Annotated in this window: 89 protein-coding genes and 3 pseudogenes (2 of these 92 only partly in view); 47 read left to right on the forward strand and 45 right to left on the reverse strand. The window is 67.2% G+C overall.

The window, feature by feature from the left end; genetic code table 11:
• The 3 genes from gyrA to pbpC form a co-directional block, all read left to right on the forward strand.
• Positions 1–1,682, forward strand: the 3' portion of a protein-coding gene (gene gyrA, locus ACSION_RS09160; RefSeq protein ID WP_435305720.1) for a DNA gyrase subunit A. It extends 1,015 nt beyond the left edge of the window; only the last 1,682 of its 2,697 coding nucleotides appear in the window; its start codon lies off the left edge, out of view; the stop codon is at positions 1,680–1,682.
• An 87-nt stretch (positions 1,683–1,769) separates the two neighbouring features.
• Positions 1,770–6,713, forward strand: a complete 4,944-nt coding sequence (locus ACSION_RS09165) for an alpha-2-macroglobulin family protein (RefSeq protein ID WP_435305721.1) — start codon at positions 1,770–1,772, stop codon at positions 6,711–6,713.
• Between the two features lie 46 nt (positions 6,714–6,759).
• Positions 6,760–9,153 (forward strand): penicillin-binding protein 1C, encoded by a 2,394-nt coding sequence (gene pbpC / locus ACSION_RS09170; protein ID WP_435305722.1) that lies wholly within the window; start codon positions 6,760–6,762, stop codon positions 9,151–9,153.
• 43 nt (positions 9,154–9,196) lie between these two features.
• Here pbpC and ACSION_RS09175 read toward each other — a convergent pair whose 3' ends face one another.
• Entirely contained in the window at positions 9,197–9,676 is a 480-nt protein-coding gene (locus ACSION_RS09175) for a peroxiredoxin (protein ID WP_435305723.1), read from the reverse strand.
• Between the two features lie 154 nt (positions 9,677–9,830).
• On the opposite strand from ACSION_RS09175, the gene ACSION_RS09180 reads away from it, so the two are divergent.
• A complete protein-coding gene (locus tag ACSION_RS09180) occupies positions 9,831–10,721 on the forward strand; it encodes a DnaJ C-terminal domain-containing protein (RefSeq protein ID WP_435305724.1) in 891 nt (296 codons plus the stop codon).
• Between the two features lie 186 nt (positions 10,722–10,907).
• On the opposite strand, the gene ACSION_RS09185 is transcribed toward ACSION_RS09180, so the two are convergent.
• Positions 10,908–13,094: a M3 family metallopeptidase gene (locus ACSION_RS09185; RefSeq protein WP_435305725.1), complete on the reverse strand. Its 2,187-nt coding sequence runs from the start codon at positions 13,092–13,094 to the stop codon at positions 10,908–10,910.
• A 143-nt stretch (positions 13,095–13,237) separates the two neighbouring features.
• Between ACSION_RS09185 and ACSION_RS09190 the strand changes: the two genes are divergently transcribed.
• Positions 13,238–15,271, forward strand: a complete 2,034-nt coding sequence (locus tag ACSION_RS09190; protein ID WP_435305726.1) for an amidohydrolase family protein — start codon at positions 13,238–13,240, stop codon at positions 15,269–15,271.
• Positions 15,272–15,284: 13 nt separating this feature from the next.
• On the opposite strand, the gene ACSION_RS09195 is transcribed toward ACSION_RS09190, so the two are convergent.
• The gene (locus ACSION_RS09195; RefSeq protein ID WP_435305727.1) at positions 15,285–15,884 is read right to left on the reverse strand and encodes a hypothetical protein; all 600 of its coding nucleotides are present in this window, start codon (positions 15,882–15,884) and stop codon (positions 15,285–15,287) included.
• Between the two features lie 116 nt (positions 15,885–16,000).
• On the opposite strand from ACSION_RS09195, the gene ACSION_RS09200 reads away from it, so the two are divergent.
• A complete protein-coding gene (locus ACSION_RS09200; protein WP_435305728.1) occupies positions 16,001–16,483 on the forward strand; it encodes a glutathione peroxidase in 483 nt (160 codons plus the stop codon).
• A gap of 8 nt (positions 16,484–16,491) precedes the next feature.
• A complete protein-coding gene (locus ACSION_RS09205) occupies positions 16,492–16,887 on the forward strand; it encodes a hypothetical protein (RefSeq protein ID WP_435305729.1) in 396 nt (131 codons plus the stop codon).
• Here the strand turns inward: ACSION_RS09205 and ACSION_RS09210 are convergent.
• From ACSION_RS09210 to ACSION_RS09240, 7 genes and pseudogenes are all read right to left on the reverse strand, one after another.
• Positions 16,872–17,654 carry a serine aminopeptidase domain-containing protein gene (locus ACSION_RS09210; protein ID WP_435305730.1) on the reverse strand — a complete coding sequence of 261 codons (783 nt, stop codon included), beginning with the start codon at positions 17,652–17,654 and terminating at the stop codon, positions 16,872–16,874. The two genes, ACSION_RS09205 and ACSION_RS09210, sit on opposite strands and share 16 nt — an antisense overlap.
• Entirely contained in the window at positions 17,651–18,187 is a 537-nt protein-coding gene (locus tag ACSION_RS09215) for a TlpA disulfide reductase family protein (RefSeq protein ID WP_435305731.1), read from the reverse strand. Before ACSION_RS09215 ends, ACSION_RS09210 begins: the two co-directional genes overlap by 4 nt.
• A 98-nt stretch (positions 18,188–18,285) precedes the next feature.
• Positions 18,286–19,065 carry a ferredoxin--NADP reductase gene (locus tag ACSION_RS09220; protein WP_435305732.1) on the reverse strand — a complete coding sequence of 260 codons (780 nt, stop codon included), beginning with the start codon at positions 19,063–19,065 and terminating at the stop codon, positions 18,286–18,288.
• 69 nt (positions 19,066–19,134) lie between these two features.
• Positions 19,135–20,259, reverse strand: coding sequence for an NAD(P)/FAD-dependent oxidoreductase (locus tag ACSION_RS09225; RefSeq protein WP_435305733.1), 1,125 nt, complete (start codon positions 20,257–20,259; stop codon positions 19,135–19,137).
• A 149-nt stretch (positions 20,260–20,408) separates the two neighbouring features.
• Positions 20,409–22,052, reverse strand: a complete 1,644-nt coding sequence (locus ACSION_RS09230) for a pseudouridine synthase (RefSeq protein ID WP_435305734.1) — start codon at positions 22,050–22,052, stop codon at positions 20,409–20,411.
• An 8-nt stretch (positions 22,053–22,060) separates the two neighbouring features.
• Positions 22,061–22,852, reverse strand: a pseudogene (scpB, locus tag ACSION_RS09235) (SMC-Scp complex subunit ScpB); the annotation flags it as partial.
• 43 nt (positions 22,853–22,895) lie between these two features.
• Positions 22,896–23,801 (reverse strand): segregation and condensation protein A, encoded by a 906-nt coding sequence (locus ACSION_RS09240; RefSeq protein WP_435305735.1) that lies wholly within the window; start codon positions 23,799–23,801, stop codon positions 22,896–22,898.
• Positions 23,802–24,182: 381 nt separating this feature from the next.
• Between ACSION_RS09240 and ACSION_RS09245 the strand changes: the two genes are divergently transcribed.
• The 12 genes from ACSION_RS09245 to ACSION_RS09300 all read left to right on the forward strand — a co-directional run bounded on the left by ACSION_RS09245 (position 24,183) and on the right by ACSION_RS09300 (position 42,050).
• Positions 24,183–24,482: a YciI family protein gene (locus ACSION_RS09245; protein WP_093485528.1), complete on the forward strand. Its 300-nt coding sequence runs from the start codon at positions 24,183–24,185 to the stop codon at positions 24,480–24,482.
• Positions 24,479–24,748 (forward strand): BolA family protein, encoded by a 270-nt coding sequence (locus ACSION_RS09250; protein ID WP_435305736.1) that lies wholly within the window; start codon positions 24,479–24,481, stop codon positions 24,746–24,748. The genes ACSION_RS09245 and ACSION_RS09250 overlap by 4 nt, the downstream gene beginning before the upstream one ends.
• Before the next feature lie 87 nt (positions 24,749–24,835).
• A complete protein-coding gene (locus ACSION_RS09255; RefSeq protein WP_435305737.1) occupies positions 24,836–27,100 on the forward strand; it encodes a glycoside hydrolase family 3 N-terminal domain-containing protein in 2,265 nt (754 codons plus the stop codon).
• Between the two features lie 185 nt (positions 27,101–27,285).
• Complete coding sequence (locus ACSION_RS09260; RefSeq protein ID WP_435305738.1) at positions 27,286–28,314, forward strand: LacI family DNA-binding transcriptional regulator; 1,029 nt, start codon at positions 27,286–27,288, stop codon at positions 28,312–28,314.
• A gap of 102 nt (positions 28,315–28,416) precedes the next feature.
• Entirely contained in the window at positions 28,417–31,464 is a 3,048-nt protein-coding gene (locus tag ACSION_RS09265; protein WP_435305739.1) for a TonB-dependent receptor, read from the forward strand.
• A 66-nt stretch (positions 31,465–31,530) separates the two neighbouring features.
• Positions 31,531–33,051 carry a tryptophan halogenase family protein gene (locus ACSION_RS09270; protein WP_435305740.1) on the forward strand — a complete coding sequence of 507 codons (1,521 nt, stop codon included), beginning with the start codon at positions 31,531–31,533 and terminating at the stop codon, positions 33,049–33,051.
• Between the two features lie 382 nt (positions 33,052–33,433).
• Positions 33,434–35,071 carry a glucoamylase family protein gene (locus tag ACSION_RS09275; protein WP_435306689.1) on the forward strand — a complete coding sequence of 546 codons (1,638 nt, stop codon included), beginning with the start codon at positions 33,434–33,436 and terminating at the stop codon, positions 35,069–35,071.
• Positions 35,072–35,152: 81 nt separating this feature from the next.
• Positions 35,153–36,436 carry a sugar ABC transporter substrate-binding protein gene (locus ACSION_RS09280; protein ID WP_435305741.1) on the forward strand — a complete coding sequence of 428 codons (1,284 nt, stop codon included), beginning with the start codon at positions 35,153–35,155 and terminating at the stop codon, positions 36,434–36,436.
• Positions 36,433–37,317, forward strand: coding sequence for a carbohydrate ABC transporter permease (locus ACSION_RS09285; protein ID WP_435305742.1), 885 nt, complete (start codon positions 36,433–36,435; stop codon positions 37,315–37,317). Before ACSION_RS09280 ends, ACSION_RS09285 begins: the two co-directional genes overlap by 4 nt.
• Entirely contained in the window at positions 37,314–38,135 is an 822-nt protein-coding gene (locus ACSION_RS09290) for a carbohydrate ABC transporter permease (RefSeq protein WP_093485546.1), read from the forward strand. The genes ACSION_RS09285 and ACSION_RS09290 overlap by 4 nt, the downstream gene beginning before the upstream one ends.
• A 37-nt stretch (positions 38,136–38,172) precedes the next feature.
• The gene (locus ACSION_RS09295) at positions 38,173–41,325 is read left to right on the forward strand and encodes a discoidin domain-containing protein (protein ID WP_435305743.1); all 3,153 of its coding nucleotides are present in this window, start codon (positions 38,173–38,175) and stop codon (positions 41,323–41,325) included.
• A 74-nt stretch (positions 41,326–41,399) separates the two neighbouring features.
• Entirely contained in the window at positions 41,400–42,050 is a 651-nt protein-coding gene (locus ACSION_RS09300) for a hypothetical protein (RefSeq protein WP_435305744.1), read from the forward strand.
• A 31-nt stretch (positions 42,051–42,081) separates the two neighbouring features.
• On the opposite strand, the gene ACSION_RS09305 is transcribed toward ACSION_RS09300, so the two are convergent.
• The 4 genes from ACSION_RS09305 to glk all read right to left on the reverse strand — a co-directional run bounded on the left by ACSION_RS09305 (position 42,082) and on the right by glk (position 46,259).
• Positions 42,082–42,399, reverse strand: coding sequence for a hypothetical protein (locus tag ACSION_RS09305; RefSeq protein ID WP_435305745.1), 318 nt, complete (start codon positions 42,397–42,399; stop codon positions 42,082–42,084).
• A 25-nt stretch (positions 42,400–42,424) separates the two neighbouring features.
• Positions 42,425–43,081 (reverse strand): bifunctional 4-hydroxy-2-oxoglutarate aldolase/2-dehydro-3-deoxy-phosphogluconate aldolase, encoded by a 657-nt coding sequence (locus tag ACSION_RS09310; RefSeq protein WP_435305746.1) that lies wholly within the window; start codon positions 43,079–43,081, stop codon positions 42,425–42,427.
• 27 nt (positions 43,082–43,108) lie between these two features.
• Complete coding sequence (gene edd, locus ACSION_RS09315) at positions 43,109–45,019, reverse strand: phosphogluconate dehydratase (RefSeq protein WP_435305747.1); 1,911 nt, start codon at positions 45,017–45,019, stop codon at positions 43,109–43,111.
• 232 nt (positions 45,020–45,251) lie between these two features.
• The gene (gene glk / locus ACSION_RS09320; protein WP_435305748.1) at positions 45,252–46,259 is read right to left on the reverse strand and encodes a glucokinase; all 1,008 of its coding nucleotides are present in this window, start codon (positions 46,257–46,259) and stop codon (positions 45,252–45,254) included.
• Positions 46,260–46,692: 433 nt separating this feature from the next.
• Here glk and ACSION_RS09325 point away from each other — a divergent pair, with 433 nt between their 5' ends.
• Complete coding sequence (locus tag ACSION_RS09325) at positions 46,693–47,775, forward strand: ABC transporter ATP-binding protein (protein ID WP_435305749.1); 1,083 nt, start codon at positions 46,693–46,695, stop codon at positions 47,773–47,775.
• Between the two features lie 53 nt (positions 47,776–47,828).
• On the opposite strand, the gene ACSION_RS09330 is transcribed toward ACSION_RS09325, so the two are convergent.
• Positions 47,829–49,031, reverse strand: coding sequence for an aromatic amino acid transaminase (locus tag ACSION_RS09330; RefSeq protein WP_435305750.1), 1,203 nt, complete (start codon positions 49,029–49,031; stop codon positions 47,829–47,831).
• Positions 49,032–49,308: 277 nt separating this feature from the next.
• Here ACSION_RS09330 and smc point away from each other — a divergent pair, with 277 nt between their 5' ends.
• From smc to ACSION_RS09350, 4 genes are all read left to right on the forward strand, one after another.
• Positions 49,309–52,812 (forward strand): chromosome segregation protein SMC, encoded by a 3,504-nt coding sequence (gene smc, locus ACSION_RS09335; protein WP_435305751.1) that lies wholly within the window; start codon positions 49,309–49,311, stop codon positions 52,810–52,812.
• 34 nt (positions 52,813–52,846) lie between these two features.
• On the forward strand, positions 52,847–53,581 hold the full coding sequence (zipA, locus tag ACSION_RS09340; protein WP_435305752.1) for a cell division protein ZipA: 735 nt from the start codon (positions 52,847–52,849) through the stop codon (positions 53,579–53,581).
• 73 nt (positions 53,582–53,654) lie between these two features.
• Complete coding sequence (locus tag ACSION_RS09345; protein ID WP_435305753.1) at positions 53,655–54,377, forward strand: hypothetical protein; 723 nt, start codon at positions 53,655–53,657, stop codon at positions 54,375–54,377.
• Between the two features lie 8 nt (positions 54,378–54,385).
• On the forward strand, positions 54,386–54,733 hold the full coding sequence (locus ACSION_RS09350; protein ID WP_435305754.1) for a DUF2200 domain-containing protein: 348 nt from the start codon (positions 54,386–54,388) through the stop codon (positions 54,731–54,733).
• Positions 54,734–54,805: 72 nt separating this feature from the next.
• Here ACSION_RS09350 and ACSION_RS09355 read toward each other — a convergent pair whose 3' ends face one another.
• Entirely contained in the window at positions 54,806–55,708 is a 903-nt protein-coding gene (locus ACSION_RS09355) for a hypothetical protein (protein ID WP_435305755.1), read from the reverse strand.
• Positions 55,709–55,862: 154 nt separating this feature from the next.
• On the opposite strand from ACSION_RS09355, the gene ACSION_RS09360 reads away from it, so the two are divergent.
• The 10 genes from ACSION_RS09360 (at position 55,863) to ACSION_RS09405 (ending at position 67,576) form a co-directional block, all read left to right on the forward strand.
• The gene (locus tag ACSION_RS09360) at positions 55,863–56,207 is read left to right on the forward strand and encodes a low molecular weight protein tyrosine phosphatase family protein (protein ID WP_435305756.1); all 345 of its coding nucleotides are present in this window, start codon (positions 55,863–55,865) and stop codon (positions 56,205–56,207) included.
• On the forward strand, positions 56,204–56,563 hold the full coding sequence (locus ACSION_RS09365) for a GFA family protein (protein ID WP_435305757.1): 360 nt from the start codon (positions 56,204–56,206) through the stop codon (positions 56,561–56,563). The genes ACSION_RS09360 and ACSION_RS09365 overlap by 4 nt, the downstream gene beginning before the upstream one ends.
• A 469-nt stretch (positions 56,564–57,032) precedes the next feature.
• The gene (gene ligA / locus ACSION_RS09370; RefSeq protein ID WP_435305758.1) at positions 57,033–59,402 is read left to right on the forward strand and encodes an NAD-dependent DNA ligase LigA; all 2,370 of its coding nucleotides are present in this window, start codon (positions 57,033–57,035) and stop codon (positions 59,400–59,402) included.
• Positions 59,399–60,418, forward strand: coding sequence for an EF-P lysine aminoacylase EpmA (gene epmA / locus ACSION_RS09375; RefSeq protein ID WP_435305759.1), 1,020 nt, complete (start codon positions 59,399–59,401; stop codon positions 60,416–60,418). Before ligA ends, epmA begins: the two co-directional genes overlap by 4 nt.
• A 109-nt stretch (positions 60,419–60,527) precedes the next feature.
• On the forward strand, positions 60,528–61,280 hold the full coding sequence (locus tag ACSION_RS09380; protein ID WP_435305760.1) for a DUF3011 domain-containing protein: 753 nt from the start codon (positions 60,528–60,530) through the stop codon (positions 61,278–61,280).
• A gap of 47 nt (positions 61,281–61,327) precedes the next feature.
• A complete protein-coding gene (mtnA, locus tag ACSION_RS09385) occupies positions 61,328–62,386 on the forward strand; it encodes an S-methyl-5-thioribose-1-phosphate isomerase (RefSeq protein ID WP_435305761.1) in 1,059 nt (352 codons plus the stop codon).
• 175 nt (positions 62,387–62,561) lie between these two features.
• The gene (locus ACSION_RS09390; RefSeq protein WP_435305762.1) at positions 62,562–63,707 is read left to right on the forward strand and encodes a diguanylate cyclase; all 1,146 of its coding nucleotides are present in this window, start codon (positions 62,562–62,564) and stop codon (positions 63,705–63,707) included.
• Positions 63,708–63,827: 120 nt separating this feature from the next.
• Positions 63,828–65,627, forward strand: a complete 1,800-nt coding sequence (locus ACSION_RS09395) for a sensor histidine kinase (RefSeq protein ID WP_435305763.1) — start codon at positions 63,828–63,830, stop codon at positions 65,625–65,627.
• Positions 65,624–66,064 (forward strand): response regulator, encoded by a 441-nt coding sequence (locus tag ACSION_RS09400; RefSeq protein WP_093485589.1) that lies wholly within the window; start codon positions 65,624–65,626, stop codon positions 66,062–66,064. The genes ACSION_RS09395 and ACSION_RS09400 overlap by 4 nt, the downstream gene beginning before the upstream one ends.
• A 3-nt stretch (positions 66,065–66,067) precedes the next feature.
• Positions 66,068–67,576, forward strand: coding sequence for an ATP-binding protein (locus ACSION_RS09405; protein WP_435305764.1), 1,509 nt, complete (start codon positions 66,068–66,070; stop codon positions 67,574–67,576).
• Positions 67,577–67,597: 21 nt separating this feature from the next.
• Here ACSION_RS09405 and ACSION_RS09410 read toward each other — a convergent pair whose 3' ends face one another.
• From ACSION_RS09410 to ACSION_RS09420, 3 genes are all read right to left on the reverse strand, one after another.
• Complete coding sequence (locus ACSION_RS09410) at positions 67,598–67,924, reverse strand: hypothetical protein (protein ID WP_435305765.1); 327 nt, start codon at positions 67,922–67,924, stop codon at positions 67,598–67,600.
• Between the two features lie 142 nt (positions 67,925–68,066).
• Positions 68,067–68,483: a hypothetical protein gene (locus tag ACSION_RS09415; protein WP_435305766.1), complete on the reverse strand. Its 417-nt coding sequence runs from the start codon at positions 68,481–68,483 to the stop codon at positions 68,067–68,069.
• 244 nt (positions 68,484–68,727) lie between these two features.
• A complete protein-coding gene (locus ACSION_RS09420) occupies positions 68,728–69,084 on the reverse strand; it encodes a hypothetical protein (RefSeq protein WP_435305767.1) in 357 nt (118 codons plus the stop codon).
• A 181-nt stretch (positions 69,085–69,265) separates the two neighbouring features.
• Here ACSION_RS09420 and ACSION_RS09425 point away from each other — a divergent pair, with 181 nt between their 5' ends.
• The 9 genes from ACSION_RS09425 to ACSION_RS09465 all read left to right on the forward strand — a co-directional run bounded on the left by ACSION_RS09425 (position 69,266) and on the right by ACSION_RS09465 (position 81,374).
• Entirely contained in the window at positions 69,266–71,686 is a 2,421-nt protein-coding gene (locus ACSION_RS09425; RefSeq protein WP_435305768.1) for a DEAD/DEAH box helicase, read from the forward strand.
• Positions 71,683–72,573 (forward strand): ribonuclease H-like domain-containing protein, encoded by an 891-nt coding sequence (locus ACSION_RS09430; protein ID WP_435305769.1) that lies wholly within the window; start codon positions 71,683–71,685, stop codon positions 72,571–72,573. Before ACSION_RS09425 ends, ACSION_RS09430 begins: the two co-directional genes overlap by 4 nt.
• A gap of 84 nt (positions 72,574–72,657) precedes the next feature.
• Entirely contained in the window at positions 72,658–73,482 is an 825-nt protein-coding gene (locus ACSION_RS09435; protein WP_435305770.1) for a hypothetical protein, read from the forward strand.
• 172 nt (positions 73,483–73,654) lie between these two features.
• On the forward strand, positions 73,655–74,776 hold the full coding sequence (locus tag ACSION_RS09440; RefSeq protein WP_435305771.1) for an HDOD domain-containing protein: 1,122 nt from the start codon (positions 73,655–73,657) through the stop codon (positions 74,774–74,776).
• A gap of 89 nt (positions 74,777–74,865) precedes the next feature.
• Positions 74,866–75,471, forward strand: a complete 606-nt coding sequence (gene lexA / locus ACSION_RS09445; protein ID WP_093485607.1) for a transcriptional repressor LexA — start codon at positions 74,866–74,868, stop codon at positions 75,469–75,471.
• 1 nt (position 75,472) lies between these two features.
• Entirely contained in the window at positions 75,473–76,099 is a 627-nt protein-coding gene (imuA, locus tag ACSION_RS09450; RefSeq protein ID WP_435305772.1) for a translesion DNA synthesis-associated protein ImuA, read from the forward strand.
• A gap of 9 nt (positions 76,100–76,108) precedes the next feature.
• Complete coding sequence (locus ACSION_RS09455; protein WP_435305773.1) at positions 76,109–77,527, forward strand: Y-family DNA polymerase; 1,419 nt, start codon at positions 76,109–76,111, stop codon at positions 77,525–77,527.
• Positions 77,524–80,769 carry an error-prone DNA polymerase gene (locus ACSION_RS09460; RefSeq protein ID WP_435305774.1) on the forward strand — a complete coding sequence of 1,082 codons (3,246 nt, stop codon included), beginning with the start codon at positions 77,524–77,526 and terminating at the stop codon, positions 80,767–80,769. Before ACSION_RS09455 ends, ACSION_RS09460 begins: the two co-directional genes overlap by 4 nt.
• An 8-nt stretch (positions 80,770–80,777) precedes the next feature.
• Positions 80,778–81,374, forward strand: a complete 597-nt coding sequence (locus ACSION_RS09465) for an alpha-ketoglutarate-dependent dioxygenase AlkB (protein ID WP_435305775.1) — start codon at positions 80,778–80,780, stop codon at positions 81,372–81,374.
• A gap of 67 nt (positions 81,375–81,441) precedes the next feature.
• Here the strand turns inward: ACSION_RS09465 and flgL are convergent, their stop codons facing one another.
• From flgL to ACSION_RS09525, 12 genes are all read right to left on the reverse strand, one after another.
• Positions 81,442–82,644, reverse strand: a complete 1,203-nt coding sequence (flgL, locus tag ACSION_RS09470) for a flagellar hook-associated protein FlgL (protein WP_435305776.1) — start codon at positions 82,642–82,644, stop codon at positions 81,442–81,444.
• On the reverse strand, positions 82,641–84,521 hold the full coding sequence (gene flgK, locus ACSION_RS09475) for a flagellar hook-associated protein FlgK (protein ID WP_435305777.1): 1,881 nt from the start codon (positions 84,519–84,521) through the stop codon (positions 82,641–82,643). Before flgK ends, flgL begins: the two co-directional genes overlap by 4 nt.
• A 14-nt stretch (positions 84,522–84,535) precedes the next feature.
• Entirely contained in the window at positions 84,536–85,600 is a 1,065-nt protein-coding gene (gene flgJ / locus ACSION_RS09480; RefSeq protein ID WP_435305778.1) for a flagellar assembly peptidoglycan hydrolase FlgJ, read from the reverse strand.
• A 1-nt stretch (position 85,601) separates the two neighbouring features.
• Positions 85,602–86,783 carry a flagellar basal body P-ring protein FlgI gene (locus tag ACSION_RS09485; RefSeq protein WP_435305779.1) on the reverse strand — a complete coding sequence of 394 codons (1,182 nt, stop codon included), beginning with the start codon at positions 86,781–86,783 and terminating at the stop codon, positions 85,602–85,604.
• An 8-nt stretch (positions 86,784–86,791) separates the two neighbouring features.
• Positions 86,792–87,478 carry a flagellar basal body L-ring protein FlgH gene (gene flgH, locus ACSION_RS09490; protein ID WP_093485623.1) on the reverse strand — a complete coding sequence of 229 codons (687 nt, stop codon included), beginning with the start codon at positions 87,476–87,478 and terminating at the stop codon, positions 86,792–86,794.
• A gap of 32 nt (positions 87,479–87,510) precedes the next feature.
• Entirely contained in the window at positions 87,511–88,296 is a 786-nt protein-coding gene (gene flgG, locus ACSION_RS09495; RefSeq protein WP_093485625.1) for a flagellar basal-body rod protein FlgG, read from the reverse strand.
• 741 nt (positions 88,297–89,037) lie between these two features.
• Positions 89,038–89,790 (reverse strand): flagellar basal body rod protein FlgF, encoded by a 753-nt coding sequence (locus ACSION_RS09500; protein ID WP_435305780.1) that lies wholly within the window; start codon positions 89,788–89,790, stop codon positions 89,038–89,040.
• A 28-nt stretch (positions 89,791–89,818) separates the two neighbouring features.
• A complete protein-coding gene (gene flgE, locus ACSION_RS09505) occupies positions 89,819–91,039 on the reverse strand; it encodes a flagellar hook protein FlgE (protein WP_435305781.1) in 1,221 nt (406 codons plus the stop codon).
• Positions 91,040–91,076: 37 nt separating this feature from the next.
• The gene (locus ACSION_RS09510; protein WP_435305782.1) at positions 91,077–91,760 is read right to left on the reverse strand and encodes a flagellar hook capping FlgD N-terminal domain-containing protein; all 684 of its coding nucleotides are present in this window, start codon (positions 91,758–91,760) and stop codon (positions 91,077–91,079) included.
• Positions 91,761–91,787: 27 nt separating this feature from the next.
• Entirely contained in the window at positions 91,788–92,195 is a 408-nt protein-coding gene (gene flgC, locus ACSION_RS09515; RefSeq protein WP_093485633.1) for a flagellar basal body rod protein FlgC, read from the reverse strand.
• A gap of 11 nt (positions 92,196–92,206) precedes the next feature.
• On the reverse strand, positions 92,207–92,593 hold the full coding sequence (gene flgB / locus ACSION_RS09520) for a flagellar basal body rod protein FlgB (protein ID WP_056881041.1): 387 nt from the start codon (positions 92,591–92,593) through the stop codon (positions 92,207–92,209).
• A 198-nt stretch (positions 92,594–92,791) separates the two neighbouring features.
• On the reverse strand, positions 92,792–93,748 hold the full coding sequence (locus ACSION_RS09525) for a chemotaxis protein (RefSeq protein ID WP_093489335.1): 957 nt from the start codon (positions 93,746–93,748) through the stop codon (positions 92,792–92,794).
• 654 nt (positions 93,749–94,402) lie between these two features.
• Between ACSION_RS09525 and flgA the strand changes: the two genes are divergently transcribed.
• From flgA to ACSION_RS09545, 4 genes are all read left to right on the forward strand, one after another.
• Positions 94,403–95,044 (forward strand): flagellar basal body P-ring formation chaperone FlgA, encoded by a 642-nt coding sequence (gene flgA, locus ACSION_RS09530; RefSeq protein ID WP_435306690.1) that lies wholly within the window; start codon positions 94,403–94,405, stop codon positions 95,042–95,044.
• Positions 95,045–95,210: 166 nt separating this feature from the next.
• A complete protein-coding gene (flgM, locus tag ACSION_RS09535; protein ID WP_093485637.1) occupies positions 95,211–95,519 on the forward strand; it encodes a flagellar biosynthesis anti-sigma factor FlgM in 309 nt (102 codons plus the stop codon).
• A 5-nt stretch (positions 95,520–95,524) separates the two neighbouring features.
• On the forward strand, positions 95,525–95,869 hold the full coding sequence (locus ACSION_RS09540; RefSeq protein ID WP_093485639.1) for a flagellar protein FlgN: 345 nt from the start codon (positions 95,525–95,527) through the stop codon (positions 95,867–95,869).
• 173 nt (positions 95,870–96,042) lie between these two features.
• Positions 96,043–97,212, forward strand: a complete 1,170-nt coding sequence (locus ACSION_RS09545; RefSeq protein WP_435306691.1) for an ATP-binding protein — start codon at positions 96,043–96,045, stop codon at positions 97,210–97,212.
• A gap of 9 nt (positions 97,213–97,221) precedes the next feature.
• On the opposite strand, the gene ACSION_RS09550 is transcribed toward ACSION_RS09545, so the two are convergent.
• The 14 genes and pseudogenes from ACSION_RS09550 to ACSION_RS09615 all read right to left on the reverse strand — a co-directional run.
• The gene (locus ACSION_RS09550; protein WP_435305783.1) at positions 97,222–97,479 is read right to left on the reverse strand and encodes a GIY-YIG nuclease family protein; all 258 of its coding nucleotides are present in this window, start codon (positions 97,477–97,479) and stop codon (positions 97,222–97,224) included.
• A complete protein-coding gene (locus tag ACSION_RS09555; protein ID WP_435305784.1) occupies positions 97,472–99,187 on the reverse strand; it encodes an EAL domain-containing protein in 1,716 nt (571 codons plus the stop codon). Before ACSION_RS09555 ends, ACSION_RS09550 begins: the two co-directional genes overlap by 8 nt.
• Positions 99,184–99,804 (reverse strand): sensor histidine kinase, encoded by a 621-nt coding sequence (locus tag ACSION_RS09560; protein WP_435305785.1) that lies wholly within the window; start codon positions 99,802–99,804, stop codon positions 99,184–99,186. The genes ACSION_RS09555 and ACSION_RS09560 overlap by 4 nt, the downstream gene beginning before the upstream one ends.
• Positions 99,805–99,941: 137 nt before the next feature.
• Entirely contained in the window at positions 99,942–101,132 is a 1,191-nt protein-coding gene (locus ACSION_RS09565) for a methyl-accepting chemotaxis protein (protein WP_093303005.1), read from the reverse strand.
• A 230-nt stretch (positions 101,133–101,362) separates the two neighbouring features.
• Entirely contained in the window at positions 101,363–102,433 is a 1,071-nt protein-coding gene (locus tag ACSION_RS09570) for a protein-glutamate methylesterase/protein-glutamine glutaminase (protein WP_435305786.1), read from the reverse strand.
• Positions 102,433–103,035 carry a chemoreceptor glutamine deamidase CheD gene (cheD, locus tag ACSION_RS09575; protein WP_093485649.1) on the reverse strand — a complete coding sequence of 201 codons (603 nt, stop codon included), beginning with the start codon at positions 103,033–103,035 and terminating at the stop codon, positions 102,433–102,435. Before cheD ends, ACSION_RS09570 begins: the two co-directional genes overlap by 1 nt.
• Entirely contained in the window at positions 103,032–103,943 is a 912-nt protein-coding gene (locus tag ACSION_RS09580) for a CheR family methyltransferase (RefSeq protein WP_435305787.1), read from the reverse strand. The genes cheD and ACSION_RS09580 overlap by 4 nt, the downstream gene beginning before the upstream one ends.
• A gap of 103 nt (positions 103,944–104,046) precedes the next feature.
• Complete coding sequence (locus ACSION_RS09585; RefSeq protein WP_435305788.1) at positions 104,047–106,272, reverse strand: methyl-accepting chemotaxis protein; 2,226 nt, start codon at positions 106,270–106,272, stop codon at positions 104,047–104,049.
• A 97-nt stretch (positions 106,273–106,369) separates the two neighbouring features.
• On the reverse strand, positions 106,370–106,774 hold the full coding sequence (locus ACSION_RS09590; RefSeq protein WP_435305789.1) for a hypothetical protein: 405 nt from the start codon (positions 106,772–106,774) through the stop codon (positions 106,370–106,372).
• 158 nt (positions 106,775–106,932) lie between these two features.
• A complete protein-coding gene (locus ACSION_RS09595; protein ID WP_435305790.1) occupies positions 106,933–109,554 on the reverse strand; it encodes an EAL domain-containing protein in 2,622 nt (873 codons plus the stop codon).
• A 168-nt stretch (positions 109,555–109,722) separates the two neighbouring features.
• Positions 109,723–111,969 (reverse strand): methyl-accepting chemotaxis protein, encoded by a 2,247-nt coding sequence (locus tag ACSION_RS09600; RefSeq protein WP_435305791.1) that lies wholly within the window; start codon positions 111,967–111,969, stop codon positions 109,723–109,725.
• 199 nt (positions 111,970–112,168) lie between these two features.
• Entirely contained in the window at positions 112,169–112,657 is a 489-nt protein-coding gene (locus ACSION_RS09605; protein ID WP_435305792.1) for a chemotaxis protein CheW, read from the reverse strand.
• A 96-nt stretch (positions 112,658–112,753) separates the two neighbouring features.
• Positions 112,754–114,487: pseudogene (locus ACSION_RS09610) on the reverse strand (methyl-accepting chemotaxis protein); the annotation flags it as partial.
• Between the two features lie 318 nt (positions 114,488–114,805).
• Positions 114,806–115,343, reverse strand: a pseudogene (locus ACSION_RS09615) (cache domain-containing protein); its annotated part runs 113 nt beyond the window's last position; the annotation flags it as partial.

Genomic DNA, 115,343 nt, shown 5'->3' on the forward strand with positions numbered 1-115,343 from the left:
ACGGCCGTCCGCAGCTGCTCAACCTGAAGCAGATGCTGGAAGCCTTCGTCCGCCACCGCCGCGAAGTGGTGACCCGCCGGACCATCTTCGAACTGCGCAAGGCGCGCAACCGCGCCCACATCCTGGAAGGCCTGACGGTCGCGCTCGCGAACATCGACGAGATGATCGAGCTGATCAAGACGTCGGCCAACCCGCAGGAAGCGCGTGAGCGCATGCTCGCCAAGACCTGGGAACCGGGCCTGGTGGGATCGCTGTTGGCCGCCGCCGGCGCGGAAGCCTCGCGTCCGGAAGACCTGCCGGCCGCCATCGGCTTCGTCGACGGCCGCTACCAGCTCAGCGAGGCGCAGGCCACGCAGATCCTCGAAATGCGCCTGCACCGCCTGACCGGCCTGGAGCAGGAGAAGCTGACCGAGGAATACCGCCAGTTGCTGGAAGTGATCGCCGGCCTGATCCGCATCCTCGAGAACCCGGACGTGCTGTTGCAGGTGATCCGCGACGAGCTGCTGAACGTCAAGGCCGAGTTCGGCGACGAGCGTCGCAGCGAGATCCGCCACAGCGAAGAGGATCTCGACATCCTCGACCTGATCGCCCCGGAAGACATGGTGGTCACGCTGTCGCACGCGGGCTACGCCAAGCGCCAGCCGGCCAGCGCCTACCGCGCGCAGAAGCGCGGCGGCCGCGGCCGCAGTGCGGCGGCGACCAAGGAAGAGGATTTCATCGACCAGCTGTGGCTGGTCAACACGCACGACACGCTGCTGACCTTCACCAGTAGCGGCAAGGTGTTCTGGCTGCCGGTCTACCAGCTGCCGGAAGCCGGTTCCAATGCACGCGGCCGCCCGATCATCAACTGGATCCCGCTGGAGCCCGGCGAGAAAGTCCAGGCCGTGGTGCCGGTGCGCGACTACGAGGAAGGCAAGTTCGTCTTCTTCGCGACGAAGAACGGCACGGTCAAGAAGACGCCGCTCACCGAATTCGCGTTCAAGCTGGCGCGCGGCAAGATCGCGATCAACCTGGACGAAGGCGATGCGCTGGTTGGCGTGGCACTGACCGACGGCGAGCGCGACGTCATGCTGTTCGCGTCCAACGGCCGCGCCGTGCGCTTCTCCGAAGCGCTGGTGCGCGCCATGGGCCGCACCGCGACCGGCGTGCGCGGCATGCGCCTGGCGGAAGGCGTGGATGCGGACGTCGAGGGCGAGCAGGACGAGGGCGAAGCCGCCGACGGCGAAGGCGGCACCGCCATCGTCGAGGCCGGCTCCGAAGTGGTCAGCCTGGTCGTCGTCGACGGCGATGGCGACATCCTGACCGCCAGCGAGCGGGGCTACGGCAAGCGCACCCCCGTGGGCGACTATCCGCGCAAGGGCCGTGGTACGCGTGGCGTGATCGCGCTCAAGACCACCGAGCGCAACGGCCGCCTGGTCGGTGCTATCCAGCTGTCCGACCACCACGAGGTCCTGTTGATCTCCGATGGCGGCACCCTGGTGCGCACCCGTGCGGCGGAAATCTCGCAAGTGGGCCGCAACACCCAGGGCGTCACCCTGATCCGCCTGTCCGACGGCGAAACGCTGCAGGCGGTGGAACGCCTGGATGCGTCGCTGGACGAGGACGAAGGCGAGGGCGCCGAGGGCGGCATCGGCGCGGCACCGACCGCATCCGACGCCAGCGAAACCTCCCCGGAGGCCTGACCGACCCTGGAGGCGCGTGGGCGATGACCCCGCCGCCTCCATCCCTGCGTTCTATACTGCCGACACGACCACGGCAGGGAATGGCACATGGGATCGGTACATCGGAACAGGACGAACGCGCGTAGCCGCTGGGTGCGCGCGTTTTTTATTGCCTTGTTGGCTGCTACGGCCGTCGCCGGCTGCAAACGCAATGAAACCGGTCAGCTACCGGAAGCCAGCGGCGAACCGATCAAGGCTGAAGCGGCGAGGGTCGAGGGCTTCGCCCTCGTCGGCGCTTATCCCGACCAGCACGACGGCGACCTCGCCATCGCCCTGGAGTTCAGCCGCCCGCTGGTGAGCTCGCAGGATTTCGACGACCTGTTGGTGGTGAAGGACGCCAATGGCGCCGCGGTGAAGGGCAGCTGGGTGCTGGACGACAAGGGCCTGATCCTGCGATTCCCGTCGGTCGAAGCCGCGAAGGATTACGACGTCACCCTGAAGGCCGGCTTGTCCGCCGCCGACGGCACGCGCCTGGGCAAGGACGACACGCGCAAGGTGCATACCGGTGAACTGGACCCGGCGGTGGGCTTCGCATCGCAGGGTAGCGTGCTGCCGGCGCGCGAGAGCCGGGGCCTGCCGGTGGTGTCGATCAACGTGCCGGAAGTGGACGTGGAATTCCTGCGCGTGAGCGAGAAGCAGCTGCCGAAGTTCTTCGCCGAGTACCAGCGCGGCGGTCGCCGCGGCAGCTGGGACCTGGACAGCGACTACGGCGACAGCACGCCGATCGGCGACCTCGCCGAGCCCGTCTACCTCAACCGGTTCGTGCTGGGCGGCAAGCCCAACGAGCGTGTGCTGACCTACCTGCCGATCCAGGACATCCGCGAACTGCAGGATCCTGGACTGTACTTCGCGGTGATGAAGCGCACCGGCAAGTTCGCCGGCGAGTTCGAGACCGCTTTCTTCACCGTCAGCGACATCGGCCTGCACACGCGCGCGTACAAGGACACGTTGTTCGTGCACACGGCGTCGCTGCAGGACGGCGCGGCCATCGGTGGCGTCGAGTTGAAAGTACTCGACGCGCGTGGCGAAGCCGTGCTTGCCGGCAAGACCGACGGCAACGGCAATGCGCTGCTGAAGTACACGCTCGACGCCGCCCACGTGCTGGTCGCCACGCGCGGCAAGGACGTGTCCATGCTGCCGTTCAACCAGCCGGCGCTGGACCTGTCCGAATTCGCCGTGGCCGGTCGCGAACAAGCCTGGTTCGATGTGTTCGCCTGGTCCGGTCGCGACCTGTATCGCCCCGGCGAGACGGTGCGTATCTCCGCGCTGCTGCGCGACAACGACGGCAAGCCTGTTCCCGCACCCAAGCAGGGTGGGGGACAGCCCGTGTTCCTGCGGCTGAAGCAGCCGGACGGCAAGGTGTTCCGCGAGACCCGCCTGCAGCCCGGTGCACAGGGCTATTTCAGCTTCGAGCAGGCGATCCCGGTGGAGGCGCCGACCGGTCGCTGGCAGGTGGAATTCCGTACCGATCCGGCGAGCAAGGAGGCGGTGCAGGGCATGACCCTGCGCATCGAGGAATTCCTGCCCGAACGCATGAAGCTGGATCTGGATGCGGCCCAGCCGGTGCTGAAGCCCGGCGAGCCGCTGAAGCTCACCGCGACCGCGGCGTACCTGTACGGTGCGCCGGCCAGCGGCAACCGCTTCACCGCCAAGCTTGCGGTCGCGGTGGAACAGCATCCGCTGGAGCAGTTGCCGGGCTACTTCTTCGGCGATCCCACCCTGGAGCTGCCGAAGGAAGCCAAGGACGTCATCGACGCCACGCTGCCCGAGAACGGCGTGCTGCAGGAAGACATCGCGCTGCCCACCGAGGCCAAGCCGCGCAGCACCATTGCGGCGATCGTGTCGGGCAGCGTCTACGAGACCGGCGGCCGCACGGTGAACCGCACGCTGAAGCGCGTGTTGTGGCCCGCCGGTTCGCTGGTCGGCATCCGTCCGCTGTTCGACGACAAGGATGGCGCCGACGCCAACGCCAATGCCGGTTTCGAACTGGTGCGCGTGGATGCCGCCGGCAAGCCGCAGCCGGCGAAGGGCCTGAAGGCCACGCTGGTGCGCGAGCTGCGCGACTACCACTGGAACTACGACGAAGACGGCGGCTGGGATTACGACTTCACCCGTCGGTTCGAAAACAAGGACACGCGCACGCTGGATATCGGGGCCGGTGCCTCGAAAGTGGATTTCCCGGTGGAGTGGGGCGAGTACCGGCTCGACGTGTTCGACCCGGCGACCGGCCTGACTACCCGCTATCCGTTCCGTGCAGGCTGGAGTTGGGACGACCAGAACCGCGGCCTGGATGCGCGCCCCGACAAGGTCAAGCTGGCGCTGGACAAGACCGGCTACAAGGCCGGGGACACCTTGAAGGTGACCATCACGCCGCCGCATGCGGGCAAGGGGCTACTGATGGCGGAAGCCGACCGCATGCTGTACGTGCAGGCGATCGAGGCCAAGCCGGGCAGCACGTTCTCTATCCCGGTGACCAAGGAGTGGGAGCGCCATGACGTCTACGTCACTGCGCTGGTGTTCCGTGGCGGTTCCGCGCCCAGCAAGATCACGCCGGCCCGCGCGGTGGGCGTGGCGCACGTGCCGATGGACCGCCGCGACCGTCGCGTCGCCGTCGGTCTGTCGGTGCCGAAGCAGATGCGGCCGGAGCAGGACTTGCGGGCGAGCGTCAGCGTGCCGGAACTGGCGGGCCAGACTGCGCACGTCACCGTGTCCGCGGTGGACGTGGGCATCCTCAACATCACCCGCTTCCCGGTCCCGGATGCGAATGCGCAGTTCTTCGCCCAGCGTCGCCTGGGCGTGGACGCGTACGACATCTACGGTCGCGTGATCGAGAGCTTCGAAGGCGGCAGCGCCAAGATCCGCTTCGGCGGCGACATGGCGCTGGAAGCGTTGCCGCAGGCCAAGCGCCCGACGGCGCGCGTGCAGACGGTGGACCTGTTCTCCGGGCCGGTGAAGCTCGATGGCAAGGGTAATGCCCGTGTCGCGCTGAAGGTGCCCGACTTCAACGGGACGCTGCGCGTGTCGGCGTTGGTCTATTCCGACACGCGCTACGGCAACCGCGACCGCGAGACCGTGGTGCGTGCGCCGATCGTGGCCGAAGCCAGCCTGCCGCGCGTGCTCGCGCCGGGCGACAAGAGCACGGTGACGCTGGACGTGCAGAACTTCACCGGCAAGACCGGTGCGTTCAAGGTCCTGGTAAACGGTGAAGGGCCGCTCAACATCGGCGAAGGCAACCGCAGCACCGACCTCGCCATCGATGCCAAGCGCACGCTGACGTTCCCGATCACCGCAGGCGAGGGCTACACGACGGCACAGGTCCGCGTTCGCGTGGAGGGCAACGGCTTCAAGGTAGACCGCCGCTACGACGTTCCGGTACGCGCGGGCTGGCCGGCCGTGTTGCGCTCGCGCACGCAGGTGCTGGACAGCCTGTCGCCCGTGGAGATGGGCGCGGGGTTCGCGGATGGATTGATGTCCGGGTCGGTGACCGCACGCATGACGGTCAGCGCGCTGCCGCCGATTCCGTTCGCCAGTGCGTTGAAGGGCGCGCTGGAGTATCCGTATGGCTGCGCGGAACAGACGACCAGCAAGGGCTATGCGGCGCTGGAACTGGATGACGCCACCGCGAAGCTGCTGGGCATCGATGGTCTCGATGCGAAGAAGCGCCGCGAGCGCATGGAAGGCGCGTTCGGTCGCCTGGCCTCGATGCAGGTGGCCAATGGCCACTTCTCGATGTGGGGCAACGATGACTACGTCAATCCCGGTTTGACGCCCTACATCGCCGAGTTTCTGCTGGATGCGCGCGAAGGCGGGTTCGCCGTGCCGGACGCCGTGCTGCAGAAAGCGCTGACGCGCCTCAACGAAGACCTGCTTGCCGGCGGCGCGCAGTTCTACGGCTACGACCGTCGCGATCACCTGAAATTCGCCAACCAGGCCTATGCGGGGTATGTGCTGGCGCGGGTGAATCGCGCACCGCTCGGTACCTTGCGTGCGCTGTACGACAACGAACGTGGCAAGACGTTGACGGGTCTGCCGCTGGTGCACCTGGGTATCGCCTTGACGCTGCAGGGCGACCGCAATCGCGGCGCCAAGGCGATCGCCGAAGGCTTCGCCAAGACCGGCGACCGACCGGAGTATCTGGGCGACTACGGCACGAAGCTGCGCGACGATGCGCTGATGATCGCGCTGGTGCACGAACGCAAGCTGGCCAAGCCCGAATACGATCGCCGCGCGATCTCGCTGGGCCGCGAGCTAGATGCGCGCCGCAACAGTGGCTGGCTGTGGCTGAGTACGCAGGAGCAGGTGGCGCTGGCCCGGCTGGGCAAGGCGTTGATGGTGGACCAGACGAAGCTGGTCTCCGGCCAGTGGAGCATCGGTGGTGACGCAGAAACCGTCGCGCCGGTGCGCCTGTTCGGCCGGAGCGTCGACCACGCGGCGCTGGCACGCGGGGTGCGCTTCGTACCCGAAGGCTCGCCGCCGCTGTACGCCTCGCTGGACGTGGCCGGCATCCCGCGCAGCGCGCCGGCGCCGGACAACCGCCAGGTTGGCATCGAGCGCCGGTACTACACGACCGACGGGCAGGAGTGGAAGGGCGGCACGCTGAAGGAAGGCGAGGCGTTGATCGTGCGCGTGGGCATCACCGCCAACGTGGCGATGCCCGATGCCTTGTTCACCGACCTGTTGCCGGCCGGCCTGGAGATCGAGAACTTCAATCTGGGCGATGCGAAGCAATGGGCCGAGGTGGTCGTGGACGGCATCGCGATCAGTGATCGCGGCAGCGCCGCCGACGTCAAGCACGAGGAGTTTCGTGATGACCGCTACGTGGCAGCGCTGAAGCTCGATCGTGGCGGCACGGCGAAGTTGTTCTATCTCGTCCGCGCGGTCACGCCCGGTACCTACACCGTGCCGCCGTCGCTGGTGGAGGACATGTACCGTCCGGACATCCGCGGAGTGGGCAAGGCCTCGCCGGCGACGATCACGGTGGTGCAGCCATGAGGTGCGCACCTTCTCCCCGCGTACGGGGAGAAGGTGCCGGGCAAGGATGAAGTACGAAGCACGCCCGCAGCGCCTGAGGAGTTTCGCTGGCGCCCTACCGCGCGCGCGGCGCTGGTTGCCCTGGTTACGATGGGGCACGGTTGCCGCGCTTATCGCGCTGCTGGTGCTCGACTTTGCCTTCCCGCCACCGCTGCCCAAGATCCGCGACACCAGCACGTTGGTGGTCGCGCGCGACGGCACGCCGCTGCGCGCCTTCGCCGACCGCGACGGCGTCTGGCGCTATCCCGCGGCACCCGAGACGGTGTCGCCGCTCTACTTGCAGGCCCTGTTGAACTACGAAGACCGCTGGTTCTGGCGGCACCCTGGGGTCAATCCCTGGGCGCTGGTGCGCGCGGCCGGGCAGTTCGTCCGCCACGGGCGCGTGGTGTCCGGTGGATCGACGCTGACCATGCAGGTGGCGCGCATGCTGGACCGGCACTCGCGCACGCCCTGGGGCAAGGCCAAGCAGATGCTGCGCGCGGTGCAGCTGGAAGCGCACCTGTCCAAGCGAGAGATCCTCACGCTGTACCTGGAACGCGCACCGTTCGGCGGCACCATCGAAGGTGTCGATGCCGCGAGCTGGGCTTATCTCGGCAAGCCGGCGTCGCGGTTGTCGCATGCGGAAGCGGCGTTGCTGGCGGTGCTGCCGCAGTCGCCCAGCCGACTGCGTCCGGATCGCCGTCCCGACGCGGCGCAGGCCGCGCGCGACAAGGTGCTGCAGCGCATGGCCGACCTCGGCGTCTGGTCGACCGCAGAAGTCGAAGACGCACGCATCGAGCCGGTCGTCGCACGAACCTTGCAGCCACCCCTGCAGGCAGCGTTGCTGGCGGAGCGGCTGCGGCGGCAGCAGCCGCGCGCGGCACGGATCGTATCCACGCTCGATGCCGGCCTGCAGCGGACGCTGGAGGAGCGCGTGCAGGGTTACTTCTCGGCGCTGCCCCCGCGCACGTCGGCCGCGTTGCTGGTGGTCGACAACGCGACGATGGAGGCGCGCGCCTATGTGGGATCGGTCGCGTTCGGCGATCGCCAGCGGCTGGGACACGTCGACATGGTGCAAGCCTGGCGCTCGCCTGGCTCCACGTTGAAGCCTTTCTTGTACGGGCTCGCTCTTGACGACGGCCTGATCCATTCCGAAAGCCTGCTGGTCGATGCGCCGCAGTCGTTCCATGGTTACCGCCCGGGCAATTTCGATGCCGCGTTCAATGGTCCCGTCAGTGCGGCGGACGCGCTGCGCTTGTCGCTCAACGTGCCTGCGGTGGATTTGCTGGACCGTGTTGGGCCGGATCGCTTCTCGGCGCGGTTGGCCAACAACGGCCTCGCGCTGCGCTATCCACGCGGCGCGAAGCCCAACCTGTCGCTGATCCTGGGCGGCACGGGCGCGCGCCTGGAGGACCTGGTGGGCGCGCATGCGGCGCTGAACCGCGAGGGACTGTCGGGCCGCGTGCGTTACACGACGCAGGACCCGTCTTCGGATCGCCGACTGCTGTCGCCCGGCGCGGCGTGGATCATCCGCGAAATCCTGGAAGCGCACCCGCGGCCGGGCTATGGCAGCGGTGTGCTGGATACCGGCGGCCGCCCACGCGTCGCGTGGAAGACAGGAACGAGCTACGGCTTCCGCGATGCCTGGGCGTTGGGCGGCACGCGTCGCTACACCGTCGGCGTGTGGGTGGGGCGACCCGACGGCACGCCGTTGCCCGGGCAGTACGGCGCAGTCACCGCACTGCCGTTGATGTTCGAAGTGATCGACAGCCTGCCGCGGGCACGCGGCGATGCGGAGCCGCGTCCACGGCCGATCGATGTCGCCGCGACCGACATCTGCTGGCCCCTCGGCCTGCCGCCGGAACCGGATGCACCCTCACTGTGCCAGCGCAAGCGCGACGCGTGGACGCTCGGCGGCAACGTGCCGCCCACCTTCGCCGAACGCGACGCACGGCTGTGGAGCGTCGGGCGGGAGCGCTTCGACATCGACGTGCGCACCGGGTTGCGTCTTTCCGCCGAATGTTCGCGCCCGCATGACGTGCGCAGCACCGAGATCGCGCGCTGGCCCGCGCTGGCATCGCCCTGGTTGTCCGCGCAGACACGCGCGGCGTCGCGCCTGCCGGCGCTGTCGCCGGATTGCCAACCCGATGGCCGCGATGCCAACGAGGAGCTGCGCATCGAAGGGCTGAACGATCGCGCCACGCTCGCCCGCGCGCCGGGCAGTCCGCACGGCGTTCGTTTGCAGCCGCGTGCGCTGGGAACGGAATCTCGCATCCAGTGGCTGCTCGATGGCCGATGGATCGCGGAAACAGACGGCGCGCAAGCGTTCCAGCGCGAGTTCGACGAACCTGGCGAACACCAGCTCACCGCGCTGGCCGGAAGCGGCGCGTGGACGCGGGTGCGGTTCGAGGTGTTGCGCTAGGGATGAAGGCCCGCGACGGTCCAGCCGTCGCGGGCGCTGGCGATCAGCCGAGCTGTTCCAGCATGTGTTCCGCGCCGGATACCTTGTACTCGCCGGGGGCTTCGACGAAGACATGCTTCACCACGCCGTCCTCCGCGTACAGCGCGAAGCGCTTGGCGCGGATGCCCATGCCGTAGGCGCTGGCGTCCATCTCCAGGCCGAGGGCCTTGGCCAGGTCGGCATTGCCGTCGGCCAGCATCTGCAGGCCCTCGGGCACGTGCTGGGTCTTGCCCCACGCCTGCATGACGAAGGGATCGTTCACCGACACGCAGAACACCTCGATGCCGCGCTTGCGGAATTCGTCGAAGTGCTGCACGTAGCTGGGCAGGTGCTTTTCGGAGCAGGTCGGGGTGAACGCGCCGGGCACGGCGAACAGGACCGCCCTGCGGCCGTCGAACAGGGCGATGGTATCCACCGTCTCCACGCCCTCGCGGATGCGCTTGAGGGTCACTTCGGGAATGCGTTCGCCAACCTGGATGCTCATCGGACTGCCTTGGAGTGGGGATATACGGGCCAGTGTAGCGCGCCGGCGTCATGCCGCCGCGGGTCCATGGCGTCCACGCCGCCGACACCGCGGGCGATTAGAATTGCGCCGTGGCGCCCGGGTGCGGGCCGCTTACGGAAACGGCGGAGTTCGCATGCAGTTCAAAGACTATTACGCGGTACTGGGCGTCGAACCTTCGGCGGGTGATGCCGAGATCAAGACGGCCTATCGGCGGTTGGCCCGCAAGTACCACCCGGATGTCAGCAAGGAAGCCGGTGCCGAGGACCAGTTCAAGGCCGTGAACGAGGCTTACGAAGCACTGCGTGATCCGCAGAAGCGCGCGGCCTACGACCAGCTGCGCGCGCGCGGCTATCGTCCCGGCGAGGAATTCCGCCCACCGCCGGATTTCGGGCGCGGTGGGCCAGGGTCGCAGGATTTCGATTTCGAAGAGATCTTCGGCGGTGCGGGCGGCGGCGGTGGCGGTGCCGGGTTCAGCGATTTCTTCGAAGGCCTGTTCGGCCGGCGCGGGCGCGCGGAGCAGGCCACGCCGCGCGGGCCGCAGGGTCCGCGTGATTCGCGCGCCAAGCTTGCGGTGCCGCTGCAGGCCGTGCACGACGGCGGCAGCGTGCGGGTGAACGTCAACGGCCGCCAGCTCGACGTCAGGGTGCCGACCGGGGTGAAGCCGGGGCAGGTGATCCGGTTGGCCGGGCAGGGCAGCCAGGGCGGCAACCTGCTGCTGGAAGTGGAGTACGCGCCGCATCCGCAGTTCGAGGTGGACGGCCGCAACATCATCCACGTGCTGTCGCTGACACCGTGGCAAGCCGCGCTCGGCGCGTCGGTCAGCGTGCCGACGCTGGGAGGCGCGGTGGAGCTGAAGATCCCGCCGGATTCGGATTCCGGCCGCAAACTGCGCCTGCGTGGCCGCGGCCTGCCGGGAACGCCGCCGGGCGACCAGATCGTCGAGCTCGAGATCACCGCGCCGCGCGCCGAGACCGATGAGCAGCGCAAGGCTTACGCCGCGTTGGCCGGGGCCTTCGGCGAGTAAGGGTTCCGGTGGTGTGGCGAAATAATCGCCAAGCGGCTTGACAGCCCCGGCTTGCAACGCCGCACGACGGTTATCCACAGATTCGTGCAGCACTCATCCACACGCGATGTGGACAACCGGGCGGATGCGTAACCCATAAAAAACCACGCCACCCGAAGGTGGCGTGGTGGGCGACGAGGAAGTCGCTTACTTGACCTGCTTGGCGGCCGGCGCAGCGGCCGGTGCCGTCAGGCCGCGCTTCTCCAGCAACGGCTCGATCTTGGGATCGTGGCCGGCGAAGTCGCGGAACAGCTTCATCGCGTCCTGGCTGCCACCCTGCGACAGCAGCGTCTTGCGGAAGTGGTCGCCGTTCTCGCGCTTCAGGCCGCCATGGCTCTTGAACCATTCCACGCTGTTGGCGTCGAGCACTTCCGACCAGATGTACGCGTAGTAGCCGGCCGAGTAGCCGCCCATGATGTGGCTGAAGTAGGGCGTCTTGTAGCGCGGCGGCACGGGCTTGTAGCTGATGCCATCGGTGGTCAGTGCATTCGCTTCGAACTTCATCACGCCGGCCGCGTCGGGCACCTGGTCGGCGGTGATCTGGTGCCAGCGCTGGTCCAGCATGGCGGCGCCCAGGTATTCGGTGGTCTTGAAGCCTTCATTGAACTTGGAGGCGGCGATCACCTTGTCGAGCAATGCCTGCGGCAGCGGCTCGCCGGTCTTGTAGTGCTTGGCGTAGTTGGCCAGGATCGACGGCCAGTCGGCCCACATTTCGTTGACCTGCGACGGGTACTCGACGAAATCGCGCGGCACGCTGGTGCCGCTGAAGTACGGGTACTTCACGTCGGAGAACATGCCGTGCAGCGCGTGGCCGAACTCGTGGAACGTGGTGGTCACTTCGTCCCACGTCATCAGCGTGGGTTCGCCGGCCGGCGGCTTGGGCACGTTCAGATGGTTGGCGACCACCGGCTTGTCGCCGGTCAGGCCCGACTGCGACACGTACGAGTTCATCCATGCGCCACCGCGCTTGGAGTCGCGCGCGTACGGGTCGAAGATGAAGATCGCCAGCTGCGAACCATCGGCGTTGAACACGTCGTAGGTCCACGTGTCGGCGTGGTACTTCGGCAGGTCGGTGCGTTCCTTGAAGGTCAGGCCGTACAGCTGGTTGGCGGCGAAGAACACGCCGTTCTCCAGCACGTTCTTCATCTCGAAGTACGGCTTGAGCTGCGATTCGTCGAAGTTGTACTTCGCGGCGCGGACCTTCTCGGAGTAGAACGCCCAGTCCCACGGCTCAAGCGCGAAGGTCGGCTGCCCCTTGGCCTTCTGTTCCTGGTCGATCATCGCCTGCAGGTCGGCGGCTTCGCGCTTGGCGTTGGCGACCGCGGCCGGTGCCAGCTTGCCCAGCATCGCGTTGACGGCTTCCGGCGTGCGCGCGGTCTGGTCTTCCAGGCCGTAGGCGGCATGGTTGGGATAGCCCAGCAGCTTCGCGCGATCGGCGCGCAGCTTCATGATGCGCGAGACCAGCGCGGTGGTGTCGAACTCGCCGCCATGGCTGCCGCGCGCGACCGAGGCCTCGTGCAGGCGCTGGCGCAGGGCGCGGTTGGTCAGCTGCGACTCCGGCGGCTGGCCAGTGGTGTTCAGCAGGGTCAGCACGTACTTGCCTTCCAGGCCGCGCTTCTTGGCGACTTCGGCGGCCGTGGCGATCTGCGCTTCGGTCAGGCCGTCGAGCTGCTTCACGTCGTCGACGACCACGGCCGAGGCGTTCACGTCTTTCAGCACGTTGTCGCTGAAGGTCGTCGCCAGCGAAGCCAGTTCACCGTTCATCTTCTTCAGCGTCGCCTTGTCGGCGTCGTTGAGATTGGCGCCGGAGCGCACGAAGCTGGTGTGGTAACGCTCGATCAGGCGCACGCCTTCCGCGTCCAGGCCCAGGTCATTGCGCTTGTCGAACAGCGCCTTGACACGCGAGAACAGCTTCGGATTCAGGCTGATCGCGTCGCCGTGGGCGGCGAACTTGGCCGAGTAGTCGGCGCGCAGCTTGTTGCGTGCGTCGTTGGTATCGGTGCCCACCAGGTTGAAGAACACGGTGGTGGCGCGGTCCAGCACCTGGCCGCTCTTCTCCATCGCGATGATGGTGTTCTCGAAGGTCGGCGCGGCCGGGTTGTTGGCGATGGCATCCATCTCCTTCAGCTGCTCGGCCATGCCGGCATCGAAGGCGGGTGCGAAATCGCTGTCCTTGATCTTGTCGAACTGCGGGTAGTGCAGCGGCAGCGGGCTTTCCGCGGAGAAGGGATTGGCGGCCTGGGCGGCCTGGGTGGCCGGCGTGGCGGCCTGGCTGTAGGCGGGCATGGCGAGTCCGAGGGTCGCGGCGAGCGCGATGGCGAGGCGGGTGGTCATGAAGCACGACGTCCTGACAGGGTAGATGGTCAAGGGTAACCCAGGGGGTGGGGCCGGACCCATGACGAAAGGCATGGGCATGCCTCCGGAAAGCCGGTCAATCTGCGCCAGAATGCCCCGAGCGCCCCTTGACGGAGAGTCCTGTGAAGCCTGTCCTTGCATTCTGTTGTGCGCTGCTGCTTGTGCCTTCGGCGCTGGCCGCCGAAACACTGAAGTACGTCGCGCTGGTGGATGGCGGCAAGAAGGCGGGCGAACAGACGGTCACCACCGGCGATGACGGCGTTACCCGGGTGGATTTCATCTTCAAGGACAACGGACGCGGGCCGGAACTGAAGGAGGAATACCGCCTGGCACCGGATGGCACCTTCCAGCAATACCAGGTGAAGGGCGTATCGACGTTCGGTGCACCGGTCGACGAAACCTTCACCCGCGACGGCGACCGAGGGCAGTGGAAGAGCACCTCTGATGCCGGCACGCACACCTTCACCGGCACGGCGCTGTACACGCCATTGGGCGGCACGCCTGCATCGACCTCTGTCGCGCTGGCGGCGCTGGCCAAGCGACCGGACGGCAAGCTGCCGCTGGTGCCGAGTGGCACGTTGACGCAGCGCAAGATCGCATCCGTGGACATCCGTAGCGGCGATCAGTCGCGCACCGTCGATCTGCTGGCATTGACCGGCATCGGGTTCACGCCCTCGTTCGTGTGGGTGACGCGGGATGCCGAACCGCGCATGTTCGCCTACATCTATCCGGGTTTCCTGCAGCTGATCGAAGACGGTTGGCAAGGCACCGCCAACACACTGGAAGCGCGCCAGAAGATCGCCGAGCGCGAAGCGTTGGTCGCGATGCAGCAGCGCCTGGCGCATCCGTTGCCGGGCACCACGCTGATCCGCAACGCGCGCGTGTTCGACAGCGAGAAAGCCGTCCTCGGCGCGGCGGCGGACGTCGTCGTGCGGGATGGCAAGATCCTGTCGGTGTCGCCGGTGGGGCAATCGAGGGTCGCGGCCGATAACGTGGTGGATGCCGGCAACCGCGTGCTGCTGCCCGGCCTCTACGACATGCATGTGCATGCGGGCAGCTGGGAAGGCGGCCTGCATCTGGCGGCCGGCGTGACCAGCACGCGCGACATGGGCAATGACAACGCGACGCTGCAGCAGCTGATGGCCGAAGAGAAGGCCGGCACGCTGATGCATCCGCGGGTGATTCCGGCAGGTTACATCGAAGGACAGAGTCCGCATTCGTCGCAGGGCGGATTCGTGGTGAAGGACCTGGCCGGCGCCAAGCAGGCCATCGACTGGTACGCCGACCACGGTTATCCGCAGATCAAGATCTACAACTCGTTCCCGAAGGAGATCCTGCGCGACACGACGGCCTACGCCCACCAGCGCGGCTTGCGGGTCAGTGGCCACGTGCCAGCCTTCCTGCGCGCGCAGGACGTGGTGGAGCAGGGCTACGACGAGATCCAGCACATCAACCAGGTGATGCTGAATTTCTTCGTCACCCCGGAAACCGACACGCGGACGCTGGCGCGCTTCTACCTGGTCGCGGACAAGACCGATGGCCTGGACTTCGACAGCAAGCCGGTGCAGGACTTCATCGCGGAGCTGGCGAAGAAGCAGATCGTCATCGACCCGACGCTGGCGACGTTCGAGTTCATCCACCAGCGCGAAGGGCAGCTGTCGCCGATCGTCGCCGATGTCGCCGACCACCTGCCGCCGGATGTGCAGCGCAGCCGGCGCGCGGCCGAGATGGACATCAAGGACGATGAAACCGGTGCGCGCTACAAGCGCAGTTTCGACAAACTGGTGGAGTTCACCGGCCGCATGTATCGGGCCGGTGTGCCGATCGTCGCGGGCACCGACGAACTGCCCGGCTTCACCCTGCAGCGGGAGCTCGAACTGTACGTGCAAGCCGGGCTGACGCCGTCGCAGGTACTCCAGGTGGCTACCTGGAACGGCGCCAAGTACACCCGCACGCTTGAGGATGCCGGCTCGATCACGCCGGGCAAGCGCGCCGACCTCGTGCTGGTGGATGGCGACCCGACGGCGAACATCGCCGATGTGCGCAAGCTGGCGCTGGTGATCAAGGGCGGCCAGGCGTACTACCCGGCCGAGATCCACGAGGCGCTCGGCATCGCGCCGTTCTCCACGCCGGTCAAGGTGCAGCCGGCACGCTGACGCGGCAGCGGCGCTACACCAGGTTCTCGTAGCGCCGCCAGATCCAGCTCAGTTCGTACAGCAGCGCAGCTACCGCAAACACGCCGTGGAAGCGCGGGTGGCGCGTGAGGATGGCCGCCACACTGCCCGCGATGTACACGGTATTCCGCACCCAGTATTCAGCACCCAACTGCTGGACGTATGCGCTGCCCTTGATCAGCGTGTCGCCGGCATCGACGACGAACATCAGCGCGAGCAGTCCGAAGAACCAGTGCTTGCGCCCGTAGTAATAGTCGCGATACCCCGCGCCTTCCGGCAGCGATTCGGGGAACACCAGTGCGCACAGCAGGTAGAGAAGCAGCGCGTACAGGGTGACGTAGAGGTACAGGTTGAAATTCCAGTGCGCCTGGTGCGACAGGCTGAATTGCCACCACCAGAAGTGCAGCAGGTACACGAACATGAAGGTTGCCCAGACCAGGTGGACCCCGTAGACAGGGTGCGCACGCGGGCGTTCGACGATGCGCGCCGCATGGCGCAGCAGGTGGGTCAATCCCAGGCCCACGATCATGCCCAGCAGGATGCGGACATGGATGTAGAGGCTGGCGTGGCTGGCGGGATCGGCGGCTTCTTGCATGGGCAGCGTCCTGGATCCGATGCGCGGCCACGTTAGCCGATCATCGGCCTCCTTGCACGGTGCCTTGCCCTGTGCGCCCGGGCGGTGTCTGATAGCGCCTTTCCCGGAGACCGCGCATGACCACTGCCTACGACTTTTCCGCCCAGGACATCGACGGCCGCGAGCGGTCGCTCTCGGAATACCAGGGGAAGGCGTTGCTGATCGTCAACGTGGCGTCCAAGTGCGGCTTCACGCCGCAGTACACCGGGCTGGAGGCGCTGTGGCGCGAATTCGGCCCGCAGGGATTGGTGGTGTTGGGCTTTCCCTGTGACCAGTTCGGGCACCAGGAGCCGGGCGACGAGGCGGAAATCCGCAACTTCTGCTCGCTCAACTACGACGTGACCTTCCCGATGTTCGCCAAGGTCGACGTGAACGGCGACGCCGCGCATCCGCTCTGGAAGTGGCTGAAGCAGGAAAAGAGCGGGCTGCTGGGCATCAGTGCGATCAAATGGAACTTCAGCAAGTTCCTGGTCGGCCGCGATGGCCGCGTGCTCAAGCGCTACGCCCCCACCGATACGCCGGAATCCCTCGCGGACAACATCCGCGCCGCGCTCGCGTGAGTCCCCTGATGGATACGGGCGACGGCCCGTTGTTCCATATCGAGTTCGCCACGACGGATTACGGGCTGCGCGCCTGGGCGACGGGTGCCAACGGAACGTTGGACACCACGCTCGCGTACTGGCGCACGATCGCCGAGGAAGTGCGCCGGGTGCAGCCGAAAGGTCTGCTGGTGGTGGACGACATGGAGGGGGAACCGCCGCCGCCGGGACAACTGCTGGAATTCGTGCAGGCCATGCAGGGGCAGGGCATGGAGGCCGTGCGGATCGCCTATGTGGAGCGCCATGCCGAGCAGATCCCGCAGGTCGAGTTCGCCGGCCTGCTGGCCAACGAACACGGATTCGATGCGCGCGTCTTTGCAGACGAAACCGCGGCGGCCCTGTGGTTGCGTTACGGGGAGCGCTGAGCGTCGAGGCGGGCCGGGCCCGCCCCTGAAAGCAGACGTTGCGTCAGGGGCGACCATACCTTCCAGGCGTGGCCGCCTTCAACGACGATCACGTGCCCTTTCGGCAACAGCCCGGCCAGGGGCGGCATCGCGGGTGCGAGGCGATCCTGAGCGCCGTATCCCAGCCAAACCGAGTCCGTACGGTGCGCGTCCTTCTGCCAAGCCTGCAGGTGGCGCCAGAGCTCGCGCTGGTAATTGTCGGCGTCCACGTCGGGCGGAACGGGCCCCGGCTGCCAACGTGACAGGCCTGTGGCGCGTATCTCGTTGATGAGCGAGCGATCTCCCACATAAGGCGCCAGCAACACCAGACCGTCCGCATCGCCTGGATAGGCGCGGTCGTACATCAGGGTTCCCATTCCGCCCATCGACGCCCCGAGCAGCCAGACTTGGCGGTACCCTCGTTTGCGTGCGGGCTCGATCACCTCCTCATGCAGCCGTTGAGGCGCACGGCCTTGCATGTAGTAGGCGAATCCCAAGCCGGTCAACAGAACATCCGCGTCAGGCCATGCCGCCTGCACCGCGGGCGCGATACCGCTCGCGCGCAATCCGGCGATATCGTCGCCGCGACCCGGCAGCACCACGACAAGCCGGGTCGCCGGCCCCGCCGCAGGCACCAACGCCTGCGGTATTGGGGCACGCGCATCACCGCCGCCCGGAAGACATGCGCTCAGCGGCACCGTGAGGGCGACCAATACTGAAAACAGTCGGGCGCGTGCGGCCAGCGTCACTGCGCATTGACTCGGCGCTGCAGTGCTTCTTCGGGCAACAGGTCCAGAAGCTCCTGCGTGAAGGATTGCAGCACATCGTCCGAGTAGCCGCGGTGGGTCTGCGCGATCAGCCCATCCTGGCCGATGATGAACATGTTGGGCAGGGCGGTGACGCCATAGCGGTCGCTGACCACACCCCGCTCGTCGTGTACGTAGGTGACCTTGAGGTTCTTGTTCGCGCGGATCACGGCATTGAAGTCGCGGCGCGGTTCCTTGAAGTTCACCGCGATGACTTCCAGGTGCTCGCGGCCGACGATCTCCTGGACCCTGCCCAGCATGGGCAGTTCGCGCCGGCACGGCCCGCACCACGATGCCCAGAACGTCACCACCACCACCTTGCCCTGCAGGGCGGCAAGGTCGATGGCGTTGCCCTCGCGGTCCTTGAGGCCGATGGGCGGCGGTGCTTCCCCTATCCCGGGCTGCTTGACCGGATCGGCGGCATGGGCCCACGTCGTCACCGCCAGCAGGACCGCCAGCCACAGGCTACGCATCATTCGCTTGTCCTCCCCAGGACGTTGCGGGCGAGCGTAGCACCCGCCGGGCGGGTTGTGCGGTTCGTCGACGGGCCCCCAAGGCTGTCGGGGCCGGGGACTTACTTCTCGACGAAGGCGCGCTCGAACACGTACTGACCTGCGGTGCCGATACGCGGCGCAGCGGTGAAGCCGCGGCCATCCAGCAGCGCGCGGAAATCGGCCAGCATCTGCGGGCTGCCGCAGATCATGGCGCGGTCGTGCTCGGAGTCCAGCGCCTCGATGCCCAGCGCCTGCATCATTTCGCCGCTGGCCATCAGGTCGGTCAGGCGTCCACGGTTCGGGAAGTCCTCGCGCGTGACCGCGGGGTAGTACAGCAGCTTCTCGCGGATGGTCTCGCCGAGGAACTCGTGCTGCGGCAGTTCCTTCTCGAAATAGTTCCGGTACGCCAGGTCTTCCACGCTGCGCACGCCATGGGTCAGGATGACCTTGTCGAAGCGCTCGTAGGTTTCCGGGTCCTTGATCACCGACAGCCACGGCGCCAGGCCGGTGCCGGTGCCGAGCAGGTACAGGTTGCGGCCCGGATGCAGGTCGCTGATCAGCAGGGTGCCGGTGGGCTTGCGGCCGATCAGCACGGAGTCGCCGGGCTTGATGTGCTGCAAGCGCGAGGTCAGCGGACCGTTGGCCACCTTGATGCTGAAGAACTCCAGCTGTTCTTCCCAGTTGGCGCTGGCGATCGAATAGGCGCGCAGCAGCGGCTTGCCATCGACTTCCAGGCCGATCATCACGAACTGGCCGTTCTCGAAGCGGAAACCGTCGTCGCGGGTGGTGGTGAAGCTGAAGTAGGCGTCCGTCCAGTGACGGACATCGAGCACCGTTTCGGTGCCGAACGCGGAGGACATGAGGGGGATCTTGGCTATTGAATCAACGGCCCATTGTAGCCGACGCCCGCGCTTCGGCCTTGATCGTGCTCAATCCATCGACGGCGAAACATCCGGCGCCGGCACTACGTGGCCGCGCCGGTGGAAGTACAGCCGTTCGGCGACCAAGCGCATGAAGGGTGTCCTGAGGGCCAGGTCGAACGGTCCATCGAACTGGGCATGGTCGAAGGCCCAGCGCAATGCCCGCTTCGTGCGGAAGCCAGGCACGGCGCGGGTCACCACCGGAATGTCGCCCGCATCGGGACACTGCAGGCGACATGCCAGCGCTTCGCCCACCGCGCTGCCGTGGCGCAAGCCGGCATGGATGCCGCCGGCCGTGACGGGCGACACCATGCCGGCCGCATCGCCGACGAGCACCACGCCATCCCGCTGCCAGGCGTGGACCGGGCCTCCGCACGGGATCAGGCCCGCGCGGATGCTGTCGGGGCGTCCGGGTGCGGACAGGCCCGTCATCACGGCGGTGTGGCGAAGGAAGCCGTCGATGTCCGGCACGACAGGCGATCCTGGCGTATGACGACGCGCCAACCCGGCCTGCACGCCCGTCGGTGTCTGTGCGACCCAGCCGATGTAGCCCGGTGCGTAGTGCTTGCTGATGAAGCAGTGCAAGGCATCCGGTTCTCGCAGGGCCACGCCATCGAACTCGTGCTCGACGCCGTACAGCCACTGGTCCACGCGACCCAGGCCGAGGCGCATCGCCACCCGCGATGTCGCGCCATCGGCGCCCACGAGCCAGCGTGCGCGCCCGATGCCCGGTAGCCTCCAACGATCTCCGGTGCGCTCCGCATCTCGGAAAGGTGTGCCCAGGCGCAGCGTGATGCCGCGTTCGACCAGGCCATCGCCAAGCCAGCGCATCAACGCAGGCGTGTCGGTGGTATAGAAACGATAGTCCGGTGCCGCGAGTCGCACGCTGCGCAGGTTCGGCGCGTAGAGGCGGACGTGCGGTACGGCGCGGATCTGCGCAGCCGGCAGGCCAGCCAGGCAGGGGTGAAGCAGGGCTTCGGCCACCAGGATGCCGGTGGTGTGGATGCGCTCGCCGAGATCGCGCTTGCGATCCACCACGCAGACGCGCGCACCGTGTTGCGCGAGGGTCCGGGCGCACGCGATGCCGGCGAAACCGGCACCCACCACGATCACGTCGTAGTCCGTTTCTTGCATGCGCGTGGATGCTCCGTTCCTGGGGAGCCTCCAAGGTGCGGCGCTTCTGCGGGGTCGCCATGAAGCGACAGTGAAGCCAGCGGAGATGTCGGAGACACCCAAGAAAAAAGGCGCCCCATGGGGCGCCTTCGTTTCAATCAGCGGCTCACTCAGCCGTGACCGCCACCGCGCGGTCCGCGCTGGCCACCGCCGCCGGGCCGTCCACCGGGGCCGCGGCCACCCGCGGGGCGACCACCGGGACGCGGACCTGCGTGCTGCGGCCGGTTGCCGCCACCAGGACGACCCTGAGGCCGGGGACCACGGGGCTGCTGGCCGTAAGGATTGAACCCGGGGTTCGCATGATCCGACGGGAAGCTCGGGGCATTACCGGGGTGGCCGTAGGGACGCGCCGCACGCTGCGGCTTGCCCGCGCCAGCACCCTGCGCGCCACGCGGGCCGCGCTCGCCCGCAAAGCCGCCGCCCTGGTCGTTGCCGAAGCGGTTGCCACCAAAGCCGCCGGCACCTGCGCCGGGACCGCGCTTGCCCGCACCACCGGGCTTGCCGCCCGCGCCGGGGCGCCCGCCGGGCTTGCCACCGTAGGGCTTCTTCGGGCCGCCGGGACCGGCATTGCGATGACCGGCAGGACCGGTGTCCACGCCGTCCGGCACGTACCAGCTGCGGAAGGCGGCGGGATTGCCATCCGGCAGCGGCTTCGGACCCTTCGGCGCGCGCTGCTTGAACGGCTTCTGCGACTGCTTGGCGGCCTGTTCGCCGCTGACGGTCAGGCCGCCGTGGGGCTTCTTGCCTCGGCCACGGCCGCGGTCTTCGCGCACGTGGTCGAAGCGGCGAAGCTCACGGCCTTCGTCGGCCGTGTTGTGGCCGTTGACGTAGGCGCTGCCGCTGCGGCCGCCACCAAGATGCACGGTGGACTTGGAGGCCTTGCGCTGGCCGATGACCGGCTGCAGCGTCAGTGCGGCGGGTGCGCCGTCTTCAAGACCCAGTTCCTTGCGCAGCGATTCCACCTGCGCGTCCGCCAGTTCCTGCGACTGGCCGCGCAACAGCGGCTGCGGCAGGCTCACCTTGCCGTAGCGCACGCGCTTGAGGCGGCTGACCTGGCAACCCTGCGATTCCCACAGGCGGCGCACTTCACGGTTGCGGCCTTCCTTGACGACCACGCGGAACCAGTCGTGCGAATCGGTGCCGCCGATGCGCTCGATCTCGTCGAACTTGGCCGGGCCGTCGTCCAGCGCCACGCCGCGGCGCAGGCGGTCGACGACGTTGTCCGGCACGCTTTCCTGGCCTTCCGGCGCGCGCACGCGCACCACGTATTCGCGCTCGACTTCGTACGACGGGTGCATCATCGCGTTGGCGAGTTCGCCGTCGGTGGTCAGCAGCAGCAGGCCGGTGGTGTTGATGTCCAGGCGGCCGATCGCGATCCAGCGCGCGCCCTTCAGGGCCGGCAGCGCTTCGAAGATCGTCGGGCGACCTTCGGGATCTTCGCGGGTGGTGACTTCGCCTTCGGGCTTGTTGTAGATCAGCACGCGGGCCGGCTCGGTCAGCGCGCTGGCGACGAAGGTCTTGCCGTCCAGTTCGATCTTGTCGCCGGCCTTGACCGACAAGCCGGTCTGCGCGGTTTCGCCATTGACCTTGACCAGGCCGTCGGCGATGCGCTGTTCCAGCGCACGACGCGAGCCGAGGCCGGCCTGCGCCAGCACCTTGTGCAGGCGCTCTTCCAGGCGCGCAGCTTCGACGGGTGCGGTTTCACGCTTCAGGGACAGCTTGCCCAGCGTGGTCTTCTTCGGGGTGTTGCTCATTGCTTTTGCTCCGACGGTGCCCGGTCTTCCTCATCGGAAGCAGCGGCGTCGTCATCTTGGGGGTGGGAATCATCGGTGCTGCCGGCGTCTTCGCCGGTGTCGTCCGATGCGTTGTCTTCGTTCTCGTTGTGGTCGCCGTCGTTCGATGCGTCGAGGCCGTGCCCGTCTTCATCGTCGCCGGCGTCATCGTCATGGCCGTCCACCGGGGCATCGCCACTGGCGATGCTGACCGGCAGCGGGGCGCCGTCGAGCGGCAACTGCGGTTCCAGTTCGCCGATGTCCCGGAGTTCGGACAGCGGGGGCAGTTCGTCCAGGCGCTTGAGCCCGAAATAATCCAGGAAGCCCTTGGTGGTGCCGAACAGCGCGGGCCTGCCCGGCACGTCGCGGTGACCGACCACGCGGATCCATTCGCGCTCTTCCAGCGCCTGGATGATGTTGCTGCTGACGGCCACACCACGGACCTGTTCGATCTCGCCGCGCGTGATCGGCTGGCGGTAGGCGATCAGGGCCAGGGTTTCGAGCGTGGCACGCGTGTACTTGGTCTTGCGCTCGGTCCAGAGGCGCGCGACCCAGCCATGCACGTCGGCCTTGACCTGGTAGCGGTAGCCGGAGGCCACTTCGACCAGCTCCACGCCGCGGTCGGCGCAAGCCTCGGTCAGGTACTGCAAGGCAGCTTCGACGCTGCCTTCCGGCGCCGGTTCCTCTTCCGGGAACAGGCCATGCAGCTGCGCCAGCGTGAGCGGCTGGGTGGCGGCCATCAGCGCGGCTTCCACGATGCGGTTGATGAGCGATTGATCCATGCGGTCCTGTCGTTCGTGCAGGCAGCGGCGCGGGGCGGCTGCGTCAGGGGGTGTCGTTGGCGGCGTCGGTATCGTCGAACTCGCTGGAGAACTGCAGCGGTTCGTTGGTGTTGTTCAACGCCAGCGACTTGATGTAGATCGGCGCGAGCGGGCCTTCCTGCACGATGTCCAGCAACTGTTCCTTGGCCAGTTCCAGCATGGCCAGGAAGGTCACCAGCACGCCCAGCTTGCCTTCCTCGACGGTGAACATGCTTTCGAAGCGGTGGAACTTGCCGTCCTCCAGCCGCGTCAGCACGTCGCCCATGCGTTGGCGCACGCTGAGCGCCTCGCGCCGGATGGCGTGGCCGCTGAAGAGCTCGGCGCGCTTGAGCACGTCGTGCAGCGCCAGCAGCATCTCCTTCAGTTCCACCGGCGGCGGCAGCTTCACAGCGGCACGGTCCGGCACGTCGGCACTCACCGGGGTAGTGTCGCGGTCCTGGCGGGGCAGGGCGTCCAGGTCCTCGGCGGCCTGCTTGAAGCGCTCGTACTCCTGCAAGCGGCGCACCAGCTCGGCGCGCGGATCGCCTTCGTCGCCCTCCTCGGAAACCGGTCGCGGCAACAGCATGCGCGACTTGATCTCGGCCAGGATGGCGGCCATCACCAGGTACTCGGCCGCCAGTTCGAAGCGCAACTCCTGCATGACATTGATGTAGTCCACGTACTGCCGGGTGATCTCGGCGACGGGGATATCCAGGATGTCCAGGTTCTGCCGGCGGATCAGGTACAGCAGCAGGTCCAGCGGGCCCTCGAAGGCATCCAGGATGACTTCCAGCGCATCCGGCGGGATGTACAGGTCCTGCGGGATCTGCAGCACCGGCTGCCCATGCACGACCGCCAGCGGCATTTCCTGCTGCTGCGGATGGGTGGACGGGTTGGTCTGAGTCGCGTCGGACGCGAGTTCTGGGCTCATCAAGAAACAGCCATCGTGCTAATCACAGCCTCGGCATGCGTGCGGCGCGCGGCAGGGGCGGCGCGGTTCCGGCAATGCGCTAACAACATCATGCGTCGCAGGGCGAACGCTTCCCTTACAGCAACCAGCAATGCACACCGCGGGGGCCGCGGAGGCAGACAGCGAGAGGTCGTCGGGCGCGGGCGGGTGGGGGCAGCGAATCGAACATCCCGGTGTCCCCGTGGAGGGGTGGGCGGACCGTGGTGGCCGGTGCCTCCCCTGGACGGGCCGCTGCTTCCGGCCGTGCAATGGAAGACAGGGTAAGCGCTGGCCGGGACCGTGTCCAGCGCCGTGCGGCGGAGCGGCACGTACAATTCAGGCTTCGACTCCGGAGTGAACACCATGTGGTATGCCATTGAAGGCCATGACGCGGCCGACGTCCTGCCGAAGCGCCTGGAGGCCCGGCCGGCCCACCTGGCCCGCCTGACCGCCCTGCGCGACGAGGGTCGCCTGCTGCTGGCCGGCCCCTGTCCGGCGATCGATGCCGAGGACCCGGGCCCGGCCGGTTTCAGCGGCAGCATCGTGATCGCCGAATTCGACTCGCTCGAGGACGCGCGCGCCTGGGCCGATGCCGACCCCTATGTGGACGCGGGCGTCTACGCCCGGGTGGACGTGCGCCCGTTCCGCAAGGTCCTGCCGTGAGCCGGATCGACCGGATCCGCGCGGCGTTGCAGGCCGCCCTGCAGCCGACCGCGCTGGAGGTGGTGGACGACAGCCACAAGCATGCCGGGCACGAGGGTGCCCGCGACGGGCGCGGCCATTTCACCGTGAGGGTCGTCAGTCCGGCGTTTGCCGGCAAGGCGCCGCTGGCCCGCCACCGTGCGGTCTACGCCGCCCTGGGCGAGATGATGCAGACCGACATCCATGCACTGGCCATCGAGGCGCGGACGCCGGACGAAGTGGGCTGAACCCCGTCTCGTTTTCCGGCACTGCGGCATGCAGTGCGTTGTGAAAACGTTTACATTCGCCCCCTTTCGTATCGCCGGGAGGGCGCCATGACCCGTAACCACCATCCCCTCGCACCCCATCCCTTGCGGGTGGGCCTGTTGGCTGCCCTGCTGGCCGCTCCCGTCGCGGCCAAGCCGCCGGTCTACGCCACCCCGGCCGAAACCGCCTTCGTCGACGCCCTGCTGGCAAAGATGACGGTGGAGGAGAAGCTCGGCCAGCTGAACCAGCCTCCGGGCGTGGGCAACAACACCGGCCCGGCCGCGATGGCCGGCAACGAGGACCAGATCCGCCGGGGCGAGATCGGCTCCTACCTGGGCACCCAGGGCGCGGCATTGACCTGCCGGTTGCAGAAGATCGCCGTCGAAGAATCGCGACTGGGGATCCCGCTGCTGTTCGGCTATGACGTGATCCACGGCCACCGGACCGTCTTCCCGGTACCGCTGGGCGAGTCGTCCAGCTTCGATCCGGATGAGGTCCAGCACGCCGCACGCGTCGCCGCGATCGAGGCGGCCGCGCACGGCATCCATTGGACCTACGCGCCGATGGTCGATATCGCGCGGGACCCGCGCTGGGGCCGCATCGTGGAAGGCGCGGGCGAAGATCCTTATCTGGGTTCGGTGCTCGCCGCGGCACGTGTGCGCGGCTTCCAGGGCGACGACCTGCGCAAGCCGGATGCGGTGCTGGCCACGGCCAAGCATTTCGTCGCGTACGGCGCAGCCGAAGCCGGGCGCGACTACAACGTGGCCGACATCTCCGAGCGCACGCTGCACGAGGTCTATCTGCCGCCGTTCAAGGCGGCCGTCGATGCGGGCGCGCAGTCGATCATGGCCTCGTTCAACGAGATCGCGGGCGTGCCGATGCACGCACACCGGCCGTTGATCCAGGACCTGCTGCGCAAGGAGTGGGGCTGGGACGGATTGCTTGTCAGCGACTACACCGGCGTGATGGAACTCATGCCGCATGGCGTGGCCGCCAATCCGGAACAAGCCGGCACGCTAGGCCTGCGCGCCGGCGTCGATGTCGACATGGTCAGCCAGATCTACGTCAAGGACCTGCCAGCTGCCGTCAAGGCAGGCCGCGTGCCGATGGCGGAAGTGGATGCCTCGGTGCGTCGCGTGCTCAATGCCAAGTACCGGCTTGGCCTTTTCGACGACCCCTATCGTTCCTGCACGGCCGATGGCGCGCGCGAACGCGCAATGACACTCACGCCGGAGCATCGCGCCGCCGCGCGTCGGATGGCGCAGAAGTCGATGGTGCTGCTGGAGAACGAAGGCAACGTGTTGCCGCTATCCAAGTCCGTGCGCACGCTGGCCGTGATCGGGCCACTGGCGGACCATCGTCGCGCGATGCTGGGCAACTGGGCGGTCGCGGGGCGCGAGGAAGATGCGATCACGCCGCTGGAAGGCCTGAAGTCCGCGCTTGGCGACAAGACGCGGATCGTCGTGGCCAAGGGCGCCGATATCGACAGCCAGGACACCCGCGGATTCGCCGAGGCCGTTGCCGCGGCGAAACAGGCCGACGCCGTGGTGATGTTCCTCGGCGAACACCCGGACATGAGTGCGGAGGCCAACAACCGCACCACGCTCGACCTGCCGGGCGTGCAGGAACAGCTGGCGCTTGCCGTCGCCGCCACCGGCAAACCGGTCGCCCTGGTACTGCTCAATGGTCGGCCGCTGTCGATCGGCGGCTTGAAAGGCAAGGTGCCCGCGATCCTCGAAGCCTGGTTCCCCGGCGTGGAAGGGGGTCCCGCCATCGCGGACGTGCTGTTCGGCGACGTGAATCCTTCGGCCAAGTTGCCGGTGACGTTCCCGCACAACGTCGGCCAGGTGCCGATCTATTACGCGCACAAGAACACTGGCCGCCCGCCGCGCGAGGAAGAGAAGTACACCAGCAAGTACCTCGACGTGCCGTGGACGCCGCTCTATGCCTTCGGCCACGGCCTCAGTTACACGACGTTCCGCTACGACGCGCCGGTCGTGTCGAAGAAGACGCTGGCGCCGTCGGCGCTGCAGCAGCAGGTCAGCGTACGCGTCACCAACACCGGCAAGCGGGCAGGCGAGGAGGTCGTGCAGTTGTACGTGCGTGACGACGTCGCCAGCGTCACCCGTCCGGTGAAGCAGCTCCGTGGCTTCCAGCGTGTCGCGTTGAAGCCGGGCGAATCGAAGGTCGTCACCTTCGCGCTCGGTTTCGATGATCTATCGATGCTCGACGACCGCATGCAGCGCGTCGTGGAGCCGGGCACGTTTACCGTCTTCGTCGGCGGCAGCTCGGAGGCGACACGCGAAGCGAAGTTCGACGTGGCGGCCAAGTAAATGTGAGGCGATGCAGCATGCGTGAATATGCTGCATCGCAAAATATCTGCGAGTACCTGAAGACTCGCGCAAGTGTCTGAATTTCTGGTCTTTTTGGCATCGAATAACGCGGGCTTTACACGTTTCCGTGAAAACGGTTACAGTCCGCGCCACTTGTAGCAGTCATCACCGCGGAGGGGCGGGGAATGGCGCGAACCTCGGTCACCATCAAGGATGTCGCACGTGAGGCACGGGTATCCGTGGCTACCGTTTCGCGTGCCTTGAACGGTCACGAGAACGTCGCCGAAGCCGTGCGCCAGCAGGTTCTGGCCACCGCCGACCGCCTGCGTTACCAGCCCCATGCCGCCGCCCGCAGCCTCAGCAGCCGCCGTACGCAGACCATCGGCGTGGTGCTGCCCGATCTCTACGGCGAATTCTTCTCGGAATTGATTCGCGGCATCGACCAGGTGGCCCGCGCTCGTCGCCAACATCTGTTGGTGTCCAGCTACCACGGCCACCCTGAAGAGCAGGGCGAGGCCTTGCGCGCCATGCGCGGCCGCGTGGACGGTCTGCTGGTGCTGTCGCCCTATACGGACCAGCCCGGCTTCCTGGTGGACAACCTGCCGTCGGCGCTGCCTGTCGTACTCATCAATACCGACGTGCACGAAGCGGCATATCCCGCATTGACGATCGATAACTACAGCGCGGCTGTGGCGATGGTCGAACATCTGGCCCAGGCCGGCCACCAGCGCATCGCCTTCATTGGCGGACCGGAAGGCAACTTCGACGCACGCGAGCGCCTGCGTGGCTATCGCGATGCATTAGCGCGCGTCGTTCCCGGTGCTTCGCCGCACGAGTTCAAGGGCGATTTCAGCGAGTCCGCCGGCTACGAAGCCGGCAAGCGCATCGCCCAGATGAAGGAGCGGCCGCAGGCGGTGTTTGCGGCGAACGACATGACGGCGCTTGGTTGTCTCTACGCCTTCAACGAAGCCGGCATACGCGTACCGCACGATGTTGCGCTCGCGGGCTTCGACGACATTCCGCTGGCGCGCTTTGTTCACCCGACCTTGACCACGATGCGGGTCAGTATTGCCGAGTTGGGTGGACAGGCGATGAGCCGGTTGCTGGACACGATCGATTCCGATGGCGAGCGCGTGGCGCCGTCGGCGACGCTGGTTCCCGAACTGATCGTGCGGGAATCGAGCATCGGAGCGGTGCCCCAAGCGAAGAAGTAGCGAGAAAGAGGCACCCGCTTTTTTTTAGGCGGGCTTGTAACCGATTACAGGCGGCCATCAAGCCGGCCAGCAATGAAACAACTTTTTGGAGGGAGAGAGCCAATGAAGCATCGCAACCGTTCCACATTCCAACCCAAGCGCAAGCTGCTGACGTGTGCGTTGGCCAGTGTGCTGGTCATCGCAAGTGGCCATGCCATCGCCCAGTCGTCGAACGCCACGCTGCGCGGCAAGGCCGAAGCCGGTGCGCAGGTCACCGCCGTCAACACCGCCACCGGCACCAAGCGTCAGGTCACGGCGACCGCCGATGGCAGCTATGCGCTGGTCGGCTTGGCGCCGGGTACTTACAAGGTGACCTCGGGCGGCACAGAACGTACGGTGACCCTGCAGGTCGCGACGTCGGTCAATCTGGATCTCGCAGGCGCAGCGCCGGCCGCCCCGGCAGGCGATGCGACCACGCTGGATACCGTGCGCGTCACCGCACCGCCGCTGCAGGAAGTGAAGACTTCCGAGGTAGGCACCAACGTGTCGCTCAAGCAGATCAACACCGTCCCGCAGCTGACGCGCAACTTCCTCGAGTTCGCCGACACCGTGCCGGGCATGCAGTTCACCACTTCGCAGGGCAATGGCCAGTCCCAACTGCGCGGCGGTGCCCAGAAGACCAGCGCGATCAACGTCTACATCGATGGCGTTGGCCAGAAGAACTATGTGCTGACCGGTGGCGTGTCGGGCCAAGACCAGAGTGCGGGCAATCCGTTCCCACAACTGGCGATCGGCGAGTACAAGGTCGTGACCTCCAACTACAAGGCGGAGTTCGATCAGGTAGGCTCAGCCGCCGTCATCGCCCAGACCAAGTCGGGTACCAATGAGTTCAAGGGTGAGGTGTTCACGCGTTACACCAACACCTCGATGCGCCAGCGGACCGTCGGTGAAGAAGCGGCTGGTACCGATAAGGACAAGACCAAGCAGAACGAGTACGGCTTCGCGCTGGGTGGCCCCATCATCCAGGACAAGATGCATTTCTTCTTCAGCTACGAAGCCAAGGACTTCGTGTTGAACGTCGATCCGGTGGCGGTGCCTGCCAACCGCGCTAGTTATCAGGATTTCCTGCCAGATCGAATCCGTGCCCAGTACGGGCCGACGACGTCGCCATTCGCAGAGGATCTCTACTTCGCGAAGATCAGTTGGGATGTCGGTGATAACGACCGCCTCGAGCTTTCCGCCAAGTATCGCGATGAGGAGGCTGTCAGCGGTAATGGTGGTACCACAACGGACAGCGCTGCGAAGGTTAATTTCAATACCGAGAAGCGATACGACCTGCGCTGGATGCACTACGGCGAGTCGTACCTAAACGAAGCGCGCGTGACGTATGAGGATGCGCTGTTCAATCCCGCTGCTTACATTATTGGCAACCAGTCCGTCTTTACGCGCGGACTGCGCGAGAACGAGGTTCTGATTACCAGCGACTCCACCAGCGCGCTGTCGATCCAGCGCAAAGGACAGAAGGGTCCCGCGTTCCAGAACGACCTGACGTTCAACTCGTTCGAGTGGATGGGCGACCATGTCGTCAAGATGGGCGTGAAGTACAAGTCGGTCGAATTGACGCAGAGCGAGAACTCCGCCATCAATCCGACTTTCCGTTACGCCGTCAACGACGGCTCGGAGACGCCGAGCGCGTACCTGCCGATCGGCACGAACACGATCCCTTACCAAGTGAACTTCAACGCTCCGTTCGAAGGGGCCTCACCAATCGTCACGACCAAGTCTAAGCAGTACGGTATCTACATCCAGGACGACTGGGATGTCACCGACCGCTTGCAACTGAACCTCGGCCTGCGTTGGGATTACGAAGAAATCCCGTCCTACCTGGACTTCCAGACCCCGCAGGAAGTGGTCGACGCGTTGTACGGTCCCGGAACGGGCAGCAACTCGGGCGGCGTATACGCCGATCAGTTGCGCGCCGGTGGCGTCAATATCGAGGACTACATCAGCACCGGCAACAACCGCAAGGCCGACAAGAATAATTGGGCGCCGCGCCTGGGCTTCTCGTACGACCTGACCGGCGACGAACGCTGGGTGCTGTTCGGCGGTGCGGGCCGCAGCTACGACCGCAACCTGTACGACTACATGGGTCTGGAGCAGGTCAAATCGGCGCTTTCGACCTACCGGATCAACTTCGTAGAGAGCTCGGGTTGCGCTCCCGTCTCCGCCACCTGCGTGAACTGGGATCCGCGCTACCTCAATGGCATGGATGAGCTCTATTCGCTGGTCGACGTCCGCAACCGCAATGGCGAGATCGACTTGATGAACAACGATCTGGTCACGCCGTACTCCGACCAGTACTCGTTGGGTATCCGCGGCACCATCGGCGAATGGAATACGTCGGCGACCGTGGCATACGTCCACAGCAAGGAAGGGTTTGTCTTCACCCTGGGCAACCGCTACCCGAATGGCAACTTCTATGACGCGCCGTCCTGGAACGCCAACGATATCGCGCAGCCGTGGGAACACTCGCCGCCGGGCTTCGGTTCGCTGATCCTGGGGGACAACGGCATCGAGACCAAGACAACGCAACTGCTCCTGTCCGCTGAGAAGCCGTATACCGAAGAGTCTGGCTGGGGTTTCACCGCCGCGTACACGTTCTCGCGCGCCAGGGGCAATCGCGGTGGCGACGAGCACTATTCTTTCGACGCAGCCACCATTGAGGAATATCCCTTCATCGATCTGAAGGCGGTTTCGCGCCATCGTTTGGTGATGACCGGCATTTATGATCTGCCGTGGGGCATCACCGCCTCCGCGAAGGTCACGCTGGCCACACCGCCGCCGGGTAATCTCGTCGCGGGCTGGTGGGAGTACGGTTCGACGACGGCCGTGCCGCCGTTGATCGTGTCTGTCGACGCTCCCGGCACACTCGGCACCAAGCAGCTTGACTTGTCGCTGTCCAAGCGTTTCGACATTGCCGAGGACATGGCGTTCGAAGTCCGCGCGGACATGATCAACGTGACCAACGCAGCGAACTACAGCAGTTACCGCACGACCTTCGGTTCCGGTGGTGTTTACGATCCGGAAACAAGCGTGATCAGCTCCGGGCTCGGCGTCACCAGCTACACGCCGCCTCGCACGCTGTTCGTCAGTGCGCGTCTGACCTGGTAACGGGGACGACGTCATCGGCAATGTTCGGGACCCGCGCAAGCGGGTCCCGTCATATGGGGAGGGGAGATGGACCGGAATCCGATTCGCGAAGTCGTGGTGGTGGGTGGCGGTTCGGCCGGCTGGATGGCCGCTTCGGCGCTGGTCAGGCATCTGGACCGGACCTGCAAGGTCCGGCTGGTGGAGTCCGACGAGATCGGCATCATCGGTGTCGGTGAGGCCACGGTGCCCCACATCCGCACGTTCAATGCGCAAGCGCTGGGGCTGGACGAAGCGGAATTTGTCCGCGCCACCCAAGGCACGTTCAAGCTCGGCATCGAGTTCCGCGACTGGGCACGCATCGGCGACCGTTACATGCATGGGTTCGGTACGGTGGGGCATGACCCTGGGCCGGCCGCATTCCATCACTACTGGTTGCGTTTGTTGCTCGCCGGCAAAGACGTCGGCGACATCGGGTCCTATCAGTTGCAGACGGTGGCGTCGCGCGAGGACAGGTTCCTGCCCGGTGCAAACGATGTCCCGCCGACCTCGCCGCTGGCATCGGTCGCGTATGCCTACCACTTCGATGCAACGCTCTATGCACGTTACCTGCGAGGATTCGCGGAAGGGCAGGGTGTCGAGCGGATCGAAGGCAAGGTCGTCGACGTGGAACTTCGTCCCGAAGACGGTTTCGTCTCGGCCGTCGTCATGGCCGATGGCCGTCGGATCGAAGGCGACCTGTTCATCGACTGCTCCGGCTTCCGTGGCTTGCTGATCGAGCAGGCGCTCAAGACCGGTTACGAAGATTGGAGCCATTGGTTGCCGTGCGATCGCGCGGTCGCCGTGCCGTGCGCGCGCGTGGGCGATCCGACGCCGTATACCCGATCGACGGCGCGCACCGCGGGATGGCAGTGGCGCATTCCGCTGCAGCATCGCACCGGCAACGGCCTCGTCTACTGCAGCCGCTTCCTCAGTGACGACGAAGCTGCAAGCACGCTGCTCTCGAATCTGGATGGCGAAGCTCAGGCAGAGCCGCGGCCTCTGCGTTTCGTTACCGGCAAGCGCAAACAGTTCTGGAACCGCAACGTGGTGGCGGTCGGATTGGCCAGTGGTTTCATGGAGCCCCTGGAGTCGACCAGTCTGTTGCTGATCCAGACCGCGATTCTCCGGTTGCTGGACATGTTCCCGCGTCAGGGCATCGATCCGGGCCTGGTGGCGCGCTACAACGAACGCACGCATTTCGAATACGACCACATCCGCGACTTCCTGATCCTGCACTACAAGGCCGTGGAACGCGACGAGCCGTTCTGGCGCGAGTGCCGCGAGATGCCGATTCCCGACACGCTGCAAGCCAACATTGATCTGTTTCGCAACAGTGGACGTTTCTACCGGGACGGAGAGGAGTTCTTCGCGCTGCAGAGCTGGATCCAGGTGATGCTGGGCCAGCGCATCGTGCCGAGCGCGTACTCACCCCTGGTGGATCGGTTGTCGGAAGCGGAGGTCGAGGCCTTCGTGGCGAATGTCCGGCAGACGATCGACCGCTGCGTGCAGGCGATGCCCAAACACCAGGCCTTCATCGAGCGGCACTGCCGTGCGCCTGCAGTGAGCTGAACCTGAGTGGCGTTTTTGACGCTGCGGTGCAGCATCTCGCCATTTATTTTATTTCACAGAAACAATGACTTGCGGGCGGAAGAGATCGGGCTTGGCCGTTTTTGCCATGGCCGATGAAAACGGTTACATTTCCTTGGTGAGATGTCATCCGTGGAGGGCGGACGTGACGCACGAGTGGCTTACCCGACGCGTGTTGCGCGTGAGTGCAACAGCGCAGGAACGACGGTCGCCGGTCCATCCAGCGACGGAAGCTCGTGCCTTATCCGCCCCTTGCCTCCCAGGCACCGGAATTCCCCTTTTCCTTTGAACCGCCGGCGAAACCTGTCGCCGATCCGGCGTGCAGTGTTCCGCTCTCGTATGTAAACGTTTACAGCTCAGCATGATGACCACGAACGAAGCCCGCTTTCCGTTGACGCGCACCATCACGGCGTTCCTCCTCACCGTGACGATCGCCGCTTGCCAGAAAACCCCGGAGCCCGCGCCCAAGCCCGAGGCCAAGCCGGCGGCGCCGGCCGTGGCCGCCAAGCCCGAGCCGCCGGCCAAGCCGGAACTGCCGCCGCTGTTCCGCGACATCGAGCGTCGTACGTTCCAGTTCTTCTGGGATACGACCAACGAAGTGAATGGACTGACGCCCGACCGCTATCCGTCGCGGCCCTTCGCCAGCATCGCCTCGGTGGGTTATGCGTTGACGGCGTATCCGATCGGCATCGAGAACGGCTGGGTCAGCCGCACCCAGGCCGTGGACCGCACGCTGACCACGCTGAAGTTCCTGCGCGACGTGCCGCAGGGCGCGCAGAAGGAAGGGCGGGGTGGCTACAAGGGGTTCTATTACCACTTCCTCGACATGGACACCGGCCAGCGCTTCAACAGCTGGGTCGAACTCTCCAGCGTGGACACGTCGTTGCTGATGATGGGCGTGCTATTCGCGCAGTCGTATTACGACCGCGACGACGCGCGCGAGAAAGAGATCCGCGAGATCGCCGATACGATCTACAAGCGCGTGGACTGGACGTTCCTGCAGAACAACAAGCCGCTGATCTCGATGGGCTGGTTCCCCGAAAGCGGCACCATCCCGCACGACTGGAAGGGCTACAACGAAGCCATGATGGTCTACGTGCTGGCGATGGCGTCGCCGACGCATCCGGTGGGCCAGGACGCATGGGAAGTCTGGACGCGCAGCTATGGCGAGCTGTGGGGCGTGTTCCAGGGGCAGGAATACCTGACCTTCGCGCCGCACTTCGGTCACCAGTACAGCCACGTCTGGATCGACTTCCGCGGCATCCAGGATGCCTACATGCGCGAACGCGGCATGGACTACTTCGAGAACAGCCGTCGCGCGACCTACGCCCAGCGTGCCTACGCCACCGAGAACCCGATGAAGTGGAAGGACTACGGCGAGAACGTCTGGGGCCTGACCGCCTCGGATGGCCCGCAGCAGACCTTGCAGGAGTATCGCGGCGAACAGCGCCAGTTCCGCCACTACTCTGCGCGTGGCGCCGGCTTCCGCGAGAACTTCGACGACGGCACCATCGCGCCCACCGCGGCGATCGCCTCGCTGCCTTTCGCGCCTGAGATCGTGATCCCGGCCACCGAGGAGATGCACCGCCGCTACGGTGACTATCTCTACTCGAGCTACGGTTTTCTCGACTCGTTCAACCCGAGTTTCGACTACGACATCCCGTTGAAGACCGGCCGCATCGTGCCGGGCAAGGGCTGGGTGGCCAGCGACTACATCGGCATCGACCAGGGCCCGATCCTCGCGATGATCACGAACTACCGCAGCGAGTTCGTCTGGAACGTGATGAAGAAGAACCCGTACATCCGCGAAGGCTTGAAGAAGGCCGGCTTCGAAGGCGGTTGGCTGGATGCGAAGACCGAGCAGGCAGCGCAGACCGCGCCGACGGCGCCCACCGCGCCGCCGGATCTCGATGCCGCCGCCGCACGTGCGTTGGGCACCGCGGAATCGCGCGCGAACCAGGCCGCACAGCCCGAGGCGGCGCGTCCGCAACAGCCGGAGTAAGCTGCACGCATGGTCGAGCGCGTGCCAGCGTCGTTCTCTCCAGCACGCATCAGGGCCGCCTTCGTTGGAAGGCGGACCTTGATGCGCTGCTGTTCCCTGCTCGCGATCGTCGGCCTTGTCCTAGCGTTGGCAGGCTGCGCACGCACGGAAGATACGCGCACCACGGTGCGCTTCTGGGTGATGGGTTACGAAGGCGAGGTAGTGGCGAAACTGCTGCCCGAATTCGAACGCCAGCATCCCGACATCCATGTCGATCTGCAGATCGTGCCGTGGCTGTCGGCGCACGAAAAACTGCTGACCGCGTTCGCGGGCGATTCGCTGCCCGACGTGTGCCCGATCGGCAACACTTGGATCCCGGAGTTCGCTGCGCTCGGTGCGCTGGATCCGCTGGATGACCAGATCGCCGCCACGCCGGGCTTCGACCAGGCGGATTTCTTCCCCGGCGTCTGGGACACCGGCGTGATCGACGGGCGCGCGTACGCGGTGCCGTGGTATGTCGAGACGCGCCTGCCGTTCTACCGTCGCGATGTACTGGCGAAAGCCGGCGTGACGACGCTGCCCACCAGCTGGGCCGAGTGGCGCATCGCGTTGCGGAAGGTCAAGCAGGTGGCGGGCGAGGGCAACTACTCCATCCTGCTGCCGCTCAACGAGTTCGAACCGCTGCTGAGCCTGGCCATCCAGCAGCCCGAGCCGCTGCTGCGCGACGGTGGCCGGTACGGCAATTTCCGCAGCGAAGGTTTCCGCCAGTCGCTCGGCTTCTACAAGGAGATGTTCGACCAGCAGTGGGCGCCGGTGGTGACCAACAACCAGATCTCGAACGTGTGGGACGAATTCGGCAAGGGCTTCTATTCGTTCTACATCTCCGGTCCCTGGAACATCGCCAAGTTCAAGGAGCGCCTGCCCGCCGCCCAGCAGGATGACTGGATGACCATGCCATTGCCCGGCCCCAACGGCCCTGGCGCCTCGCTCGCCAACGGCACCAGCTTCGTGGTGTTCAAGAACTCGCCGAACAAGGCCGCGGCCTGGAAACTCATCGCCTGGCTGTCGTCGCCACAGGTGCAGACCGAATTCCATGCGCTGACGGGCGATCTGCCGCCGCGCCGCTCCCCGTGGCTGACCCCGGCGCTGGCCGATGATCCGTACGCCAAGGCCTATCGCGAGCAGCTGGAACGCGCCGTGTCGACGCCCAAGGTGCCCGAGTGGGAGCGCATCGCCACGGAAATGCGGCTGGTCGGCGAGCAAGTGGCCAACGGGCGCCTGACGGTGGATCAGGCCGTCGAGGAGCTGGATCGTCGCGCCGACCGCATCCTCGAGAAGCGGCGCTGGATGTTGGACCACGCCGACAAGGCAGGGGCCGCGCCATGAGGTCGACCCATGCGCTCGCAGGTTGGCTGTTCGCCGCGCCGGCATTGACCGTCATCGTCGTGTTCTTCGGCCTCCCGGTGCTGGCCGCGTTCGTGCTGAGCCTGACCGACTTCGACATCTATGCGCTGGCCGACATCGGCAACCTGCGCTTCGTCGGTGTGGACAACTATGTCGGCCTGCTGCAGAACCCGTTGTTCTGGAAATCGCTGGGCAACACGGTCTACTTCGTCGTCGTCGGCGTTCCGCTGTCGGTCGCGGTCTCGCTGGGTGCGGCGCTGCTGCTGCATTCCAAGCTCGGGCGTTTCAAGGGTTTCTTCCGCACCGCGTTCTTCGCGCCGGTGGTCACCACGGTCGTCGCGGTCGCGGTGATCTGGCGTTATCTCTTCCACACCAAGTACGGCCTGGTGAACTGGGGACTGTCCTGGGTGGGCATCGATCCGGTGGACTGGCTGGGCGACCCGACCTGGGCCATGCCGACCATCATTCTGTTCGCCGTGTGGAAGAACTTCGGCTACAACATGATCATCTTCCTCGCCGGCCTGCAGAGCATCCCCGAGGATCTCTACGAAGCCGCGCGCATCGACGGCGCCTCGCGCTGGGCGCAGTTCCGCCACGTGACCCTGCCTCAGCTGGGGCCGGTGCTGCTGCTGGTCGGCATCCTGACCATGGCCGGGTATTTCCAGTTGTTCGCCGAGCCCTACGTGATGACCCAGGGCGGCCCGCTGGAGAGCACCAAGAGCGTGCTCTACCTGATGTACGAAGAAGGCTTCAAGTGGTGGAACCTGGGCAATGCATCGGCGGTGGCGTTCCTGCTCTTCATCCTGATGACGGCCGTCACCAGCGGCCTGCTGTGGTTCGCCCGCAAGCGGGGCGTGGAATGAACCAGCGCCTCGCTTCGATCGTCGTCAACGGCCTGCTGGTGGCGCTGGCCGTCCTCAGCCTGGGGCCGCTGCTGTGGATGCTGTCGGTGTCCTTCATGCAGACCGGCGAGGCGGGACACTTCCCGCCGCCACTGCTGCCGGCCGCTCCCACGCTGGACAACTACCGCGACCTGTTCGTGCGCGCCGGCATGGGTCGCTATCTGATCAACAGCTTCATCGTCTCGACCAGCGTGATGCTGCTGTCGCTGCTGTTCAACACGATGGCGGGCTACGCGTTCGCCAAGTTGCGCTTCAAGGGCCGCGACAGCACCTTCCGCGCGCTGCTTGCCGCGCTCGTCATCCCCGCGCAGGTCGCGATGATGCCGTTGTTCCTCTTGCTGAAGCAGATGGGCCTGGTGAACACCTATGCCGGCGCCATCGTGCCCGGCATGGCGGCGATCTTCGGCATCTTCCTGGTGCGCCAGTACGCGCGCTCGATCCCCGACGAACTGCTCGAGGCCGCGCGCATCGACGGCGCCAGTGAGGCCCGCATCTTCTTCCAGATCGTGTTGCCGGGCCTGAAGCCGATCCTGGTGACGCTGGCGATCTTCAGCTTCCTCGGCGCCTGGAACGATTTCATGTGGCCGTTGATCGTGCTGAGCGACGATGCGCTGCAGACCCTTCCCGTGGCGCTGGCGGCGTTGTCGCGCGAACACGTGATGGACTACGAACTGATGATGGCCGGTTCGGTCGTCACCATCCTGCCGGTGCTGCTGCTGTTCCTCGTGCTGCAGCGCTACTACATCCAGGGCTTGCTGCTGGGCAGCGTGAAGGGCTGAGCCCGTCGCGCTGTCGCCCTCCGACGGAGATCACAACATGGTGTCGACTTTCGCCCGCCTCACGGCCGGATGGACAGCGCTCGCGGCGGTCTGCGCCAGCGCCCACGCGGCCAATCCGGTGCGCGTACTGGATGCGTTCGATGACGCGTCCACGTGGCGCGTGGTCACCTCCAACCAGGTCAGTGGTGCGCTGCGGACCGTGGAGGGCGTCGACGGCAAGGCGATGTGCCTGGATTACGATTTCAACGGTGTGTCGGGCCATGCGGGCATTCAGCGCGACCTGGTGCTGGAGTATCCGCAGAACTACCAGTTCGGTTTCCAGCTGCGCGGTGACTCGCCACGCAACGACCTGCAGTTCAAGGTCATCGATGCCAGCGGCGACAACGTATGGTGGGTCAACCGGCCGAAATACGACTTCCCGACCGCGTGGACGCCGGTGCGCTACAAGACGCGTCACATCGACAAGGCCTGGGGCCCGGATCCGGATCGCGTGCTGCGCAAGAGCGTCAAGCTCGAATACACCATCTACAACAACGTCGGCGGCAAGGGCTCGGTCTGCTTCGATCAGCTGACCTTCCAGCCGTTGCCCGTCGATGACGGCGCGCCGCTGACCGGCAAGGCGAGCGCGAACGTCGCGTTCCCCGCCGGTGCCGCGTCGCTGGCGGTGGATGGCAAACCCGATACCGCCTGGTCCGCGGACCTGCACGGCAACCAGGACCCGCAGCTGACGCTAGACCTGGGCAAGGTGCGCGAGTTCGGCGGCCTGGTGCTCGACTGGAAGGCGGGTCAACACGCATCCGACTACCTCGTGCAGCTGTCCGACGATGGTGCGCGTTGGCGCGACGTGCGCACGGTGGTGGACGGCAACGGTGGGCGCGACTACCTCGCGCTGCCGGAATCGGAAGCGCGCTACGTGCGCATCGTGATCGGCGACGGCCCGGGCAACGCGTTCGCGCTTGCCGGGCTGGACGTAAAGCCGCTGGCGTTCGCCGCGCATCCGAACGACGTGATCAAGGCGATGGCGGCCGATGCGCCGAAGGGCTGGTTCCCACGCGGATTCAGCGGCGAACAGCCGTACTGGACCATCGTCGGACTGGACGGCGGGCGCGAGCAGGGCCTGATCGGCGAGGACGGCGCGATCGAGATCGCAAAGGGCGGCATCAGCGTCGAGCCGTTCGTGCAGGTCGATGGCCGCTGGGTCGGCTGGTCCGATGTGCAGGCGACACAGTCGCTGCAGGACGGCTACTTGCCGATGCCCACGGTCACCTGGACGCACCCGCAGTTCTCGCTGTCCACCACGGCGTTCGCGGCCGGCACGCCCGGCGACTCGCGCGTGGTCGCACGCTATCGCCTGACCAACACGGGCACCGCGCCGCGCGACTATGCGATTGCCCTCGCTGTGCAGCCGTGGCAGGTCAATCCGCCCAGCCAGTTCCTCAACACGACCGGCGGCTTCAGCCCGATCCATGCGCTCGCAGTGCGCGATGGCGTGGCGAGCGTGAACGGACGTGCCAGCCTGCGGTTCGCCGCGCCGGATGCCGTGCTGGCGTCGCGTTTCGATGAAGGCATGGTGCGCGAACGCATCGAAGAGAGCGACGCGTCGAAGGCGGCCACCGCATCGGTCGACGGCGACGCGACGGGCCTGGCCTCTGGCGCGGTGATCTACCGCTTCACCCTGGCGCCCGGTGCGAGCCGGGACATCGACTGGGTCGCACCGCTTGAAGGCGCGTTGCCGGCGCGTATCGATGCGGCGCGCGACCAGCAGGCGATAGCGGGGACCTGGCGGAAGAAGCTCGACGAAATGAAGCTGCAGGTGCCGGCCGAAGGCCAGCCGGTCGCCGACACCCTGCGCACCGCACTCGCGCACATGCTGATCTCGCGGATCGGGCCGCGCCTGCAGCCGGGCACGCGCTCGTACTCGCGCAGCTGGATTCGCGACGGCGCCATGATTTCCGAAGGCCTGCTGCGCCTGGGTCGTCCGGAAGTGGTGAAGGAGTACGTCGAGTGGTATGCGCCGTACCAGTTCAAGAATGGCAAGGTGCCGTGCTGCGTGGACGACCGCGGCAGCGACCCGGTGCCGGAGAACGACAGCCACGGCGAACTGATCTTCAACATCGCCGAGTACTACCGCTACACGGGCGACAAGGCGTTCCTGAAGGCGATGTGGCCGCACGTGCAGGGCGCGTTCGCCTACATGGAAGAACTGCGCCTCAGCGAGCGCACGGAAGCCAACCGCGCGGTCAACGCGGCGTTCTACGGGATGATGCCGGCCTCGATCAGCCACGAAGGCTACTCGGCCAAGCCGATGCATTCGTACTGGGACAACTTCTGGGCGCTGCGCGGTTACAAGGATGCCGTCGAAGTGGCCGAAGCGCTGGGCGAGGCGGGCGAAGCCCAACGCATGGCCGCGTCGCGCGACCAGTTCCGCGACGACCTTTACGCCTCGCTGCGTGCGGCCACCGAGCGCAACAAGATCGACTACCTGCCCGGGGCGGCCGAGATCGGCGACTTCGACCCGACCTCGACCACCATCGCGCTGGCGCCGGGCGGCGAACAGGGCATGCTGCCGGCCGACTTGCTGGACAACACCTTCCAGCGCTACTGGCGCGAGTTCGTGCAGCGCCGTGATGGCCAGCGCGAATGGAAGGACTACACGCCGTACGAGTGGCGCAACGTGGCCGCGTTCGTGCGGCTGGGGTGGCGCGAGCGGGCGTGGGAGGTGCTGGATTTCTTCTTCGACGATCGCGCGCCGCAGGCCTGGAACCAGTGGGCGGAAGTGGTGTCGCGCACGCCGCGCAAGCCGTTCTTCGTCGGCGATCTTCCGCATGCGTGGGTCGCCTCGGATTTCGTGCGCTCGGCGCTGGACATGTTCGCCTACACCCGCGAAGCCGACGACAGCCTCGTGCTGGCGGCGGGCGTGCCGGCGGCGTGGCTGGACGGCGAGGGCATCGCCATCGACGGGCTGCGCACGCCGAACGGCGCGCTCGGCTACCGGCTGCGAAAGACGGACGGGCAGCTCCAGCTCGACGTGAAGGCGGGCATGACGCTGCCGGCCGGTGGCCTGGTGTTGCCGTGGCCGTACGCGAGCGAGCCGGGCGAAACCCGCGTCAACGGCAAACCGGCGCAGTGGAAGGACGGCGAGCTGCGCATCACCACGCTGCCGGCGAAGGTCAGTATCCGCGCACGTTGAGCGCACGACGGATGGGGATAGAGTAGGCGCGGCTCCTGCCAGCGCCTCTTGCCATGAACGCCGATGACCCCCGAATGCCGCTCTGGCCGCTGCCGCTGCTGATCGCGCTGCTGTTCCTGGTCGCGGCGCATGCGGCCTACCTGCTGTCGATCCAGGCCGGCCATGTTCCGGCCTGCGTGCCGTATCTCGAGGGCTGCGTGTCGATCAGCCGCGCCGCCCGTCATGGCGACGGCAACCACCTGTTCCGACTGCTGGTGATCCCGTGCGCCGTGCTGCACGCACTGGTGTGGTGGCTGGCCCGGCTCTGGCTACGCGGAGGCCGGCTGATGCTTGCTTTAGGTGCGATGTCGGCGATTGCGTTGGCGGTCTATGCCACTTTTCTCGGCACCGAAGGCGAGGCCTACCGCTTCCTGCGCCGCTACGGCGTGGTGGTGTACTTCGGCTTCGGCTATCTCGCGCAACTGGCGCTGATGCGTCGCGCGTCGCGCATGCAGGCACTGCCAGCGAGCGTCATCGCGTGGATGTCGTGGATCGCGATGGCGATGCTGGGGCTGGGCATCGCGAATGTCGTGGCGGGGCTGGCGGTCTCGGACCCTGTGGCGAAAGACCGCTGGGAAAACATCTTCGAGTGGTGGCTCGGCCTGCTGATGGTCGGCTGGTATGGCGTGCTGGCCTTCAGCTGGCGGCGACAGCGTGTCGCTGTGACGCTGCCGGCAAATACATAGCGTAGTCCTTCGCCGAAAGGATGATGGGTCGCTAAGTGTTATCGATCCATAAGATGTGGCCAAAGCCGACGCGACGAATACCCTCCGAGAATTCCCAGCGGAAGCCGGGAACGAACGTGGCGACATCCTGCTTGGGGACCACGAAAACACAGGTCGCCTCACATGTTTCGCTTGGTACTAGCCAGTCGATGTCGATGAAATCGATCTGCCCAAAGACGTAATAATCTCTGCCGGGTAGACGATGATTTGGACGTATACCGGAGCCAAATCCAGGTCGACCGAACATCGCGCTTTGATCGAGTGAGATCTCAGCGCGAAACGTCAGTGTCTCGTATGCGTTCTCTTCCATCTCGACGGCTAACCCTTTGGCTGCCTCAGCCGCGCACACCCTTGACGATGGCGGCGGCCTTGGCCGAGCTGGCGGTGACCTTGTCCCACTCGCCGTTGTCGAGCCAGCTCTTCGGCACCATCCACGACCCGCCGATGCAGACGACGTTCGGCTGCGAGAGGTAATCGGCCGCGGTGTCTTCGGTGATGCCGCCGGTGGGGCAGATCTTCAGCTCGGACAGCGGACCGGCCAGGCCTTTCAGCATCGCCAGACCGCCCACGGCGGTGGCGGGGAACAGCTTGCAGACGCGGAAGCCTCGGCCCATCAGCGACAGCAGTTCGGTCGGGGTCGCGGCGCCGGGCACCACCGGGATGTCGGCGGCGGCGAGCGCATCGGCGAGTGCGGGCGGGGTACCGGGCGTCACGAGGAAGTCCGCGCCCGCATCGATGGACTGCGTGATCTGTTCGGTCGTCAGCACCGTGCCCGCGCCGATCACGATGTCCGGCAGTTCCTTCTTCAACATCGCCAGCGCCTCCATCGCCACCGGCGTGCGCAGCGTCAGCTCGATCGCCGGCAGGCCGCCCTTGAGCAGGGCTTCGGAAACGCGGCGCGCCTCGTCCAGCGTGTGCACGGTGACGACCGGCAGGATGCCGGCGGCGCGGAGGAGGGATTCGGCTTTCTGCTGGCGGGCTTCGATGGTCATGCGGAGAGAGTCTGGAAGAAGGAGGGCTCAGGCGTCTTTGGCTTCGTGCGGCGCGTCGGCGGCATACATGGCATCGCCGAGCTCGTACTCCGCATCGTACTCCCACGTGCCGTCGTGGAAGGGCAGGCCGCAGGACACCGACATGCCGCCGCGGTCCGCGGGTGTCACCACGTCGCGGTTGATCGCGAACAGGTTGCGGCCCAGGTCCAGCGCGGCAGGTGAGGTGTTGGGTGCGATCTCGCGCGATGCCCATTCAGTGGCGTCGACGAGCGCTTCGAGCGTGCCGGCTTCGGCATCGAGGCGCAGGATGTCCCCTTCGCGCAGCTTCGCCAGCGGACCACCACGCGCGGCTTCCGGCGTCAGGTGGATGGCGGCGGGAATCTTGCCCGACGCGCCCGACAGGCGACCGTCGGTGACCAGCGCGACGCGGCGGCCCTGGTTCTGCAGCAGGCCCAGCAGCGGCGCCAGCGAATGCAGTTCCGGCATGCCGTTCGCGCGCGGGCCCTGGTAGCGGACCACGGCGACGAAATCCTGCGGCAGCGCGCCGGCGGCGTGCAGCTTGTTGAGCGCGCGCGGGTCGTCGACGACGACGGCCGGCGCTTCGATGAAGCGGTACTCCGGCTTCACGGCCGAGGTCTTGATCAGCGAGCGGCCGAGGTTGCCGCGCAGCAGGCGCAGGCCGCCCTGAGCTTCGAACGCACGCGCGACCGGGCGCACCACGTCCTCGTCGGCGCTCTGCGCGATGCCGGGGGCATAGGCGAGACCGCCGTCCTGCAAACGCGGCTCGTCGCAGAACGCGCGCATGCCACCGGGCACGATCGTCGGCAGGTCGTGCATCAGGCCCGCGTCGAGCAATTCGCGGAAGACGAACTGGGTGCCGCCGGCCGCGGCGAAACGGTTCACGTCGGCTTCGCCGTTGGGATACACGCGCGCCAGCAGCGGCACGGTCTGTGCGATCAGGTCCATGTCGTCCCACGTCAGCACCACGCCGGCCGAGCGTGCGACCGCGATCCAGTGGATCGTGTGGTTGGTGGAACCGCCGGTCGCCATCAGCGCCGCCATCGCGTTGACGATGGCGCGCTCGTCGATCAGGCGCCCGATCGGCCGGTAGTCGTCGCCCAGCGCGGTGATGCGCAGCGCGCGCTCGGCGGCGGAGCGGGTCAGCACGTCGCGCAGCGGCTGGTCGGGATTGACGAACGACGTGCCCGGCAATTGCAGGCCCATCGCTTCCAGCAGCACCTGGTTGGAATTCGCGGTGCCGTAGAACGTGCAGGTGCCGGCAGCGTGGTAGCTCGCGGCCTCCGCCTCAAGCAATTCTTCGCGCGTGGCCTGGCCAGCGGCGTAGCGCTCGCGCACGGCGGCCTTTTCCTTGTTGGGAATGCCGGGCGTCATCGGGCCGGCCGGTACGAACACCGCGGGCAGGTGGCCGAACGCCAGCGCGCCGATCAGCAGGCCGGGCACGATCTTGTCGCACACGCCGAGGTAGAGCGCGGCGTCGAACATGTCGTGGCTCAGCGAGATCGCCGTGGCCTGCGCGATGATGTCGCGCGAGAACAGCGACAGTTCCATGCCGGGACGACCCTGGGTCACGCCGTCGCACATGGCCGGCACGCCGCCGGCAACCTGCGCGGTGGCGCCGAGGTCGCGCGCGACCTGGCGGATGATCTCGGGGTAATGCTCGAACGGCTGGTGCGCCGACAGCATGTCGTTGTAGGCGTTGATGATGCCGAGGTTGGGCGTGGCATCGGCGCGCAGGCGGCCCTTGTCGGTCGGTCCGCAGGCAGCGAACGCGTGCGCCAGGTTGCCGCAGCTCAGTCGCTCGCGCTGCGGACCTCCGTGGTGCGCGGCATCGATGCCGTCGAGATAGGCGCGGCGCAACGGGGCGCTGCGTTGGCGGATGCGTTCGGTGACTTCCTGGATGCGGGGGTGCAGGCTCATGGGCGTAGGGCTAGGCTGCAGACGTGGGAATTCTGCATGTCGTGGCGGAAAAGGTCGTGAGAAGCGCGCCGCACCCGGGGCTCCACGTGCGGAGCGGCAGGACGGAGGAAGACGGCGACGGCATGCTGCTTTCTACCGCCTTTGACGCAGGCGCGAAAGCGACCAAAGCCAGACCAGTCTTGGTGCACACCGCTGCATCGTGCTGCGATGCAGCGCGCAAATGCGCGAAACCTCAGGCGCGCGCGGGTTGTCCCGAGCCGAACAACTCGACGGCGTACGCCGCCGCACCGAGCAGGCCGGGACGCGGGTGCACGTTCGCGAGCGTCGGCACGCGGCCCATCGCCGGCGAGAACCGGCCCTTGTGTTCGAAGCGCTGACGGAAGCCGGAATGCTGCAGCGACGGCAGCAGCTTCGGCACCAGTCCGCCGGTGAGGAACACGCCATCCCATGCGCCGGTGGTGAGCACCAGGTCGCCTGCGATCGCGCCGAACACGGCGCAGAACACATCCAGCGTGCGCACGCAGCGCGGATCGCCGGCGGCGGCGCGCGCGGTGACGTCTTTCGGTTCCAGCGGACCACCCGGATCCTCGCCCGCGATTTCGCTGAGCGCGCGATACAGGTTGACCAGGCCGGGGCCGCAGATCAGGCGTTCGTTCGACACGCGGCCGAACTGCGCGGACAGGATTTCGAGGATGCGGATTTCTTCCGGCGTGCCGGGCGGGAAGCTGACGTGGCCGCCTTCGGTTTCCAGCGGGTACGCGCGGCCGTCGCGGATCACCAGCGCGGCGACGCCCAGCCCGGTACCGGGGCCGATGACGGCGTACGTGCGTGGCACCGACAGCGGTGCGGGGTTCCAGCGCGCGCCGCCGATGGCGACCACGTCGCGCGGCGTCAGCAGCGAGACCGCCATGGCCTGCGCGGCGAAATCGTTGACCAGCTTCAGGCCCTGGAAACCGAGCGCCTGGCGCGTGCGGTTCACCGAGATGACCCAGGGATGGTTGGTGATGCGCGCTTCGTCACCATCGACGCGGCCGGCAACGGCGAACACACCGTTCTGGGCAGTGGCGCCGGTCTCGTCGAGGTAGTGCTGTGCGGCATCGGCGAGCGACGGGAAATCGGCCACCACGAACTCGCGCACGCTGTCGTCGAGCAGCGGAACCTCGGCATGCGGATCGGCCAGCGCGAAGCGCGCATTGGTGCCGCCGATATCGGCGAGGAGGACGCGATCAGCGTTGCTCATGCGGGAAACATCCTGTTCGCTGCAGTGTGGCTTCCGAAACTGGTCCGCTGCATTCGCCTGGTCGATCCTGTATTGCCGTGGAGTGGCCACGTCGCGTGGGCGGCGCATGATAGCGCGCACCTGCGCCGCGGGGATGTCGCGGCGCTCGCGTATGCGACATGCGTATACGTATGCGCGATTCCGGCATACGCGGGAGCGGGGGCGAGCGTGCGGAGCGAAGAAGAACGCATGGGCGGCAGGATGTGCGGTGGGGACTTCAGGACATCGGCGCCGGGGCCGCTTGCGCTGTGAAAACGGTTACATGGCAGAATAGCGCAACTTCCCCGCCCACGGAACGGGAAGCGAACACGTCGCCCGCGAGGGTGGCGGCTGCGACCGGGAGGGGCCCGGCGGCGGCAACCCAGCAGACGGGCGATGCCCGACCGGAGCAGTGATGGCCAGTGTCCAACTCGACCGCGTGCGCAAGGTGTACGACAACGGCCAGGTCGCCGTGCACGGGGCCAGTTTCGAGATCGCCGACGGCGAACTCATGGTGCTGGTGGGTCCGTCCGGTTGCGGCAAGTCGACGCTGCTGCGGATGATCGCCGGCCTCGAGGACATCACCGACGGCAACCTGTTGATCGGCGGTCGCCGCGTGAACGACGTGGCCCCGAAGGATCGCGACATCGCGATGGTGTTCCAGAGCTATGCGCTGTACCCGCACATGACCGTGGCCGAGAACCTCGCCTTCGGACTGAAGCTGCGCGGCGTGGCGCGTGCGGAGATCGAGCGGCGGGTCAACGCCGCGGCCGACACGCTCGGCATGACCCACATGCTGGGCAAGCTGCCGCGCGAGATGTCCGGCGGACAACGCCAGCGCGTCGCGCTGGGGCGTGCGCTGGTGCGCGAGCCATCGGTATTCCTGCTCGACGAACCGCTGTCGAACCTCGATGCCAAGCTGCGCCACTCCGTGCGGACCGAGATCGGGCGGCTGCATCGCCAGCTGGGCGCGACGATGGTCTACGTGACGCACGATCAGGTCGAAGCGATGACGCTGGGCCAGCGCATCGTGGTGTTGAAGGATGGCGAGATCCAGCAGATCGACACGCCGATGGCGCTGTACGACCGGCCGGCGAACCTGTTCGTCGCCGGCTTCCTGGGCAGCCCGGCGATGAACGTCCTGCAGGGCACGCTGCAGCAGGACGAAGGGTTGCGGTTGGTGCTCGACGGTGGTGCGGCCGTGCCGCTGGGGCCGGCGCCGGTCTCCAACGCGTGGCTCGGACGCCGCGTGGCGATGGGACTGCGACCTGAGCACCTGCAGCCGGCCGGCATCGGCAAGCCGGCGTTCGAGGCGCAGGTCGAGCTGATCGAGCCGGTGGGCAACGAGGTCTTCGTCAATCTGTCCTATGCCGGCCAGGCACTGGTCGCGCGCATGCCACCGCAGCACCTGCCCGAACCCGGTCACGCATTGCGCGTCACCCTGGAGAACGCCGTGCCGCATTTCTTCGATCCGGACAGCGGCATGCGGCTGGGTTGAACGAAAAAGGGAGGCCGAAGCCTCCCTTTTCTTTTACACGGGCGTCTTCGCCGTCAGCGGCGACTGACGGTGTGGACGGCCTGTGCTACGTAATCCAGGTTCTGCTGGTTCAGCGCAGCCACGCAGATGCGGCCCGTGCCGACGGCGTAGATGCCGAACTCATCGCGGAGGCGGTCGACCTGCGCCTTGCCCAGGCCGGAGTACGAGAACATGCCCGCCTGCTGCTGGATGAAGGCGAACTCCGGCGCGCCCAGCGCCGCCAGCTTGTCGACCAGGCCGGCACGCAGGGCATGGATGCGTTCGCGCATGCCGCCGAGCTCGTTCTCCCACAGCGCGCGCAGCTCCGGGCTGGCCAGCACGCCGGCCACCAGCGCGGCGCCGTGCGTGGACGGGCTGGAGTAGATCGTGCGGATGATGCGCTTGACCTGCGACTGCACCGCCTTGGCGGCGGTGGCATCGGGTGCGACCACCGACAGCGCACCGACGCGCTCGCCGTAGAGCGAGAACGACTTCGAGTACGAGTTGGCGACGACGAAACTGTCGATGCCAGCCTCGGCGATGATCCGCACGGCCGCGCCATCTTCGGTGATGCCCTTGTCGAAGCCCTGGTAGGCCATGTCGATGAAGGGGAACAGGCCGCGCTCTTTCAGCACGCCCGCCACCTGCTTCCACTGGTCGACCGTCAGGTCGGCGCCGGTGGGGTTGTGGCAGCACGCGTGCAGCAGTACGACGGTGCCCGGCTTGAGCTGGCCGAGGTCGGCGAGCAGGCCGGCGAAATCCAGGCCGTGGGTGGCCGCGTCGAAGTAGGTGTAGTCGACGATGTCGAAGCCGGCAGCGCCGAACACCGCACGATGGTTTTCCCAACTCGGGTTGCTGATCGCCACGGTCGCGTGCGGCAACAGTTTCTTCAGCAGGTCCGCGCCGACGCGCAGGGCGCCGCTGCCGCCGACGGTCTGGGTGGTGGCCACGCGGCCGGCGGCGACCAGGGCCGATTCCTTGCCGAAGACCAACTCGCGGGTCGCCGCGTCATAGGCGGCCAGGCCGTCGATCGGCAGGTAGCCGCGCGGTTTGGCGGCGGCGGCCAGCGCCTGTTCCACCTGACGCACGCAGTCGAGCAGGGGAATGCGCCCCTGTTCGTCGTAATAGATGCCGACGCCCAGGTTGACCTTCTGGGTACGGGGATCGGCGTTGTAGGCCTCGGTCAGCCCCAGGATGGGGTCGCCGGGCACCAGTTCGACGGATGCAAAAAGAGACACGGAATGTGGGCCGTTGGTGTGGGAGGGGGGAGGGGTGGAGCGGCCTGCGATGCTAACAGGCGCGGGCCTTTCCCGTACTTCCAGCCCGGGGCGGCGTACGGCGGCCGGAGGCCCGGGCACGGCGTGGCGGGGGCCGCTATACTCATTCGTTGGTGCGCCGTTGGGTGCATTGGATTGCCATATAAATCAATAGATTGGCAATCAAAGCTGATCCCTTTACATACTTGCGGCAGCGCGTCGGCTCGGTCCGGTCGCGGTGCCCGGAAGACACCGCCGCATGCGCCTTTCCACCATCAAGCTGTCCGGTTTCAAATCGTTCGTCGATCCCACCGTGCTCCACCTGCCGACCAACATGACCGGCGTGGTCGGGCCGAACGGGTGCGGCAAGTCGAACATCATCGACGCGGTGCGCTGGGTCATGGGCGAGAGCTCGGCCAGCCGCCTGCGCGGCGATTCGCTGACCGACGTGATCTTCTCCGGCAGCTCCGCGCGCAAGCCGGTCAGCCAGGCGACGGTGGAACTGATCTTCGACAATAGCGACCACGCCATCAGCGGCGAATTCGCGGCGTTCAACGAAATCTCGGTCAAGCGCCAGGTCAGCCGCGACGGCCAGAGCAATTACTACCTCAACGGCACCAAGTGCCGCCGCCGCGACATCACCGACCTGTTCCTCGGCACCGGCCTGGGCCCGCGCAGCTACTCGATCATCGAGCAGGGCATGATCAGCCAGATCATCGAGGCCCGCCCGGAAGACCTGCGCGTGTACCTGGAAGAAGCCGCCGGCATCTCCAAGTACAAGGAACGCCGCAAGGAGACCGAGACCCGCATCCGCCACACCCGCGAGAACCTGGACCGCCTCAACGACCTGCGCGAGGAAATCGGCAAGCAGCTCGAGCACCTCAAGCGCCAGGCCAAGCAGGCCGAGCAGTACAAGGCCCTGCAGGAAGAGCGCCGGGTGAAGGACGCCGAGTGGAAAGCGCTCGAGTACCGTGGCCTGGACGGCAAGTTGCAGGGCCTGCGCGAGAAGCTGGCCCAGGAAGAAACCAAGCTGCAGCAGCTCATCGCCGAACAGCGCGAAGCCGAGCGCCTGCTGGAAACCGACCGCGTGCGCCGCGAGGAAGCCGCCGACGGCCTCAACAAGGCGCAGGGCGAGGTCTACCAGGTCGGCAGCACGCTGGCCCGCGTCGAACAGCAGATCCAGCACCAGCGCGACCTCGCCGAGCGCCTGAAGAAGGCGCGCGACGAAGCCCACAACGCGCTGCAGGAACTCGGCCAGCACATCAGCGGTGACGAAACCCGCCTGAACGTGCTCCGCGATTCGGTCGCCGATGCCGAACCGCAGCTCGAGCAGCTGCGCGAAGAAGACCTCATGCGCCAGGACGCCCTGCGCGAGGCCGAGACGGCATTGGCCGACTGGCAGCAGCGCTGGGAAACCCACAGCCGCGAAACGGCCGAAGCCTCGCGCGCCGGCGACGTGGAACGCACCCGCGTCGATTACCTCGACCGTCAGGCCCTCGAAGCCGACCGGCGCCGCGAAGCGCTGGCGAGCGAGCGTACCGGGCTGGACCTCGACGCGCTGGCGAGCGCGTTCGAACAGCTGCAACTCCAGCACGACACCCAGAAAGAATCGCTGGAAACGCTGACCGAGCAGGTCGAGACGCGCAAGCAGGGTGCCGCCGACGTGCAGGAGCAGCAGCGCGGCACGCAGACCGAATTGTCCGACGTTCGCAAGCGCGCGCAGGAAGCCCGCGGCCGCCTGTCCTCGCTGGAGACGCTGCAGCACGCCGCGCTCGGCCAGGAGCAGGGCGCCGCGATGAGCTGGCTGCAGTCGCGCGGCCTGGACAGCGCGGCGCGCGTGGGCGAGAAGCTCACCGTCGAGCCGGGCTGGGAGAACGCTGTCGAAGGCGCGCTCGGTCAGCTGATCGAAGGCGTGCTGGTCGACGCACCGGAATCCTTGGTCGACGCCCTGGGAGAACTCGGCGAGGGCCGCATCGCGCTGGTGTCGGGCGAAGCGGGCGACGTCGCCTTCTCGCCGACTTCGCTGGCCGCGAAAGTGCAGGGCCCGGCCGCGATCCGTCGCCTGCTGGCCCGTCTGCATGTCGCCGACGACCTCGCCGAAGCGCGTCGCCTGCAGGCGCAGCTACCCGACGGCGATTCCGTCATCACCCGTAACGGCGAACGCCTGGGCAACGGCTGGGTGCGCGTGCTGCGCTCCGGCGCGGCCAAGCAGGGCGCGCTGCTGCGCGAGCGCGAGATCCAGTCGCTGCGCGGCGAGATCGAAACGCTGCAGGCCCGTGAAGCCGAACTCGAAGAGCGCCTGGCCAGCCTGCGCGACCAGTTGCTGGCCGCCGAGCAGCAGCGCGAAGACGCCCAGCGCACGCTGTACATCGCCCATCGCGGCGTGTCGGAACTGGCCGGCCAGCTGCAGAGCCAGCAGGGCCGCGTGGACGCCACCCGCACCCGCATCGAACGCATCGACGGCGAGATCGCCCAACTCGTCGAAACCCTCGACGCCAGTCGTGAGCAGGCCCGCGAAGCCCGTGCGAAGCTGGAAGATGCCGTCGGCCGCATGGGCGACCTCGAGTCCGCCCGCCAGGCGCTGGAAAGCGAGCGCCGCGAACGCGTGGACGCCCGTGACCAGGCCCGCGAAGCCGCGCGCACCTCGCGCGACACCGCGCATGCACTCGCACTGACGCTGGAATCGCAGCGCGCCCAGATCGTCTCGCTGAGCCAGGCCCTGGACCGCATGGGCGGCCAGCGCGGCCAGCTGGATTCACGCCTGGAAGAACTCACCCTGCAGTTGAACGAAGGCGATTCGCCGGTGCAGGAACTGGATGCCCAGCGCCAGGCCGCGCTGGAGCATCGCGTCACCGCCGACCGCCAACTGGCCGAAGCGCGCGCGCTGCTCGACGGCATCGACAACGAACTGCGCCAGTACGAACAGACCCGCCAGCAGCGCGATGAGCAGGCGTTGGCCCAGCGCGAGCGCATCTCGCAGCGCAAGCTCGACCAGCAGGCGCTCGCGCTGAAGGCCGAGCAGCTGTCCGATGCGGTCGTGGCCGGCGGCTTCGTGCTGGAAGACGTCGTCAACACGCTGCCGGAGGTCGCCGACATCCGCGAGTGGGAGCAGGCCGTCACCCAGATCGACGGCCGCATGCGCCGCCTGGAGCCGGTCAACCTGGCCGCCATCCACGAATACGGCGAAGCCAGCCAGCGCTCGGAGTACCTGGAAGCCCAGAACGCCGACCTGACCTCCGCACTGGACACGCTGGAAGAAGCCATCCGCAAGATCGACCGCGAGACCCGCGGCCGCTTCAAGGACACCTTCGACCGCGTCAACGCCGGCGTGCAACAGCTGTACCCGCGCCTGTTCGGCGGCGGCCACGCCTACCTGGAACTGACCGGCGAGGACCTGCTGGATACCGGCGTGGCGATCATGGCGCGCCCGCCGGGCAAGCGCGTGTCGAACATCTCGCTGCTGTCCGGCGGCGAGAAGGCGATGACCGCGGTGGCGCTGGTGTTCGCCATCTTCCAGCTCAACCCCGCGCCGTTCTGCCTGCTGGACGAGGTGGACGCGCCGCTGGACGAAGCCAACGTCGGCCGCTTCACCAACATGGTCAAGGAGATGAGCGAGAAGGTGCAGTTCCTGTTCGTGTCCCACAACAAGGCCACGATGGAAGCCGCACACCAGCTCAGTGGCGTTACCATGCGGGAACCCGGTGTCAGCCGCCTGGTGTCGGTGGACCTCGAAGAGGCCGCCCGCCTGGCCGGCGCCGCCTGACCCTGATCGATCCCAACCTGCCGGAGAATCCCCTGTGTCCGACATGGCCATGCTTCGTATCGGAATCCTCGTCGCCGGCGTCCTGCTGCTGGCGGCGATCTTCCTGTTCGGACGCCCCAAGAAGCCCAGCCAGGGCCGTCGCATCGAAACCACCGAGCGCGACACCGCGCGTGTAGAGCCCAGCATCGCCGGCGACGACACCAGCGAGCAGGTGCAGGACTACAGCGGCGAACGGGTCAGCCAACCGCAACTCGGCCTGGCCGGCGGCACGCCGGTCGCCGGCGTGGACAGCGACCTGGGCAAGCGCCCCAGCCAGGATTTCGACAAGATCGTCTCGCTCTACGTCGCGGCCAAGGCCGGCCACGTGCTGCGCGGCGAGGACATCGTGGTCGCGGCTGAGAAGACCGGCCTGACCTTCGGCCACATGAACGTGTTCCACCGCCTGGTGGAAGGCCACCCCGAACGCGGCCCGGTCTTCAGCATGGCCAACATCATGCAGCCGGGCAGTTTCGACATGGCCCACATCCGCGAACTGGAAACCCCGGCCATCGCCTTCTTTCTCACGCTGCCGGCGCCGATGACCGCACTGGAAGCGTGGGAAAAGCTGGTCCCCAACGTCGAACGCATGGCCGAACTGCTAGGCGGCGTGGTCCTCGACGACAGCCGCAATACCCTCGGCCGCCAGCGCATCCAGCACATCCGCGAAGAACTGCGCGCCTACGACCGCCAGCACGAAGCGCCGCCGCTGACGAAGGCGCCGCGGTGGTGAGTCGCGGTGCAATCTGGCTAGTTCTGTAGATCAACTGTAGTTGGGCGGCAGTCGAGGTCTAAAGGATGCTGGGATGAAAGCACTTCTCCTGAAGCTGGCTCTGCCGCTACTGGCGCTTGCTTCTGTAAGCATTTGGCTTAACTCGTACACATATACCGATGGGTTTCTTCTCAATTTAGCAACTGAGCTAATCGGAATTGTTATCACGGTTGCTTATGTCGACTGGGTACTTAAGGCGCACGAGAAGAAAGCCTGGATGGGTACATCGGTTCGAATTGCAGATCGGCTGCGCAACCTCTCAAACGCATCGGTCAGTGGCTTGCGTAGCTCCCTCGGCTTCGGAACTGAAGTTCTCAACCATGAGATTCTCCAATCTGGCGATTTGAAGAAAATTAATAGGGAGGTGATGCGCGTTGGCGTGCAAGTTCTTCAGCCGAGCATGCGCGCAAGGCTTGAGGTCTTGGACGGCAAAGGGTGGAAAACGCTAGCGGCGCATTTGCAAGGAACCTGGCAGGAAGCCGAGCGCTTACTTCAGTTCAGTCATCGACTGGAATCAGTAGATATAGAGCTATTGTTTGACCTCCAGCAAGAAGCCCAAAGCGCATTGACGTTCTGGCGTACTTTTCCAGACATCGCGGGAGTTCCCGATAAGGATTTGCCGCTGACAAGATCGAATACGCGTGAGCTGAAATCCGCATGGAATGACATGACCGCTAAAGCATTGACTAGGTTTGTCGATGTGGCCATGGCGATTTCGGATCGTTCGAATGCTCAAGCAGCGGACAGGCTTGGGTGAGCGAAGCGATGACCGCCCACCGCATCTTCACCACCGCCTTCGCCAGCGTGTACCCGCTCTACGTGCAGAAGGCCGAACGCAAGGGCCGGACGAAAGCCGAAGTCGACGAAGTCATCCGCTGGCTGACCGGCTACGACCAGGCCGGACTCGAGCAGCAGATCAAAGCCATGAAGGACGTTGAAACCTTCTTCGCCGAAGCCCCGCAACTCCATCCGCATGCCTCGCTCATCAAGGGCGTGGTCTGCGGCGTCCGCGTCGAGGACGTGGACGACCCGTTGATGCAGAAGATCCGCTACCTCGACAAGCTGGTGGACGAGTTGGCGAAGGGGAAGGCGATGGAGAAGATCCTGCGCTGATCACAATGGCTGGGTCTGAAGCGAAACGAACTCGAAACGGCAGGTCCCGGCGGCATCTTTTTCTTCGGCGGGTTACAGACCCGCAGCCATTTCCTCCACTCTCGCGGCGTCACGCGATGGCACCAGCCCGTTGAGTATCAAGTCCCTGAGGTCGGTGAATTGCCCGCACACACCCCCGGCCGAACAGTACGACGTCATGATGGCGCTGCTTGGTCCGCATGCCAGTCCTCTCCTACAAGCTGCTATTTGCCAGGCATACGTAGCGTATTCCGTACCGGATACATCGCCGAAGACGTTCTCTCTCCCACTTGCGCCAATGCCCATTGCATTGGAGATCGCGAGGTAGGCCTGTGGGTCGCGGGATTGCCTGACGTGCTGGGTGATCTGCCGGACATCTTCGTCCGGCGAGGCGTGGTCAACATCCAGGGAAAGCAGGGACGCTTTCGCAGCGAGGTGACCCGATCCCGCCGCGTCGGCTAACAGCGATAGCAGGTCGGCTTCCGACGGGATATCGGACGGCATGATGTTCCGGCAGCGATCGCTTACTCGGCTTCGGGCCTCCTTCAGCCGGGATGCTTGTCCCTGCGGAATGCCGTTCGCCAGGGCTTCCGTTTCCATGGAGAAGCGAGCCGGACTCCTCGCGTATCCCTTGCAGTATTCATGGGTTTGGAACATTGCCCATTGAGCTTCCGGATCCCCGTACTTTGCCCTCTGCAGGATGCTGTCGAGGAAACGCCTGAGGTCCGGCGCCGATTCGAAATCAGGCGTGGGGTCCTGTGCGCTCGTCGCGACAGAAGGGTGGCCGGCGGCGTGGATCGCGTCTTCCCGCATCATCTCAGGGGCGCTGGATCGTCGGCTGGCTGAAGCATGATCGGGTGTTCCGGCTCTACGCAGGGAGGAGAGCATGAGCATGGCGATGGCGGCGATCACAAGCCCGGAGACGGAGAGCAGCAGCGCTGTCTTTCGAGCGACCATGGGGATCTTTCTTGAGCAAGAACGGAACGCCAACATGCACGAGGGCTCGCCCGGCGTAAATTAACATTCCCTCGGAAGCGCTTGAGTTGCGCCCTGGAAGCGGCACCACGGTGCTGGCCTTGGTTGCGGCCGTGTCCTGCTGCACACTTCTCCCATGCCCCGCAACGTCCTCTTCATCTGCACCCAGAATCGCCTGCGCAGTCCGACGGCGGAGCAGGTGTTCGCCGACTGGCCGGGGATCGAGACGGCATCCGCCGGTCTGGGCCATGAAGCCGGCACGCCGGTCTCACCGGAGGTGCTGGCGTGGGCGGACCTGATCTTCGTGATGGAGAAAGCCCATCGCAATCGCCTCGCGAAGCGGTTCCGCGCGCACCTCAACGGCAAGCGCGTGATCTGCCTCGAGATCCCCGACGACTACGACTTCATGGATCCCGTGCTCATCCAACTGCTGAAGCAGAAGGTCACGCGGTTCCTGCCTGCCAACGCGGGGCTCGCATGAGCCGCCCCCTGCAGACCTGGACCGGCAGCTGCCACTGCGGGGCCATCCGCTTCGAGATCGACACCGACTTTCCCGAACTGACGCAGTGCGACTGCTCGATCTGCCGCAAGAAGAACGCGCTGATGGTGAAAGTGCACGAAAGCGCGTTCCGCCTGCTGGCCGGCGCCGAAGTGCTCGCCGACTACCAGTTCCACACGCACACCGCGCACCACCATTTCTGCAAGGTGTGCGGCATCTACCCGTTCCACCGCAAGCGCGTCACCCCGGACTACTACGGCATCAACGTCTACTGCCTGGACGGATTCGACCCCGCCGGCATCCCGGTGAGGATGACGGTGGGTGCGGGCATGCCGTGACCGCCGGCCCGACATTGGGTGGCGGGCTAGTCACATTGAGTTGGACATCGGGTTCCGAACCCCATCGACGACCCTCCGAGCTTCGCGCGCAAGGCCCAGAATGCCAACGATGGGGCACTGGAGCTCCATCGATGGCATTCCGAAAGCCATCGATCGCACGCAAAGGCCCATCGATCACATTCCGAGCTCCATCGATCGAGCTCCCCAGCCCCATCGATCACACGCCGAAAGCCATCGATGGCATGCACGAGCTCCATCGATCGCATTCGGAAACCCATCGATGGCATTCCGAGCCCCATCGATCGCACTCGGAGCTCCATCGATGGGGCTTCTGAGCTCCATCGTTGGGATTCCGAGCCTTGCGGACGGTCCGGCGGCTGAAGGCACCCAATGCGTCGGAGGGCAGGGACGGCCCTCGACCCGCCCGGCTTGCATCTCCCGTCACGGCCCGCGGCCTTAGAATTCACCCATGACGCCGCCGACCCCCGCTGCCCGCATCGCCGACCTCCGCCGCCAGCTGGAGGACGCCAACTATCGTTATCACGTGCTCGATGAGCCCAGCATCCCGGACGCCGAGTACGACCGCCTGCTGCGCGCGCTGGACGAACTGGAAGCCGCGCACCCCGAGCTGGTCACCGCCGATTCGCCCACCCAGCGCGTGGGCAATGCGCCGGCCGGCAAGTTCGCCGAGGTGCGCCACGCCATCCCGATGCTGTCGCTGGGCAACGCCTTCAGCGACGAAGAAGTGCAGGACTTCGTCCGCCGCATCGCCGACAAGCTCAAGCGCCCGGCGCTGCGCTTCTCGGCCGAACCCAAGCTCGACGGCCTGGCCATCAGCCTGCGCTACGAGAACGGCGCGTTCGTGCAGGGCGCGACGCGTGGCGACGGCGCCACCGGCGAGGACGTCACCCTCAACCTGCGCACCATCAAGGCCATCCCGCTGACGCTGCGCGGCACCGGCTGGCCCGCCGTGCTGGAAGTGCGCGGCGAGGTCTACATGCCGCGCGCGGACTTCGAGAAGTACAACGAGCACGCGCGCAAGCACGGCGGCAAGGTGCTGGCCAATCCGCGCAACGGCGCGGCCGGTTCGCTGCGCCAGCTCGACCCGCGCATCACTGCGCAGCGACCGCTGGCGTTCTTCGCCTACGGCACCGGCCTGGTCGAGGGCGGCGAACTGCCGGATTCGCATTCGGCCACGCTGAAGCAACTGCGCGGCTGGGGGTTCCCGGTCAGCAGCCTGAGCGACGTGGTGGAAGGCGTGGACGGCCTGCTCGGCTACTACCATCGCATCGGCGAAGCGCGCGACGGCCTGCCGTTCGACATCGACGGCGTGGTCTACAAGCTGGACGACGGGGAAGGCCAGCGCGAGATGGGCTTCGTCTCACGCGCGCCACGCTGGGCGATCGCGCACAAGTTCCCGGCGCAGGAACAGATGACGGTGCTGGAATCGATCGAGGTCAACGTCGGCCGCACCGGCGCGGTGACACCGTGGGCGCTGATGCAGCCCGTGCACGTCGGTGGCGTGACCGTCACCCGCGCCACCCTGCACAACGCCGACCAGGTCGCGCGCCTGGACGTGCGCAACGGCGACACGGTGATCGTGCGCCGTGCCGGCGACGTGATCCCGGAAGTGGTCGGCGTGGTGCCGGAACGCCGCCCCGCCGGCACCGTGCCGTGGCAGATGCCGACGCGCTGCCCGGTGTGCGGCTCGGAGATCGTCCGCGAGGAAGGCGAGGCCGTGTGGCGCTGCAGCGGTGAGCTGACCTGCCCGGCGCAGCGCAAGGAGTCGATCATCCATTTCGCCTCGCGCCGTGCGATGGACATCGAGGGCTTGGGCGAGCGCTTCGTCGAGGACCTCAGCGACCTCGACTTCGTGCAGAACGTGGCCGATCTCTACAAGCTGACCGTCGACGATCTGCTCGAGATGAAACGCCGCGTGGACGAGCGCGACGGCACCACCCCGCTCGCACTTACTAAGAGCGGGGTCAAGGCCGGCAAGGTAGCGACGAAGTGGGCCGAGAACCTGATCGAGGCCATCGACCGCAGCCGACAGACCACGCTGGAGCGCTTCCTGTTCGGGCTGGGCATCCAGCACGTGGGCGAGAGCACGGCCAAGGCGCTGGCGCTGTGGTTCGGCGACCTGCAACTGATCCGCCGGCTGCCGTGGCCGCTGTTCAAGCGGGTGCCTGACATCGGCGGCGAAGTGGCGCGGTCGCTGGGCCATTTCCTCGACCAGCCCGGCAATCAGCAGGCCATCGACGATCTGCTGGCGCGGGGTGTCGTCATCGGCGATACACATCCGCCGTCGGGCAAGCTGCGTGCGACGCTGGACCTGGCGACGCTACTGGTGGACCTGGAGATTCCCAAGGTCACCCGCGTGCGCGCCGAACAACTGGCCTCCGCGTTCCCGTCGGTGCAGGCGCTGCTCGATGCGCCGGTGCACAACTTCGTCACCGCCGGCCTGCCCAGCGATTCGGCCAACGCCTTCGCTGCCTGGCTGGAAGACGAGGCCAACGCGCAGTTGCTGTCGCGCACCGGGGCGGCGCTGGAGGCGCTGTTGCAGGTGACGCCGGAGGAGGTCGCCACCGTCACGGGTCCACTCGACGGCAAGACCGTCGTGCTCACCGGCGGGCTGGCGGCGATGAGTCGCGACGAAGCCGGCGAGAAGCTGGAAGCGCTCGGCGCCAAGGTCGCCGGCAGCGTGTCGAAGAAGACGCATCTGGTCGTGGCGGGCGAAGCCGCCGGCTCCAAGTTGGCAAAGGCGCAGGAGCTGGGCATCGAGGTCTGGGACGAGGCGCAGCTGCTGGCGTTCCTGGCGCAGCACGGGAGCGGCGCGTGAGCCGCTGGCGACCGGGGCCCGGCTGGAGCGAAGGCGTCGCCGGCCTCGACTGGGCACCGACAGGTTCGCGCGACGCGTTGCGCCTGCGGGCCTGGGTCAACCGGCTGGTGCGCGAGTTCTTCTTCGCGCGCGACGTGCTGGAGGTCGAGACGCCGATGATGTCGCGTGCGGGCAATACCGACGCCAACATCGCCTCGTTCGCGCTTGAGTTCTCGGGTCGCACCGACGGTGCGTCGCGCAGGCGCTGGTTGCGCACCTCGCCGGAGTTCCCGCTGAAGCGCTTGCTCGCCGCCGGCGTGGGCGACTGCTTCGAACTGGGGCGGGTTTTCCGCGATGGCGAGGCGGGCGGGCGGCACAACCCGGAGTTCACCATGCTCGAGTGGTACCGCGTGGGCTGGACGCTGGAACCGCTCATGGACGAGACGGTGGCGCTGGTGCAGGCGGCGTTGTCGATGATCGGCCGCGAAGCGACCGCGTCGCGCGTGAGCTTCCGCGATCTGTACCGGCAGCAGCTGGGCGTCGATCCGATGACGGCCGATCTGGATACCGTGCGCAACGCCGCGGCCGGCATCGCCATCGACGGCGAGGGCCTGACCCGCGACGACTGGCTGGACCTGCTGATGACGCACCGGCTGCAGCCGACCTTCGGTCGCGACGAGATCCGCGTGGTGCACGACTACCCGGCCAGCCAATGCGCGCTGGCCAAGGTGGTGGAGCGCGACGGCGTGCCGGTGGCGGAACGTTTCGAGCTTTACCTGGGCCCGCTGGAGCTGGCCAACGGCTACCACGAGCTTACCGATGGGGCGGAGCAGCGCCTGCGCTTCGAACGCGATGTGGCGACGCGTACTGCACGGGACGAGGATGCGCCCGCCCTCGACGAAGGCCTCCTCGCCGCGCTGGCGCATGGCATGCCGGCCTGTGCGGGCGTCGCGCTCGGCGTGGACCGGCTGCTGATGGCGATGCTCGATACGCCGCGCATCGCGGACGTGGTCGCCTTCGATTTCGCGCGCGCCTGAAAGCCAGCCAAACACGCCACGGTCGCGGCTTTGGCTGCAAACGATTACGTGGGCGCGCGTTCATGATCGCTGCGTAGATTGCGTTCCAACACCCACGAGGACGCACGCCATGGAACGCTCCCTGATCGCAACGCTGGTGCTGGGCACCGTCGCACTGTTCGGCGCCGTCGCGGCGAAAGCCGCACCGCAGTACGACGATCGCTATTACGGCGGCGGCCAGGTGGTGCGCTGCGATTCCAACGACAACCGCTACCGCGAATGCCGCCTGGATACGCGCGGTGGCGTGCAGATCGTGCGGCAGATTTCCAAGACGCGCTGCGAGGAAGGGCGCACCTGGGGCCGCACGCGGGATGGCGTGTGGGTCGACCGCGGCTGCCGCGCCGAATTCGCCAGCGGTCGCAATGGGGGCGGCTACGGTAGCGCCCAGCGCATCCGCTGCGAATCCAACGACGGCCGTTCGCGTACTTGCGCCATCAACGGCCGTGGCGACGTGCGGCTGGTCCGCCAGTTGTCCAAGGCGCGCTGCACCGAAGGTTACAGCTGGGGCCAGGATCGCAACGCGATCTGGGTGTCGCGTGGCTGCCGCGCCGAGTTCGAGGTGTACGGTCGCGGTAATGGCTGGAATGGCGGCGGCTGGAACAACGGCGGCTACGACAACGGGTATGGCTACGGCAACGGCCGGACGTTCCGCTGCGAATCCGAGAAGGGCCGCACCCGTACCTGCGGCGTGGACGGCCGCGGTCGCGTGCAGCTGGTCCGCCAGCTGTCCAATGCCGCCTGCATTGAAGGCCGCACCTGGGGCCAGGATGCCCGCGGCGTCTGGGTGACCGACGGCTGTCGGGCCGAGTTCCGCAGCTGGTGATGCCGCCGGTGTGAGGAGAGACGGGGAGGGGCCGGTACAATGGCCCCATGACCGACCCCATCGATTACGCCCGCTACGACCGCATCCGTCCGATCCGCTGGACCGGGAGCGCGCTGGAACTGCTGGACCAGCGCAAGCTCCCCTTCGTGGTCGAGTACCTGAGCTGCACCACCAGCGACGAGGTGGCCGCGGCCATCCATGACCTGGCCGTGCGCGGTGCGCCCGCGATCGGCATCGCCGCCGCCTGGGGCGTGGTGCTGGCTTCCCGCGAGGTGATGGCCGCCACGCCGGCCGAGGCGATGGAGAAGCTGGAACCCGCCCTGCAGCGCCTCAACGCGGCCCGCCCCACGGCCGTGAATCTGGCCTGGGCGCTGGCCCGCATGCGCGCGGCGTTGAAGAGCGCCGGCAGCGACTGGCGCGGCGTGCTGGAACTGGAAGCGCTGGCGATCGCTGAGGAAGACCTGGCCGCCAACCGCCATATGGGCGAGCTGGGCGCGGCGCTGATCGGCGAGGGCAGCGGCGTGCTGACCCACTGCAACACGGGTTCGCTGGCCACGGCCGGCTTCGGTACCGCGCTGGGCGTGATCCGCGCCGGCGTGGCCCAGGGCCGCATCGGCAAGGTCTACGCCGGCGAGACCCGGCCCTGGCAGCAGGGCGCGCGGCTGACCGCGTGGGAGCTGCAGCAGGACGGCATTCCCGCAACCCTGATCGCCGACTCGGCCGCCTCGCACCTGATGAAGACCGGGGCCGTGCAGTGGGTGGTGGTGGGTGCGGACCGCATCTGTGCCAACGGCGACACCGCCAACAAGATCGGCACCTACCAGTTGGCGATCGCCGCGCGCCACCACGGCGCGAAGTTCATGGTGGTGGCGCCGTCGTCCACGGTCGACATGGCCACGCCGAACGGCGACGCGATCCATATCGAAGAACGCGACCCGGCCGAACTGCTGGGCATTGGCGGCACCCGCATCGTGGCCGAGGGCGTGGCCGCGTGGAATCCGGTGTTCGACGTCACCCCGGCCGCGCTGATCGACGCCATCGTCACCGAGAAGGGCGTGATCGAACAGCCCGACGAAGCGCGCATGCGCGCCGCGTTCGGCGGTTAGGTCCCGCCATGGGGGATGGGCACGGGGAGCCTGAAAACGACGCAACGCGTCAGTCGGACGCGGCCCGGAGCCGCGCCCGATGAGGCGCCGGCGCCGTCGAAACCCTGCGGCGGCGGGCGCGAGCCCGCTGGCACGGGAGTTGCACCGCCTGGGTGACGTTGGCCAGGAATCGCGCATGCGCGCACGCTCTCTTCCCGCTTCGCCCGTGGTGGCGCCCGGCATGCTGCGCAGTCTGCGCGGCCTGCTTGCGCGCGATTCCACGCGGGGCTTGAACGCATCCGAGCGCGAAGACCTGACCCAGGCGCAGCTGCGTGCCACCCGTCCCATCGTCAGCGGCGTGCTGCTGTGCGGCGCGGTGCTGCTGGCGATCATCGCTGCGTTCGAGCTGGTGGGTGCCACGCCCACGATCGGTTATCCGGCCTGGCTGCAGTTGGTGGTCGCGGGCGTGGTGGCCGCGTGTGCCGCCGGCGTGGCGCGCCTGACCCAGTGGCAGCAGCGCCTGATCCTGACCCTGGTGGCGACGCTGTTGACGGGCATCTTCATGAGCATGCCGCTGCCGGGCGCGACTGGACAGCTCGCGCTGCGCACGGGTTTGTTCCAACTGCTGCCGCTGGCGCTGATGGCGCTGATGGTGCGGCCGGTCTCGCTGCTGGCGTTCGCCCTGTTGATCGTGGTGATGGCGCAGTTGCGCATCGTGCTGCACGGGGCGCCCGGTACGGGCAGTGCGCTGTACTGGCTGTACACGCTGACGACCATCGGGTTCGGCCTGGTGTTGGCCGGCTATCGCACCGACTTCGCCGTGTCGGCGTGGCAGATGCGCCGCCGCCTGGTGGAGCAGGCGCACACCGATGCGTTGACCGGCCTGCTGAACCGCAATGGCTGGAGCGAGCGCGCCGATGGCGCGCATGCACGGGCCACCGCGGCCGGCGTGCCGGTTGCACTGGTCGTGCTGGACATCGACTACTTCAAGCACATCAACGATCGCCTGGGGCACGACGGCGGCGATGCGGTGCTGCAACGACTGGGTGCGATCATGCGCGCCCGCACCGGCGGCGACGAGGGCTGCGCCGCACGGATCGGAGGCGAGGAGTTCGCCGTGCTGCTGGAAGGCGACGATGCGCTGTCCGCGCGCGCGTTCGCGGAGCGCGTGCGCGGCGAGTTCGGCAAGGAACACGACGGTGTGGTCGCCACGCTGTCAGCCGGCATCGCCGAGCACGTGGCAGGCGAATCGCTGCGCGAACAGATGCGGCGCGCCGACCAGGCGCTGTACGAAGCGAAGCGGGAAGGGCGTGATCGGGTGTGCGTGGCACCACGTTCCTGAACGCCCAGGCTGAACGGTCGGCCTTCATTCCCAATATCACTGTCCTGCGCTAGCATCCCCCGACATTTCCGCGCGGGGACTGTCGGAGTCGCCCGCGCGTTCATCTGACGCCAGGGGACCATGAACGACGATCGCGCCCGCATGATGTGGGGAAAGTGGCGCCTGCCTTTGTTGGGGCTGGTGATCCTGTTGATCGTCGTCGGTCCGGTGATCCTGCTGCAGCGCCTGTCGCGCGCCAACCTGGACGCGGCCGATGCGGTCGCGCATACCCACGAAGTGGAAGCGGCGGTCATGGCGCTGGCGCTGGACGTCCGCGAGATCGAATCGTCCGGCATGATGATCGCGCTGGGCGCGGACCACCCACTGGCGCGCAACCGCATGGCCACCGGCATGCGCGAGTTGCCCGAGCGCTTCGAGACCCTGGCCCGGTTGACGGCCGACAACCCCGAGCAACTCGTGCGCGTCGGTCGCCTGCGTGAACTGGTCGATGCGCGCGTCGAGGTCATCGACCAACTGCTGGAAGCACCCGACGCCTACCGTGGCAGTGTCGTGGCGCCGTTGGCGACGCGCTTCCCGATCCGTGCCCTGCTGACGGAAATCCTGAGCGACGAACGGCAATTGCTGGAACAGCGCAACATCGACGCGCAGCGGCAACGCCAGCGGGCGGAGTGGCTGGCGCTGGTGGCGATGGGTGCGCAGCTCCTGTTGCTGTCGCTCGTCCTGCTGTCGCTGGGCCGGCAGGTGACGCGCCGCTTGAATGCGGAGAAGGAGACGGCCCGCGCCAGCCAGCGCGCGCTGGTGATGCTGGATACCGTGCGCGAACCGATCGTGCTGCTCGATGCCGAGCAGCACATCCAGATGCACAACATGGCCTTCGCCGAGTTGTATGGCATCGGCAAGGGCGACAGGGTCGGTAGCCTGGACGAGCTGGGCGATGCCTGGCAGGACCGGCTGATGCGCCAGCGCCTGGACGACGTGCTCGCGCGCGGCCGCGAGCTGTGGGATTACGAATTGCAGCAGGACACCGCCGACGGCCTGCGCCGCACGGTGCTGCTCAATGCGCGCCGCATGCCGCTGCCGGACAAGGACGACCATGCGGTGCTGGTGACGGTCAGCGACGTTTCGTTGCAGAAGACGGCCCAGCAGGAGATCGCCGCGCTGAACCGGCAGCTTGAAGGCAAGGTGGAGCAGGTATCGGAAGTGAACCGCGAGCTGGAGGCCTTCAGCTATTCGGTGTCGCACGACCTGCGTGCGCCGCTGCGCCACGTGGCCGGCTTCTCGGACAAGCTGGGCCGGCACCTGGGCGAGGACATCGACGACAAGAGCCGCCATTACCTGTCCGTGATCGGCGATTCCGCGCGCCGCATGTCGCAACTGATCGACGACCTGCTGGTGTACTCGCGCCTCGGGCGCAGCGCGCTGCGCCTGCAGGCGGTGGACATGCAGTCGCTGGTCGCCGAGGCGCGCGCGATGCTGGACGCCAACGAAGGCGACGGGCGCGCCGAACGGGTGGAGTGGCGGATCTCGCCGATGCCCATCGTGCTCGCCGATGACAACATGATGCGCCAGGTGTGGGGCAACCTGCTCGGCAACGCGGTGAAGTACAGCAGCCAGCGCGAGCTGTCGGTGATCGAAGTCGAGCACCGCCTGCAGGACGACGGCAGCCACCTTTTCAGCGTGCGCGACAACGGTGCGGGCTTCGACATGGCCTACGCCGGCAAGCTGTTCGGCGTGTTCCAGCGACTGCACAAGGCCAGCGAGTTCGCCGGCACCGGCATCGGCCTGGCCAGCGTGCGCCGCGTGCTGGGGCGCCATGGCGGCCGCATCTGGGCCGAATCGGCGCCCGACCAGGGCGCGACCTTCTTCTTCACCCTTCCCGCGGCGCTCGATGCGCCATCTTCCAGAGAGAAAGACGCATGAGCGCCATCCGTACCATCCTGTTGGCCGAGGACAGCCTGGCCGACGCCGAAATGGCGATCGACGCGCTGCGCGAGGCCAACCTGGCCAACCCCATCGTGCACGTGGAGGACGGCGTGGAAGCGCTGGACTACCTGCTGCGACGCGGTGCGCATGCCAACCGCGAGGAAGGCCTGCCGTCGGTGCTACTGCTGGACATCAAGATGCCGCGCATGGACGGCCTGGAAGTGCTGAAGAACATCCGCAACCACGAGCAGCTCAAGCACCTGCCGGTGGTGATCCTGTCGTCCTCGCGCGAAGAGAGCGACCTGGCGCGCAGCTGGGACCTCGGCGTGAATGCCTACGTGGTGAAGCCGGTGGACATCGACCAGTTCTTCCAGGCGGTCAAGACGCTGGGCACGTTCTGGGCCGTCATCAACGAAACCCCGGCGCAGGGCTGATCGATGCCGCGGACGGGAACACCGCTGGGGCGGGTGAGGATCCTCCTGGTCGAGGATTCCGAACTCGATGCCGAACTGCTCGTCGAGCAGTTGCAGGAGTCGGGACTCGACGCCGAGTTCGTGCGCGTCGACGACGCGCCCAGCATGGCGGCGGCGCTGGCGGGCGAACCGTTCGACCTGGTGGTGTCCGACATGGAACTGCCGGGTTTTTCCGGCTACCAGGCCCTGGAAATCGTGCGCTCCCACGACGGAAGGCTGCCGTTCGTGTTCTTCTCCGGCACCATCGGCGAGGAAGCGGCCGTCAAGGCGTTGCAGGAAGGCGCCAGCGACTACGTGCTCAAGCACAGTCCGGTGCGCCTGCCGTCGGCCGTGGCACGCGCCATCCGCGAAACCCGCCTCGAGCGCGAGCGCGAATACGCGGAACGCGAACTGATGCGCTCGCAGCGGCTCGATTGCCTGGCGATGCTCGCGGCCGGACTCAGCCACGACTTGCGCAACATCCTGCAGCCGCTGCTGATCGTGCCCGACCTGCTATCCACGTATAGCAACGACCCGAAGATCCTGCGCCTCGGTGCGGTGATCTCGGAAAGCGGCAAGCGTGGCCACGAGATGGCCGACTCGATGCTGTCCTTCGTCCGCGGCTCGCGCAAGGCGAGCGAACGCATCGAAGTGGCGGCGTTGTTCCAGGCCGTCCAGCTGCTGATGCAGGGCTCACTCTCCAAGCGCGTGCGGCTGGAGATCGAAATGCCGGAAGACGGATTGCTGATCGAAGGCAACTACACCGAGTTCCAGCAGTGCCTGATCAACCTGTGCCTCAACGGCATCCAGGCGATGGCCGAGCAGGGCGGCGCGCTGACGCTGTCGGCCCGGCGCGCGACCGATGCGGACGGGCGCGACCATGTGGTGGTCCGGGTGGCGGATGAAGGCAGCGGCATGGACGAGGCCACACGCAATCAACTGTTCACTCCGTTCTTCACCACCAAGTCCAGCGGTACCGGGCTGGGTCTGATGTCGTGCAAGCGCATCGTCGAGTCGGTGCAAGGCCGTATCCAGGTCGAGAGCCGCGTGGGCCACGGGACGAGTTTCGAGCTGTGGCTGCCCGCGGCGGCTTCGCTCGAATGGAGCGCTCCCGAAGGTGCGGTCTTCCAGGACGGCGAAGGCCGTCGCATCCTGCTGGTCGATGGCGATGCCACACGGCTTTCGCTGCTGGGCAATGCCTTGGCGGCGCAGGGCTACGACCCGATGATGGCACCCGACGGTGCCATCGCGTTGCAGCAGATCGCCCGCATCGGGCTGCCGGCATTGGCGATCCTGGATGACGACATCCTCTTGCTGTCGGCAGCGGATGTGCTGGCGGTGCTGCAGGAGGCGGGCTTCGACGGTCCGGTCATCCGCCTGCGCGAACCGGGCACGCAGGAAGATGGCCACGATTGCGCGGCGGTGGTCACCAAGCCCGTGCAGATCCAGTCGCTGTTCGCGTCAATCGAACACGCCCTCGGCCTGCACGCCTGAACGGCGGCAGGCTGCTTCGCTTCAGACGTGGCCGACGGTGGCGGGCTTCAGCCGCTGCCACACGGCCCGCATGATCGGTTGCGCACGGTACCAGCCGATCGGCGTGTCGGGGCAGTAGCGCTGCAGGCGGTCGCGTAGCGCCGGCGCGATCTCGTCGAACTCGCGTTGGTGGTGCAGCAGATACGCGTCGTAGCCCACCTTCAGGCACTGCTCCAGATCACCGACCGTAGCGCCGACGACCTGGAAGGTGTCTTCGTTCAGACGCGTCTTCCAATACGCGAGCTCGGCATCGATGTCGACGATCTGCGCGGTGGCGTGGTGGGCGTTGCGGTGGTGCAGACTGGCCATGGTGATCCCCGTGTCGTGTGGTGGTCTGACACGGCGAGTGTTGGTTCGCCAGAGTGACGCTTAAGTGAAATAAAGAGCGTTTTAACCGGCATTTAACCGCGCCGGCGCGTTTTTATTCACCTTTGCATGTCTCGCGTGAAGCTCATCGCTGGCGCATCGCCGCAGCGAGGATCGTGCGCTCGTCCATCAACGCTGCAGGCGAGGGTGCGAACAGCGGTGGATCGTCTTCCAGCGGCGCGTTGAGACGTTCCCACACACGCTCGATGACGGCCTGTGCGAGCGGCCAGTCCAGGCGCACGCCGCGCACGATGCCCACGTGGTAACGCGCAGGGAGGCTGGGCAGCAGTTCCTGCAGCGACTGCCGGTGCGAGAGCAGGTAGACGTCGTAGGCGAACTTCAGCGTAGGCACGTAGTGGCGGAACGGCGTGCCGGGGCGATGGAAGGGCTGACTGGCATACGTGTCGGCCCAGAAAACCATTTCGGCGTGGATATTGATGACGGCACACGGGGCGTGCGCGTCCGCCCAGGCCGGGGCGATCGGTTGATGAAGGCATGACATGCGTTCCCACTCCCTGGCGCAAGGCCTGGCGGAGCATGGACCCGCTGGATGAAACACGGCTTACCGAGGCATGACAACCGCGTTCCCGTCCCCGCCGCGCCTCCGACAGCGCGACCCCCTGTGGCAACGTCTCCCAACTGCGTCCGCGCGGGCACGCAGTCCATGATCTGCCGGTTCTTGTCTTGTTGTTCGGCCCCTGCATAAGGGGACACGCACCGGTATGCGCATGCCGGCCAACCGTTCGTCAGTGCATGCGCACCGGTGCTGGTTCATGTTCGTCGAGCCACCGCCATGCTTCGCGCAGCAGCGTGCGCGCAATGGGCCAGTCCGGTCCGCTCTCGCCGCGCAGGCGCTCCCAGTGGTCTTCGAGTTCAAGTTCTGTATCGAGATTCAGGTGTTGTCCGCCGTGATCCGCGTGGGAAGCCGCGGCGAAGGCGTAGGCGCGGCAAGCGTCTTCCCAGGCCACGTCGGGATGCAGCCGGCGGCGGCGGCCGTAGTCGTAGGCGGTGAAGGCCGCGAATGCATCGTCGGTTCGATCGGGCGAACGGAAAGACGTCTGGCGCAGGGTGTCGAGCTGCTCGCGATAGAGGTGTCGATTCATGGGCGGGCGCTTCCGGCGGGGGTCATGCCGTGGTAACCCGCCGCGCGTTACCGGTGGGTGACAAATCCCTTCAAACGCTTATCACAAAGCTGAGATGCGTCCGCCCGATCAGCCACCGCTCAGTCTCAGCGGTTGAGACGCACGCATCGTTTCATGACGCGATCCCACAACGAGATGCGCCATGCCCGCCCAGACCTCGCTGGTCCGCCATTACGCCCGCGATGCAGCGGTGTTGCCCGCGGAGCCTGGCGACGGCAACGCGCTGGCCGAGCGGCTGGCGGGCAAGTACCACGACCGCGTGACGGGGCGATTCGTCATTCCAGGACGCGAAGGACGGTACGAGGAACTGCCTGCCGATCTTCCGCCGGCACTCGCCGCCGCACTGCGCGCGCGTGGCATCGGCCGGCTGTATTCGCACCAGGCCGAGGCGTGGACGGCGACGCAGGCGAGCAAACACCTCGCGATCGTCACGCCGACCGCCTCGGGCAAGTCGCTGTGCTACACGATGCCGGTGGTGGCGTCGGCGCTCTCGCGCAAGGGCAAGGCGCTTTATCTGTTCCCGACCAAGGCGCTGGCGCAGGACCAGGTCGCAGAGTTGCTCGATCTCAGTCGCGCCGGCGATCTCGGCCTGAAGGCGTTCACGTTCGATGGCGATACGCCGGGCGATGCGCGCCAGGCGATCCGCCTGCATGGCGACATCGTGGTCAGCAATCCGGACATGCTGCACCAGGCCATCCTGCCGCACCACACGAAGTGGGCGCAGTTCTTCGAGAACCTGCACTACGTGGTGATCGACGAGGTGCATACCTACCGTGGTGTGTTCGGCAGCCATGTCGCCAACGTGCTGCGCCGGCTCAAGCGCGTGTGCGCGTTCTACGGCGCGGACCCGCAGTTCATCCTGTGCTCGGCCACCATCGGCAACCCGAAAGCGCACGCCGAGGCGTTGATCGAGGCCGATGTCGAGGCGATCACCGAATCCGGAGCGCCCACCGGCGACAAGCACGTGCTGCTGTGGAACCCGCCGGTGGTCAATCCCGATCTCGGCCTGCGGGCATCGGCGCGGTCGCAGAGCAACCGGATCGCGCGGGTGGCGATCAAGGCCGGGCTGAAGACGCTGGTATTCGCGCAGTCGCGCACGATGGTGGAGGTGCTGACGAAGTACCTGAAAGACGTGTTCGACCACGATCCGCGCAAGCCGGCGCGCATCCGCGCCTACCGCGGCGGCTATCTGCCCACCGAGCGCCGCGAGGCCGAGCGTGCGATGCGCGACGGACGCGTGGACGGCATCGTGTCCACCTCGGCGCTGGAACTGGGCGTGGACATCGGCAGCCTGGATGCGGTGGTGCTGAACGGGTATCCGGGTTCGATCGCCGCGACCTGGCAGCGCTTCGGTCGTGCGGGTCGTCGCCAGCAAGCGTCGCTGGGCATTCTCGTGGCCAGTTCGCAGCCGCTGGACCAGTACGTCGTGCGGCACCCGGAGTTCTTCGCCGACAGCCCACCCGAACATGCACGCATCGCGCCCGACCAGCCGATGATCCTGCTCGACCACATCCGCTGCGCCGCCTTCGAGCTGCCGTTCCTGGCCGGCGAGATGTACGGGCCCGTCGATCCATCGCCGTTCCTGCAACTGCTGGACGAGGACAGCGTGGTCCATCGCGAGGGCGATCGTTACGAATGGATCGCCGACAGTTATCCGGCCAACGCGGTAAGCCTGCGCTCGGTGGCGGATGGCAATTTCGTCGTGGTGGACCGCACCGATGGACGCCAGGTGATCATCGCCGAAGTGGATTTCAGTGCCGCGCCACTGACCTTGTACGAAGGCGCGATCCACATGGTGCAGTCCACGCCGTACCAGGTGGAACGGCTGGATTGGGAAGGCCGCAAGGCCTACGTCACCCGCACCCACGTGGACTACTACACCGACGCCATCGACTACACGAAATTGAAGGTGCTGGAGCGCTTCGATGGCGGCATCGCGGGGCAGGGCACCTGTCACCATGGCGAGGTGCATGTGGTGCGACGCGTCGCCGGCTACAAGAAGATCCGTTACTACACGCACGAGAACATCGGCTACGGGCCGGTGAACCTGCCGGACCAGGAGATGCACACCACCAGCCTGTGGTGGCAACTGCCGCCGCAGGTGCTGGAAACCTCGTTCGGATCGCGCCAGGAGGCACTGGATGGCTTCCTTGGCGCGGCGCATGCGCTGCACATCGCGGCGACGGTGGCGGTGATGGCCGAGGGGCGCGACCTGCAGAAAGCGGTGGGCGATGGCGACGGGGCGTGGTTCGCATTGCCGGATACGCAGGGCAGGGGGCAATTGCGCGGTGGCGAAGGCCAGTTGCTGTCGCCGACATCCGGGGATCGCTTCGTGCCGACGGTGTATCTGTACGACAACTATCCTGGCGGCATCGGCTTGAGCGAGCCGCTGTGGCGGCGCCAGCAGGAATTGGTGCGCCGCGCGGCGGACCTGGTGGACCGTTGCGACTGCAAGGCCGGGTGCCCAGCCTGCGTAGGCCCGGTACTGGCCGCCGACGAAGACGCCGACACCACGCCGCGTGCGCTAGCCAGGCGCGTGCTGCACCTGCTGGACGCTGCATGAGCATCAGCCTGGAGACCTTGCAGCGGCTGCGACTGCAGGCAGGCCATGCGGCGGCACCGGCACCGGCACCGGCACCGGTGGCGCGCATCGCGGAGGCGGTCCCCGAGCCCGAACCGATCGCGGCATTGCGGCGCATGCTGGGTATCCGCGAGCGCGCGCGCCCGGCGCTGCCTGTGCCCGCGCGCGACCGCCACCTGCCAGGCACCGAGATCGCGCCGGGGCTGTTGCTGCTCGAAGACGTGCTCCCGTTCGACAACGTGCCGGATGACGTGGACGGCACGTTCGCGCGCACCGGCCCGTTGCCCACCGCCGGCATGCTGTTCTTCGATACCGAAACGACGGGCCTGTCCGGTGGTACCGGTACACGTGCCTTCATGGTGGGCGCGTCGGATTTCGTGCCCGGCGGTTTGCGCGTGCGCCAGCTGCTGATCACGCACCTGTCCGCCGAGCCGGCGATGCTGCGCGAGTTCTCGCGCTGGCTGGCGGAGGATACGCGACTGGTCAGCTACAACGGCCGCTGCTACGACGCCCCCCTGCTGGCCACGCGTTACCGGCTGGCGCGGCAGGGCACGCCGCTGGCCGGACTCGAACACCTGGACCTGCTGTTTCCCACGCGACGTCGCTATCGCGGCGTGTGGGAGAACTGTCGCCTCGGCACCATCGAGCGCCATGCGCTCGGCATCGTCCGCGAGGACGACCTGCCGGGTTCGGAAGCCCCGGGCGCGTGGCTGCAGTACCTGCGGGGCGGCGATGCCGGCCTGCTGCGACGCGTGCTGCAGCACAACTACCAGGACGTGGTGACGCTGGCGCGGTTGCTGATGCACCTGTCGGCGCCGGACGCGGATGCAGCGGAAAAGGGAAGCGTGTTTACCTGCGCGCCGCCTTGACCCGGCCAATGGGCGGGCGGATGCTGGCATCGTCGGAATCCACGAAGACGCACTGCCTGTCCGCCCTGCCACAGGAGCCGTCCCATGCACCGTCCCGCTGTTCTCGGCCTGCTGCTTTGCGCAGCCCTGCCGTCCACCGCTGCCGCACAGGACCTGCTGCCTGCGGTCGATCGCTTCTATATCGGCGCGGGGCGCTACTGGGCCGACCACGACTTGGACACGCGGTGGGACGCCAGCGACGGTTCGCTCGGCACCCATGTCAATTTCCAGCGGGACCTGGGGTTCGTCGACCGGCAGGATGCGCTGGCGTGGAGCATCGGCGGCAGCTTCGGTAAGGCGCGCCATCACAAGCTGGATGCGTTCGGCTACGACTACGAAGACGCCAGCGTGCGCTTCCTGGATCGCGACCTGGAGATCGCCGACAACACCTATCCGGTCGATGCGGCCTTCACCGGCCGCCTGGACCTGGACATCACCGGCGTGTCGTACACCTGGATGTTCCTGCAGGACGGCAAGCGCGCCTTCGGCATCGGCCTGGGCGCGATGCGCTACGACATCGCCGCCGATCTCGACGCGACCGCCACCGTCGGCGGCACACCGGTGGCGTATGCGAATGATCTGTCGGAAGACGCCTGGGCGCCGATGCTGCGCGCCGAATACGCGCAGTCGCTCTCGGCGCACTGGCGCTGGGGCGCCTCGCTGGCCTACACGCGTAAGAACAGCGGCAACGTCACCGGCGATGCGCTGGACGCGCAAGTGGAACTGGAATACTTCCCGTGGGAGCATTTCGGCTTCTCACTGCGCTACAACTACAACGACGTGGACCTCGATTTCGAGCGTTCCCGCTTCGACGGCAACCTCGAACTCAACAACCGCGGACCGCAGTTGCTGGGGATGTTGCGCTTCTGACATGCCGCGCTGTCGGGGATCCACCGACAGCGGAGTGTGAAGCGCTGCGCACTACGCCACATCGCCGTTCAAGAAGCGGCAGGGGCGGCCGACATTCTTGCTAGATTTCATCCCGTCCGTGCCCCGCGACCGCGTGGCATGCATTGAACCTGCAAGAAAAAGGGGCCGTGCCTTGCGCATTCTGTACGTTGGCGATACCGCCTGCCTGCCTGACGACCTGGCCGACTACATCGGCGACATGGGAGACGAATGGACCGTGGAGACGGTCGTCGACGGCAATTCGGCGATGTTCGCGGTCGCCAACGGGCCGGTCGACGTGGTGATGGTCGGCCCCGGCTTGCCGGACCTGCCGCCGGCCACGCTGCTCGGCCAGATCCGTACGCTGCGCCCGGAGACGATCCGCATCGCGTTGCTGGAAGGCAGCGCCGACAGCCTGTCCGCACCGATCAAGCTGATCGGCGTGGCGCACCGCTTCCTGCCGCTGCCGCTGTCGTCGGAAACGGTGCTGGAATCGATCCACAGCCTGGAAGAACTGCGCGACCTGCTCGACAGCCCGCGCCTGCGCCGGGCGATCGGCCGCGTCGAACACCTGCCGTCACCGCCGCACCTCTATTTCGCGCTGACCCGCGCGCTGGAAGAAGACGAAGGCACCGCCAACGACATCGCCACCCTGGTGGCGGGCGACCCGGCCATCGCGGCCAAGGTGCTGCAGCTGTGCAATTCGGCGTACTTCTCCAATGGCCGCTCGGTCACGGACCTGCGCGCCGCCGTGACGCGGCTCGGCCTGGGCACGTTGCGCGACCTGGTGCTGGCCAGCGAGGTGTTCTCGATGAAGACCACCTCCAGTGTCGACCGTGCCGCGCTGCAAAACCGTGCGCTGCTGGCCTCGCGCCTGGCGGCGAAGATCCTGCCGCGCACCAGTTCCGAACTCGGCGCCACTGCGGCGCTGCTGGCCGACATCGGCCTGCTGCTGCCGGGCGTGCGCGACGAGCGCGATACGCCGGCGAGCGAGGACGACGACCGTCCCGGCCACACCGAGGCGGGCGCCTACCTGCTCGGCCTGTGGGGACTGCCGATGCCGATCGTCGAGGCGGTCGCCTTCCATCGCCAGCCGCAGCGTTCCAGTCTGCGCAGCTTCTGGGTGCCCGGTGCCGTGCACGTGGCCGGCGCACTGGCCAGCAACGAGCCGGTCGACGAGGGCTACCTGAAGTCGCTGGGCGTGCTGGACCAGCTGCCCAACTGGCGCCAGATGGCCGAAACCCTGGTCGAGCGCGCCGAGGAACAGGCGGCCTGATCGCCCGACGGGCAGGGGTTCGCTAGCCGATACACGGCGCCCCTGCCAGTCTCGCCTTGTGCGACGGATGGGTGTACAAATGTACACCCATGAATCCCGTCGACCTGCCTCCCCAACGTGCCGCCGTCCTGGCCTTCCTGCGCCGGGAGTTGGCGGCCGGACGCGCGCCCAGCCTGGCGGACATCGCCGGGGCCTTCGGCTTCGCCTCCCGCAATGCTGCGCAGAAGCACGTACAGGCGCTGGTCGCCGATGGCCTGCTGGAACAGGCTCCCGGCCAGAAGCGCGGCCTGCGCCTGCCGGGCGGCATGGCCGACCTGCTGCCGTTGCCCGTGCTGGGCCGGGTGGCCGCCGGCCAGCCGATCGGCGCCGACATCGGCCTGGACGAGCAGGTGTGGCTGGACCGCCGGCTGTTCTCGCCGCAGCCCGATTACCTGCTGAAGGTGCAGGGCGATTCGATGATCGACGACGGCATCGTCGACGGCGACCTGGTCGGTGTGCACCGCACGCCGGAGGCGCGCGACGGCCAGACCGTCGTGGCCCGCATCGACGGCGAGCTGACCATCAAGCGCCTGCAGCGCGAGCGCCGGCGTATCCGCCTGTTGCCGCGCAATCCCGCGCACGCGCCGATCGAAGTGCAGCCGGGGCAGGACTTCGCCATCGAAGGCGTGTACTGCGGCCTGGTGCGCCGCGGTTGAGATGGGCGCCGTCGTCGCCCTCGACACGCTGTTGGCCGCGCGCACGTTGTGGCACGCGGGACGCAGTGCGGCGATCGCCGCCGATGGCGAACCCACCGGCCATGCGGCGCTCGACGCGCTGCTGCCGCAAGGCGGCTGGCCACGCCGCGCCCTGACCGAACTGCTGCTGCCCGCCGACGGCGTGGGCGAACTGGCCTTGCTGTTGCCCACGCTGGCGCGGATGACCCAGGCGGGCAGTGCGGTAGCGGTGATCGCGCCGCCCTACGTGCCGTATGCGCCGGCCTGGCAGGCCGCGGGCGTGGACCTGGCGATGCTGGAGATCGTCGAAGCCGCGCCACGCGATGCGTTGTGGGCGTTCGAACAATGCCTGCGCAGCGGTGCCTGCGCCGCCGTGCTGGGCTGGCCCACGCACGCCGACGGGCCTGCGCTGCGCCGGTTGCAGGTGGCGGCCGACAGCGGCGAATGCCTGGGCTTCGCGCTGCGCGACCGTCGCCACACGGCCAATCCCTCGGCCGCAGCGCTGCGCGTGGAAGCCACGCGCGATGCGCAGGGCGGTACGCAGTGGCAGGTGCGCAAATGCCGGGGTGGGCCGGCGCCTGCGCACTCGTTCGCGCTGGTCGCGCATTGAGGCCCGCGCATGCTCTGGGCCTGTGTACTGCTGCCGCAGCTGGCGCTGGACGCCGTCCTCCGGCGTTTGCCTGACCCCGACGCGCCGCTGGCGCTGGTCGGCGGTGCCGTGCAACTGCGTACCCTGCAGGCGGTGAATGCCGCCGCCGCGCAGGCGGGCCTGCGGGCCGGCATGCGGTTGACCGCCGCGCACGCGCTGCTGCCGGAGTTCGCGATGGTCGAGCACGATCCCTCGGCGGAAGCGCGCTGGCAGCGGTTCCTCGCCGCCTGGGCGTATCGCCATAGCTCGCTGGTCAGCGCGCAGTGGCCGGGCTGCCTGGTGCTGGAGGTGCGCGCCAGCTTCCGCCTGCTGGGGCCCTGGCCGCGCATCGAGGCGCGGTTGCGCGAGGAACTCGGACTGCTGGGTTTCCAGCATCGTCTCGCGCTGGCACCCACGCCGCGCGCGGCGCATGTGTTCGCCGGCCTGCGCGACGGATTGGCGGTGATGCAGCCGGCGGCGATGGCGGAGATGCTGGACCGCGTGCCGGTGCGCCGCGCGCGCCTGCCGGACGATGCCGGCGAACGCCTGCATCGCATGGGCATCCGCGACCTGCGCACGCTGCGCGACCTGCCACGCGACAGCGTGCGCCGTCGTTTCGGCTTGCCGGTGCTCGACCACCTGGATCGCCTGTACGGCCAGGCCGACGACGCGCTGGCGTACTACGCACCGCCGGACCACTTCGATGCGCGGATCGAACTCGGCTACGAAGTCGAGAGCCACATGGCGCTGCTGTTTCCGCTCCGGCGCCTGATCGGCGACCTGTGCACCTACCTGTCCATCCGCGACGGCGGCGTGCAGCGCTTCGTGCTGCGGCTGGAGCACGAGGAAGGCCACACCGATGTCGAGGTGGGCCTGCTGGCCGCCGAGCGCGAGCCGGCGATGCTGTTCGAACTCACCCGCAACCGCCTGGAGCGCGTGCAGATCGCGCAGCCGGTGGTCGGCGTGCGCCTGCTGGCACGCGAGCTGCCCCCGTTCGTGCCGGCCGCGCGCGATCTGTTCGATACGCGACCGCAGCAGCAACTGCCGTGGCCGCAGTTGCGCGAACGCCTGCGCGCGCGCCTGGGCGACGACGCGGTGCACCGCGTGGCACCGGCCGGCGATCCACGCCCGGAACGCGCGTGGCGACGCGTACAGGGCGATGGCGGGCGCATCGAACAGGCACCTTTGCGCCCGCCGCGCCCGACCTGGTTGTTGCCGCAACCGGTGCCGCTGCGCGATCCGCACCCGCGTATCGTCTCCGGCCCGGAGCGGCTGGAGAGCGGCTGGTGGGACGGCGAGGATGCGCGTCGCGATTACTACGTGCTGGAGACGTCGCAGGGCCAGCGCGCCTGGGCGTTCGCGCCGCCGGGTGAGCAGGGCGGTTGGATGCTGCACGGGTGGTTCGCGTGAGCCGCGACGAAGAGCGCGGCGATTACCCGGGTGCGCATGTCCCGCGCGCCTGGGAGACCGCGCATCGGCTGCGGGCGCATGCGGCGGCCAATGACGATGCGCCCGCCGCCGACGGCCTGCCGGCTTATGCCGAACTGCACTGCCTGTCGGATTTCTCTTTCCTGCGTGGCGCCTCCAGTGCGGAGGACCTGTTCGTCCGCGCCAAGCATTGCGGTTACGACGCGCTGGCGATCACCGACGAGTGCTCGTTGGCCGGCATCGTGCGCGGACTGGAAGCGTCGCGCGCCACCGGGCTGAAGCTGATCGTCGGCAGCGAGTTCACGTTGAAGTGCGGCCTGAAGTGCGTGTTGCTGGTGGAAACCCTCGCCGGATACGTGCGCCTGTGCGAAGTGATCACCACCGCGCGCCGCGCGAGCCCCAAGGGCAGCTATGCATTGACGCGGCAGGACGTGGAGCGGGTACTGGGCGACGGCGATCCGGAAACGGGCGGATTGTTCGCGCTGTGGCTGCCCGCCCGCATGCCGGACGAAGCGCAAGGGCGATGGCTGCAGCAGGTGTTCGGCGCGAGTGCGCACCTGGCGGTGGAGCTGCATCGGGAGCAGGACGATGCCGCCCGCCTGCAGCAGTTGCTCGACCTGTCGGCACGGCTGGCGATGCCGGCCGTGGTCGCTGGCGACGTACACATGGACGTGCGCCGGCAACGGGCACTGCAGGACACGATGACGGCGATCCGCCATGCGGTACCGCTGGCCGAATGCGGTGGGCACCTGTTCCGCAACGGCGAACGCCATCTGCGCACGCGCCGGGCGTTGGGCAACATCCATCCGCATGCGTTGCTGGAAGGGGCGGCCGCGTTGGCGCGGCGTTGCACGTTCTCGATGGACGAAGTGCGCTATCGCTACCCGGCCGAACTGGTGCCGGACGGTCACACGCCGGCCAGCTGGTTGCGCGCGTTGACCGAGCGGGGCATGCGGGACCGCTGGAAGGACGGCGTGCCACCCGCCATCGTCGCGCAGATCGACGAGGAGCTCGCGCTCATTGCCCGGTTGAAGTACGAAGCCTTCTTCCTGACGGTCGAGGACATCGTCCGCTTCGCCAGGTCGAAGGACATCCTGTGCCAGGGGCGCGGCTCCTCGGCCAATTCGGCGGTCTGTTTCGCGCTGGGCATCACCGTGGTGAATCCGGCCGAAAGCCGACTGCTGATGGCGCGCTTCCTGTCCGAGGAGCGCGGCGAACCACCGGACATCGATGTCGATTTCGAGCACGCGCGGCGCGAAGAAGTGCTGCAGTACGTCTACGGAAAGTATGGTCGCCGCCGTGCGGCGCTGGCCGCCACCGTCATCCGCTATCGCGGCAAGAGCGCGGTGCGCGACGTGGCCAAGGCCTTCGGCCTGCCACCGGACCAGATCGCGTTGCTGGCCGAATGCTTCGGCTGGGGCAATGGCGAGGCGCCGATGGAGCAGCGCCTGCGGGAAGCCGGGTTCGATCCGGAGAATCCATTGATCCACCGCGTGCTGGCGGTGACGACGCAGCTGCGCGGGCATCCGCGCCATCTCTCCCAGCATGTCGGTGGCTTCGTCATCAACGACGGACCGCTGTCCGAGGTCGTGCCGGTGGAGAACGCGGCGATGGACGACCGCACCATCATCCAGTGGGACAAGGACGACCTGGAAACGATGAAGTTGCTGAAGGTCGATTGCCTGGCCCTCGGCATGCTGACCTGCATCCAGAAGGCCGTGGAGCTGGTGACCAAGCATCGCGGTTACACGATCGACCTGGCGCACCAGCCGCCCGCAGGCGACGAGCCTACCTACGCCATGATCCAGGCCGCCGACACCGTCGGCGTGTTCCAGATCGAGTCGCGCGCGCAGATGAGCATGCTGCCGCGGTTGAAGCCGAAGAATTTCTACGACCTGGTGATCGAAGTGGCCATCGTGCGGCCCGGCCCCATCCAGGGCGGCATGGTGCATCCGTACCTGCGGCGCCGGCAGGGCAAGGACCCGGTGACGTATCCCTCGGATGGCATCGAAGCCATCCTCGGCAACACGCTGGGCATCCCGTTGTTCCAGGAGCAGGTGATGGAGCTGGTGATCCATGCAGGCTACACGCCGTCGGAAGCCGATGGCCTGCGCCGTTCGATGGCGGCGTGGGGCAGGGGCGGCGACATGGCGCCGCACCGCGACAAGATCCGCCGGCTGATGAAAGAGAAGAACTATTCATCCGACTTCATCGACCAGATCTTCGAGCAGATCAAGGGTTTCGGTTCCTATGGTTTCCCGCAGAGCCACGCGGCCTCGTTCGCCAAGCTGGTCTACATCAGTTGCTGGCTGAAGCGACACGAACCGGCGGCCTTCGTCTGTGCACTGCTCAATGCGCAGCCGATGGGGTTCTATTCGGCCAGCCAGATCGTGCAGGACGCACGTCGAGGGCAGGGCGGACGGGTCGGCATCGAGGTACGGCCGGTCGATGTGACCTGCAGTGCGTGGGACAACACGCTGGAAGGCGGGCATGCGCGCGTCGGGTTGGATGATGGCGGGCAGGCGTCGCTGCGGTTGGGCATGCGCCAGGTCAATGGCCTGTCCGAGGCGACGGCGGACGCGATCGTCGCTGCGCGCACGCAGCGGCCGTTCGCGGACGTGCGCGACCTCTGCCTGCGCGCCAACCTCGATGAGAAGGCCCGGCATGCGCTGGCCGAAGCGGGCGCCCTGCAGGCCCTGACCGGCCATCGCCACGCGGCACGGTGGGCGGTGGCCGGCGTCGAGCGCCAGCGCCCGCTGTTGCCGGGAAGTCCCGACGAGGACGACATCGTGCTGCCCGCGCCGAGCCAGGTCGAAGACGTGCTGTCGGATTACCGCGTCACCGGACTGACGCTGGGCGTGCATCCGCTGGCGCTGCTGCGAGAGCGGCTGCGCCAGCAGCGCGTGGTCGATTCGCGCCAGTTGCAGGACCTGCCGCACGGGCGCGGTGTGCACGTGGCCGGCATCGTCACCCAGCGCCAGCGACCGGGGACGGCCAGCGGCGTCATCTTCGTCACCCTGGAAGACGAGCATGGCGTGGTCAATGTGGTGGTCTGGGCCCGCATCGCCGAACGCCGGCGCAAGGCCTTGTTGGGCGCGCGCCTGCTGGGCGTGCGCGGGCGCTGGGAGCACGTCGATGGCGTGCGCCACTTGATCGCCCAGGACCTGCACGACTTCAGCCACCTGCTCGGCGAGCTGCATACCAGCTCGCGCGATTTCCACTGAGGACGACGATGCACGCGCTTTCCCTGCGGCCCGATGACTTGTTCGCCCCCGCGATGGTGCAACTGGTGGACGATGCCGAAGGCGGGATCCGCTACTGGCCGGACGCCATCGACGCCGCGACCGCACGACACTGGTTCGACCAGTTGCAGGCGGGCGCGGCCTGGACGCACCTGCAGCGCCCGATGTACGACCGCATCGTCGACGTGCCGCGGCTGCTGGCGAACTACGCCGTGGATGCGTTACCGGCCGGCCTGCCATTGGCGCCTCTGCTGGCATGCGTGCAGGCAAGGGCGCCTGCGCCGTATTCGCGCATCGGCATGAACCTCTACCGCGACGGCCAGGACAGTGTCGCCATGCATGGCGACAAGCTGCATACCGTGGCGGCGGGCCATCCGATCACCCTGGTGTCGCTGGGGGCGCCGCGGCGGATGCTGATCCGTGCCTGCGAAGGCCGTCGCGAGACGGTGGCGGTGGATCTGGCGCCGGGCAGCGTGCTGTCGATGAGCCATGCCTCGCAGAGCACCCACGAGCACGGCATTCCGAAGACCCGGCGCACGCAGGGGCCGCGGATCAGCGTGGTGTTCCGGGTGCGGCCCGCCGCCTGACAAAAGAACGCCGCGAGGGATCGCGGCGGGAGGGCAAGGACTGCTTGAAAAAGGGTGTGCGCCGTCGTCAGCCCATCAGCTTGAACAACGACAGCGACTGCATCTGCATGAAGACCGTCTGTGCGGCCTGCAGCGCGGTGTTCTCCATCTGGTAGCGGCCGATGGCCTCGGCCCAGTCCAGGTCGCGCAGGGTCGACAACGTTCCCTGCAGGGTGACGTTGTTGGCTTCGCGCAACGCCGCGGCATCGTCGATAGCCGACAGCTGTGCGCCGCCGCTGGCGCGCGCGTCGATCATCTTGCTCTGCGCGGTGGCGACGTCGCGCATCGCGGCCTGCAGGTTGTTCTGCATGGCGGCGCGCTGCGCGTCGGTGGTGGGGTTGGTGTCCAGCGTGGTGATCAACCCCTGCACGGTGGCGAAGATATCGCGCGAGCCGGCTGGGCCGAGGGTGAAGCTGTCGCCGTTGGCCGGTTGCCCCTCGATCCGCATCTGCACACCCGCAAAGGCGATGCTTTCACCCTTGGCGTAGGTGCCGCTGGTGACCACCGCGCCACCGGCATCGACCACCTGGTAGGTGTCGCCCGCGCCGAAGCTGAGCGTGTACGTGCCGCCGGTCCATGCCGTGGAGTCAGTGACGCTGAAGCCCATCAGCAGACCAGTGCCGGTGTTCCCCGTGGCGGCCTGGCCGTCGATGCGGCCATCGCCCGTGCGCAGCCGCAGGAAGACTTCGCTGCCCGGCAACGTGTCGGCGACGAACATGTCCGGCGCGACTTCCACCTGGCGCTGGGTCTGGTCGCCGCTGTAGATCACGCCGCCGCCGGAAATCGCGAACGGCGCGCTGCCGTCGCTGGTGCCGCCGAACAGATAGCGTCCGGCGCCATCGGTGCTGTTGGCCAGGTCCAGCAGGCCGGCGTAGATCGCCTTCAGCTCCGTGCTGATCGCTTTGCGGCTGTCTTCGCCCATCGCGGCGTTGTTGGCCTGGATGACGAGTTCGTTGACGCGCGCCATCGCATCGCCCACCTGGGTCAGCGCGTTTTCCTGCAAGCCGAGGCGGTTCTGCACGGCATTGGCGTTCATGCCGAAGCGTTCGAGTTCGGCGACGGCGCGATCCAGGCCGACGGCCGTGCCGGCGGCCACGGGATCGTCCTTCGCGGTAACCAGGCGCTGGCCGCTGGCCAACTGCTGCTGGGTGTGCGCCAGCTTCGCCTGCTTGGCCAGCATCGTCGTGATCGACTGCTGGTACATCATGCCGGTGGAGATGCGGTAGTTCATCGGCGGGTCGCGGCCAGGAGGGATTGGAAGAGCGTGTCGGCGGTGGCGATGATCTGCGACGCCGCCTGGTAGGCCTGTTGCAAGCGCATCAGGTCGGCGGCTTCTTCGTCCAGGTTGACGCCGGAAATCGCATCGCGCGCGGCCTGTGCCTGGTCGTGGATGACCTGCTGCGCCTGCGCGGAATAGTCCGCCTGACGGGCCGCCGAACCGACCTGCGTGGTCAGCCCGCCGATCGCGCCGTTGAGGGTCAGCGTGCCGCCGTTGAGCACGCGTGCGTCATCCAGGTTGGACAGCAGCTTGGCGTTGCCGTTGTCGCTGGAGTTGGCGCCGGTCGGACTCACGCGGAAGGTGTCGCCGGCGGCGGGCGCGCCGTCCAGTACCACGCTCCAGCCGTTGTAGGCGACGGTCTGGCCCGGCGTGTAGGCGAACGGGCCGGTGCCGTTGATGGTGTACTGGGTGGCGTCGATGAATTCGATGTTGACCGGGGCCAGCAGACCCGCGTTCGCGGCATCGGTGACCTTCAGGCCGCTGAGCTTGCCGGTGCCGGTATTGGCCAGGTCAGTGGTCGCCTTCACCGGCGTCGCGGCGGCGATGCGACTCGGATCGGTGATCGCCACGCTCAGGTTGCCGGCCGCGCCGGCGGTGGGCTGCAGCAGGAAGCGGTCGTTGGTCGCCGGCGTACCGGAGGCGAGCACGACTTCGATGCCGTTGACCACCAGCGGATCGGCAGCGGTGCCGGTGCCGGTCATCGGAATGCTGGCACCGGTATCCGGATGCGTCGCCACCCAGCCTGTGCCGTCGAAGCGCAGCAACACGTTCTGTGCATTGAGGCCGGCCACGTTGCCGACCGACGTGGTCAGGTTGGCGTTGCCGGTGTTGTTGGCGTTGGAGGAAAGACGCGGGGCGGGCAGGGAGAAGAAGTCCGCGCCCATCTGGCCGTACTGGTCCATGCCTGCGCGGTGGCCTTCGTTGAAGGTCTGCGCGAGCGAGGTGGCGATGCGGCCGAGTTCGGCCATCGCCGGGTCCAGCACCGTGGTGCGGAACTCGACCAGGCCACCGATCTGGCCGCCCAGCGCACGCTTGTCGAGGGTCACGCGCTGGCCATTGGTTTCCAGCGCGACCTGCAGGCGTTCCGGCCGATACGGATCGGCCACGGTGACCAGCGTGCTGGCCGAGGTGCCGACCACCAGCGGTTGCCCGCCGGCGCTGAACACGTTCACCAGCCCGCCGTCCTGCGTGATCGCGTTGCCGCCGGTGAAGGCGACCAGTTCGCTGATCAGCTGGTCGCGGCGATCCAGCAGATCGCCCGACGGACTGCTGCTGCCGCCGATCTGGCCATTGAGCTGGGCGATTTCCTTGGCCAGCCGGTTCACTTCGCCGGTGGCGGCGGTGAGGCCGGCGTTGACCTCGGTATCCAGGCCGTCGAGGTGCTGGTCGATCTGGCGGAAGCGGGTGACCAGCGCGTTCGCCTGGGCGAGCACGCTTTCGCGGTCGGCCGAGCCGGCCGCATTGGACGACAGCGCATTGACCGAGTCGAAGAAGCTCGACCACGGCGCACTGATGCCGGTGGCCTTCTCGGAGAACAGCTGGTCCAGCCGCGTCGACATCACCGACAGCTGCTGCAGGCGAGAGAGTTCGCCGCCGCTGTCGAGCAGGCGCGAGGTGGCCAGCGAATCGGCCATCCGGCGCACATCGACGATCTGCACGCCGTTGCCCTGGTAGCCGTAGCCGAAGTACGTGCCATCACGCGCTTCGAATTCGGTGCGCTGGCGCGAGTAACCCGGCGTGTTGATGTTGGCGACGTTGTGGCCGACGGTCGACAGCGCCCGCTGGAACGCGATCAGGGCGCTGCTGCCGGTGGCGAGAAGGTTCGACATGCGTTATCCCCTGGTCAGCGCCGCAGCGCGTTGCCGATCGCGTTGCCCACGGCGTTGCCGACCGGTCCGGCCACCGTGGTGCCGATCGTCGACAGCACCTTGCCCAAGGTGGGGCCGTTCGCGATGGAGGCGATCTTGTTGGCGTAGGTCGGGTCGGTGGCATAGCCGGCGCGCTGCAGGCCGCGTGCGAAGCCCACGATGTCCTTGCCGGCGGACAGCGCCTGCTGGTAACGCGGGTTGTTCTTCAGCATCCGCACGTAGTCGGCGAAGCTCTCGGCGGGCGAGGCATACGCGCGGAAGTCCGCGGTTTCGGTGTGCTTCACGCCATTCGTGTATTCGTGGGTGGCGGTGCGGGCGCGCTCGCCCTTCCAGCCGGTGGCCTTGATGCCGAACAGGTTGTGCGCGCTGTCGCCGTCGCCGGTCTTGATCTGGCGCTTGCCCCAACCGGTTTCCAGCGCGGCCTGCGCGACCAGTGCGCGCGGGTCCACGCCGAGTTCCTTGGCGGCCTTCTGTGCATGCCCCCAGATTTCGGCGACGAAGCGTTCCGGCGTGTTGCGGGCGTATTGGGACGGGTCGGCCGAAGCGACCTGTTCGACCTCGTCGCAGGCCGCATCGGGACGCACGGTGATGGTGTCGAACGTGATCGTCTCCGGCATCGCCGAAGCGCCCTGCGTGTCGCGGCCGCCGATGCCGCGGCCCGCGATGGCATCGAGCATTGAATCGGCGTCGGTGCCCGGCAGCAGGCGCTTGTAGGCCGACAGCGCCGTCGTGGCGGGCACGGCGGGCGTGGCCGCATCGGTGGCGCCCAACTGGCGCGCGATCATCGGGGCGAGCCCCAGGCCACGCCCCTGCGACATCGCGGTGGCGATTTGCTGGTCGTACATGTCGCGGAAGACCTGGTTCTCGCCCGGGAACAGCGAATCGCCGAAGCCCGCTTCGCGCATGCACTTGATCATCATCTGCGCGAACTGGCCCTCGAGCTTGCGCGCGACCTCGTGGATGCGCGCGTTGTCGGCCTTCGCGCTGGCGTCGGCCAGCGGCAGAGAGGGGGTGAGGGCGCTGAGCGGGGCACTGGCCATGTCAGATCACCTCGAGCTCCGCGCGCAAGGCGCCGGCCTGCTTCAGGGCTTCCAGGATCGCGATCAGGTCGCCGGGCGCGGCACCGACTTCGTTCACTGCGCGGACGATTTCGTCCAGCGAGGTGCCGCCCTCGAACTTGAACATCCGGTTGCCTTCCTGGCTGACCGACACGCTGGATTGCGGGGTCACCACGGTGGTGCCGCCGCGGGAGAATTCGTTCGGCTGGCTGACGTTCGCCGATTCGGTGATCGTCACCGTCAGCGAGCCGTGCGTGACCGCCGCCGGCATCACCTTCACCTGCGCGCCGATCACCACGGTGCCGGTGCGCGCGTTGACGATGACCTTGGCCGGCGCGCTGCCGGGAGTGAGTTCCAGGTTTTCGATCTGGGCGAGGAAATTCACCCGGCGCGAAATATCGGCGGGTGCGCGCACCGCGACCGTGACCGCATCCAGCGCGTAGGCATTGCCGGCGCCGAAGTTCTGTTCCAGCGCCGCGACCATGCGCGACACCGTGGTGAAGTCGGCGCGATGCAGGTTCAGCGTGATGGTGCCTTCGCCGCTGTCCAGCGCATTGGGAATGGCGCGCTCGACGGTGGCGCCGTTCGGGATCCGGCCCACGCTGGGCACGTTGACCGACACGCGCGAGCCGTCCTTGCCTTGCGCGCCGAAGCCGCCGACCACCAGGTTGCCCTGGGCGATCGCGTAGACCTCGCCGTCGGCACCGCGCAGCGGCGCCATCAGCAGGCTGCCGCCGCGCAGCGACGTGGCGTTGCCGATCGAGGACACGGTGATGTCGATCGGCTGGCCCGGCTTGGCGAAGGCGGGCAGGTCGGCGTGGATGGCGACCGCCGCGACGTTCTTCAGCTGCGGATTGACGTTGGCCGGGACGTTGACGCCAAGCTCGCCGAGCATGTTCTTCAGGCTCTGCACGGTGAAGGGCGCCTGGCTGGTGCGGTCGCCGGTGCCGTCGAGGCCGACCACCAGGCCGTAGCCGACCAGCGGATTGCTGCGCACGCCGCCGACCTGGGCGAGATCCTTGATGCGCTCGGCGCGTGCGGCCGGCGCCAGGCAGATCAGCACCAGGCCGACCCAGGCCAGCAGGCCCAGCAGCGTGTAGGTGTCGATGCGGCGCGGCTTCTTCGCGGGTGCCGGTGCAGCGCGGTTGGCTTCGTTGGCGTCCATCACGATGCTCAGTTCGGGAAGATCGGAGAGTTGAAGAAGCGGCCCAGCCAGCCCATCGAGTTGGACTGCGCGATCGCGCCGCGGCCGCCGTAGGCGATGCGCGCATCGGCGACCTTGCCGGAGGAGATGCTGTTGTCCGGGTTGATGTCGGCCGGACGGACGATGCCCTGGATCTGCACCATCTCGTCGCCCTGGTTCAGGCGCATGTTCTTCTGGCCCTGCACGACGAGGTTGCCGTTGGGTAGGCGCTGGATCACGGTGACCGTCACGCTGCCCTGCAGCTTGTTGCTTTGCGCGCTGTTGCCGGCGCCGCTGAAGCCGCGGTCGCCATTGATCGAGGCGCTGAGCAGGTCACGACCGTTGAGCGTGAGCGGGGCGCCGGCGATGTTCGGCGCGGCCAGGCTGACTTCGCTCTGCTTGTCCACCGAGGTGGTGGCCGAGGTCTGCGCGGTGGTGTTCTCCACCAGGTTGATCGTCAGCAGGTCGCCCACGTCGCGCGCGCGGCGGTCGGCGTACAGATTGAGGCCCGGGCCCGCGCGGTAGATCGAACCCGCGGTGGCCGGCGCCTGCGCCGCGACCACCGGCTGGATGGGCTGCATCGGTGCGTAGGGACGCACGTCGCCGTAGTAGCGCGCGCAACCGGGCAACAGGACCAGCGCGCAGGCGAGGGTGGTGGCGGACGTGGAGCGCTTCATGGCGAGCCTCGAGGAAGAGTGCGTCAGGCGGATCAGACGTTGTTGTTGAGGTAACCGAGCATGGAGTCGGTGGTGGAGATGGCCTTGGCGTTCATTTCGTAGGCGCGCTGGGTTTCGATCATGCTCACCAGCTCTTCCACGACGTTGACGTTGGAGCCTTCCAGCGAGCCCTGCACGACGCTGCCGAGGCCGTTGAGGCCGGGCGTGCCGTTCTGCGCGGGGCCGGAGGCGGTGGTCTCGACGTAGAGGTTCTCGCCCTTGGCCTGCAGGCCCGAGGGGTTCACGAAATCGGTGAGCGTCAGCGAGCCGATCTCCAGCGCCTGCGCCTGGCCGGCCATGGTCACGCTGATGGTGCCGTCGGCGCCGATGGTCATCGACTGCGCGCCTTCGGGCACCTGGATGCCGGGCTGCACGGGGTAGCCGCTGTTGGTGACCAGTTCGCCCTGGGCGTTGATCTGGAACGAGCCGTCGCGCGTGTAGGCCGGCGAGCCGTCGGGCAGCAGGACTTCGAAGAAGCCGCGGCCGTTGACCATGACGTCCAGCGAGCGGCCGGTCTGTTGCGGGTTGCCCTGCTGGAAGTCCTTGGAGGTCGACACGACGCGCACGCCGGTGCCGAGCTGCAGGCCGGACGGCAGTTGGGTCTGGGAGGAGGTGGAGCCACCGGGCTGGCGGACCTGTTGGTACAGAAGGTCTTCGAAGCTGGCGCGGTCGCGCTTGAAGCCGGTGGTGTTGGTGTTCGCCAGGTTATTGGAGACCACGGACATGCGCGTCTGTTGCGCGTCCAGTCCGGTCTTGGCGACCCAGAGGGCTTGGTTCATGGCGTGGTTCCTCGCGGGTGAAGGGGTGGAACCGCGCGATACGGTTCCTCGCCCCCTCTCAGGCAAGTCCTGTGCCGAAACGGGTGTCGTGGTTCTGGCGCTTGGGTTTGGGCCGAAATGGGACCTTGGTCATGGCCCCTTGGCCGGTACCGGCATTTTTCCGGCGGCAGGGCCGGTGGCGTGATTGGTCTTTCGGCATGGTGCCGCTGGCCGCGGAGGCCTTACTTTTCTTTGCTTGTGCAAAGAAAAGTAAGCAAAAGAAACACACCCCGGCGGTCCGCCCGCCGCTGAGCGGCGGGTGCGCAGTCCCGACGGGAATTTTCGGACGGGGCATCCTGCCCCGGCCTAGAACGGCGCACGTGCTGTGCGCCGCCCTGCGGGTTTTACCCGCCGTGACTGCCGGACCTCAGGGGCCCCAGGAGTTGCACTCGATGGATCGGCGCGCGCTTTTGTTGTTGATGTTGCCTTCGGGTCCCCATGAGGCACGGCGAGTGGGCCGGGTAAAACCCGCAGGGCGCCGCCCTGGATGGGCGGCGTTTTCGTATGGCACATGGATGTGCCTTACGAAAATTCCCGGTCCGCTCGCGGACGCGGAGCGAAGCGGAGGGCGTGCCGCCTGGGGTGTGCTTTCTTTGCCTACTTTCTTTGCACAAGCAAAGAAAGTAGGGCCCCGCGGCGAGCGCGCAAGAATTACGTGTTGGAAAGCCGACGAATAAACCTTGGTGGCTTCGGTTGAAGCGATCAACCACCCAACCGCAGCAGCTGGTTCGACGACTGCGCCATCTCGTCGCCCGTGCGGATCACCTTCACCTGCATCTCGAACTGACGCTGCAACTGGATCATCTGCACCAGCGCACCGGCCGCATCCACGTTGCTGCCTTCCAGCACGCCCATCGTCAGACTGTTGCCGGTGGCGACCGGCAGCGCCGGGGCCTGCGGATCGGACGGACGCATCAGGCCGTCTCCGCCGCGCGCCAACTGCGACTGCGCGGCTTCCACGATCCGCATGCGGCCGACGATCGCCATCGTCTGCGGGCCTTCGCCCTGCGGGATGATCGAGACCGTGCCGTCGGCGCCGATGTCGATCGACTGCGCTGGCGGCACCGCGATCGGGTTGCCGTTGTCGTCCAGCACCGCGCGGCCGCCGGCGGTGACCAGCTGGCCGTTCGGGGTAACGCTCAGCTCGCCATTGCGCGTGTACGCCGTACCGCCGTCGGCGGCCTGCACGGCCATCCAGCGGTTCGGCTGCAGCGAGATATCCAGCGAACGGCCGGTGACCATCTGCGAACCGGTGCGGCCGTCGAAGCCGGGATCGATCAACACCGCGTCCACGCGCGACGGGAATCCCTCGCCCTGGATCTTGTACGCCTCGGTGCCGGCCAACGCGGCCTTGAACCCCTTGGTGTCCACGTTGGCCAGGTTGTGCGACACGGTGCCCTGCGCCTGCAGCGAGGCGCGTGCACCGGTCATTGCGACATAGAGGGCCTTGTCCATGCGTCAGTCTCCGTCGGCGTGCGCCGCGTCAGCGGATGTTGATCACCGCCTGGGTGATCTGGTCCTGTGTCGAAAGCGCCTGCGAGTTCGCCTGGAAGTTGCGCTGCGCCACGATCATGTTGACCAGCTGCTCGGTCAGGTCGACGGTCGAGGATTCGAGCGCGCCCGACGCCACCTGTCCGAAATCCGACGTGCCCGGCGCACCGATGCGGGGATCGCCCGAGGCGTAGCTGTGCGTCCAGGTGTTGTTGCCCTGCGACACCAGGCCCTGCGGGTTGGAGAAGTTCGCCAGCGCGACCTGGCCCAGTGCGCGGTCTTCGCCATTCGAATAGCGGGCGTAGACCACGCCCGTTTCCGACACGCTGAACTCGTTGAGCTTGCCGGTGGCGTAGCCGTCCTGGTTCTGGATGCGCTTGGAGAACTGCTCGCCGTACTGGGTGGTGCCGCTGATGTCGAGCGTCATGTTCAGCACGCCCGCGCCGGTGCTCGGCGTGAACGGCGCCAGTGCGACCTGGCCGTTGGCCGGCGCGGTCAGCGCGCCGTTGTTGTCGAACTGCACCGGAGTCGCGGCGCCCATCGAGGTGCCGTCCACGTAGACGTGCATGTTCCACTCGTTCGGGTTCGGCGTCTTCACGTAGTAGACGGTCTGCTGGTGGGCCACGCCCAGCGAGTCGTACACGGTGACCGAGGTGGTCTCGTTGTAGCTGGCGCTGTCCGCCGGCGAGAACGGCGTGATCGTCGGCTGTGCGGCGTTACCGGGCAGGGTGACGCCCAGCTCGACGTTGGTGGTCGGCGACGGCGGGCTGTCGGTGGTCAGCAGGCGCAGGTCGGTCATGTTGCCGGTGTCGAAACCCACGCCATCGGCGCGCGGCGGGAACACCTGCAGGCGGTAGCCTTCCGGCGTGGTGACGTAGCCATTGGGGTCGCGCTGGAAGTTGCCGGCGCGGGTGTAGACGTTGGTGCCGTTGTTGCTGACCGTGAAGAAGCCTTCGCGGTCGATCGCCATGTCGAGGTAACGGCCGGTCTGGTTGATGTCGCCCTGCGAGAACTGCTGGGCCACGTTGGTCAGGCGCACGCCGGCGCCGATGCTGTTGCGGGTCAGGCCGTAGCCGGTGGTGGAGAACACCTCGGCGAACTCCGCGCGCGACTCCTTGAAGCCGGTCGTGTTGACGTTGGCGATGTTGTGCGAAGTGACGTTGAGGTCGGCATTGGCCGCCCTCATGCCGGACAGCGAGCTGTTGAATGCCATGGAAGACTCCTTGCGGGGTACGGTGGGAGCGTGGGTGTCAGGTCGCCGACTTGCCGATGCGCAGCACGTAGTCGAGCGGGGCGGTGCCCAGGCCGGGCAGGTTGAGGTAGAGCCCATCGGAGCCGATGGTCACGCTGTCGACGGTGGCGTCGACGTAGGTGTTCAGTGCGGTGGCGGTGCCGTCGGTGGCCGTGTGGGTGGCCTTGATCGAGTACTTGCCTTCGGGGGCGCGCTCGCCATTGGCCTTCACGCCGTCCCAGGAGAACGCGGTCTCGCCCTTGCCGCTGGCTTCGACGTCGATCGTGTCCACCACCACGCCGCTGGCGTCGGTGATTTCGAAGGTCACCTTGCCCGCGCCAGGCGACATCACCAGGCCGCTTGCGTTGCCGGTGGCGGGCAGCGCGACCGAATCCGACGGCACCACGACGGAATGGCCGACCAGAGACGCGCCCTTGAGCACCTGGTCTCCGGTCAGCGCAGCGGTGAAGCCGTTCACGGTGCCGTTGAGGTCGCTGATGCCCTGCACAGTGGAGAACTGCGCCAGCTGGGCGACGAACTCGCTGTTGGACAGTGGCTTCAATGGATCCTGGTTCGCCAGCTGCTGGGTCATCAGCCGCATGAAGTCGGCCTGGCCCAGCGTGTCGGCCTTCTTCGCCGTGGTCGCCGCGCCGGTGGTGCTGGTGTTGATCGCGGCGAAGGGATCGCCGTTGACGGTGGTCATGTGCGTGTTCGCTCAGTCGTCGGGGCGTCAGCGGCCCATGGTCAGGGTGGCCAGGGCGAGTTCCTTGGCGGTGTTCAGCACTTCCACGCCGGCCTGGTAGCCGCGCGAAGCAGAGATCAGGTTGACCATCTGCGCGACCGGATCCACGTCCGGTGCATACACATAGCCATCGGCATCGGCCATCGGATGGCCGGGCTCGTAGCGCTTGATGGGCGGCGCTTCGCTCTGGGTGATTTCCTTCACCTGCACCGACGTCAGCGAGCCGTCCGCGTTGAGCGGGCGGGCCTGGAAGATCGGTTCGAGCGGCTTGTAGACCGCCTCGGGCGAAGACGCGATGGAATCCGCGTTGGAGAGATTGCTGGCGATCGTGTTCAAGCGCACCGACTGCGCCTGCAGCGCGGAGCCGGCGACGTCGAAGATGGGCAGGTTGCTCATGGCGCGTCCCCTTACTGGCCGGTGATGGCGGTGAGCATCGTGCGCACCTTGGATTCGATGAAGCTGAGCGAGGCGCGGTATTCCAGCGCGGCACGGCCGTAGGCGGCGCGCTCGGTGTCGGCATCGACGGTGTTGCCGTCCAGGCTGGGCTGCACACCGGCGCGCTCGAACACGCGCGGGCCGGCATCGAGCAGGGTGAGGTGCTGCTCGTGGGTGGTCTGCAGGGGCGAGGCCTTGGCGGCGGCCTGCTCCAGGGCGGCCTGGAAGTTGAGGTCCTTGGCCTTGAAGTTGGGCGTGTCCGCGTTCGACAGGTTGCTCGCGATCAGCTGCATGCGCTGTTCACGCAGCGGCAACGCCGCGGCATGGACGCCCAGGTAATTGGAGATGGGATTGGACATGGCACCGCTCCGGCAGACCGTTGCCGGGGATGCTGCAAGGCGTGTGCCAGAACACGGTCGACGCCTCACCTGGCGTCTTGATGGCCCCTTGGTAAGGGGGCGATTCGCGCCAGCGGCGCGAAGGGGGGATCGGCAGCGTGCGGCGGGGCCCGGGATTCGCGTAGCGGATCCTGGGGGTCTTATCGCATCGCGATAAGACTATGCCGCCGCCATTTGTGCGGCGGCGACCTGATTCAGGCGGAACAGCACGTGCTCGGCCAGCTCGTGCGGGCTGTACTTCGCCACGAAGGCGTTGGCGCCCACGCGTTCGACCATGGCGTTGTTGAACACGCCCGACAACGAGGTGTGCAGCAGCACATACAGGCCGGACAGGCCCGCGTGGCGCCGGATTTCCGTCGTCAGGGTGTATCCGTCCATGGCCGGCATCTCGATGTCGGAGATGACCATCGCATACCGCTCGGCCGGGTTCTCGCCGGCGGCGTGCACCTGCAAGAGGTGGTCCAACGCCTGGCGGCCGTCGGAGAGCAGGGTGGCGGTGACGCCCAGTTGCTCCAGCACGCTGCGGATCTGCGAGCGCGCCACGCGGGAATCGTCCACCACCAGCACCTGCATCGGTGGGGCATCCGGCGACAGCGCCATCTCGGGGGCGAGGGTGGCGTCCATGCGCGACTGGCAGATGTCGGCCAGCACGCTTTCCACGTCGATGACCTGGATCAGCTCGCCCTGGAAGCGCGTCACGGCGGTCAGGAAGCTGTTTTCCGCGCCCAGCTCCGGCGGCGGATGGATGTCCTCGACCGCGATGTTGACGATGCGCTCCACGCCGCTGACCAGGAAGCCCTGGATGGAGCGGTTGAACTCGGTGACGACCAGGTAGTTCGGTGCGTTCTCGGGACTCGGATCGCGCTCGGGGTGGCGGATGCTCAGGCCGAGGTCCAGCACCGGCACCGAGCGGCCACGGACGTCGGCGACGCCGACGAATTCCGCAGGCAGGCCAGGCAGCTGGAACAGGTCGGGCCGGCGCAGGACTTCCTGCACCTTGAAGACGTTGACGCCAAAAAGCTGACGCCCGCCCAGGCGGAACAGCAGCAGGGCGAGGCGGTTGTGGCCGGCCAGGCGGGTGCGCTGGTCGATGCGGTTGAGCAGGTCCTGGGTCATGTCCAGCATATCGGCCGGGGGGTGGGGGTCTTGAGCGCAGGTGCCATCCGTGCGGCCTGGCATGGTGCCGCTGGCCGCGGGGGCCCTACTTTTCTTTGCTTGTGCAAAGAAAAGTAGGCAAAAGAAACACCCCCCGGCGGTCCGCCCACCGCTGCGCGGCGTGTGCGCAGTCCCGACGGGGATTTTCGGACGGGGCATCCTGCCCCGGCCGAAAACGGCGCACATCCTTGTGCGCCGCCCTGCGGGTTTTACCCGCCGTGACTGCCGGACCTAAAGGGACCCCGAAAGCCGACACGGATAGATTCGGCGTGCAGGCCTTTGACCTGGCTGTTCAGGGTCCCCATGAGGCACGGCGAGTGGGCCGGGTAAAACCCGAAGGGCGCCGCCCCGGATGGGCGGCGTTTTCGTATGGCACATGGATGTGCCTTACGTAGTTCCCGGACCGTTCGCGGACCCGGAGCGAAGCGCAGGGCGTGCCGCCTGGGGTGTGTTTCTTTGCTCCTTTCTTTGCACAAGCAAAGATAAGGAGGCCCCCGCGGCGAGCGGCACCATGCTGGAGTACCCATATCTCTGCTGAGACTCTTAGGGAGACATCCTTCTGGCACACCGCTTGCACGTCTTCCGCCGATGAACCGACGGAGCCCGCCCATGCTGCTGCGCCTCACCACCGCCCTGATCGGCGGACTGACCGCGTGCGCCGTCCTGGCGGCGGATTTCCAGCCGGTCGACAGCATCAAGGCCGCAGCGCTCGGGGCGATGCCCGCGGGTGCCGAGGCCGAGGCCACGCTGGATCCCGCACTCCGCCTGCCGCGCTGTAGCGCGTCGCTGGTCGCGCGCGTGCAGGGCAGCAACAGCGTGGAGGTCAGCTGCCCCGATGGCTGGCGCCTGTTCGTACCGGTACGCGTGCGTCGCAGCCAGACCGTGCTGGTGCTGAGCCGTGGCATCGCGCCGGGCGAAACGATCACCGCCGACGCCTTCATTCCCGAAACCCGCGACGCTTCGCGCATCGTCGGCGCGGCCGTGGCCGATCCCGCTCAAGCCATCGGCCGCGTCGCGCGCCGTACGTTGTCGGCCGGTGCCGTGTTGTCGGCGTCCGACCTGGTGGCGCAGCGCCTGATCCGCCGGGGCGACAACGTCGCGCTGGTATCCCGCCGTGGCGGGGTGGAAGTGCGCGTGGTCGGCAAGGCATTGGGCGACGCCGGCGAGAACGAACGGGTGACCGTGGAAAACCTCTCCTCGCGCCGCGTCGTGCAGGGCGTGGTCGGGCCGGGCGGCGACGTCTGGGTCAGCCGATGAAAAAAAGTTCGAATCGCCCCTCAAGTTGTCCGATAGGGGGCCGATACCGACGCTGGGTGGAAGAACCGGCGACAATCCGGCCTTCTACGGAACTGTGGAATCCGTCACTAAAGTTGGCGTGGCCGCGGCCGATAACCTCGATGAACCCTGTTACAGGTGAACCAACATGAGCCAGAAAATCGAAGGCACTCCCCCCGCCGCCGTACGCAGCACCGGTCCCGTGGGCGGCCGTGTCGCCCCGGCGGGTGCCGACCGTTCGCAGGCGGTGGAAGCCAGCAGCGGCAGCGACAGCCTGCGCCTGACCGGTGAGGCCGCCAGCCTCCAGGCCGTGCAGCGCGAACTGTCGACCGCTCCGGCGATCGACCAGGCCCGCGTGCAGGCCGTGCGTGAAGCGCTGCAGTCCGGTACCTACCAGATCAATGCCGAGGCCATCGCCGACGGCATGCTTGGCCTGGAAGACCAGCTGGGCGGCTGAACCGGATGAGCACTGCGCCCCTCCAGCGACTGTCCGCGGCCCTGGAAGAGGAGCGTCGCGCCATCGTCGAGCACGACGTGGAAGCGCTCGTCCGCTCCACGCAGGAGAAGCTCGATGCACTGCGTGCACTGGAAGCCGCCGCTGCAGGCTTCGGCTTTCCCGCCGAACTGCAGGCGCGCTTGTCCGAGCTCGCCGAACTGAACCATGCCAACGGCATCCTGCTGGCGCGTCGCCGCCGCGAAGTGAACTGGGCCTTGCGCCACCTGGGCCGCAGCGAAAGCACTGGCGCCTACGACGCGCAGGGCCAGACCACGGCGGTTTCCGCGGTCCGTCCGCTGGCTGTCGCCTGAGCACCGTACCTCCGGCATCGCGAACTGCGACGCCGCAACTTGCCGGCTCCCCGGCACCACACGATACTGGCCCCCCATCGCCGCCGCCGATCGCGACCGTGGCCAGCGCACCAACCCCGCAACCTTCCGATGACGCCTTCCCGCACGAGCGGGCGCCGCGCTTTGCCGACCTGATGGCCTTGGGCGAGCTGATGGACGACGGCTACCTGTTGTGCCGCGGCGATGGCCGTCCGATGCATGCGAATGCGTCGGCACGCGCGCTGGTGCCGGAACAAGGCGATGCGCTCGAGGCACTGGTAGCCCTGTTGCCGCCGGAGGCGATCCGTGTCGCCCGCGAAGAGGGGCGCTGGAACGGCGACCTGACCCTGGCCGACGGCCTGGTGCTGCAGGTGCGCGCGTACTGCCACGACACCGGCGATGGCGGCTATTGCCTGATCGTCTTCCACGACGTCAGCGAGGCACATGCGCGCCAGCAGGAACTGCAGCGCCGCCATGCACAGCTGCGGCAGACCCTGGTGCGCCTGGCGGGCGCGCAGGAACAACTGGTGCAGTCCGAAAAGATGGCGTCCATCGGCCAGCTCGCCGCGGGCGTCGCGCACGAGATCAACAACCCGATCGGTTACGTCCATTCCAATCTCGGCTCGCTGCAGGAATACCTGCACAGCCTGTTCTCGCTGATCGAAGTGTACGAGCGCGCGCTGCGCCTGCCGGACCCGAAGGTGATGCTGCCGGAGATCCAGGAGATGCGGGACCGCTACGACATCGACTTCATCACCGGCGACCTGCCGCAGCTGATGTCCGAGTCGCGCGAGGGCATCGAGCGCGTTACCGCGATCGTGCGCAACCTCAAGGACTTCTCCTATTCCGGCCGCGACGACAGCTGGAAATCGACCGACCTGCACGCGGGCCTGGATTCCACGATCAACATCATCTGGAACGAGCTGAAGTACAAGGTCACGCTGGAGAAGCACTACGCCAAGTTGCCGCTGGTGCAGTGCCGTCCCTCGGAGTTGAACCAGGTGTTCATGAACATCCTGCTCAATGCCAGCCACGCCATCGACGAACGTGGCACCATCACCGTCAGCACCGGCGTGGAAGGGGACGAGGTGTGGATCGACGTGCAGGACAGTGGCCACGGCATCCCGGACGAGATCCTGCAGAAGATCTTCGACCCGTTCTTCACCACCAAGCCGGTCGGCAGCGGCACGGGCCTGGGCCTGTCGATTTCCTACGGCATCGTGAAGAAGCACAACGGCCGCATCGAGGCGCGCAACATCCCCGGTGCCGGCGCCTGCTTCCGCATCACCCTGCCGATCCGCCAGCCGACCGCCGACGCGGCGTGACGCCGTAGCCTAGAGGGGGGCGAAGAACGCGAGCTTCTTCGCCCGCGGCAACCGTTTGAGTTGCGCTTCCGCGCGCGACGCCGCGCTGCGGTCGGGATATGCGCGGCTGGCCAGCAGCTGCACCGGTGGATTCGCCCGCGTGTACTTGGCGCCCGTGCCGGCCACGTGCGCGGCGTAGCGCGCATCGAGGCGATTGGTGATGCCCGCGTAGTACGCGCCGTTGCGGCACTCCAGCAGGTACAGGCACCAGGCTGCCGCCTCAGGCATGCGCGCGGTGGTGCGGCTGGTTCTCGTGGGTGGTGAAGGCCTGGCGGATGTGTTCGCGCAGGTCGTCGTCGTTCCACGGCTTGGTCAGGAAGCGGTAGATCTCGCCACGGTTGATCGCCTCGGTGACCGTGGCCAGGTCGGTGTAGCCCGACAGCACCAGACGGACGGTATCCGGGTAGAGCATGCGCACGCGACCGAGGAATTCGGTGCCGCTCATGTCGGACATGCGCTGGTCGGACAGGATCACCTGCACGTCGTTGGTCGCGAGCAGCTCGAAGGCATCGGTGACGTTGCTGGCGGCCAGGATGCGGTAGCCGTCGCGGCGGAACAGGCGCACCAGCGAGCGCAGGATGTTCTCTTCGTCGTCGAGCAGCAGCAGGGTGCGGTCGGGCTTGGTCGCCGCGAAGGCGTCGGCACGCAGGTAGCGGCGGCGCAGCACCGCACCGGCGTCCTCGGCCGTCATCGGTTCACCGAACAGATGGCCCTGGAACATGTCGCACTGGTTGCGGCGCAGGAAGCCCAGCTGCATGTCGGTTTCCACACCGTGCGCGATCACCTTCATGCCGAGCTGGTGGCCCATCGCGATGATGGCGCAGGTGATGGCGACCTCGCGGTTGCCCGAGGGCACGCCCTTCACGAAGTTGCGGTCGATCTTGATCTTGTCCACCGAGAAGCGGACAAGCGAATCCAGGTTGGAATCGCCCATGCCGAAATCGTCCAGGGTCAGGCGCACGCCTTCGCGGTGCAACTGGGCCAGGGTGCGGTGGACCAGGTTCATGTCCTTGGCCAGCGCGTTCTGGCGGACTTCCAGCACGACCATCTGCGCGGGGATGCCGGCTTCCTGCAGGGCTTCCAGCACTTCGGAGACGAAGTTGGGCCGCAACAGTTGCAGGGTGGAGACGTTGACCGCGATCTCGAAGTCATCGAAGCCCCAGTCGCGCCAGACCCGCGCCTGCTTGAAGGCGTTGCGCAGCACCCAGTCGCCGATCTGCACGATGACGCCGAGTTTCTCGGCCACGTGCATGAAACGCTCGGGCACCAGCAGGCCGAGCGCCGGCGAATACCAGCGCAGCAGCGTTTCCATGCCGACCACGCGTCCGTCGTGCGCGTTGATCTGCGGCTGGTAGAACAGGCGCAGTTCGTTGTGCTGGATCGCATTGACGATCTGCCGCGCGATGATGCTGTCGCTGCGCGCGGTGATCGCGGCGCCGCGACGGTACAGGCGCACCAGGTTCATGCCTTCGTGCTTGGCCTGTTCCATGGCGCTCTCGGCGCACTGGAGCAGGCTGGAGGCGTTGTCGGCGTGCTCCGGGCAGAGCGCGACGCCCAGCGTGCCGGTCAGGAACAGCGTGTAGGGCAGCACCGTCATCGGCAGTTCGATCTGCTCGCGCAGGAAGTCGCCGAAGGCCTCCGGCGCCAGCGTGCCCGGCAGCCGCGGCACGGCCACGATGAACTCGTCGCTGCCATGGCGCCAGGCCCGCGCATCCGGGCCGAGCGCGCGCTGCAGGCGGTCGCTGAGGATGGCGAGCGCTTCGTCACCGACCTCGACGCCCATGTTCTCGTTGATCGAACGGAAGTGGTCGATGTCCAGGTACAGCAGCATCAGCGGCGTGCCACCCGCATTCGCCGCATCGATCATCCGCTGCAGGTCGGGTTCGCCGGCGCCGAGGCGCGGCAGGCGGGGCAGGTGGGCGTGCTCGGTGTTCACGCGGGATCGATGGGCGTCGCGGATGTGGGGCCATAGGGTAGGCGAAGTCGCCAGCACGTGCTGCCTTCTGCGTCGAGGCCTCCCCCCACCGCGGCGGCCAGTGCCTGCCACAACGCGATATCGGCCGGTTCGACGGCCGCATCCTGCACGGTCAGCACGAAGCCGTCGCCGTCATCGTCATCGTCCAGGGCGACCTGCATCGCGCCACTCGGGCGCATCAGCGCCTGGCCGATCCGGAAAGCGATGAGTGCGACTCCGGCATCGGGCGCCTGCGGCAACGGATCGAGCCGGAACGACACCGTGCCGGGCTCGAAGGTGCGCTCGATCTCCGCGCGCAGCGCCGCGTCCAGGCCGATGGCGTCCAACTGCGGCGGATGCAGGGTGGCGTGCAGGTCGCGGAGGATCGCCACGGTCTCATCGCTGGCGCGGATGATCTCGTGCAGGTCCTCGGCGCGCGTCGCGGCGTCCTCTTCCGACTGGACGAGATGCGCGCCCATCTTGATCGCCGACAGCGCCTGGCCCACCTGGTTGTGCAGGGCGCGGCCGACGCGCGCACGCTCGGCTTCCTGCAGGCGGAACAACTGGAGCAGCAGCGCGGACGGCGGTGGCGTGGGCATCGGCGGGAACGAGGAGAAGTCGCCGCAGTATGCCAGCCGTGCCGCGCGGGCATGCGAAACCCCGGTCCCGGAACGAAGACGGGGCGACCGCATCGCGATCGCCCCGTAGAGGGTCCAGCCGAATCGTGGCGCGAGGGTCAGAACAGCTCGACCGTGCCCGCGCCCATGTTCTGCTGCGCCACCGGCTTGTGCGGCGGACGCTCCCACTCCGTGCGCTGGTCGCGCAGGCGGTTGCCGATCAGGCGCAGCGCGCTGAGCAGCTCGTTGTCGGTCGCACCGCCGGAGCGATGCAGCAGCTCCTGCAGGGCCAGCGCTTCCTTGTTGATCGCGGTCAGGCGATCCAGGTGGGTCACCGCACTGCCCAGCGACTGGGTGGCGATGTCTTCGAACTGCAGCGAGCGGACCGCATCGGCGACGCTGGCGTCGATGGCGTGGCCGCACATCGAGACTTCGCGCATGCCGTCGCCCAGCGAGGCGTTGATCGCGGCCACCTGGTTCAGCATGCCGGCGGCTTCGGAACGCGCCTCGCGGGAGCGGTCCAGGTCGCGCGAGGCCATGTTGGACACGGTATCGCGCACCTTGGCGATGGATTCCTTCGAGCTGTGGGCCAGCTTGCGGATCTGCTCGTTGAAGGCGGTCGAGCGCTCGGACAGGTTGCGCACTTCGTCGGCGACCACCGCGAAACCGCGGCCCGCTTCACCGGCGCGGGCGGCTTCAATGGCGGCGTTCAGCGCCAGCAGGTTGGTCTGGTCGGCGATCGACTTGACGTCTTCCAGCAACGAGAAGATGCCGTCCAGGTGCTGGGCCATGTCGTCGATGTGGTGCACCGTCGTGCCGCTCTGGCCGGCGACCTGCTCCAGTGCTTCGACCAGCTGCTCCATGCGCTGGCTGGCGTTCTGGGCGAAGCGCGCGACGTCCACGCCGGCGCGGTCGCCGTCGCCGTTGCGGTCGATGATGCGGGAGATCGCCGTGCTCTGTTCCCGCGACTTGCGGTTCATGGCGTCGAAGCTGCCGCCCAGGCTGTTGACGGCTTCGCGGATCAGTTCGCGAGCGCGGTCGATCTCGTGGCGCGAACCCTCGATCTCGTTGTTCACGAAGCGGCGCAGCTCGGTGAGCAACGCGTCCTGCTCGCGGATGACGGTGGCGTGTTCGGGCGACACGACATGGCTGTTGACCGCCGTCAGCCAGGCGAAGATCAGCCAGGCCAACGTCAGCGACGTCAGCAGCGCCCATTGCAGGGCATTGGGCCAGTCGAAGCCGACCGACAACGGGAACAGCAGGGTCAGGATGAGGGGTGCCGCCAGACGAACCAGGATGCGCGAGTACATGGATGCTCTCTGATGAAGCTCACTGTGGAGTATCGGCCGTGCGGAACGGCTCTTTAGGCGGGAAATCCGGCGGTTTTGCGGTGGTGGGCGATCTGTGACGGAGGTAGCCGCTTCGCGGCCACGCTGTCGTGGGAGCGACGTAAGTCGCGATGCATTTCGTTCAGGCATCGCCAGCCGTCATCGCGACTCACGTCGCTCCCACATCAGTCCCGCAGCGGGAGTTCCGTCGTTCAGGCGATCGCCGCCGCCAGGTCCAGCAGGCGCTGGGCGATGCGTTCCAACGGCACGGCTTCTTTCGCGGCACCGAGCCGCATGGCGGCGCCCGGCATGCCCCAGACCACGCTGCTGGCTTCGTCCTGGACCAGGGTCGGCGCACCGGCCTGGCTCATTTCCAGCAGGCCGCGTGCGCCGTCGTCGCCCATGCCGGTGAGGATGGCGCCGACCGCATTCCCCGCCGCGCTCTGCGCAACGGAGCGGAACAGCACGTCGACGGCGGGCTTATGGCGGTTCACCGCCGGACCATCATCGATGCGGCAGCGCCAGCGGGCACCGTCGCGGATGACGCGCATGTGCTGACCGCCCGGCGGCAGGTAGGCGTGGCCTGGCAGGATGGCCTCGCCATCGCTGGCTTCGCGTACGGCCATCGCCGAGTGCCGGTCCAATCGTTCGGCGAAGGCGCGGCTGAAGCCGGCGGGGATGTGCTGGGTCAGCACGATGGCGGGCGCGTCGGCCGGCATCTGCTCCAGCACCACGCGCAGCGCTTCGGTGCCGCCCGCGGACGCGCCGATCGCGATCAGCCGGTCGGTGGTTCGGAAGCGCAGGGCGGGCGGCGCCGGCAGCGTCGCGTCCAGGTCCACGCGCGGTGCGCTGGTACGGGCGAGCGGGCGCACGCGCGCCTTCGACGCGGCCTTGACCTTGGCGATGATCTCCTCGCCATACGCTTGCAGGCCGCTGGCGACATCGAGCTTGGGTTTGGAAACGAAATCCACCGCGCCCAGGGCCAGCGCCTGCAGCGTGGTGTCGGCGCCGCGCTCGGTCAACGAGGAAATCATCACCACCGGCATCGGCCGCAGCCGCATGACGTTCTCGAGGAAGGCCAGGCCGTCCATGCGCGGCATTTCGACGTCCAGCGTCATCACGTCGGGGTTGAGCCGCTTGATCTTGTCGCGGGCGAGCAGCGGATCGGCGGCGGAGCCGACGACCTCGATGCCGGGGTCGCGCGACAGGATTTCGGTGAGGATCTGGCGCACGACCGCCGAGTCATCGACGATCAGGACACGGCAGGGAGAGGTACTACTCATCAGAACAGCTCCACGCCTCCGGTGACGGGGGCCCTGGACAGGCGGGCACGGGCGGCCGACTCGGCGGCCAGCACCTCGGCATCGTGGGCATGCGGCAACCGCTGCACGACCGCGCGCCCGGAATTGGGGAAGTACCAGACCTTGCGCGGATGGATCCCGCGCAGGTCTTCGGCGATGACGGGAATCCGTTCGGCATCGAGGTAGCGGCGGACGAACTCCGCGTTGCGCGTGCCGACGGGATTGCTGGTGAAGCCTTTCAGCACGTTGGCACCGCCGAAGACCTTGGCTTCCAGCCGGTTGCGCGCGGCGCCGCGCTTGAGCAGGTCGTTGATCAGCAGTTCCATCGCATAGCTGCCGTAGCGCGCGGGCGCGCCGTCGCCGACGTTGCCGTCCGGCAGCAGGAAGTGGTTCATGCCGCCCAGCTTCAGCAGCGGGTCGCGGATGCAGGCAGCAACGCACGAACCCAGTACCGTGACCAGGGCGGTGTCGTTGTCGATCACCAGGTACTGGGTCGGCAGCAGCTTGGCGGCTTCGGTCTTGAAGCGGGCGTCGTGATAGCGCATCACGCTGCCTTCGGCGATCGCGGCGGCGGCGGCGCTCATGCGGCCTTCGTCGCGCGCCGGTACAGCGTGCGCCCACACGGCTGGATGATGTCCGCCGCGTGCAGGTAGTTCTCCGAGTGGCCCGTGTACAGCATGCCGTCGTCGGCCAGGTGCGGTACCAGGCGGGTCAGGATCGCGCGCTGGGTCGGTTTGTCGAAATAGATCATCACGTTGCGGCAGAACACCGCGGTGAACGGCCCGGCGACGTCGTAACGCGATGCCAGCAGGTTGAGGGGTTTGAATTCGATCAGCTGGCGCAGCGCGGGATGCACGCGGCAGAACCCTTCGTTGGGCCCGGTGCCACGCTGGAAATAGCGCTTCTTCAGGCCTGCATCGAGGCTGGCGATACGTTCGACGGGATAAACACCGCGTTCGCCGGTCGCCAACACCTGGGTGTCGACGTCGGTGGCGAGGATACGGATCGGCGGGGTCAGCGTGCCGTAGGCCTCGCAGGCCGTGATCGCCATCGAGTACGGTTCTTCGCCGGTCGATGACGCGCATGACCACAACTTGAGCGGACCGTCGTTCGCACGGCGCCGAAGCTCCTCGTGCAGCCGTTCGAAATGGTGCGGTTCGCGGTAGAACGAAGTGAGGTTGGTGGTCAATGCGTTGGTGAACGCCTGCCACTCGTCGCCACCATCGCGTTCGAGCTGGTCCAGGTAGTCCTTGAAACTGCGCAGGCCCAGCGCACGCAAGCGCCGGGACAGGCGGCCGTAGACCATGTCGCGCTTGCCGTCGGCGAGGGCGATGCCGGCGCGCTGGCGGATCAGGTCGACGACGCGTCGGAAATCACGGTCGTCGAACTCGAAGTCGCGCGCCGCCGTCGACGCGTCGCCGTCGCGTAGGGGCGGGGTCGTCGTCCGTCGGGTCGTGGCAGCCGGGGGAGAGGGGCGGGTACTGACGGACATCGGATTCTCGGGACGGTAGGGCTAGGGCCGATCCATGGCCGGTTCCCTGTCGCGGGGACAGGGAACCGGTACTGCTGGCCTGATGCGATGCAAGCGGCGTGCCTCAGAATTCCTGCCAGTCGTCGCCATCGGCCAGGGCCGGCTCCAGCGCCGCCTGGGCGGGACGGACGGCAGGCTTCACCACGGCGAAGGCCGGTTTGCTGGCGGCGGCGGGCTTGCCGGCGACCGGTGCCGCGGCATGGTGCAACTTGAAGACCGACACCGACTCGGACAGCACCAGCGCCTGCTCTTCCATCGAGCGGGCAGCGGCGGAGGCTTCTTCCACCAGCGCGGCGTTCTGCTGGGTGGTCTCGTCCATCTGGGTGATGGTCTGGTTGACCTGCTCGATGCCGGCCGACTGTTCCTGCGAGGCGGCGGAGATCTCGGCCATGATGTCGGTCACGCGCTGCACGCTGGCGACGATCTCGCTCATCGTGGCACCGGCCTGGTTCACGAGCTTGGAACCATCGGCGACCTTGTCGACGGAGGTCTCGATCAGGCCCTTGATCTCCTTGGCGGCATTGGCCGACCGCTGGGCCAGCGTACGCACTTCCGAAGCGACCACGGCGAAGCCGCGACCCTGTTCGCCGGCACGCGCAGCTTCCACCGCGGCGTTCAACGCCAGGATGTTGGTCTGGAAGGCGATGCCATCGATCACCGAAATGATGTCGGAGATCTTCTTCGACGAGTGCTCGATATCGCGCATCGTGGTGACGACCTTGCCGACGACTTCGCCACCCTGCGAGGCGACACCGGCCGCGCCGATGGCCAGCTGGTTGGCCTGGCGGGCCGATTCGGCGTTCTGGCGTACGGTGGAGGTCAGTTCCTCCATCGAAGCGGCGGTCTCTTCCAGGTTGGCAGCCTGCTGCTCGGTACGGCGCGACAGGTCGGAGTTGCCCGATGCAATCTCGCCGGCGGCGGTGTTGATCGAGGTCGAAGCATCCTGGATGCGGCCGACGATGTCGGTCAGCTGGGCCACAGTGGCGTTCGCATCGTCGCGCATCGCGGCGAACACACCGTGGAAGTCGCCTTCCATCCGCGCGGTCAGGTCGCCACGGGCGATGGCCTGCAGCAGTTCGGAGACTTCGCCCAGGTTCTCGTCGGTCGTTTCCATCAGCTGGTTCAGGCCGTCGATCATTTCGCGGAAGTCGTACTGGTACTTGTCCACGTCGCCGCGCTGGGTGAAGTCGCCGGAGGCCGCCGACATGGCCAGGCGCTTGATCTCGGCATTGATCGCCGACAGGTTGGCCTTGGTGGCGTCCATCGTCTCGGTGAGGTTGGCCTTCTCGCCGGGCAGCTTCGGCATGTCCTGGCTCAGGTCGCCGACGGAATAGCGCTGCATGATCTTCAGCGCATCGCCGATGGCTTGCAGGTGCGAGGCCACCAGGGCGTTGGTGTCGCGCACCATGCGGCCGTACTCACCCGGGAACTGGCTGTCGTCCATGCAGTAGCTGATCTGGCCCTCGTCGTGGCGGGTGGCCATTTCGCTCTGCGCGGAGATGACCGACTGCACCTGCGTCTGCATGCGCTGCATCGCGGTGAGCAGCTGGCCCACTTCGTCCCGGCGGCTGGTATCGATCTTGCCGTCGAGCTTGCCGGCGGACACGTCGTTGGCCACGCGCACGGCTTCGCCGACGGCATTGGCAATCGCGCGGGCGAAGAACCAGGCCAGGGCCAGGCCGCCCACGATGCCCGCCAGCAGCATCACGATCATCAGCGTGCTGGACGCGGTGAAGGTGCTGTCGGCATCGGCGCTGGCCGCCTTGGCCTGCTGGTCGACGACGTTTATGAGCGTGCTCAGCGCGGCCGTCGCCTTGCGATGCTGGTCGCGGGTGGCACCGATGAAAGTGTCCACGGCGTCGTCGGGCAGGCCGAGGTCCAGCATTTCCTGCACATCGGCGTAGGACTGCTGCGCCGCCTTCCATTCTTTGATGAACGCGTCGAAAGCTTTCTTCTCTTCGGCGCTGGCAATCAGCTTGGAGTAGTCCTTGATGGACTGCTCGATCTTCTTCTCGGTGGTCCCCGCGAGCGCCTTGGCTTCCGCCTTGACCGCATCGCTGGCGCGCACATGCTGCCGGTAGGAGTTGGTGCGGTACTCGCCCAGCATGCTCTGCAGGTCGCCCGCGGCCTTTACGCTGGGCAACACGTTGCCGGTGACTTGGGTGGTGGCGCCGTTCAGCGAGTTCAGGCCGATGAAGGCGGTGATGCCCTGGACCAGCATCAGCGCCAGTACGACGCCGAAGGCCAGCATCATCTTCGTCGTCAGTTTGAAGTTCTTGATCCGCTGCATGGGGATTGTTTCCTCTACCGGGCGCGCGACGCGCCGCTCTCAAGTGCGACCAGGGCAAGACGGGGGCGCATGCACCCCGTCAGCGAAACGGATCGGATCAGCGGATCGTGGCCAGCTTCAGGTTGGACGGCGAACTGACCACGATTTCCGCGCGCGAACTGTCGCGTTCGATCGTGCCGATCACGCACACGTCCTTGCCCTCCAGTTCTTCCGGCGCCGGCTTGAACTTGGCGCGGGCGTCGCCCGGGATGCGCGCGGTGAAGGTGTGGCGCGGGAAATTGCCGCCCATGTACAGGAAGGTCGGCGTGCCCTCGGTGTTCTCGGCGAAGCGCGCCTTGCCGACCTTGCCGCACACCGTGCCGCTCTTGCCGGTGAAGCGGGTAGCCATGTCCGCCGGGATCGCATTGTCGACCTGGGACTGGCTGTTCGCCGGGGAGGCCGGCATCAACAGGGCGGCGCCGGCAGCGACGATGGACAGGGTCAGGACGGAAGCGATTTTCATGATGATGTCTCCGGAGGGCCAGAAGGGAGGTAAGGGTTCAATGCCTGAGATCGGCGGACGCGGCGCAAACTTGAGTCCGCTCTTCGACGTGGGCGGGCGGGGTGGATGCGACTGCGAAAGTGGTCACACTTTCTGCGCCGGACGTCCGGCGCATCGCGTCACGCCGCGGCGACCGGCTCGCCGGCACTTTCGCGCGCGGCGGTGTAGTGGTGAGCCTGCAACCATTGTTCGAGCGGCGCTGGCGGGAGCGGCGGCGAGAACAGGTAGCCCTGCAGCACCGGGAAGCGTTGTTCGGTCAGGAAGCGGTGCTGCGATTCGGTCTCCACGCCCTCCGCGACCACCTTCATGCCCAGGCTTTCACCGATGCGCAGGACGGAGGTGGTGAGCGTGCGCGCGATGGCACTGGTGTCGATGTCGCGGACGAAGCTCTGGTCGAGCTTGAGTTCGCTGATCGGCAGGCGATGCAGGTGGCTGAGACTGGAATAGCCGGTGCCGAAGTCGTCCAGCGAGAGCCGCACGCCGAGCACGTAGATGGCTTCGATGTTCTCGAGCACATCCGGGTCGGGGTCCAGCATGACGCTCTCGGTGATCTCCAGCGTCAGGTGCTGTGGCTCCAGCCCGTGTTCGTCCAGCAGGTCGGAGATCTGCAGCGACAGCTGCGGGTCGCGGAAGTTGATGGCGGAGACGTTGATCGATACGCGCGGGATGTCCACGCCGCGCCGACGCCAGTCGGCCATCTGCACGCAGGCCTGGCGCAGTACCCACAGGCTCAGGTCGGCGATCAGGCCGCATTCTTCGGCGACCGGTACGAAGCGCGACGGCGGGATCACACCAAGATCGGGGTGGTGCCAGCGCAGCAGCGCCTCGACACCGTACAACTGGTGCCCGTCGCTGCCGCCGACCTGCGGCTGGTACTGCAGTTGCAACTGGTCCAGACGCAGCGCTTCGCGCAGCGCAGTCTCCAGCGATACGCGTTCCTGCGCCAGCCGGTTCATGTCCACGCTGAAGAAGCGGAAACCGCCGCCGCCGTCGCTCTTGGCGCGGTACATCGCCATGTCGGCGTGGCGCACGAGCAGGTCGATGTCGCGGCCATCGTCGGGGAACATCGCCACGCCGATCGAAGCGCTGGGATGCAGGGTCATCAGGCCGGCGGCGGTGGGCGCGGCGACGGCACCCAGCAGGCGTTCGGCGACGCTGCCGGCCTGTTCGGCGCTGCAATTCGGCAGGACGGCGACGAACTCGTCGCCGGCCTGGCGGCCGACGATGCTGACGCCACCGAGTTCCTCGCTGAGGCGGGCCGCGATGTCGCGCAGCAGCCCGTCGCCGGCGGAGTGGCCCTGCGCATCGTTCACCCGCTTGAAGCGGTCGAGGTCGATGAAGAGCACGGCGGCCGTGCCATTGGCCTGGGCGACGTTGGCCAAGGCTTGTTCGGCCTTCGCGCTGAACATGATGCGGTTCGGCAAACCGGTCAGCGTGTCGTAGAACGCGAGCTGGTGCACGCGCTCATTGGTCTGCTCGCGTTCCAACGTCAGCGAACACAGGTGCAGGCAGGTGTCGGCCAGCCGTTCGTGCAATTCGTCCGGGCCGCGGTTCTCGCGGTAGTAGAAAGAAAGCGTGCCCAGCACGCGACCGCTGCTGGACTTGATGGGATGGGTCCAGCAGGCGCGCAGGCCGAGCGGGGTGGTCAGGTGACGGGTGTTGGCGCACAGCGGATCGCTGGCGATGTCCTTCACCAGCACGGTGCGTCCGCGCCATGCAGCGGCGCCGCAGATGCCCGCGCGCGGACCGATCGACATGCCGTCGATCTTGCGCGCCCAGGCTTCAGGCAGGCTGGGCGAGGCGAGGGCATGCATCAGTCCCTCGTTGTCGACCGTGATGATGGAGACCACCAGCTCCGGCGCGATGTGCTCCACCTCGCGGCAGATCAGCGTCATCACGTCGGCGACGCTCCATTCGTGCACCAGCGCATCCAGCACCTTGTTGTGCAGCACCTGGTGCATCTTGGTCTGGGTGATGTCGCTGAGCACGCTCACCAGGCCGAGCAGGGAGCCATCCTCGTCGTGAACCGGATTGATCGCGGCCGACAGCCATAACGGGCGGCCGGCCTTGGTATACAGCAGGACTTCGGTCTGCAGGCCCTCGCCGTCCGCCATCGCGCGGCCGATGCGTTCGTCCAGCGTTCCATCGGTATGCGGCCCGGAGAGCAGCTCCGCGGGCTTGATGCCTCGCAGTTCCTCCAGCCGGTAGCCGAGCATGCGGGTGAAGCCGCTGTTGACGTAGACGACCTCGCGCTCCGGGGAGCTGACGAAGATCGCGTTGTCGCTCTTGTCCACGACGATGGAGAGCTGGCGCAGGCGCTCGAGCTGCCGTTGCTGGTCGCTGGTGTCGCGGACGAAGGCGGTGTGGAAGACCTGCTGGTCGACGACCATCTTCGACATCGAGACGGAACAGGCGCCTTCACTGCCATCGGGACGCCGGATCACCGCGTCGCGGTGGCTGCCCATCAGCTGGGCCAGCGTGGCTTCAGGAGCGGCGCTGGCATCCACCTGGGGGCTGGACAACAGGCGCATGAAGGGCGTGCCGTGCACATCTTCGCGACGGCATCGCCACAGTGCTTCGGCGGCCGGGTTGAACAGGACGATGCGATGGCGGCCGTCGATGACGAACGCGGCGTCCACCGACTGCTCCAGTACCTGCCAGAGGCTGCCCTGTGGTGCTTCTGCGGGCGCCACGGGTCCATCACGCAATGATGTCAGCGACGTCAACGTACGACGGAGCATGGCAGGTCCTTGCGTGGGGGGCTGGCGTCAGCGGTGGCGGGGACTGCGACGATCATCGGGAGCCAGGGAAGAGTGCCTTCTGGTGACATATCGGCCGGGCACGGCATTACTTGAAGGCGGTCACAGGACGCCGGCGCGGCGTGGCGGGCCACGACCGCTCCGAGGGGCTCAGAACTCCTGCCAGTCGCCATCGGCGAAGGCCGGCTCGGGCTTGCGCGGGGCGGGCTTGCGGGCCACGGCCTTGGGCGCGGCCGCCTTCGGTGCCATGGCGTCGGCGATGACGCGACGGACCGGGGCATTCATCGTGGCCTGGAGCTTGAACACCGACACCGACTCGGTCAGCACCTGCGCCTGTTCTTCCATGCTGCGCGCGGCCGCCGTGGCTTCCTCCACCAGCGCAGCGTTCTGCTGGGTGGTTTCGTCCATCTGGGTGATGGTCTGGTTGACCTGTTCGATGCCGGCGCTCTGTTCCTGCGAGGCGGCGGAGATCTCGGCCATGATGTCGGTCACGCGCTGCACGCTGGCGACGATCTCGCTCATGGTCGCACCGGCCTGGTTCACCAGGGCCGAGCCATCGGCGACCTTGTCCACCGAGGTTTCGATCAGGCCCTTGATCTCCTTGGCGGCGTTCGCCGAGCGCTGGGCGAGGGTACGCACTTCCGAGGCGACCACCGCGAAGCCGCGGCCCTGTTCACCGGCACGCGCGGCTTCCACCGCGGCGTTCAGCGCCAGGATGTTGGTCTGGAAGGCGATGCCGTCGATGACGGAGATGATCTCGGCGATCTTCTTGGAAGACTGTTCGATGTCGGTCATGGTGGACACGACCTTGCCGACCACTTCGCCACCCTGCGAGGCGACACCGGCGGCGCCAATGGCCAGCTGGTTGGCCTGGCGGGCCGATTCGGCGTTCTGGCGCACGGTGGAGGTCAGTTCCTCCATCGAAGCTGCGGTTTCTTCCAGGTTGGCAGCCTGCTGCTCGGTACGGCGCGACAGGTCGGAGTTGCCCGACGCGATTTCGCCGGCGGCGGTGTTGATGCTCAGGGCCGCCATCTGGATGCCGCCGACGATCTCGGTCAGCTGGGCCACGGTGGCGTTGGCGTCATCGCGCATGGTGGCGAACACGCCATGGAAGTCGCCTTCCATGCGGGCGGTCAGGTCGCCATCGGCGATCGCGCGCAGCAGGGCGGACAGTTGCGCCAGGTTGCGATCGCTGGTGGCCATCATTGCGTTCAGGCCCTTCACCATCGCCAGGAAGTCGTCGCGGAAGCGCGCTTCGTCGCCGCGCACGCCGAAGTCGCCGGCGGCCGCAGCCTGGGCCAGGCGGTTGATCTCGGCATTGATGGCCAGCAGGCTGGTCTTGGCCGTGTCCATTGCCTCGTGCAGGAAGGCCCGCGTGCCGGGCAGGCGGCGCGCATCCTGGCTGAGGTCGCCGTTGGCGTAGCGCTGCAGGATGCCGATCGCATCGCGGAAGGCATCCAGGTGTTCGAACATCATCGTGTTGATGCCAGCGGCGAGCTCGCCGTACACGCCGGGGAAATCCTCCGGCATGCGGTGGCTGATGTCCTCGGCTTCGTGCAGGCGGATCATCTCGCGGGTCTCCAGCGAGAAGCGCTCGAGCATGTGGACCATCTCGTCGGTCGCCTTGAGCATCTGGCCGACCTCATCGCGGCCGTGGCGGCCGATGCGCACGCTCAGGTCGCCGCGCGAGACGCCCTTGATCGCGGCGAGCGCGCGTGAGACCGGTTGCAGGACGGACTGGCCGATGACGAATCCGATCAGCATGTTCAGCAGCACCAACAGGCCGCCCGCCAGGGTCATGATCAAGGTGAACTGCAGCGCCTGCGCCTGGGTGTCATCGATATAGACGCCGGTGCCGATCACCCAGCCCCACGGCTGGTACAGCGCGGCGTAAGAGGTCTTCGGCACGGGGTCTTCTTCGCCGGCCTTGGCCCAGCTGTAGTCCACGGTGCCGCCGCCGGCCTTCGCCACGCGCACGAACTCCGGGAAGATGTGCTTGCCGTCGGGGCTCTGCACATCTTGCAGCGGCTTGCCGATCAGGTCCGGCCGGGTGGGGTGCATCAGCATCACCGGCGCTTCGTCGGTGACGAAGAAATAGTCCACGCCCTTGTTGGCCTGCATCGTGGCGAGCGTGGCCAGCGCGCCTTCCTTCGCCGCGGACTCGTCGAGCGTCCCGGCCTCCACCTGCTTGGCGTAGCCCTCGATCACGCCCAGCGCCATCTCCGTCTGCGCTTTCAGGCCCGCCTGGCGGGTGCCCGTCAGGTCGAGGTATTGCATGCGGGCGGCGACGACGGCCAGCGCGATGGTGCCAACGGCGACGAGGAGGGTCTGGAGGAAGAACTTGCGCTTGAGGGGAACGTTGGAGAGGGCGTGGGCGAGCTTGGCGTTGATGTTCATGCGGGATCTCGGGGGTCAGGCGCGGGGCCTGCGCGGGCGGAATGCCCGTACCTGCAATAGCGGCGGTGGCTGCAGGAAATTCAGGGGTTTTACGGCCCCTACGACGAAAGACGGGTATGCGACCGACGACGTGCGCGCAGAAAAAAAGGGACCGCAGGCCTCATGGCCCGTGGTCCCCTCGTGTGTGCGTGCCGCGGGATCAGGCCGCGACCTGCTCCGGCAACGGCTGGCCGAGATCGGCGCTGTCGATCAGCGTTTCGATGTCGAGGAGGATCAGCATGCGGTCGTCCACGGTGCCGATGCCCGAGATGAAGCGGGTATCGACGCTGGCGCCGAACTCGGGCGTGGGGCGGATCTGCTCTGCAGCCAGGCCGATCACATCGGACACGCTGTCCACGACGATGCCGACCACGCGGTCTTCGACGTTCAGCACGATCATCACGGTGAAGGCGTCATAGCGCGCTTCCTTCAATCGCAGCTTCAGGCGCAGGTCGATCACCGGCACGATGGTGCCGCGCAGGTTGATCACGCCCTTGATGTAGTCCGGCGCATCCGGCAGGCGGGTGACCGAATCGTAGCCGCGGATTTCCTGCACCTTCAGGATATCGACGCCGTAGTGCTCGTCTCCCAGGGTGAAGCTGAGGAACTCCTCGGCGGTCGCCGTGGCCTGGCTCTTCTTGTCGCTCATTCGTCGGGCTCCTGTTGCAGCCGGTAAGAGGGTGGGGTTGCCCGGGGCGGGCCTGTCACGGCCTAGATCGGCCCCGGGCGGGGATTCTTTAGTGGGTCAGTAGGGATGGTGGGCGGGAGTGGGACGGGGTGCCGTACCGGCCGCGATGCGGGTTACGCGTTCCTGCACCAGCCGTGCCACCTGGTCGCCATCGGCCAAGCGGAACGTGGATACCGCATCGGCCAGCGCCTGGGCCTGTTCTTCCATGGAACGGGCGGCGGCGGAGGCTTCTTCCACCAGCGCAGCGTTCTGCTGGGTGGTCTCGTCCATCTGGGTGATGGTCTGGTTGACCTGTTCGATGCCGGCGCTCTGTTCCTGCGAGGCGGCGGAGATCTCCGCCATGATGTCGGTCACGCGCTGCACGCTGGCGACAATCTCGCCCATCGTGGCGCCGGCCTGGTTCACCAGGGCCGAACCATCGGCGACCTTGTCCACCGAGGTTTCGATCAGGCCCTTGATCTCCTTCGCTGCACTGGCCGAACGCTGGGCGAGGGTGCGCACTTCCGAGGCAACCACCGCGAAGCCGCGGCCTTGCTCACCGGCGCGCGCGGCTTCCACCGCGGCGTTCAGCGCCAGGATGTTGGTCTGGAAGGCGATGCCGTCGATGACCGAGATGATCTCGGCGATCTTCTTGGAAGACTGTTCGATGTCGGTCATGGTGGAGACCACCTTGCCGACGACTTCGCCACCCTGGGAGGCCACGGAAGCCGCACCGATGGCCAGCTGGTTGGCCTGGCGAGCGGAATCGGCGTTCTGGCGCACGGTGGAGGTCAGTTCCTCCATCGAAGCTGCGGTTTCTTCCAGGTTGGCGGCCTGCTGTTCGGTCCGGCGCGACAGGTCGGAGTTGCCCGACGCGATCTCGCCGGCGGCAGTGTTGATCGAGGTCGAAGCATCCTGGATGCGGCCGACGATGTCGGTCAGCTGGGCGACCGTCGCGTTGGCGTCATCGCGCATGGTGGCGAACACGCCATGGAAGTCGCCTTCCATGCGCGCGGTCAGGTCGCCGCCGGACAGGGCGCGCAGCACGCCGGACACGGCGTCGACACTGCCGCTGATCGTGGCGAGCAGGCTGTTCACCTGCTGCGACAAGCCGAGCAGGAAGCCTTGCTTGCCGGACTCGCCGATGCGCCCGCTGAGGTCGCCCTGCACGGCGGCCTGCACGATGCGGGTGACTTCCTGTTCCACCATCACTTCGGCGGTACGGTCGGCCCATTCGACGACGTAGCCGACGCGCTGGCCGCTGGCATCGTTCACGGGGCTGATGATCAGCTGCATGATGCGGCCGCCGACCGTGATCTGCGCGCGGTGCGTGCCCTGGAGTTGGGCAAGCATGCGCGACTGGTGTTCGGGCTTCTTGTGGAAGATGTCGATGCTGCTGCCGACGACGGTACGCACGTCGAACGCGGGCAGGTCGCGGCGCAGGTCCTGCTCGACATCGGCCAGCATCTTCATCAGCGGCCGGTTGGCATAGACGATGGTCCGGTCGGCATCGGCGATCATGACGTTGGTGGTCACTTCCTCCAATGCGGTACGGATGCGCAGGCTTTCGCGCGCGACGACTTCGTCGCGTTCGATGCGTTCGCGCAGGTTGCCCTGCATCGTGCGCATGGCCTGCATCAGGGTGCCGATCTCATCGTCGCGTCCCGCGTCGATGACGCTGTCCAGCTTGCCGCGGGCGATGTCGTCGGCCACCCGGACCGCACCGGCCAGCGGTGCCGCGACCTGGCGGCGCAGCAGCCAGTAGATGGCGCCGCACAGCAGCAGCGCGCCGAGCACGCCGACCGTGACGATGGTCCACAGCACGGCGCGTGCGTCCTGCATCACCACGCTGCGCGGCACCACGACGCCCAGCATGAAGCGCTCCTGCGCCTTGCCGATCGACAGCGGCACGTACGCTTCCACCAGTGCTTCGCCGTCGCTGCCCTCGGTTTCCCGGAACACCGACTCACCGGTAGCGATCTTTTTCAGCACGGCGCCGCCGTCGCCATCATCGAATGGCTTGCCCACGCGCGTGGCGTCGCGGTCCGCGATCAGTACGCCGCCGGGGGTGACCAGGCGCACGAAGCCCGCGCCCATCGGCGTCAGCTTGCCGATGCGCTCCTGCAGCGATTGCAGGGCGAAGTCCACGGTCATCACGCCGAGGTAGGTGCCGTCCTGCACCACCGGCGTGGACAGCGTGGTCATCAGCACGTCCTTGCCGGCGATCTTGTAGACGTAGGGCTCGGCCACGACGGCGCGCTTGAGTTCGCGCGGCCGCAGGTACCAGTCGCCGGCGCCCGGCACTTCGTAGTCGCGCAGGGCTTCCAGCAGCGGCGCACCGTCGCTCCAGGCCCAGTAGCTCATGAAGCGGCCGGTGTCGTCGTGGCCTTCGCTGCCGACGAAGTCGGCATCCTTGCCATCGAACGCATCCGGTTCCCACAGCGTGCCGACGCCGACCCATTCCGGATGCGCTTCCAGCTGACGCTTGAAGACCGCGCTGGCAGCCGCGCGGTCGATGCCTTCGCCGGCGCGCTGCGCGAGCAGGGCATTCGCCAGGGCTTCGTTCGTGTCGAACGCGCCGGTGAGTTCGCCCGAGATGCGCTCCGCTTCCAGATTGGCCAGCCCGTCCATCGACGTGCGGGCGGCGGCCAGCAGGGACTCGCTGCTG

Source organism: Pseudoxanthomonas sp. LjRoot125 (assembly GCF_964252705.1).
Lineage (GTDB): Bacteria > Pseudomonadota > Gammaproteobacteria > Xanthomonadales > Xanthomonadaceae > Pseudoxanthomonas_A.

Coding starts and splice junctions, on each gene's coding strand:
- ACSION_RS09365 (WP_435305757.1), top strand. CDS start 56,204: ATGAGCCGCCCCCTGCAGACCTGGACCGGCAGCTGCCACTGCGGGGCC.
- ACSION_RS09405 (WP_435305764.1), top strand. CDS start 66,068: ATGCCGCGGACGGGAACACCGCTGGGGCGGGTGAGGATCCTCCTGGTC.
- lexA (WP_093485607.1), top strand. CDS start 74,866: ATGAATCCCGTCGACCTGCCTCCCCAACGTGCCGCCGTCCTGGCCTTC.
- ACSION_RS09585 (WP_435305788.1), bottom strand. CDS start 106,272: ATGCAGCGGATCAAGAACTTCAAACTGACGACGAAGATGATGCTGGCC.
- ACSION_RS09230 (WP_435305734.1), bottom strand. CDS start 22,052: ATGAGCAACACCCCGAAGAAGACCACGCTGGGCAAGCTGTCCCTGAAG.
- mtnA (WP_435305761.1), top strand. CDS start 61,328: ATGACCGACCCCATCGATTACGCCCGCTACGACCGCATCCGTCCGATC.
- ACSION_RS09165 (WP_435305721.1), top strand. CDS start 1,770: ATGGGATCGGTACATCGGAACAGGACGAACGCGCGTAGCCGCTGGGTG.
- ACSION_RS09540 (WP_093485639.1), top strand. CDS start 95,525: ATGAGCACTGCGCCCCTCCAGCGACTGTCCGCGGCCCTGGAAGAGGAG.
- ACSION_RS09220 (WP_435305732.1), bottom strand. CDS start 19,065: ATGTCCTCCGCGTTCGGCACCGAAACGGTGCTCGATGTCCGTCACTGG.
- ACSION_RS09560 (WP_435305785.1), bottom strand. CDS start 99,804: ATGCCCACGCCACCGCCGTCCGCGCTGCTGCTCCAGTTGTTCCGCCTG.
- ACSION_RS09215 (WP_435305731.1), bottom strand. CDS start 18,187: ATGATGCGTAGCCTGTGGCTGGCGGTCCTGCTGGCGGTGACGACGTGG.
- flgC (WP_093485633.1), bottom strand. CDS start 92,195: ATGAGCAACCTGCCCATCTTCGACGTCGCCGGCTCCGCGCTGCAGGCG.
- ACSION_RS09400 (WP_093485589.1), top strand. CDS start 65,624: ATGAGCGCCATCCGTACCATCCTGTTGGCCGAGGACAGCCTGGCCGAC.
- ACSION_RS09600 (WP_435305791.1), bottom strand. CDS start 111,969: ATGAACATCAACGCCAAGCTCGCCCACGCCCTCTCCAACGTTCCCCTC.
- ACSION_RS09270 (WP_435305740.1), top strand. CDS start 31,531: ATGGACCGGAATCCGATTCGCGAAGTCGTGGTGGTGGGTGGCGGTTCG.
- flgH (WP_093485623.1), bottom strand. CDS start 87,478: ATGAAGCGCTCCACGTCCGCCACCACCCTCGCCTGCGCGCTGGTCCTG.
- edd (WP_435305747.1), bottom strand. CDS start 45,019: ATGAGCCTGCACCCCCGCATCCAGGAAGTCACCGAACGCATCCGCCAA.
- flgM (WP_093485637.1), top strand. CDS start 95,211: ATGAGCCAGAAAATCGAAGGCACTCCCCCCGCCGCCGTACGCAGCACC.
- ACSION_RS09395 (WP_435305763.1), top strand. CDS start 63,828: ATGAACGACGATCGCGCCCGCATGATGTGGGGAAAGTGGCGCCTGCCT.
- ACSION_RS09290 (WP_093485546.1), top strand. CDS start 37,314: ATGAACCAGCGCCTCGCTTCGATCGTCGTCAACGGCCTGCTGGTGGCG.
- ACSION_RS09195 (WP_435305727.1), bottom strand. CDS start 15,884: ATGCAAGAAGCCGCCGATCCCGCCAGCCACGCCAGCCTCTACATCCAT.
- ACSION_RS09280 (WP_435305741.1), top strand. CDS start 35,153: ATGCGCTGCTGTTCCCTGCTCGCGATCGTCGGCCTTGTCCTAGCGTTG.
- ACSION_RS09295 (WP_435305743.1), top strand. CDS start 38,173: ATGGTGTCGACTTTCGCCCGCCTCACGGCCGGATGGACAGCGCTCGCG.
- ACSION_RS09590 (WP_435305789.1), bottom strand. CDS start 106,774: ATGAAAATCGCTTCCGTCCTGACCCTGTCCATCGTCGCTGCCGGCGCC.
- ACSION_RS09185 (WP_435305725.1), bottom strand. CDS start 13,094: ATGACCACCCGCCTCGCCATCGCGCTCGCCGCGACCCTCGGACTCGCC.
- ACSION_RS09300 (WP_435305744.1), top strand. CDS start 41,400: ATGCCGCTCTGGCCGCTGCCGCTGCTGATCGCGCTGCTGTTCCTGGTC.
- ACSION_RS09410 (WP_435305765.1), bottom strand. CDS start 67,924: ATGGCCAGTCTGCACCACCGCAACGCCCACCACGCCACCGCGCAGATC.
- flgE (WP_435305781.1), bottom strand. CDS start 91,039: ATGGCATTCAACAGCTCGCTGTCCGGCATGAGGGCGGCCAATGCCGAC.
- ACSION_RS09355 (WP_435305755.1), bottom strand. CDS start 55,708: ATGGTCGCTCGAAAGACAGCGCTGCTGCTCTCCGTCTCCGGGCTTGTG.
- ACSION_RS09345 (WP_435305753.1), top strand. CDS start 53,655: ATGAAAGCACTTCTCCTGAAGCTGGCTCTGCCGCTACTGGCGCTTGCT.
- flgK (WP_435305777.1), bottom strand. CDS start 84,521: ATGTCGAACCTTCTCGCCACCGGCAGCAGCGCCCTGATCGCGTTCCAG.
- ACSION_RS09545 (WP_435306691.1), top strand. CDS start 96,043: ATGGCCTTGGGCGAGCTGATGGACGACGGCTACCTGTTGTGCCGCGGC.
- flgL (WP_435305776.1), bottom strand. CDS start 82,644: ATGAACTACCGCATCTCCACCGGCATGATGTACCAGCAGTCGATCACG.
- ACSION_RS09380 (WP_435305760.1), top strand. CDS start 60,528: ATGGAACGCTCCCTGATCGCAACGCTGGTGCTGGGCACCGTCGCACTG.
- ACSION_RS09510 (WP_435305782.1), bottom strand. CDS start 91,760: ATGACCACCGTCAACGGCGATCCCTTCGCCGCGATCAACACCAGCACC.
- cheD (WP_093485649.1), bottom strand. CDS start 103,035: ATGAGCGCCGCCGCCGCCGCGATCGCCGAAGGCAGCGTGATGCGCTAT.
- ACSION_RS09205 (WP_435305729.1), top strand. CDS start 16,492: ATGGATACGGGCGACGGCCCGTTGTTCCATATCGAGTTCGCCACGACG.
- ACSION_RS09255 (WP_435305737.1), top strand. CDS start 24,836: ATGACCCGTAACCACCATCCCCTCGCACCCCATCCCTTGCGGGTGGGC.
- ACSION_RS09305 (WP_435305745.1), bottom strand. CDS start 42,399: ATGGAAGAGAACGCATACGAGACACTGACGTTTCGCGCTGAGATCTCA.
- flgG (WP_093485625.1), bottom strand. CDS start 88,296: ATGAACCAAGCCCTCTGGGTCGCCAAGACCGGACTGGACGCGCAACAG.
- ACSION_RS09175 (WP_435305723.1), bottom strand. CDS start 9,676: ATGAGCATCCAGGTTGGCGAACGCATTCCCGAAGTGACCCTCAAGCGC.
- ACSION_RS09325 (WP_435305749.1), top strand. CDS start 46,693: ATGGCCAGTGTCCAACTCGACCGCGTGCGCAAGGTGTACGACAACGGC.
- ligA (WP_435305758.1), top strand. CDS start 57,033: ATGACGCCGCCGACCCCCGCTGCCCGCATCGCCGACCTCCGCCGCCAG.
- ACSION_RS09435 (WP_435305770.1), top strand. CDS start 72,658: ATGCACCGTCCCGCTGTTCTCGGCCTGCTGCTTTGCGCAGCCCTGCCG.
- ACSION_RS09200 (WP_435305728.1), top strand. CDS start 16,001: ATGACCACTGCCTACGACTTTTCCGCCCAGGACATCGACGGCCGCGAG.
- ACSION_RS09245 (WP_093485528.1), top strand. CDS start 24,183: ATGTGGTATGCCATTGAAGGCCATGACGCGGCCGACGTCCTGCCGAAG.
- ACSION_RS09180 (WP_435305724.1), top strand. CDS start 9,831: ATGCAGTTCAAAGACTATTACGCGGTACTGGGCGTCGAACCTTCGGCG.
- ACSION_RS09485 (WP_435305779.1), bottom strand. CDS start 86,783: ATGGACGCCAACGAAGCCAACCGCGCTGCACCGGCACCCGCGAAGAAG.
- ACSION_RS09425 (WP_435305768.1), top strand. CDS start 69,266: ATGCCCGCCCAGACCTCGCTGGTCCGCCATTACGCCCGCGATGCAGCG.
- flgB (WP_056881041.1), bottom strand. CDS start 92,593: ATGTCCAATCCCATCTCCAATTACCTGGGCGTCCATGCCGCGGCGTTG.
- ACSION_RS09430 (WP_435305769.1), top strand. CDS start 71,683: ATGAGCATCAGCCTGGAGACCTTGCAGCGGCTGCGACTGCAGGCAGGC.
- ACSION_RS09565 (WP_093303005.1), bottom strand. CDS start 101,132: ATGTACTCGCGCATCCTGGTTCGTCTGGCGGCACCCCTCATCCTGACC.
- ACSION_RS09420 (WP_435305767.1), bottom strand. CDS start 69,084: ATGAATCGACACCTCTATCGCGAGCAGCTCGACACCCTGCGCCAGACG.
- ACSION_RS09580 (WP_435305787.1), bottom strand. CDS start 103,943: ATGTCCGTCAGTACCCGCCCCTCTCCCCCGGCTGCCACGACCCGACGG.
- imuA (WP_435305772.1), top strand. CDS start 75,473: ATGGGCGCCGTCGTCGCCCTCGACACGCTGTTGGCCGCGCGCACGTTG.
- ACSION_RS09285 (WP_435305742.1), top strand. CDS start 36,433: ATGAGGTCGACCCATGCGCTCGCAGGTTGGCTGTTCGCCGCGCCGGCA.
- ACSION_RS09360 (WP_435305756.1), top strand. CDS start 55,863: ATGCCCCGCAACGTCCTCTTCATCTGCACCCAGAATCGCCTGCGCAGT.
- ACSION_RS09525 (WP_093489335.1), bottom strand. CDS start 93,748: ATGACCCAGGACCTGCTCAACCGCATCGACCAGCGCACCCGCCTGGCC.
- ACSION_RS09595 (WP_435305790.1), bottom strand. CDS start 109,554: ATGCTCCGTCGTACGTTGACGTCGCTGACATCATTGCGTGATGGACCC.
- ACSION_RS09465 (WP_435305775.1), top strand. CDS start 80,778: ATGCACGCGCTTTCCCTGCGGCCCGATGACTTGTTCGCCCCCGCGATG.
- smc (WP_435305751.1), top strand. CDS start 49,309: ATGCGCCTTTCCACCATCAAGCTGTCCGGTTTCAAATCGTTCGTCGAT.
- ACSION_RS09605 (WP_435305792.1), bottom strand. CDS start 112,657: ATGAGCGACAAGAAGAGCCAGGCCACGGCGACCGCCGAGGAGTTCCTC.
- ACSION_RS09260 (WP_435305738.1), top strand. CDS start 27,286: ATGGCGCGAACCTCGGTCACCATCAAGGATGTCGCACGTGAGGCACGG.
- ACSION_RS09265 (WP_435305739.1), top strand. CDS start 28,417: ATGAAGCATCGCAACCGTTCCACATTCCAACCCAAGCGCAAGCTGCTG.
- ACSION_RS09275 (WP_435306689.1), top strand. CDS start 33,434: ATGACCACGAACGAAGCCCGCTTTCCGTTGACGCGCACCATCACGGCG.
- ACSION_RS09390 (WP_435305762.1), top strand. CDS start 62,562: ATGCGCGCACGCTCTCTTCCCGCTTCGCCCGTGGTGGCGCCCGGCATG.
- flgJ (WP_435305778.1), bottom strand. CDS start 85,600: ATGGCCAGTGCCCCGCTCAGCGCCCTCACCCCCTCTCTGCCGCTGGCC.
- ACSION_RS09550 (WP_435305783.1), bottom strand. CDS start 97,479: ATGCCTGAGGCGGCAGCCTGGTGCCTGTACCTGCTGGAGTGCCGCAAC.
- glk (WP_435305748.1), bottom strand. CDS start 46,259: ATGAGCAACGCTGATCGCGTCCTCCTCGCCGATATCGGCGGCACCAAT.
- ACSION_RS09500 (WP_435305780.1), bottom strand. CDS start 89,790: ATGGACAAGGCCCTCTATGTCGCAATGACCGGTGCACGCGCCTCGCTG.
- ACSION_RS09240 (WP_435305735.1), bottom strand. CDS start 23,801: ATGAGCCCAGAACTCGCGTCCGACGCGACTCAGACCAACCCGTCCACC.
- ACSION_RS09415 (WP_435305766.1), bottom strand. CDS start 68,483: ATGTCATGCCTTCATCAACCGATCGCCCCGGCCTGGGCGGACGCGCAC.
- pbpC (WP_435305722.1), top strand. CDS start 6,760: ATGAAGTACGAAGCACGCCCGCAGCGCCTGAGGAGTTTCGCTGGCGCC.
- ACSION_RS09225 (WP_435305733.1), bottom strand. CDS start 20,259: ATGCAAGAAACGGACTACGACGTGATCGTGGTGGGTGCCGGTTTCGCC.
- ACSION_RS09350 (WP_435305754.1), top strand. CDS start 54,386: ATGACCGCCCACCGCATCTTCACCACCGCCTTCGCCAGCGTGTACCCG.
- ACSION_RS09570 (WP_435305786.1), bottom strand. CDS start 102,433: ATGAGTAGTACCTCTCCCTGCCGTGTCCTGATCGTCGATGACTCGGCG.
- ACSION_RS09310 (WP_435305746.1), bottom strand. CDS start 43,081: ATGACCATCGAAGCCCGCCAGCAGAAAGCCGAATCCCTCCTCCGCGCC.
- ACSION_RS09455 (WP_435305773.1), top strand. CDS start 76,109: ATGCTCTGGGCCTGTGTACTGCTGCCGCAGCTGGCGCTGGACGCCGTC.